Raw genomic sequence first — 99,851 nt, 5'->3', positions numbered from 1 at the left:
GGTGATACCACTGCGGAGTGGTAGTTCAGTTGGTTAGAATACCGGCCTGTCACGCCGGGGGTCGCGGGTTCGAGTCCCGTCCACTCCGCCACTTATATTAAGCCCCAGTCGAAAGACTGGGGTTTTTTTCGTTTTAGTTACCCGACTTACCTTAACCCCATTTCCATATTGAAACCTTGTATCGAGAGGCAAGCTTCCCTCTTCACTATGCTTTCTAAGCCCTGTCATGAACTAGTTGATGCCAGTCTCGAGCTCTCTTTTTGAGTACCAGCACGTGCTTACCAAAGATTCCTCTATAACATATTAGAAATATCTAACTATGAACCTAGTTGTTCGAGGTGTCGCTTTGTTTCTATCTCGAAAACAGAACAACTTTGAATATAAGTTCAGTGTCGCTGAGATCAAGTATGAGGACTCTAAACTTCTGCTAAGGGCTTGAACAACCTGAGTTCTAGCTCAGACCTTAGTTTGGTGGGATTTCAAGCCCGTTTGGGGGAGTGATCTCGCAATCATCCTCAATGCTTCTTTCTCTATACAAATACAAAGTCGCTCATTGTTAAGTGTTGTGGAAGTTTAGCTGTGGTGTTTACAGGGAGCCTATATTGCTAAGGGAAGAGAAGTGATGATGAAAATGCTTAAACTAAAAGACTCCCTCTATGGATGCTATCTATCGGCAATAGTTAGTATCTATGAAACCGTAGCGTGACGATTATTCGGATATTTAACTGTATATCAAAGAGTAACAAGCGTTTTGTTCTTGAAGGGGAGTCCGAAGATTAGATATGAAAAAAGCAGCTAGATAGCTGCTTTTTCATCTATTAAGTTACGTGCCTTTAAGAGTCCACTGGCTCCGTATGCTCTGGAGTGGTTATTGCTTGGTTGTTCTCTTCCATTTTCTTCTCTTCATCTTTTGCTTTTTCAATCATTGGGGTGATTGTTGAGCCTTGAATGAGGATAGAGAAAACAACGACGGAGTAGGTCATTACAAGAATAATCTCTTTTACATCGATTAACTTATCTTGAATCACCCAAATACCAGATGGAATGGAAAGTGCCATTGCTAATGCAAGGCCCCCGCGTAAGCCGCCCCATGTCAAAATACGTACTGACCACGGGTTATATTTTCTGTAACGCTTAAAGCCAATGTACGAGAGAAATACGCTTAAATAGCGCGCTGCCAGCACAAGAGGGACTGAGATAGCCATCATGATCCAGTCTTCTTTGTGGAATTCAAATAGCAGCATCGACATACCGATCAGTAGGAATAACACGCCATTCAAGAACTCATCGACGAGCTCCCAAAAGTGGTCAAGGTGGTCTTCACTCTCTTTTGAAAAGCCAATAAAGCGTGTCCAGTTGCCAATCATAATACCGGATACAACCATCGCGAGTGGGCCTGATACATGGATGTATTCAGCAAATGCGTAACCTGCCGTTGGGACACCAATAGTAAGTAATAACTCCATTGAGTGATCATCGGTGGCACTGATTAAGTAGTGGAATAGCAAACCGAGGACGAAACCATAAGTGATACCACCGATAGCTTCTTGGATGAAGAGCAAGGTGACACTACCTACAGTTGGTGCCTCAGTACCAAATGCAATCGTAAATAGAGTGACAAAGATAACCAAACCGAAGCCGTCATTGAAGAGCGACTCTCCTTCAATCTGGGTGGAGATACGTTTGGGAGCATCAAGCTTTTTAACTATAGCCAATACAGCGATTGGGTCAGTTGGCGATATAAGTGCACCGAAAAGTAAGCAGTAGACTAAATCAAATTGGATGCCAATTAACTGACAGAATCCGTAGAGCGCAAACCCGATAAAGAAAGTGGAAAACAGGGTGGCTCCGAGAGCCAAAACGGTAATTTCCCATTTTTGATCTTTAAGGTTCGGGAGTTTGATGCCTAATCCACCCGCAAATAGTAAGAAGCCAAGAATGCCCTTGAGCAAGAAATCTTCAAAGTTGATCCTTGTGACCGTTTCTGTCGCAATTTCGGTGAGGTGGAACCAGTTGTTTTGACCTGCAATTAAGATTAGAAGTGAAAGCACCATTGAACCTGCGGTAATCGCAATGGTGGTTTGCATCTTTCCTATCTTGCTGTTTACAAAAGCAATTAGCATTGCAGCTGCGGATAGAAAACATAAAGTATGATAGACCGACATAGAGCTCTCTATTTGTAACATTTTATGAATGGGATTCTCGACTGATGCTGCTTAAATAGCAAACATTTTTTCGCGATTATTTTGTAAGTTAAGAAGGAGATAAAATAATCATTAATTCCACGTTTAGACGTCTAGACTCCTGAAGTTTGTGTGATAGGATGGAATGATAACTAAAGGAATGAGGTTGTACTGTGGGAAGTAATGTAAGACAACAGATTGAAGCTCAATTGAAGCAACGTATTCTTTTGATTGATGGTGGTATGGGAACCATGATTCAGGGATACAAACTTGAAGAGCAAGACTATCGAGGAACGCGCTTTGCGGATTGGCATTGTGATCTAAAAGGTAACAACGACCTGTTGGTTCTAAGTCAGCCTCAACTTATCAAGGAAATTCACGCTGCATATTTAGAAGCGGGTGCAGATATTCTCGAAACCAACACGTTTAACGCAACAACCATTGCGATGGCTGACTACGAGATGGAAAGCCTAAGTGAAGAAATTAACTTTGCAGCTGCCAAGCTTGCACGTGAAGTTGCAGACGAATGGACCGCAAAAACACCCGATAAACCGCGTTATGTCGCAGGGGTTTTAGGGCCGACGAACCGGACTTGTTCTATTTCTCCTGATGTAAATGACCCCGGATATCGAAATGTTTCTTTCGACGAGTTAGTTGAGGCTTACTCTGAATCGACTCGAGCGCTGATTAAAGGTGGTTCTGACCTTATTCTTATCGAGACCATCTTCGATACTCTTAACGCTAAGGCTTGTTCATTTGCTGTTGAAAGTGTGTTTGAAGAGATGGGTATTGAGTTACCTGTGATGATCTCGGGGACTATTACTGATGCTTCCGGTAGAACATTATCAGGTCAAACTACAGAAGCGTTTTACAACTCATTACGTCATGTTAAACCGATTTCGTTTGGTTTGAACTGTGCGCTGGGCCCAGATGAGCTTCGTCCTTATGTTGAAGAGCTTTCGCGTATATCAGAATCTTTTGTTTCCGCTCACCCAAATGCCGGGCTTCCGAATGCATTCGGCGAATACGATTTATCGCCAGAAGATATGGCTAAGCATGTTAAAGAGTGGGCTCAAAGTGGCTTTTTAAACTTGATTGGTGGGTGCTGTGGTACAACTCCTGAGCACATTCGCCAAATGGCACTTGCGGTTGAAAATATCGCCCCTCGTCAATTACCTGACCTTCCCGTCGCTTGTCGCTTGTCTGGCCTAGAGCCACTCGCTATTGATAAAGACTCTTTATTTATCAATGTCGGTGAGCGTACTAATGTAACCGGTTCTGCGCGTTTTAAGCGCTTGATTAAAGAAGAGCTGTACGATGAAGCGCTCGATGTGGCTCGTCAACAAGTTGAAAATGGCGCTCAAATTATCGATATCAACATGGATGAAGGCATGTTGGATGCACAAGCTTGTATGGTTCGCTTTTTAAACCTTTGTGCGTCAGAACCTGAAATCTCAAAAGTACCAATCATGGTTGACTCTTCCAAGTGGGAGGTTATTGAAGCCGGTCTTAAGTGCATCCAAGGCAAAGGCATTGTTAACTCGATCTCTCTCAAAGAAGGCAAAGAGAAATTCGTTGAACAAGCTAAGTTGATCCGCCGTTACGGTGCGGCTGTGATTGTGATGGCGTTTGATGAGATTGGGCAAGCAGATACACGTGAGCGCAAAGTAGAAATTTGTACCAACGCTTACCGAATTCTCGTTGATGAAGTGGGCTTTCCACCAGAAGACATCATCTTTGACCCAAACATTTTTGCCATTGCTACGGGTATCGAGGAGCATAATAACTACGCGGTGGATTTCATTGAAGCCGTTGGCGATATCAAACGTGATTTACCACACGCGATGATCTCGGGTGGTGTTTCTAACGTTTCCTTCTCATTCCGTGGCAATAACTATGTACGTGAAGCGATTCACGCGGTGTTCCTCTATCACTGTTTTAAAAATGGTATGGATATGGGGATTGTGAATGCGGGTCAGTTAGAAATCTACGATAACGTGCCTGAAACGCTGCGTGAGGCTGTGGAAGATGTCGTTCTTAACCGTCGCGATGATGCCACTGAGAGGTTGTTAGATATCGCGGCGGAATACGCAGGCAAAGGGGTAGGTAAAGAGGAGGATGCCTCTGCACTTGAGTGGAGAACTTGGCCTGTTGAAAAGCGTTTAGAACACGCGTTAGTGAAAGGAATAACCGAGTTTATCGTTGATGATACCGAAGAGGCACGTGTCAATGCTTCAAAGCCATTAGAGGTGATTGAAGGCCCACTCATGGATGGGATGAACGTCGTCGGAGACTTGTTTGGTGAAGGTAAAATGTTCCTTCCTCAGGTCGTAAAATCTGCCCGAGTGATGAAGCAAGCGGTAGCGCATCTCGAGCCCTACATCAATGCAGAAAAGCAGGTGGGACAAACAAACGGTAAGATTTTGCTAGCGACGGTCAAAGGTGATGTACATGATATCGGGAAAAATATCGTTGGCGTTGTATTGCAGTGCAATAACTACGAAATTATCGATCTTGGTGTCATGGTTCCTTGCGAAAAGATCTTAAAAGTAGCGCAAGAAGAGAACGTCGATATTATTGGTTTGTCAGGGTTGATCACGCCTTCATTAGACGAAATGGTGCATGTTGCAAAAGAGATGGAGCGTCTCGACTTTAACTTACCTCTTCTCATCGGTGGTGCAACAACGTCAAAAGCCCATACAGCAGTTAAGATTGAGCAAAATTACAAGCATCCAGTGGTTTACGTGAACAACGCCTCACGTGCAGTGGGCGTATGTACTTCTCTATTGTCAGATGAACGTCGCCCTGAATTTGTTGAAAAACTTGAAGCTGATTACGAACGAGTACGTGCTCAACATAATCGAAAGAAACCGAGAACCAAACCAGTGACATTAGAAGCGGCTCGAGCGAATAAAGTTGCGATCGATTGGGAAGCTTACACCCCTCCAGTGCCTGTTAAGCCTGGTATTCATATCTTCGATGATTTTGATGTGGCTATATTACGTCAATACATCGATTGGACACCATTCTTTATGACTTGGTCACTTGTGGGTAAGTATCCAACAATTTTCCAACATGAAGAAGTCGGTGAAGAAGCAAAACGTTTATTCGAAGATGCCAACGAGTTACTTGACCGAGTTGAGCGAGAAGGCCTGTTAAAAGCGCGTGGAATGTGTGGCTTATTCCCTGCTGCGAGCATGGGGGACGACATTGAAGTTTATGCTGATGAAACTCGTACCGACGTTGTGAAAGTACTGCGTAACTTGCGTCAACAGACTGAGAAACCAAAAGGGTTCAACTATTGTTTGTCTGACTACATCGCACCTAAAGAGTCGGGTAAACATGATTGGATAGGGGCATTTGCTGTCACTGGTGGTATTGGTGAGCGAGAGCTTGCTGATGAATACAAAGCACAGGGAGATGATTACAACGCAATTATGATTCAAGCGGTGGCGGATCGCCTAGCCGAAGCGTTTGCTGAGTATTTGCATGAGCGTGTCCGTAAAGAAATTTGGGGTTATGCTGCGGATGAAGATTTATCTAACAATGATCTCATTCGTGAAAAATACCAAGGTATTCGCCCTGCGCCGGGTTATCCAGCATGCCCTGAGCATACTGAAAAAGGACCGCTTTGGGAGCTACTTAATGTGGAAGAGAATATTGGCATGACTCTAACCTCCAGCTATGCAATGTATCCGGGCGCGTCAGTCTCTGGTTGGTATTTCTCTCATCCTGACTCACGTTACTTTGCGATCGCACAGATCCAAGAAGATCAGCTAGAGAGCTACGCTGATCGTAAGGGGTGGGATAGGATCGAGGCTGAAAAATGGTTAGGGCCAAACATTAACGGTTAAATTGATGTTTACCTCGTTCAAACGTAACAACTATTGACACAACAAAGGGCTGCAGATACGCAGCCCTTTGTTTTATTGAGTTGAACTTACTTCTCAAACAACTCGGTGTGAAGTTTTTGTATGGCTTGTTTCGATACCGACTCATGGAGCAAGAAGCATAAGTTGTGAGGGCTAGCACCATAACAAATCATGCGTAGGTTAAAGTCTTCTAGCGTGCCAAAAACCTGTTTCGCGTAGCCTTTACTCTCACTCATGTTGTTACCAATGAGAGCAACGAGGCATAGGTCATGTTCAACTTCTACCTTACATAACCCTTCTAACTCTTCTCGTACAGCTTGCGGCAGCTGCGGCGCGCCGCCGGATGTATCGGTTTTATCAAGTGTTAACGATACACTGATTTCAGATGTCGTGATTAAATCGACCGAGATCTTATGCTTTGCAAGGATCTCAAAAACCTTCGCTAAGAAGCCGTATGCGTGGAACATGTTGGCGCTGCGTAGCGTTACCATGGTTTGGTTACAACGCAAAGCTAGCGCACGGAACAACGGTGAGCTTTCGACTTGGTGGCGAATCCAAGTTCCCCCTTTTTCTGGCTCTTTCGATGACCCTACAAATACCGGAATGTCGTGGCGCAATGCGGGTACTAGCGTAGAAGGGTGAAGGATTTTAGCGCCAAAGTTAGCCATTTCTGAAGCTTCACTAAAGCTGATCTCGGGAATTGGTGAGGCTTTTGGCGCAATTCGCGGGTCTGTTGTGTAGATGCCCGGAACATCAGTCCAGATTTCTAACCCTGCCGCTTTGACGCTCTCAGCAATTAAGGCGGCGCTGTAATCGCTGCCTCCTCGACCTAGTGTTGTTGTATTACCGGCTTCGTCAGATCCTATGAAGCCTTGAGTAACAACAACGGATTGTTGGCAAAGTGGTATGAGTTTATCTTGCGCAAGCGTCGAAATTGCTTCAATGTTTGGCTCCGCGCGACCAAAGTTGTCATCAGTACGCAGCACATCGCGGATATCAAAGCGCACAGCTTGAATGCCTCGCTCACACATTAACTGAGTTAGAATATGCGTCGACATGAGTTCGCCACATGCGACCAAATGATCGGTTAACTTCGCACTAGCTTGGATAGATGCAGCCTCGGCCAGGCTGGTTACGGTATCTAATATGCCATACACCTCGGCAGCAGTTTTCGTGCTGTCTTCGAGCTGAGTTAAAATGGCGTCATGAATGTTGGCCAGATTTTGCAGCAGCTCAGTACGGTGCGTTTGATCCTGAACCCCGTTGGCGAGTTCTACCAATAGGTTGGTGACGCCAGAGCAAGCGCTGCTCACGACCAAGCGAGTATTTGGATTGTTTTCGATAATGGTGGCACAACGACTCATTGCCTCAAAGTTGGCAACACTGGTTCCACCGAATTTAGCTACGTTAAATGCGCTCACTGCGTTCTCCCACGACTTCCTAAAAAATTGTACATCCAATGTTTAGTGAGAAAAGGAACAGAGCAAAAAGAGAGGTATTTAGAATGCTATTTGAAAAATTTACCCTCAGAAGCCCTTCATCAGACTGCGCTGATGACAGTTGATGGGATTCAGCCCAATTCAACCGACAAGTCAAACCCTGCAACTTTGACTTACCTCGGCACTACTCCCCCTCAATGATTGGTGTTGGAATTGCGGTTCCACAAATCATCTACCTGGGTAGCGCTCCTCTTCTACATAAAGCTCAAACATTGAACGGTTTTGAGGCCTTAATGTCAATCAATATTTCAACCTTTATGGTGTTTTTTATTAACGATTTTGTGACACTGGTTTGACCTCCATACTTACGGCTAATTGCTGATAGAGGAAAAATCTATTAGGGTGAAGAACCCTACACCTGAGCCATGTTATTGAATAGAACTTTTAGAATGCTCAGGATAAAAGATAATCAAGGAGCTGACATGTCGATCCAAAGCTTTATTCCACCTCACCGTATTTTAATGGGACCTGGTCCTTCTGATATTTATCCTCAAGTGTTACAAGCGCTAAGCCGTCCTACCGTAGGTCACCTTGATCCTCTGTTTATCGGTATGATGGATGAGCTCAAGCAGCTATTGAAGTATGCCTTTCAAACTGACAATGAGTTCACTATTGCGGTTTCAGCGCCAGGTAGTGCAGGGATGGAAACCTGCTTTGTAAACTTGATCGAGAAAGGCGACAAAGTGATCGTCTGCCGTAACGGTGTATTTGGTGAACGCATGCGCGAAAATGTCGTCCGTGCTGGTGGTGAAGTTGTTATCGTCGATGATGAATGGGGGACGCCTGTTTCCATTGATAAAGTCGAGCAAGCACTCGAACAGCACCCAGATACAAAAATTCTTGCTTTTGTGCATGCGGAAACCTCAACTGGTGCAGTCAGTGATGCTCAAGCATTGGGTAAGCTGGCGAAACAGCATAATGCATTATCTATTGTTGATGCGGTGACATCGCTTGGTGGTGTGCCGTTAAAAGTGGATGAATGGCAACTGGATGCGGTTTACTCTGGTAGTCAAAAATGTTTGTCATGTGTACCTGGGCTCTCACCCGTGACGTTTTCTCCTGCCGCGATTGAAAAGATTCAAGCAAGAACAACACCAGTACAGAGTTGGTTCCTCGATCAGAGTTTAGTTTTGGGGTATTGGAGTGGAGAAGGCAAGCGTAGTTACCATCATACGGCGCCAGTTAATAGCTTGTATGCGCTTCATGAAGCTTTATTGATACTGAAAAATGAAGGATTAGAAAACGCTTGGGCTCGTCATCAACTGATGCATGAAAAACTCAAAAATGGCCTACAAAAGCTAGGTTTTGAATTTGTTGTGGACGAAGCCCATCGTTTGCCGCAATTAAATGCGATTTACGTGCCTGAAGGAATTGATGAAGCAAAAGTTCGTGCTCACTTACTAGAAACCTATAACCTAGAAATTGGTGCAGGCCTCGGGGCATTAGCTGGTAAAGCGTGGCGTATTGGCTTAATGGGTTACGGCGCTCGATCTGAAAACGTTGCGCTGTGTTTAAAAGCGTTAGAAGAGTCACTCACTGAATAAAATCATACAGCAATGAGATAAAGAAAAGCGAAGGTCATCCCTTCGCTTTTTTGTATTTATTACTCAGCTCCTGAAGTGGGGGCTGGTGAGGCAGAGATTGCTTGAGAAGGTGGTTGGTAATTGACGTCACTGAAATCAATCTTCGGGAACAAAAACTGCGCTTCAGCTCTAATTTGCTCCGCTTTACTTGAGTCATCTAAGCCTTGGTAGGCCAAAATCAAATTATTATAAAATGCAGGGCGAGGCTTATCTTTGATGATTTTTAGCGACCAATCGATATAAGGCTGAATCAAGGTTGCGTCTTGTTGGTACAGCCCTATGTTTAAAAACGTGCTATAGACATCCCAATCAAACCTGTCTTTCCAAACTACAGGGTTACTGACTTGATTCAGAATATCAGGGTTAGTTGGCCTAGTGGTCTCAAACTTCGTCAATACATAGTTTGTATGCAATGCGCTTACCATGTAAAACGTAAATGCAACGGGAAGTACCAAACTAAAGACTCGCAGCAAGCTTTTGGTCACATTACTAAAGCCGACTTGTCGATAACGAGAGACGCGCTGATCTACCCAGTACAGCAGGATAACGAAGATCAACCAATGCACGAGAGAGTGGTAGAAAGGGTATTCCAGTTGCGAGTGCAATACGATAGGTATAAACAAGGCCAGCAACGCAAGACGAGTTCCGCGTTTGGCTTGATAGATTCGATACAGTACCAGTGCCATCGCTAAGAAGATGCCGAGTATTGGCAGCAAACCACCTTCTACTCCCCAGTAAAGTAGCTCGTTATGCGGATGATCCATGGCTGGCAAACCAGCTGGGTAATTCTCATTTAGGGCATGTTGACGAGCCGTATACAGCATGTACTCAGATTCAAACTTGCCATATCCATAGCCAGTAAAAGGCTTTTCAATCACCATGTCTAATGTTTGCGGAAAAGTATACGCTCGAGGAGACTCCATGTTTACTTTTTCTGCGGCTAACCCACTTCCATCAGGAAAGGCAAGATACATGACAACAATTGAGAGTGCGAGCCCTGTGACAAGCGACGTAACCCAGCGGATAAAGCGCCCTTTGGTTGCAAAGCGATACATGTATGGGATGACCAACAACACGGCGATGATCGATGCTAACCAACCAGTGCGTGAAGCCAACGCCACAATCAATGGTAAGGTTAAAACTGGCACGGCATAGAGAAGGTAAACATCGCTTAACTTACGGTCGTATTTGTAGGGCTGACGTGCAAGTAAATAGCTAGCAATCACCAACCCTGTCGCAAGAAAGCTGGCCATTACATTGGGCTGTTGGAAAATACCATAAGGACGATTGGCCACCGTGTCGTAACCAAACGGATTGCCTGGTTTGAGATACAGATATTGTGTCAGACCAAAAATGGCTTCGATAACAACCGCAAGGACAATGAACCATAATAGGCGTTGGCGATGTTTATTACTGAAATGAAATTGTTGTAAGACAATAAAGAACAGGACACCACACCACAGGCCAATGAGCTTATTGGCTGCCAAACTGCTATTCGCATTTGGGTACAGAATGGGCACTGTCATGATAAGAGCACTAATGAACAAGCCGATGGTTAATTTTGAGTAACGTAGCGCTCGATTATTCGCGAGTTGGTAGCACCCAATGCCTAATGCAAAGCTAAAAGCAATCCAAGTTGTCGCATTGAAGGAAAGTGAAAGCCCTGAACCGCCGGGGTTGGGCATGAAAAAGTGCATTGCCAACACAAATAGTGTTGCCAAGGCAATGAGAAACTTGCGATTGAGGGGAACCTGTACTTTTTCGGGAGAAAGCTTTGTTCCACTTACATGTATAGTAGCCATAGTTATTGCGTTGTTTTGAATGAAAAAAGACCAGCACTTGCTGGTCTCGGTACTTTACCTGTTTTTTCTACTTCAACATAGGCTTAAGGAAGTGAGCTGTGTGCGAACCCTCGATTTGCGACACATCTTCCGGTGTGCCTTGAGCGATTATCTCGCCTCCACCCTGTCCCCCTTCAGGTCCTAGATCGATAATCCAGTCCGCAGTCTTAATGACATCTAGGTTATGCTCGATCACCACGACAGTATTTCCGTGGTCGCGAAGTCTGTGCAATACAGTGAGCAACTGCTGGATATCATGGAAGTGCAGGCCGGTTGTTGGTTCATCCAAAATGTACAAGGTTTTTCCTGTATCACGCTTGGATAGCTCTCTCGCTAGTTTCACACGCTGAGCTTCACCACCGGAGAGTGTCGTTGCCGCTTGACCTAGGCGAATGTAAGACAAGCCAACATCCATTAGAGTCTGTAGCTTACGTGCTATAGCAGGTACGGGTTCAAAGAACGTTCGGGCGTCTTCGACCGTCATTTCTAGCACTTCATCAATGGTTTTGCCTTTGTAACGTACTTCAAGTGTTTCACGGTTGTAGCGCTTACCTTTACATACATCACATGGCACATAAACGTCTGGTAGGAAATGCATTTCAACTTTAATGACACCATCACCCTGACAGGCCTCACAACGACCACCGCGTACGTTAAAGCTAAAACGTCCAGGCTTGTAACCGCGAGAACGCGACTCCTGTGTGCCTGCAAACAGTTCACGGATTGGGGTAAAGATCCCCGTATAGGTTGCAGGGTTAGAGCGAGGTGTACGGCCAATTGGGCTTTGATCGATATCGATGACTTTATCGAAGTGCTCTAGACCTTTAATCGATTTATAAGGTGAAGGCTGAGCTGTTGTCGCTCCGTTAAGTTGGGTATGCGCAATTTTAAAGAAAGTATCATTAATCAGCGTTGATTTACCTGAGCCAGATACCCCTGTAATACAGCTGAATAACCCAACAGGAATTGAAAGATTAACGTTTTTAAGGTTATTACCTGTTGCGCCTAAGAGCTCAACCGTTTTTTTCGGATCTCGCGGCGTGCGATCTTTCGGTACTGCGATTTCTTTAACGCCACTTAAGTACTGACCTGTCAGAGAATTCGGGTTCGCGATTATCTCTTCCATGGTGCCTTCCGCGACAACATGACCACCATGTACGCCAGCACCAGGACCGATATCTATGACATGATCCGCACAGCGAATCGCATCTTCATCGTGCTCTACCACAAGTACGGTGTTACCTAAATCACGCAAATGAGTGAGCGTTTTTAATAAGCGTTCATTATCACGCTGGTGGAGACCAATCGATGGCTCATCCAGAACGTACATCACCCCTACTAAACCAGCACCAATTTGGCTCGCTAAACGAATACGTTGAGCTTCACCGCCTGATAAAGTTTCAGCACTGCGTGATAAGTTTAGGTAGTTCAAACCGACGTTAACTAAGAATTGCAGGCGGTCGTTGATTTCCTTCATCACTTTTTCAGCGATTTGGGCTCGTTGACCTTCAAGTTTCAAGGAATGGAAGAATTCCAATGCATCAGCAATGCTAAGTTCAACAATCTCAGGCAGTGTCGTATCAGCAATAAACACGTTACGTGCTTCTAGGCGTAGACGAGTACCGCCACAGCTTGAACAAGATTTAGTGGAGATGTATTTCGCAAGCTCTTCACGGATAGAGTTGGATTCTGTATCACGATAGCGACGTTCTAGGGTATTCAGAATACCTTCGAATGGATGGCGCTTAACGCGAATATCACCACGATCGTTGATGTATTTAAACTCAATCTCAGTACGACCTGAGCCCTTTAGAATGACATCTTGCGTTTTCTTTGGCAGAGAATTAAAAGGTGCATGGAGATCAAAACCATAATGATCAGCCAATGAGGTGAGCATTTGGAAGTAGTAATAGTTCTTTTGATCCCAACCGCGAATCGCACCTTGTGCCAAGCTTAATGAATCATCTTGAATTACTCGGCTTGGATCAAAATATTGCTGCACACCCAAACCATCACAAGTCCCACACGCACCAGCAGGGTTGTTGAATGAGAAAAGTCGCGGCTCCAACTCTTGCATGCTGTAACCACATTGTGGACAAGCGAAGTTGGCGGAGAAAATAATCTCTTCACCGTCGCCATCCATTGGCGCGACAACCGCAATTCCGCCTGATAATTCGAGCGTTGTCTCGAAAGATTCGGCTAAGCGCTGTTGCAGATCGGGACGAACTTTAAAACGGTCTACCACGACTTCAATGGTGTGCTTTTTATGTAGCTCTAGCGTTGGAGGATCAGATAGATCGCATGTCTCTCCATCAATACGCGCACGAATAAAGCCCTGAGCTGCCAGGTTCTCAAGCGTTTTAACATGCTCACCTTTACGCTCTTTGACAATAGGGGCCAACAGCATCATTTTGCTGCCTTCTGGCATCTCCAAAACTTTGTCCACCATTTGACTGATGGTTTGTGCGGCAAGAGGGGCATGGTGCGTTGGACAGCGTGGTTCGCCTACACGAGCATACAACAGACGCAAGTAGTCGTAGACTTCGGTAATTGTACCGACGGTTGAACGCGGGTTATGAGAAGTAGACTTCTGTTCAATAGAAATCGCGGGTGATAACCCTTCAATATGGTCGACATCGGGTTTTTCCATCAGAGACAAAAACTGACGAGCGTAGGCAGAGAGAGATTCTACGTAGCGTCGTTGGCCTTCTGCATACAATGTATCGAAAGCGAGAGAGGATTTACCGGAGCCACTTAGTCCAGTAATGACAATCAGTTTATCGCGAGGGATTGTAAGATTAATGTCTTTGAGGTTATGGGTTCGGGCACCGCGAACTTCTATTTTATCCATCGTTTTTGCTCTATGTATAACCAAGTGGGGCAAGTATTACATAGTGTGAGAAATGTGCAAAGAAAATTACTGGATAAAAAAACAGTAAAAATAAAAGCCCAACATAATGCCGGGCTTTAGAAACAGTAATTTCGTACTACGACGATGCTTTATACCGCTTTTTGTGTTGCGTGTTTACCTAACTCAGAGGCTTTTTCATCTTTTAGATAAAGGTTTTCAAAACAGTAGTTGGTTGCTTCGATGTAACCTTCAACACTACCACAGTCAAAGCGTTTGCCTTTGAATTTATAAGCCAAGACACAGCCCGCTTTTGCTTGTTTAAGTAGCGCGTCAGTGATTTGAATTTCACCACCTTTACCTGGCTCTGTGTTTTCAATCAGTTCAAAAATATCGGGAGTCAGGATGTAACGACCAATGATCGCAAGGTTACTTGGTGCCGTGCCTTTCTCAGGTTTTTCTACCATGTCGTCTACGCGGTAGATGTCATCTTTGATCATTTCACCAGAGATAACGCCGTATTTGTGAGTCTCATCTTCTGGGACTTCTTGTACGGCAACGATAGAACAACGGAACTGTTTAAATAGCGCCACCATTTGAGCTAGCACGCCTTCTTCTTCGTTGACACAAAGGTCATCAGCAAGAACGACGGCAAATGGTTCGTCACCCACCAGTTCACGCCCGGTCAGAATCGCGTGGCCTAAGCCTTTCATCTCGCGTTGACGGATGTAAGTGAAGTTTGCAGATTCAATGATTTCACGGATATCTACCAATAGCTCTTCTTTATTGGTACCGCTAATCTGGTGTTCTAGTTCGTAGTTCTTATCAAAGTGGTCCATGATAGAGTGTTTGCCACGACCTGTCACAATACACATGCCGTTCATACCAGCTTGAATTGCTTCTTCAACGCCGTATTCAATAAGCGGTTTATTCACGACTGGCATCATCTCTTTTGGCATAGATTTCGTTGCCGGTAAGAAGCGAGTGCCATAGCCTGCAGCAGGGAACAGACATTTTTTAATCATTGGGGGAATATCCTATCTCGTTATTATCAAGAATCTGCGCATAACTTTAACACGAGAGCCGTCAATGAATCATGAATAAAGTAGGAAAAAGTGTGAGACTTAGTGCGGAAAAAAGATGAGCGACTCGTCATTTTAGTCATAATAGTCGCGGCATCGCATCATGACATTAAGTTTTGATCTGCCCAAGCAATTGCCTGAACGCGATTCTTCACTGATAGCTTTTTGAATATCTGATACAAGTGCGATTTGATGGTGAATTCACTGACAAATAATTCCTCGGCCATTTGGCTGTTTGAGGCGCCAGCTTGCAAGCAACGCAGTACTTGCAGCTCGCGAATGGTTAGGTCTACCGTGGCTGGGGCAGTATGAGTGTTAATGACGTTACGGTAATAGTGTAAAAGTTGACTGGTTACATTACGCGGCAGCCAGTTTTGACCGTTAACAATGCCTTTTAATCCTTCTCCAATTTGCTCTAGCGTATCTTCGGAATAGAACAGCCCCTTTAATTGACCAAATGAAAGCAGCTCATCCGTGGTCAGCCTTTTAGGGACATTGAACACAACGGTTTCAAAGTTCTTCCATACCAGCGGTAAGTTTTTGATCGATTGAACGAGTGATTTATGTTCACTGAAGTCGATCAGTAGGATTTTATTACGATGCTGTGGCTTAGCTTCCATGAGTGCTTCGGTTGAAATCACCGGGATGCTCATATCAATGTACTTTTCGAGTGCTGCCACCTTTTTTTGCGCATTATCTTCCATACTGATCAGAAATAGCTTTCTTGCGTAAGCCGACTTTCTCACGTGTTCAAATCTCCCAGTGTTCAATAAAGGCCATAAGTTGGCATTAAAGAGAGGTTATAACCATAGCTTTACTGAATAAATGCGTTCGAATTCAAAGCTTCACGAAACGATGTCTGCAAAGCGAATCAAAAATGCTACATGCGTAAGTTGAAATGCGATTTGGGTTCTAGTAGGTGACTCATTAGATCACAATGGTATTAGACTTTAATCAAAACATTAAAGCGTGCTATTCTAATGCGCTAAAATTTTATATATCCAGAGTGAAACGGAGCACATCATGGCCAGCCGTGGAATTAACAAAGTTATTTTGGTGGGGAATCTAGGTAACGACCCTGAAATTCGTTACATGCCGAACGGCGGTGCAGTAGCAAACATTACTATTGCGACTTCTGATTCATGGCGTGATAAAGCGACTGGCGAACAGCGCGAAAAAACGGAATGGCACCGTGTTGTGTTGTTCGGCAAACTTGCGGAAGTAGCAGGTGAGTACTTGCGTAAAGGTTCTCAAGTATACATTGAAGGCCAACTGCAAACTCGTAAATGGCAAGACCAAAGCGGTCAAGATCGCTACTCAACTGAAGTCGTTGTTCAAGGCTTCAACGGCGTGATGCAAATGCTTGGCGGTCGTGGTCAAGGTGGCGGCGCACCAATGGGCGGTCAACAGCAGCAACAAGGTGGATGGGGTCAGCCTCAACAACCAGCTCAGCAGCAGTACAATGCGCCTCAGCAACAGCAACAACAGCAGGCTCCGCAGCAACCACAGCAGCAGTACAATGAGCCACCAATGGATTTTGACGACGATATCCCGTTCTAAATTCTGCTTATGCTTGAATCGAAAAGGCCGCGAATATCGCGGTCTTTTTTATTGTCGCTATCTAATGATCTCAAAGGCTTATCTCAGCAAGGTTAGGCGTAACAATAAAACTTATCAATGAGTGTGATGTTCTTTATGCTCCAGCCTCTCACTATCAGACGAATCCGATTGTTTGATGAACTCTTATCAAGTATAAATATTTCAATAAGGTATATGATGAATAAAAAAGGAATTTGGTATTCATGAGGTATACCCCAACTCTTAAGTTAAGCACACGGCTGGTGGCTTTTGTCACCATGATCGTCATCTGCGCCATGTTTATCTTGTTTGTCGGTGGCACCCTCTCTTTTAAACGTCTTGGGCAGGAATATCTCACCCATTATTTAGAAGGGATCGTAGAGGTGGTCGACAAGGAGATGGAAGATCCTGACGCTGCTTATTCTATGCAGCGCTGGATGCCGAAAATGCTGCAGGCTTCCAATATTGTCGAAATGACATTGTCGACCAACAATGCGGTTGTTTATCGCTTCAAAGATACTTCTCATCAAATGGAAGCGTCAGTCTTGTTTGAGACAGAATACCAACTGACTCACAATCAAGATTACACGATTCATTTTAAAGCGATCCCGCCTTACTTAGGTTACAGCTACTCAATGCAGGCGCTTTGGTCGATCACGCTTGCCGTTATCCTGATCATCTTCTGTTTAATGCGCGGTGTTGCGTGGCTTAAGGAGCAATTAGAAGGCTCTGAAATGCTCGAAGAGCGAGGCAGGATGATCCTTGCTGGTCGGGTAGAGCAGTATGCAAAAGGTGACAAAAAAGAATGGCCTTATACTGCCAGTGAAGCGCTCGATGTATTAATTGAAGAGTTACAAGATGCGCGTCAAGAGCGAAGCCGATTTGATACCTTTATTCGAACTCAAACCTTCCTTGATAAGTTAACAGGTACCGCCAATCGAGTGCTGTTTGATAGCAAACTGGAATCGGCGTTGCTAGAAAGTGGGGCTCGCGGTGCCGTGTTGCTGGTGCGCATTCAAGATTGGAAGTTGGTTGAAGAAGAGCAAGATAAGCAAATAACGGATGAGTTTATTGTTGAAGTTGGGAGTTTATTATCCAACTTAGTTCAGCGATACCCTGATGTTGTGTTTTCTCGTTATTACGATGCTGATTTTGCGTTATTTCTGCCGCATCAAAGTGCCAAAGATGTGGCTAATTTGGCATCACAATGCATTCGCCAGTTAGAAAAATTAATTCCGCCAGAGCCACTCGACCCAGACAACTGGTGCCATATAGGCATCACTACTTATAAAGAGGGTGAGCGACACAGCCAAATCATCGATGAAGCAGAGACAGCTTTGCGTAGTGCGCAACTACAAAATAACAATAATTGGAGTCGCTTCAAAAAATGGAACCACGATGAAGAAGCTCGCGGAAGTGTGAGGTGGAGAACGTTATTTGACACAGCACTTACACCAGAAAATGTGATACTCTACGCACAATCTGTGCACCCAATAAGTGATGCGACGCATAAAAAATCATTATATGAAGAGTTAACATGTCGGATTCGCGATCCTGAGAATGGCATTGTTAAAGCGTCTCGGTTTATTTCTGCGATCAGACAGGTTGGTTATGAAGCGCAAATGGATAAGTCAGTTATTAATAAATTCTTAAGAGAATTTAAGGATAATTTTGATAACTCGAGAGAGTATGCGCTCAATTTGAATGTAACGCCTTTTTCTAACCGAGAGTACTTTAAATGGTTTCGTGATGAACTCTTACAGTTGTCACGTGAACAGAGAAAGTGTCTCAGTTTTGAGTTTGTTGAAGCACAATTTGTAAGACACTTAGACTTTATGCGACCAGTCGCTAAAATGCTGGCCGGTTTAGGGTGCCACTTAATGGTTGGGCAGGCTGGACGAACCATCGTCAGCACTCACTATTTAAAAGAAGTGGATATTCGTTACCTTAAACTTCATCGCAGTTTAGTAGCAAAAATCGACCAGCGACATGAGAACCAGCTATTTGTCCGCAGCATGCTAGGTGCCGCGGCAAACAGTAAAACTAAAATCATAGCAGTGGGAATTGAGAATCAAAACGAGCTCAACACGTTAATTGAGCTCGGGGTTTATGGTGGGCAAGGGCGCTACTTTTCTGCAGAGCAGCAGTTTCTTCCTCGTCCACAAGCATTGCCAAGTTCTCAATCAGAATCCCAAGTGAAATTGGGAAGACGAAATCGCTGGCGTAAAAAATAAAAATAATAATCATGGATTTCAAAGCACTACTCGACAAGCTCAAACGATCATCTGGTGGTGGTCGTTCCTGCTTTTTGGTTATTCAGCCAGACGCCGTTTATTTATCATCTTCAATAAAAAGTGGCCGCCCATACCAATTTGATATTTCTGAATCCAATTGGGAGAAAGCCGTAGAGCAAGCATTGAGCGTTGCTGCGAGTGCGTATGATTCTCTGACGGTTGTCCTTTCTCATAACTATTATCAGATGTATCAAATTGACAAACCTGTCATGCCGCGCCAAGAATGGCCTGCAGCATTACCGTTTTTGTTGAAAGAACTGATCTCTGAGCGTGCCGTTGACATCATTGCAGATGCGGTAGAGTTACCCAATTCAACCAAAGTGCAAGCTTACGTCTTATCACGAAAAATGTTGGATAAGATCGTGTTACTGGCCAGTCGCGCCCAGTTGCCATTAGAAGCTATTCTTCCTGAAGACGACATTTGGGGAGAGACCGCAGGTGAACTAGGTAACTTCCTATTATTACAACGCAGTGTGCGTGGTCACTTCCGTATTAGCGCTTTTGTCGAAAATACTATCGCGTTCCATCGTTCGATTCGCAGTGTGACGCCACCGTTAACGGGTGTTCCGTCTAGCGAGTTACAGATGGATAGCCTCTCGTTAGAACTGCAACGTTCGATTGATTATCTTTCTTCTCAGTTGCGCCATGTGCAGCTGCATCAATTGAAAGTGTGTTGTGATGAGGAGGATGAGAGTGAGCTTGTTCAGTCTCTGAACTACCGTTTAAGCACTAAAGTTTCTCCGTTATTACCACCAGAACATGAGTTATCAGGACACGTTTTAACAGATGCTGCTGCGGCTTCTAATACTCGACGCGTTAACTTATACCCTGATTACTTAAAGCCGAAAAAAGAGCTCCTGACACTAAGAAATATCGCGTTATCTTGGGGTGTCGCGGCTGCGGCCATTCTACTCTCTTACGGCTATGTGACTTGGCAGAGCAGTGGTTTAGAAGATGAAATTGCTATTGTAAAAAGCAAAGGCGATATCATGAAGTCAGAGCTTGAACGCTATCAAGTCAAGCTACGTAAGCATCAACCCGACAATAATAAGCTGGCAGCTAAAGCCCGCTTAGAGCGTGAAGTCAAGGCGAAGCGAGACTCGCTTAAAGCCGTCGGGAAATACGATGACTCGCAGCGCACGGGTTACTCTGGCGTGATGCAATCATTAGCTAAGCTAGGAAACCAAGAAATTTCTTTGTCCGAAATTCGAATCAATAACCATACCTTAGATCTGAAGGGACTGGCGAAAAAGCCGAGCTCAGTACCAAGTTGGGTTAACCAATTTAAAACTGAGATTAGCTTGGTTGGCCGGACATTTGACGACGTCAAAATTGGCCGAAATGATAAGGATATTGTGACGTTTGAGCTAAAAACGCGCGAGGATAAAGAGAAATGAACGAATTCTGGCTCTCATTAGAAGAGCGCTTTGGCGAAATGAGCGCGCGTGAAAAATTGCTTATCGCGCTGTGTGGTTTAGTTGTCGTGATCATGTTGCTTTTTACGCTGGTACTGGAACCAAAGCTTAACGAGATCATCAGTAATGAGAGGCAACTAAGCAATTTAAAGCAAGCCAATCAAAAGATTGAAATCGACACGCTACGTATTCAAGCGCAGCTGAAGAAAGATCCAAACGCTGAGATTGATCGCTCGATATCTAACCTGCTAACAGAAAGTCAGCACCTTTCGATGCAGCTAGCGGAGATCATCGAACACCTTATTACACCTTCGCAAATGGCTGAGCTGCTGGAAAATGTATTAGAGCAGCAAAGTGGCATTCACCTTTTGTCTTTGCAAACTTTGCCATCTGAGCCAATTACGGAAGATAAAGAAGCATCGCAATACTCTGGTTACTACGTACACCCTGTACGTATGGAGCTGACTGGCGACTACTTTTCTATTGCCAATTACCTAAATAAGTTGGAGAGCCTTCCTGCCAGTTATTATTGGCGCAGCTTTAGTTACAAAGTCGAAGAGTACCCGAAAGCGAAGCTTGTGCTGGAAGTCTACACACTAGGATCTCGAGAGGAGTTTATTGGTGGTTAAAAAACTCATCATCTCATTGCTTGTCATGGCAGCGGCAGGAACCGCTTGGGCGAACCAAGATCCAACGGCACCACTTGGCTGGGAAAAGCCTGCGGTTGAAACGTCAGCGAAACCAAAAGCAAAACAGTACCGACTGCCTACGCTCAACAGTATTGTGTGTAAGCCAAGTACTGCTTGTGTCGCGATTATGGATAACAAGCTTGTTGAAAAAGGCGAGCTATTTAAGGGTTATCGCGTCGCGAGCATTAATAGTGAATTTGTAACTTTAAAGCGTGGTAACCGTCAGTGGGACCTAGAGCTTTTTGGTTTAAACGTAAAAAAATAATAACCAGAGCCTGATCAGATATGCGCAAATTAGTTGTAGGAATAACGATTGCTTCTTTAATGGGATGTTCAATGGGTCATCGTGACCCAGTGGAAGTCAAAGAAGCGCTCAATGAATCTATCAATCAAGCGAACAGCCGCACGTTAGAAGAAATTCCTTCTTCTGTCGAAGCGGACCTGATGCCTAACTTAGACTCGAATGTTGCTTCAGAGCAAGGCACCTCGAAGCGTTTCCGTATTCAAGCGAATGCGGTCGATGCACGAAGCTTTTTTGCCTCGCTAGTCAAAGGCACTGAGTACAGCGTGGCGATTCATCCAGCGGTACAAGGTAATATCACCGTCAACTTGTCAGATGTTACGTTGGATGAAGTCCTGAGCGTTGTACAGAACATGTATGGCTATGATGTGGTGAAGTCTGGCAAAGTTATTCAAATCTACCCTGCTGGTATGCGTACGGTAACCATTCCTGTTGATTACCTCCAGTTCAAACGCTCTGGCCGATCATTGACGAGCATTGTCACGGGCTCAGTGACCTCGGCTGGTACGTCTAATTCTGGCGGTAGCTCAGACAGTTCTGACTCATCAGACTCTGACAATGGAAGTAACAACGGCGATAGCTCGACGACTTCTACGGGCGGTACGCGCATCGAAACCATCACTGAAAGTGACTTCTGGCCGATGCTGCAGCAAGCCGTTGCGAATCTAATTGGTTCAGGCAAAGGACAAAGCGTTGTCGTAACACCACAAGCAGGAGTGATTACGGTTCGAGCGTTTCCAGATGATATTCGAGAAGTCCGTGAGTTCTTAGGTGTATCGCAGGAGCGCATGCAGCGTCAGGTCATTCTTGAAGCTAAAATTCTAGAAGTGACGTTGAATGATGGCTACCAACAAGGCATCAACTGGTCGAACTTATCGGCGTCAATTGGTAACTCGGGTAGTGTCGTCGTGAACCGCCCTGCATCGGCATTACCACCGTTGGATGCGATTGGCACGCTATTGGGCGGCCAAACCAACGTGACTATCTCTGATGGCAACTTCAATGCTGTGTTGAGTTTTATGTCTACGCAAGGTGACTTGAACGTTCTTTCGAGCCCTCGTATTACCGCAGCCAACAACCAAAAGTCGGTCATCAAAGTGGGTACCGATGAGTATTTTGTTACCGAGTTATCGAGCAATGCAGGCAACGGTGAAAACTCAAATGCCGTTCCAGAAGTGGAATTGACACCATTCTTCTCAGGTATCTCTCTCGATGTGACTCCGCAAATTGATAACAAAGGCAATGTGTTCCTGCATGTTCACCCTGCGGTTATTGAAGTCTCGGAAGAAGTGAAGAAATTGAACTTGGGCGGTGAGTTCCAAAACATCCAATTGCCATTGGCAAAAAGCTCTATTCGTGAATCTGACTCGGTTATTCGTGCTAAAGATGGCGATGTTGTGGTTATCGGCGGTTTGATGAAACAGCAAAATCGTGAGCTTGTTTCTAAAGTCCCATTCTTAGGCGATGTGCCCGCATTGGGGCATTTGTTCCGCAACGTAAATAACGTGACTGAGAAAACAGAATTGGTCATCTTGCTAAAACCGACCGTAGTTGGTGTGAACTCTTGGCAGAAAGAGCTAGAGCGCTCTCGTGATCTGCTGCAAGAGTGGTTCCCAGATGCGCAATAAGCGCGGGGAAAGGTTCCGTTTTTCAATGAGTTTGTGATTCGAGTATGTACTTGTCACATTTTGGATTTCGAGTTCAGCCTTTTTCGTTAACCCCAAACACAGAAATGTTCTTGGGGTTAGTCCCTCACTATGAGGCGATCCAAACCATTTTAGCCGCTGTGCAAATGGGAGAAGGGGTGATTAAGGTGACAGGAGAAGTCGGCACCGGAAAAACCATGGTGTGTCGTAAGTTAATTGAGCAGATTGAATCTGAAGTCGAGCTGATTTACTTACCCAATCCAGTTTTGAATGGAGAGCAGTTGCAGTTTGCTGTCGCCAGAGAGTTAGGCATCGAGAACGATGACCCGCTACGTATTGTTTCTCTCATTCAAGAACACCTGATTCAAGTGCATTCTGCGGGAAAGAAAACCGTCTTGATCGTCGATGAAGCGCAAGCTCTTTCTCCACAAGCTTTAGAAACATTGCGTCTGTTCGGTAACCTAGAAACGGAACAAGATAAACTCATTCAACTGGTGTTATTCGGACAACCTGAGTTGGATGAGCGGTTAGCCAGCCACGAGCTAAGGCAGTTTCGTCAACGTATTACGTTTAGTTGTCAGCTGCGTCCTCTTTCTATCGATGAAGGCGTGGCTTACATCAATAATCGTTTAGACAAGGCAGGCAATGGAGCGCACATTTTTTCTATTGAGCAGAAAAAAGCTATTTGGCGTTCATCCATGGGGATTCCACGTTTGATCAACCAAATTAGCCACAAGTCGTTGCTTGCGGCATTTAATGATCGTTGCACACTATTAAAAAATCATCACATTTACGCAGCTATGCACGATACGTTTGATGCCCGTAAACCTAAGTTTAAAACACCCGTATTTTGGGGATGGAGTCAACCTTGAGTGCCATCAATAAAGCATTATCAGAACTCGCTGAAAAAACATCACCGTCAGAGCTTACTCGTGCGGACATTCCCAACGTTTCACGCAGTAAACCTTGGCTTTGGCTCGTTGCCGGTTTCTCGTTAAGCCTTGCGGTGGGCGGCTGGGCGGTCTCTCGCGGTCCTATCCCTTCAGGCGAGCTTTCATCTGCTCAAACAGAAACCATGCTATTGTCGCCAGTGAATGCTTTGTCAATCACATCATCAGAGCGTACTCATTCGCCAACGAGTAAAATGACGCCCGAGACAGCCCATGTGGTTTACACGAAGCCAGTGACACAACCGGCTGCGCAACAGCTTCATATGCCAGAGGCTGATAGGTTCACGCCAAGAGCGGAGGTAAATGCGGTCTCTGAAGATGCAGTGCTACTCGCGCAAGTGGCAACGATGCCAAGCGATAAGCAATCTAATCACGTAACCCGCACGACAGCAGAAAACAGTTCAATGCGTATTGAGCAGGTTGAGTTGACGCACCGCCAGCTATCTCTTAAAGCGGTTAGCCGAGCGGAAAAAGCACTGGATGCTAACGATATGCAAACGGCGTTGTCGGCTTATGCTGAGGCGTTACGTTATGAGCCAATGAATGCAGACACGCGTCAAAAATTATCGGCGTTGTACTTTGGCAAAGGCGACACGCGTAAAGCGTATGAGATTATCCAAGAAGGGATCAACCTTGACACGAACAACCAAGTACTTCGTTTAGCCTTGTCTAAGTTGTTAGTGAAAGCTAATCAACCTGAAGCGGCGCTGAGTCCGCTTGTGCATTTGCCTCCAATACCAAGTCGAGATTACTTGGCGATGCGTGCGGCATTGGCACAAAAACACAAGCAGAATGATATTGCGCTTGAGAGTTATCAACTCCTTACTCAGCGTGAGCCGGAAAATGCGCGCTGGTGGCTAGGTTTAGCGATTCAACAAGAGCGCGCGCTGACGTTTACCGCCGCGATCAACTCTTACAACCAAGCTCTGGGTAAAGTTGGCATTTCGAATCAATCGCAAGCGTTTATTCGTGACCGTTTGAGCATCTTGAAACAGCTGGAGAATGCACAATGAAAATTCAGTTGAGAAAACGCTTAGGCGATCTTCTGGTTGAAGAAGGCATCGTCTCTGAAGAACAAATTCAGCAAGCACTAAACGCACAACGTAGTACCGGGCAGAAGCTAGGCGATGCGTTAATTGATCTCGGCTTTATTACTGAGAAGCAAATGTTGGACTTCTTGTCCCAACAACTTGGTTTGCCATTGATCGATCTTGGTCGTGCCCCTGTGGATGCGGAAGCGGTACAGATTCTACCTGAGGTACACGCACGTCGCTTACGTGCGATGGTCGTTGCTCGAAATGGGGACACGTTGCGCGTTGCTATGAGTGACCCTGCAGATTTGTTCATCCAAGAGTCACTGATGAATTTGCTAGGTGAATACAACCTTGAGTTCATTGTGGCTTCAGAGCGCCAACTCATTTCAAGCTTTGACCGCTATTATCGCCGCACTAAAGAGATCGCTTCTTTCGCGGAACAATTGCATGAAGAGCATAAAGACGAGCAAAGCTTCGATTACGGTATTGATGGAACCGACAGTGAGGAAGTTACCGTTGTAAAGCTGGTTAATTCCATGTTTGAAGATGCGGTACAAGTCGGGGCATCGGATATTCATATTGAGCCAGACGATCAGATATTGCGCTTACGTCAGCGTATTGATGGTGTACTGCATGAAACCATCCTGAATGAAGTGAATATCGCATCGGCTTTGGTTCTTCGATTGAAGTTGATGGCGCACCTAGACATCTCTGAGAAGCGCTTGCCACAAGATGGCCGATTCAATATCAAAGTGCGTGGTCAATCAATCGATATTCGTATGTCGACGCTACCAACGCAATACGGGGAGTCCGTGGTAATGCGTCTGCTTAACCAGTCTGCTGGTTTGCGTCCATTAGAAGAGTCAGGTTTGCCGCCAGATTTGCTTGCTCGTTTACGTCGACAGTTGGCTCGTCCGCACGGCATGATCTTGGTGACGGGGCCGACAGGTTCAGGTAAAACCACCACGCTTTACGGCGCATTAAGTGAGCTCAACGAGCCAGGGAAAAAGATCATTACAGCAGAAGATCCGGTCGAATACCGTTTGCCTCGCATCACTCAGGTACAGGTAAACAGTAAGATCGATCTGACTTTCTCGCGTGTGCTTCGAACCTTCTTGCGTCAAGACCCAGACATCATTCTCGTCGGTGAGATGCGTGACCAAGAGACGGTAGAAATTGGTCTACGAGCTGCATTAACGGGCCACTTAGTATTGAGCACTCTTCACACCAATGATGCTGTCGACAGTGCGTTACGCATGATCGATATGGGCGCACCGGGTTACTTGGTTGCTAGTGCGGTCAGAGCTGTGGTGGCGCAGCGTCTTGTTCGCCGTGTTTGTCCAGATTGCAAAACAGAAGACCATCTAGACGAGTCACGCCAACAGTGGTTAGCTGGGCGTTTTCCAAACCAAGTGGGCACCACTTTTTATAAAGGTGCAGGCTGTCAAAACTGTAACTTGACTGGCTATCGAGGCCGAATCGGTGTGTTTGAAATGCTCGAACTGGAGCAAGAAATGATGGATAAACTGCGCGCCAATGATGCGGTTGGCTTTGCCCAAGCCGCGCGTCGCTCAGAAAACTATAAGCCGCTGCTTGCCTCGGCGATGGAACTGGCGCTGCAAGGCACCGTCAGCTTGGATGAAGTGATGACCCTAGGTGAAGGTGACGCTTCTGGTAAGACTGATCCCATTTTCATATAGGTAAGTGAATGCCAACTTTTCGTTATCAAGGTCGTACTCTAGACGGCTCATCCACTAACGGCAAAATCGAGGCAGTGAACTCAGAAGCTGCAGCGGAAGCGTTGATGAACAAAGGGGTCATCCCGCTCAATGTGCGGTTAGAGAAAGAGTCGGCAAAAAGCCAAGTGAGCTTGTCTAAGCTATTTGTGCCAGCCATTCCATTGGAAGTGATCATTCTTTTCTCTCGCCAGTTGTTTAGCTTAACTAAAGCGGGCGTACCGTTGCTGCGTTCTATGCGTGGCCTGCTGCAAAATTGTGAAAACAAACAGCTCAAAGAGGCACTGGAAGATGTCGTTTCTGAACTGAGTAATGGCCGAGGTTTGTCTTCTGCGATGCAGCAACACAGCAAAGTATTCAGCCCACTGTTCGTTTCTATGATCAATGTAGGCGAGAATACGGGTCGACTCGATCAAGCGCTATTGCAACTGGCAAATTACTACGAGCAGGAACTCGAGACTCGCAAACGCATCAAAGCGGCGATGCGTTATCCGACGTTTGTGATTATCTTTATTACCATCGCCATGTTTATATTGAATATCTTGGTGATCCCTGAGTTTGCATCGATGTTTACGCGCTTTGGTGTTGAGTTACCACTGCCGACGCGTATTTTGATCGCTACTTCTAATTTCTTTGTTAATTATTGGGTGTTGTTGATTGTGGCAATGATTGGCGCGTTTGCGGTTTTCAGAGCCTGGGTGGCGACGGCTGATGGTCGGGAAAAGTTCGATAAGTTTCGGCTTCGGCTGCCAATTGTGGGCGATATCGTTAATCGCGCGCAGCTTTCCCGTTTTGCCAGAACCTTCTCGTTGATGCTTAAGTCAGGCGTTCCACTTAACCAGTCTTTAGCTTTAGCCGGGGAAGCTCTGGGGAACCGCTTTTTAGAAAATCGAATTCTTGAGATGAAATCCGCGATTGAAGCGGGTAGCACCATCTCAGTGACTGCCATCAACAGTAAAATCTTTACCCCTTTGGTGATTCAGATGATTGCAGTAGGGGAAGAAACCGGTCGTATTGATGAGCTGCTGCTAGAAGTGTCGGATTTTTACGATAGAGAAGTTGATTACGATCTAAAAACACTAACCGCAAGAATAGAACCGCTACTTTTGGTGATTGTCGCCGGCATGGTCATGGTGCTAGCACTGGGTATCTTCCTGCCAATGTGGGGAATGCTAGACATCATCAAAGGCGGCTAATAGGTGGTTGAAAATCAAAGTCGAGCGACGCTAATCGTTTTTGGGGTAATTGCTACCATCATTACTGTTGGCTTGGCGGTCAAATTACGTCCTGTTACCGAGCAGGCGCAAGTGACCGGAGCGAAGTTGGCGAGAGTTTGGATGCAAGATAGTGTTCAGCGTTATCGTCAAGCTTGGTTAGTACAAGGCGAGCCAAAACATATGCTGATGGATGGTTTTAATCTCACCATGACTGAGGGCGGGCTAGTGTCTCCCTTTACTCAACAAGGTGTTTTAGATTGTGGTTATTGGCTAGCAGTGCATTATCCACAACGTAAAATAATGACCAATAAGTTAATAGATATCAGTGGAGCTATCAAAACTGATCGTTATGTCTGTCACTATACTTATGAAAATGGTCAGTCGATTGTAGTTATTTCAACAGCTAATCAACTGAAAATAGACGTCGAAATGTCGGCGGAGTGAATTTTTTGACACCTAATCACTATAATTGGTAATGAAAGTCGGTATAATGCAATCATTACCATAAGTAAGACGCTGTAATAGAGGGTAAACAATAATGTGTTTTTCTCATTGCAGCATGAACTGAATAATGGCGAATCGTCATTCTGCTCAAGCGGTAGATACAGTATCCACTTCACGGTCAGTTTTAGTGAACGTTGCTGCCCCAAACCGTTTTGACAATATCCAAAATGGTCGCGTGACCTAAACGAAACTTTGCAGTTGTACTGCATGCTTACATAGAGAGAGTAAACAATGAAAAGACAAGGTGGTTTCACCCTTATCGAATTGGTAGTGGTAATTGTAATCCTAGGTATTCTAGCGGTAACTGCAGCACCACGTTTCCTTAACCTGCAAGATGATGCACGTAAAGCTGCAAACCAAGGCCTTAAAGGCGCCATTGATGGTGCAGCTGGCATTACTTATGGTAAAGCTGCTGTAGAAGGTAAAGAATCTTTGACTGCAGAAGGTACGAAAGTAGAGGATATTACGATCTACCTAGGTTACCCAACGGCTGACGAAAATGGTTTGGGTAAGGCAGTACAAGGATTAGATGAAGATTGGGTTCTTATTTCAGAAACAGAGCGTACAGACGCAAAAGATAAGAAAAATGGTACTGCAGGTACAATTACTTATGCATCTGAGGATAAAGCTGCTGAGTGTGTTAAGTACTCTGAATCATACTATGATGCAGATGGTGCGCTAATTCCTGCTAAAACAGAGATATCCACTTCTTGTACTAAATAATAGTGGTTTGTTTGATTTTAAAGGGGTCATAATGGCCCCTTTCTAAGGCGTGCTTAAGTGAGAATAGTAAAGGGCTTATCCCGCATTGAACTTGTAGTCATACTAGTTTTAATAGCTATAACTGGGTATATCGTATTACCCAGTTATGTAAGTTTCGAACCAGAAACTTACGAAGCAAAATGGGAGCAAACCAAGCAAACCGCGGAGCACGTTTCTGAGACGCTAAGCAACAAAGAAACTTACGATCGAATTGAAGAAGAAATTGGTCGTTCAAAGGGGCAAAATAACTAGACATTGGTTATTTGTTTGTCTGTTCACACTTCGGATCGAAAAATTATAAACCTATCATTAATCTCATAATTTCATCGTATACTTATCTCGCTTGTTCTAAGCCTAAGGTTGGGTTATGAAAATTCGCAGCTCTGCATTAGGGTTCACGTTAATGGAGTTAATCCTAGTGATCGTCCTCCTTTCTATCCTTTCACTTTTTGCAGCCAGCCGTTTTATGGGCTCTGGCAGTTTTTCTGCATATGCATTACAAGAACGTGTGATTTCTGTGATTCGCCAAGTGCAGGTGAATCGTATGCAGTCGAATGTTGAGAAACCTGATGATAACTTTCGTTTGCAAGTTTCTAGCTCATGTGTTGGTTCAGTTGCTGCCTGCGCACTAATAGGTAGTGCACAAGATGCCCGTAGTGACGTGGTTATCGATAAGTCCGCAAAGTTTTCCGTTATCAGCGGTGCCGCAAATACAATTAATTTTAACCTTCTCGGCAATCCTGTAAGTGGTGCTGTAAACATCTTAATTGAAGATAAACATGGTCGAAGCCGCTGCCAAGTTGAAATTAATACTCAAGGCTATGTTTCTAAAGGTACATGCTCATGAAGAAATCTAGTGGCATGACGTTAATAGAAATGATCATCGCGATTGTTTTGATGGGTATTGCGATGGTGGCGTTTACTTCTTTTCTTGTCCCTCAAATTCGAGATTCCGCCATTCCTCATTATCAAACTCGTGCCGCTGCATTAGGCCAAGGTTTTATGTCTCAGATATTGGCGCGAGGCTTTGATGAAAACAGCGATTTTGATGGTGGTACTGTTCGATGTGGCGAGCCCAAAGACAGCCCTCATCCCGATAATCCTTTGAATTTATGCTCTTCGACTTTAGGTGTGGATACTGACTACGGAGAGGATGCATCAAATCCGAGTTCTTTCAACGATGTCGATGACTATATCGGGTGTTGGAGCACATCTACAACGGCTTCTCAGTGTGATGGTATCCCTAGAGGGAATATTAGTGATGTACTTGGTGCGGATAGTACTGAGCAGTACAAAAACTTTAGATTAGAAGTTAGCGTTGCCTATGATGATCTGACGGATAAAACTCCCGATGAAATAACCGAATTCAAAAAAGTAACATTACGGATTTTTGCGGGGAACACGCAGCCCCTTACTTTAACAGCTATTAAGGGGAACTACTGATGAAAGATCGTGGTTTCACCTTAATGGAAATGATAGTTACGATTGTGGTCGGCAGCTTCATCATGTTAGGGATAGCTGGCTATGTCCAGTTAGGAATGAAAGGATACGCTGATACTATCGATCGCCAACGAATACAAACGCAGGCTCAGTTTGTTTTAGAAAAGATGACGCGTGAAATCCGCCATGCTGTACCTAATAGTTTTCATGTTCCAAAGGATGCTTCCCATTGCTTAGAGTTTGTTCCGATTGAGTATTCTGGTTTTTACACGTTTAAGAATAATGACTTAGAGTTTTTGCTAGGTAATGACTCAACGCTTAATCCTATTCCTGCGAATCGCAGGATGGTGATAAATCCGAGCCGATATGAAGATTTACAATCAACTTCTTCGCGAAATATAGCCATTGGTGGTTTAGCTAAAACAGGTAAGGTTTTTGTTGTTAGTGGGGGGGCAAGTACGATTACGGGGTCCTCTGTTTCTAGCCGTCTTTATATTTATCAAGAGAAGTCAGAGGTTCGCTACTGTTTTGATAATAAAGAAGTTAGGCGGAATGATATTACGGTTGCAGATAGTGTCGACACGTCCGTAAGTGGTATGCGTTATCTAGAGCCTACTCTGCAACGAGGTGGTTTAGTTCATATCAATCTAGAGTTTGAGCAGGATGGTGAACGTAGTGTGTATCAACAAGATGTGCAGGTGCTCAATGTCCCATAGAAGAAACTCCAGCGGAAATGTACTAATCATCGTGTTGTTCGTCATTATTGTAATGGGATATTTGGCTTCCTCTTTAATGAAAGTGACATGGTCGAATCAAAGCGGATTAACAAGAGAGTTTTTGGGAACAAAAGCTTGGTTTATCGCCCAATCTGCCAATGAGTGGGCGCTTACTCAGCTTTATCCATTACACGGAACCAGCGCTGCGCTTACAACGCTTTGTTCAGATGACGTCGATGGTGAGACGCCTGACGTAGCCCAGGGAACAGGGTGTGAGTTAAAAGCGATGACATGTTCAGAAATAGGTACCTTTAATAAAGGTGCCTCAGATGCAGAATCTCTGTTTAAGGTGCAAGCCACGGCAACTTGTGGCTCCGGGGTGACAAAAGTTCAGCGCCAGCAAGAGATTTGGGTTCGGGAGTATCAACAATAATGAAAAAGATAATTATCTTGTTAGCGTTTTCGCTAATGTTGCCAAATATTACGTTTGCTTCGCAGTGCAGTGTGAAAGGGCAAAATGATTTTACAATCACATTTAATGTGAATGGTAGTGATAACTTTCAAGCTCTCAAATTAAAGCAAGGGAATCACGGCTATTTTGCATGGTATACAAAAGAGTTTCAGGAAGACACTCGAAAATGGGAGTACTTGTTTAATGATCAAGTCAAAAATGGTGAAAATTACGAGCTAAAGATCACCCACTCAGCCGATTCGGATAAATTGGATTACTTTCTTAGGGTGCAAGGTGCGAAGCATTATCAGTTAATTGAGACTATCCAAAAAGATCTCAAACCAGGAGATTATAGAACTCTGGTAAAGGGGCGAGGTATCTCTAATATCGAGTGTTCTGATAAAGTTGATCCAGTTCAACCCGAGTTACCTGATGAGGTGTGTCAATATTTCCCGGAGCCAATACAAGGATGGAAAGGTTCTGAAAGTACGCTAAATGTCACAAATGACAGTGCTCAAGCGATAGGCTGGTCCGATAATTACTTAAATACACCGAGCAATATCTACCGTTATCAAGAAAACTGGAATAATGGGAAAAGTTGGGACAATGTCCGTGTTGGCTTTGACAAGGGAGTGAATCCTTGGCCTTTATATTGGAACCCTGAGACACAGGTTTGTGATGGTTTTGGTTGTTTTCCAAAGGATGGTCTTTCAGGTTCAGGTGAAAATGAGGGTAATGATGGCCTAACGGATACACGTAAAGCTCAAGCACCGATAAGTTTCCCAGAAAGTTATGGGAGCTTTGATTTATATGTTAGCTCTCAACGCTATGGTAGCGGGGTGAGTGCTCAGCCAAAAATTAAAAAGATATGTGATGATAATCCAAATATTTGTAGCTTTGAGTTTTACGCACATAACAAAGCTAAAATTAAGGTGCTAAGTAGTTTAAAGTCGTTAACTATAAATCAAGATGGTGGAACCAAGTTTAGTGAATTAACGGTTCAGGTTGCTGACAAGATTCAAATAGAAAAACTTGATATAACAAAAGGGTTACACGTTGTTTTCGAAACGTTGGATAACTCAATTTTAACGGTAGATTCCTGGAGTGAGCATACTGGAGATACTAAGTTTTTATTTGGTCAAAACTCAAGAATTAATATTGCATCTTCATTTGTGATGAGTAATCAAATGGACATCAGCAATAAAAATAGAGTTCTTTTATATGGTCCCGATGCGAATGTAAGTTTTCATACGAAAACGAATGAGTTTTATGGTTTTATATTAGCGAAAACGGTTAGCTTTAATAACCCTATTACTGTTTATGGAGCTGTCACCTCTCAAAACCTCACTATGAAAAATAGAGTTGTTGTTGATAAACCTGACTATTCATGTGCGCCACCTCCACCCGTTGTTCAGTGTAAAGATCTGCCGTTAGAAGAGTTTAAAACATCAGAGATTAAAAATTGGTCTGTAATGGGTTATGGCGCAAGTACAAAACCAAGCGTGGATCGTTATAAAGGACGATTTGTATTGAATGCCAACAAGACCAAACAGGCGACTGCATCGGCGTATAACTACACATTCCCATCGGATGAAAACTATCTGGAAATCGAGTTTGATCACTATGCTTATGGTGGTGGATATAATGGTGGTGATGGTATGGCATTAGTTATTTCTGATGCGAACGTACCTCCGAAGACTGGTGCTTTTGGTGGACCACTCGGTTACGGCATGAAATTATACAAAAACCATTATAATGAAGTAGATCACGATGTTGAGGGGTTTGCTGGTGGTTGGCTTGCCATTGGCATCGATGAATACGGCAACTTTAATCGTGAAGGTGGGGAAAGTCTTTGGAATCGATCTCTACCAAATAGTGTAGCAGTTAGAGGTGCTGGAGCTCAAGATGAGAGCGGCCGATGGTTAAAAGGTTATTCGTGGATTGATGCTAAGCAATTTAATTCTGCGATAGACGGACGACAATTTACCCCCCATCGATATAAAATCGTTCTTGACGCGCGAAAATCAGGCAGAATTAACTTGTCTGTCTCAAGAAGAGTAGGAACAAGTAAAAGCTGGGAGACAGTTATTCCGAAGTTTGATGTATTAAAGAAAGGTAACTTTAATTACACGCCAGAGAATTTTAGGATTTCGGTGACGGCATCTACAGGGGCATCGAAAAACACCCATGAAATGGATAACTTCCAAGTTTGTGCGGATAAGTATCAAAAAATAACACAAGGTATTCATCACTTCGAGTTTGATTACACGGGGACGGGAAGTATCTGTCAGGCCTCAAAGATTGAACTAAAAGCTTGTATGGATGAAGCATGTAAAGATACTTACCCAAGTTCAATTATTGCTAATAACCCTGATGCGGATGTTAAACCGGTTACTGTGACATTATCTCCACCATCATCATCCACACATACCTGGAGAGATGGAGATGTTGTGACATTTTCTGATACGAAAGAGCTCTACTTGCAAGCGCATAAATCTGGTCACGTGAAGTTAGGTATAGCAAAAAGTAACATCATTCAATTTGGATTCCAAAATGCGAAGTGCCGTGTGGGTGGTGTGCTATCTGAGGAGAATTGTAATCTTCTTTTCAATGGCGATGCGTTAGGTGTTGAGATTCCAAATAAGGTAGCGGGCAAAGCATTCTTTGATGAGAACGGAAGTACTAACTATCAACCAGAAAGGCAACCTTATTTAGAATATTGTGGATCTGCACAGCAATCTAATAGTGATGGTGAAGATCGCAATATCATATTGTCATTGGAGCAAGTTGAGCCTAGTGAGCGCAGAGTGTCGGTTCCTGCGAAGGTTGCATTTAAGGACCGAAATGGTGTTTTTAGCGGTGAAGTGAGCGTTGCACCAGGAAAGGCAGTAACAGTAGAAAATGTTTACTTTAATGATAAAGGGCAAGCTGAATTTAACTTGAAATATCCTGAGGTAGGGAAAGCGGTTCTTCGTGCTCAAATCCAAGGCGAAACCCAATCACAAGGCGAAAATAGCTTTGTGAGTTTTCCTGCATACTTGAGCTTATCCTCAACGGAAGGGGATTGTGCTAGTAATTCATGTAGCAATGGCTTTGTTGCTGCTGGAGACACGTTTGATATGGTTGTCAGTGCTCATCAGTTTGATGGTTCACTAGCTAAAAATTATCAACAAGATGGACTCACAATTAGTCATTCAGTGACATACCCTGCAGTTGGAGGTGTATCGTTAGGCGTACTAGGGGTCGATAAGTACAACCATACGATACCAAAAGATGGAGATATCACGAGTAAAGTAACGATTGAACAAACCGTATCTGAAGTTGGGGCGTTTAAGTTTGTTGTTACTCCTCCAGAGCTTTATTTGGGGGCCGATGATTTCACCATTGCTCCCGCTCAAAAGATCTTGGGGCGTTTTTATCCTAAGTACTTTAAGGTTTATCAAAGCAAAGACGCTGATTGGGCATATCCGAATGGTCAAACATTCACATACATGGCACAGCCTTTTGGGGTCAGTAAGCTATTTGTTGAGGCGTTAAATGCCGATAAAGGTAAGGTTGTTAACTATTCTTTCTTTGATCGTGAGCTGTGGGCTTTATTCAATATTGTTGATTTAAGTAGTCATAAAGACCGTTTTGAAGCGTTAAAAACGTATTCAGGAACGTGGAAAAATGCGAACGGAAGTGCGTTAGTTGAATCTCGCAGTGTAGGTGAATATACAGGCAGCGCTGCTGATGGGTTAATTATGACGAAAGGCAGTAATACCAACTATCCCGATGGACCGTTTAACTTAAACGAACTAGGACAAAACACGCAGCTGTCAATTGCTGGGGCAAGTAGTGCAGACCCAGTATTGGTGTTAGACAGAGAATCAACATTGAAGCCTCAACCCGACATCCGCTTTGGTCGTGTTGATCTAGATGATGTTGGTGGTAACCAAGGCACGACATTACATGTACCACTCCGAGTGGAGTACTGGAATGGTAGCCGCTTTATCGCCAACCCTGATGACAATCAAACCGATGTGAAAGGTGTCACTGCCGCTGAAACGCATATCTGGCCAACAGGTACTGATGCTGATCCTAAAGCGGTTACACTAGGAGCTGGTCGTACCGTTTCCTCAGGTTCTTCTCGTTCTGTTACTGCAACTCAAGCTGAACCATACCGTCAGCAAACGCGCGTTTGGTTAGATCTTGATGATTCAAAAAATGGTTTACCTTGGCTCAAGTACAACTGGGATAATGACAAAGCGGGAGAAGAAAACCCATCCACCGTCGTCACCTTCGGTATTCACCGTGGTAATGACCGTGTGATTTACCGTGGTGAGCCTGGGTTAACCGGACAGTAACAACTTAGGTTTTTGCCCTTAAGTTAGGAAACTGCAAGAAATTGAGGCTTTCTGCTCATGTTTGTGTACCAATACCTTGCTGTGACAGCGAGGCATTGGTACATTTAGAGCAATTTTTGTCTTCTATATTTTTGCAGGATGAGCGAAGAGTATGTTTAAGAAACTTCGTGGCATGTTTTCTAACGATCTATCTATCGATTTAGGTACAGCCAACACTCTAATTTACGTAAAAGGGCAAGGTATTGTCCTTGATGAACCTTCTGTAGTTGCTATTCGTCAAGATCGTGTAGGTTCTGCAAAAAGCGTTGCTGCAGTCGGTCACGCAGCAAAACAGATGCTTGGTCGTACACCTGGCAACATTTCCGCTATCCGCCCAATGAAAGACGGCGTAATCGCTGATTTCTACGTAACCGAAAAAATGCTTCAGCACTTTATCAAACAAGTGCATGACAACAGCATCCTAAAGCCAAGCCCACGTGTTCTTGTTTGTGTTCCTTGTGGTTCTACCCAAGTTGAGCGTCGCGCAATTCGTGAATCAGCTCTCGGTGCTGGCGCGCGTGAAGTTTACCTAATCGACGAGCCAATGGCGGCAGCAATTGGTGCAGGCCTGCGCGTGTCTGAGCCGACTGGTTCAATGGTGGTAGATATCGGTGGTGGTACAACTGAAGTTGCCGTTATCTCTCTAAACGGTGTGGTTTACTCATCGTCTGTACGTATCGGTGGTGACCGCTTTGATGAAGCGGTAATTAACTACGTACGTCGTAACTACGGCAGCTTGATTGGTGAAGCCACGGCTGAAAAGATCAAACACGAAATCGGTTCTGCTTACCCTGGCGATGAAGTTCAAGAGATTGAAGTTCGCGGTCGCAACCTTGCAGAGGGTGTGCCACGCAGCTTTAGCCTGAACTCAAACGAGATCCTAGAAGCGCTTCAAGAGCCGCTATCTGGCATCGTCTCAGCAGTCATGGTTGCACTAGAGCAGTGTCCACCAGAGCTTGCTTCAGACATTTCTGAAAACGGCATGGTTCTGACTGGTGGTGGCGCGCTACTGAAAGATCTCGATCGTCTATTAATGGAAGAAACCGGTATCCCTGTGGTTATCGCGGAAGATCCACTAACGTGTGTTGCGCGTGGTGGCGGTAAAGCACTAGAAATGATCGACATGCACGGTGGCGATCTGTTCTCTGAAGAATAAAGGTTTAGGTGAAGCTCATGTCGGGCTTCACCTTCATTTCTGCTCTCTCTGTAATTCAAACATGCTCCATACCTAAAAGTATTTATTTAAGTATTTTTAGGTTGCCAAGTAAGGCTCAATAATCATGGAAGCAATCAGGTCAAAAACAAGATGAAACCGATTTTTGGCAGAGGTCCGTCTCTGCAATTACGTCTGTTTTTTGCTGTCATCGTGTCGGCGAGCTTAATGCTGGCTGATAGTCGTCTAGATACGTTTTCCAACGTCCGATACTTATTGAACAGTATGGTTGCGCCCATTCAATACGCAGCCAATTTGCCTCGCAGCATGTTCGATGGCGTATTTGAACGTTTTAATACTCGTCAGGCATTAGTTGAAGGCAATCGCAACTTAAAGCGAGAAGTGCTACGCCTGAAAAGCGAGCTGATCTTGCTCGATCAATATAAAGAAGAAAACCAACGTCTACGCAAATTGTTAGGCTCTTCATTTGTCCGGGATGAAAAGAAAGTCGTAACTGAAGTGATGGCGGTTGATACCTCACCTTATCGTCATCAAGTGGTGATTGATAAAGGACAAATAGACGGTGTGTACGTCGGACAGCCAGTGATCAACGAAAAAGGCATTGTTGGTCAGGTCACGTTTGTCGCAGCGCACAACGCACGTGTTCTGTTGCTAACGGATGCGAAAAATGCGATTCCTGTCCAGGTGATCCGTAACGATATTCGAGTGATCGCGTCGGGCAATGGTGAAATGGATGAAATCCAACTGGAGCACATTCCAACCAGTACTGATATTCAGGTTGGCGATCTATTGGTGACATCCGGCCTAGGTGGGATTTACCCAGAGGGGTACCCAGTCGCGACGGTTACCAATGTGGATCACGATACGCGCCAAGAGTTTGCGTCAATCAAGGCTGAGCCAGTTGTAGAGTTTGATCGTTTACGTTACCTACTGCTGATTTGGCCGAATGAAGATCGTCAACACAAAGTGCTGCGATCCAATGTGGAAGAAGGGTTAGAGCAAGAAGAGCAAGAGGTAACTGATGGCCAATAATGTAGTGAGTAGCCGAATGGTGATTGGTGTCAGTTTCTTCGTTGCGCTGGTATTACAAACCATTCCGTGGCCAGGAGTGTTAGATGTTTTACGTCCATCATGGTTGTTCCTTGTTACGTGTTATTGGGTGTTGGCACTGCCGCACCGAGTGAACGTTGGAACCGCGCTAGTGCTGGGCTTATTATGGGATATCTTGATCGGCTCAACGCTTGGAATTCGCGGCATGATGATGTCGATTGTCATCTATCTGGTGGCGTTGAATTTCCTATTGATTCGTAACATGGCATTGTGGCAACAGTCGATTTTAATTGCCTTTTTTACTGCGTTATTGGAAGTTTTGATATTCTGTGGGGAATATTTGAACCAGGACGTAGTATTTAATCCATTATCTCTGTGGACGGCAGCAATAAACTGTATACTTTGGCCATGGATGTTTTTATTAATGCGACGAGTTCGTCGTGCATGGCACGTAAGGTAAAGCGGTGAAGAAAAGCTTATCTCTCGTTCTCGCTTCGGGTTCTCCGAGAAGAAAAGAGCTGCTTGCTCAACTAGGTTATGACTTTGAGATCGTATTGCCTGATATTGAGGAAGCTAAACAGGCTCATGAGCAAGCACGAGATTACGTGTTGCGTCTTTCTTTGGAAAAAGCTCAGGCAGGCTTAGCGTTGGCTAAGCCTGATTCCGTTGTATTGGGCTCTGATACGGTCGTAGTATGCGATGACCGTGTGCTAGAAAAACCAAAAAGTTTTGAAGATTCAAAGCGTATGCTTACTGACTTATCGGGTCGTCGTCATCAAGTGATGACTGCGGTGAGTGTCGTATCATCGGAACAACAACATTCAGTGGTCGTCACCACTGACGTGTGGTTCAAACAACTGACTCACGAAGAAATCGAACAATATTGGCAGTCAGGAGAGCCATGCGATAAAGCTGGAAGTTATGGTATTCAGGGACTCGGAGGGCGATTTGTCACCCGAATCGAAGGCAGTTATCACGCTGTAGTAGGCTTACCTTTGTTCGAAACCGATCAGCTAATTCAAGAATTTTTATAATTGTTTTGAGGTGTGCACATGAGTGCAGAATTGCTGCTTAACGTGACCCCGAGTGAAACTCGTGTGGCCATGATTGAAGGTGGAGTACTACAAGAAATACATATCGAGCGCGAATCGCGTCGCGGCATTGTGGGCAATATATACAAAGGCAAAGTCAGCCGAGTACTGCCAGGTATGCAAGCGGCTTTCGTCGATATCGGTTTAGATAAAGCGGCGTTTTTACATGCGTCAGATATTGTCCCGCATACCGAATGTGTGGCAGAGAACGAAAAACAGCAGTTTCAAGTCCGTGATATCTCTGAGCTGGTACGTCAGGGGCAAGACATTGTTGTACAAGTGGTCAAAGATCCGCTCGGTACGAAAGGCGCGCGTTTAACGACGGATATCACCTTACCTTCGCGTTATCTTGTTTTTATGCCGGGGGCCAGTCATGTCGGTGTTTCGCAGCGTATTGAGAGTGAGAAAGAGCGCGAGCGTCTGAAAAAAGTGGTGAATCATTACTGTGATGAGCACGGTGGTTTTATCATTCGTACCGCAGCGGAAGGCGCAGATGAAAAAGAGCTTTCTCAAGACGCGGCATTTCTTAAGCGCTTGTGGCTAAAAGTCATGGAGCGTCGTTCAAAATACAAAACGCGTTCAACGCTTTACGGTGAACTTGGTTTAGCCCAGCGCATTCTGCGTGATTTTGTCGGCACAGAGCTCGATAAAATCATGGTCGACTCCCGCCTCGAATATGAAAACCTGAAAGAATTCACTTCTGAGTATGTACCTGAGTTAACAGACAAGCTTGAGCTTTACGAAGGTGACAAGCCAATCTTTGACATGTACGACACCGAGAATGAAATTCAGCGTTCTTTAGAGCGCAAGGTTGAGCTAAAGTCGGGTGGCTACTTGATCATCGATCAAACTGAAGCCATGACAACTATCGACATCAACACTGGTGCATTTGTTGGTCGTCGTAATCTTGAAGAGACCATCTTTAATACCAACATTGAGGCAACGCAAGCTATTGCTCGTCAGCTGCGTTTGCGTAATCTTGGCGGCATCATCATCATCGACTTTATCGATATGGCATCCGAAGAGCACCGTCAGCGAGTGCTTACCTCATTGGAAACCGCACTGGCTAAAGACCGAGTAAAAACCAACATCAACGGCTTTACTCAGCTCGGCTTAGTCGAGATGACGCGTAAGCGCACACGAGAAAGTATTGAACATATCTTGTGTTCTGGCTGTCCTACTTGTGAGGGCCGTGGTAGCGTGAAAACGGTTGAAACCGTGTGCTTTGAGATATTACGCGAGATTACTCGTGTAAACCGTGCTTACGACGCCGATAATTTTGTTGTGTACGCATCGCCGTTTGTCGCTGAAGCGCTGTTGGGTGATGAGTCTCATGCATTGGCTGAGCTCGAAGTATTTATTGGCAAGCAAGTGCGAGTTCAGGCTGAGCCCCTGTACATTCAGGAACAGTTTGACGTCGTAATGATGTAATTTGGAACATTTGTGAATTCTGGTGTTAACCGTTTTGGGCGTTTTTGTGCGTGGAGTTTAGTTGCTGTATTGGTGTTATTGGCCATATTAGTAACCACACTGCGCGTCACATTGCCACAACTTAACCACTTCCAAGATGAGATCAAAACCTGGGTCAAGCAGGACACAGGTTTTGACTTTTCTATCGCCAACGTCGCAGGGACGTGGCGCAATAATCACCCCTCCATCGCGCTACTCGGTTTAGAAGCGAACCTGCCGAATATTCAGGATGCACGCTTTGCCGTTGAAGAAATCCAAATTGAATTCGATCTCATTCAATCTCTTTTGCAACTCAAACCGGTGGTCGCAGACCTCACCATCCATAACCTCGCTCTGGATATTCACACCGTAGACATTCTGCCGACCTCTAGTCGTCAAGAGCAGGAACCGAGTGTGGACAAGAGCGAAGTGAAGCTCATCGACCAACTCGACTCACTTCTTTTACGTCAGTTTGAAGACTTCACCATTACCGACTCACGGATTTGGTATAAATCGGTATCTGGTGAGACTCGCCGTTTAGATATCGAGCAGCTCCGTTGGAGCAACCAAGGCAAGCATCACTTAGCTGAAGGCACCGTGAACATTGCCGATGTTCGTCTGAATTCACTGTTAGTGAGCGCTAACTTTAAAGACCATGGTTCGCTGCGTGATGTGTCTGGTGAGTTTTACGTAAGTGCCCAAGATGTCTCAGTGACGCCTTGGTTAACCACTTACATGCAAGAAGAGTCGGGTGCTGAGTCGGGTAAGGTCAGCTTAAACACTTGGCTGACGCTGAAACACAGCCAACCGAATGATGCGTATGTTGAACTGTTGCCTTCTGAGCTGGTGTGGAATGAAAACGGTCGTCATGAGCTGTTTATCGAGTCAGGTATTTTCAATCTTCGACCAGATAAACAAGGTTGGAAAGTAAATGGTCACTCACTTCGGATCCGAACCGACAACACCCCTTGGCCGGAATTAGACGCAGCGTTTGATTGGCAACCGAATGGTTGGACGCTCAACCTTTCTCAACTCGATATCGAAGCACTTATTCCGCTCATCAAATTGGCTCCAGAGTCGGAATCGACCAGTGATCTTATCAACAAACTGGCACCGAAAGGCCGAGTTGAAGATGTTCGCTTGTCCATGAACGGTGGCTTAGATACGTTACGCTACTCCGCGGAACTGGATGAGCTTGCGATGACGCAATGGGAACTGCTACCAGGATTCCATCATGTACAGGGCAGTGTATCTGGTGATTTAGAACAAGCCAAAGCGAAAGTAACCGTCATTGATGATGTATTTCCGTACGGTGATGTATTTCAAGCTCCGCTGAATATCAAACAAGGTGAAGTCGATATTATTTGGCAACAAGATGAGAGCGGCTGGCGCTTGTGGTCTGATAAAGTGACGGCAGCGACACCAGATCTTCAAGTACTAGGAGCATTCCGTCTTGATTTTCCAAAAGAACAAAGCCCATTTTTATCGTTTTATGCTGAGGCGGATCTTTATAACGCAGGTGAAACATGGCGTTACCTGCCGACTCTGGCACTCGGACAAGACTTAACGGATTACCTATCGACTGCGATTCAAGGCGGTAAAGTGAATACGGCTAAGCTGCTGTGGTATGGCGAGTTAGGGGATTTTCCTTACAAAGATCATAATGGCATGTTTCAGGCGTGGGTCGGTTTAAAAGACGCGAAATTTAGCTTTGATACGGCGTGGCCAACCATCACGGATCTGCAGCTGGACTTGCTGTTTGAAAATGATGCCATGTATTTGGATTCAAAGTCCGCCACGCTAAATGGTGTTCATGCCAAGCGTATTACTGGGCGAATCCCTGAGTTGGCGGAAGGTGGACACATTGAGATTGAAGCCAAAGCGAGCGCGCCGGGCAATGAAGTTCGTGACTACATGATGGCGACGCCATTGGTGGACTCGGTCGGGGCAGCGTTGACGGCGCTGCAAGTGAGTGGTCCGGTTTACTCTGAGTTCCAGCTCAACATTCCGTTTGATTTTGAAAAAGAGTCCCGTGCTTGGGGTTATGCCGATTTAACTGAAAACCGTGTCGATATTGAAGCGCCGCCAATGACGCTGGAGAAAGCCACAGGGCGTATCCACTTCGATAATGATGTGGTCACCACATCGGGTTTGTCTGCAGAGTTGCTTACCCAGCCTATCTCCCTCGATTTTCGTGGTGAGAGTGCGGAACAGGGCTACAATGTGACGATTAATACATTAGGGGATTGGGACGTTGAGCCTCTCAAACCTTATGTTGGTGAGCGTTGGTTAAAGCTTGTTTCTGGGCATGCGCCGTGGCAAATGGACATTGACTTACAACTTAATGATGTAGGCTTCACCTATCAACTTGATGTGTTGGCGCAGCTAAATCGTTTAGCGAGTCAATATCCCTATCCGCTAGCGAAACAAGTTGGTGAATCCGGGCAAGCAAAACTGCAGGCATCCGGCAACCAAGAAAGTATTTCAGCAAGACTACAGATCCCAAATGCTAAGTATCAAACCGAGATAGATATAACTGGCGAGGTACCTGTTCTGACGGCGACTCATTTAATGGTCGGCAAAGGTGGTTTCAGGATCAGCCCTATTGTCGGACACGATGCATCAGTGCGTGTCGCTGAGCTTAATTTAGACCAGTGGGCAGAGCTGGTTCAGGGCTCGGAAGGTAAGCAATCCTCATCTGTTCTGGCAAGCATGAAGACGCCGAGTATTCCATTGCCGACACGGATTGATGTTGAAACGCCAAACTTGCAGCTTGGTGGGATTGAGTTTCATGATGTGGACTTCTCCGCAAGCAAAAAGAATTTGAGCTGGCAACTCGATGTGGACAGTCAAGAGGTTAAAGGTAAGGCTAACTATCTGAAACCTTATGACTTATCGGTCTCTTTGGAGCACTTGCACCTGTATATTCCAGGGTTTGAAGAGATGACCAAAGAGCGTAGCTCGCTCTTTGCCAGTGAAGACCAAAATGCGCCTTTGATTACCAATTTTGACCGCCAGTTTCACGCTGAGATGCCAAACTTAACTTTGAACATCGATGATTTTTGGTTGCAAGGTTACAAAGTGGGGAAGGTGAATGTTGATTTGCAGCGTTGCGAGAATCGTTTGGAGTGGAAAAATATCACCTTTAGCAGCGGCAAAAACCGCATTGATATGAGCGGTTGGTGGGACCTGACAAAAGAGAGCAGCCATTCCAACTTAACCATGAAAATGAAAGGTGATAACAACACTGACCTTATGGAGCGCTTTGGTATCACATCAGGTATTCAGCAGGCACCATTTGAGATCAACGCCAATATGGAATGGGACGGCGCGCCTTGGTCGATGAAGACACAAACCTTGCAAGGGAATGTCTCAACGGAATTTGGTAAAGGCGTGATCAGTGAAGTCAGTGGTGCGGCACGTTTGTTAGGTCTGTTCAGTTTGGATTCTATCATCCGTAAGATGCAGCTCGACTTTACCGACGTATTCGACAAAGGCATGGCGTTTAACTCGATCACAGGCACGGGCAAAATCCAAGATGGCGTATTTATCACCAACGATATCGTGATGGATGCGTTAGCAGGGGAAATGCAGATCCGCGGCATCGCCAATATGAACAGCAGAATGGTCGATGCGGAAGTGAAGTTCACCCCAGACATCACATCAGGCCTACCAATGCTGACCGCGTTTGCAGTAGCGCCACAAACCGCGTTGTATGTTTTAGCCATCTCAACAGTTATTTCTCCGGTGGTTGAGGTCTTCACTCAAGTCAATTATGAAGTGAAAGGCCCACTAGATTCACCAACGGTGAAAGAAATTTCGCGAAGTAAAGGTGAATACAAACTGCCAGAAAAGCTGCGTGAACAGGCCAAATAACTCACCGACTAAAATGGAATAAGGAGGAAACACATGGAACGTGTTGGCATTATTCAAATGACATCGGGTCCTGATATCACTGCGAATCTGGACTTTATTGAAAAACAGTGTGCTTTGGCGAGTAAGCAAGGTGCCAAGCTTGTCCTTACCCCTGAAAATACGGTGCTGTTTGCCCACCGCGAAGCGTACCATCAACATGCAGAGCCACTTGGGAGTGGCGTGATTCAACAGCGGCTCTCTGAAATCGCAAGAAAGAACCAGTTAACACTGATTGCCGGAAGCATGCCCATTCAAACCGCAAAAGGTGTCACGACCACAACGCTTGTATTGCCGCCGCACGGTAAATGCATTGCTCACTATGACAAACTGCATATGTTTGATGTCGACGTAGCCGATGGTTATGGTAGTTATCGTGAGTCGGACACGTTTATGGCGGGTAATCAAATAGTCGTGGCGGAAACCGATATCGGCAGCGTTGGATTGAGCATCTGTTACGATCTTCGTTTCCCTGAGCTTTATAAAGTATTACGCCAAGAAGGCGCGGATATCATTGTGGTGCCTGCTGCGTTTACCGCTGTGACGGGGCAAGCTCACTGGGAAGTATTATTGCGAGCTAGAGCGATTGAGACACAATGTTGGATTTTGGCAAGCGGACAAACTGGAACGCATCCATGTGGACGAAAAACATGGGGACACTCGATGGTCGTTGACCCTTGGGGACGTATCCATAAGCAGCTTCAGGATGAAGTAGGCTTGTTAGTGACAGAGATAGATTTGTCACAAAGCCAACAAGTAAGGCAGAATATGCCGCTGACTCAACACAGTCGCTTTCAAAATGAATTGAGACGGAAATAAAAGAGCTAACTATGAGCACAAACCAAATAGAACAGGCACTCCTTGCCCCAAATGGTCTGACAGAACAAGACATTGCTGACACGCTTGCCAGCATTGCGACACGCCAGATCGATTATGCGGACATTTACTTTCAGTCCAGCTGGCATGAGTCTCTGGTTCTAGAAGACAGCATCATCAAAGATGGCTCTTTTAACATTGATTGTGGTGTTGGTGTCCGCGCCGTAACTGGCGAAAAAACAGGCTTTGCCTACTCTGATCAAATCCAGCCTGAAGGCCTGAAGCAGAGTGCAATGGCGGCGCGCGGTATTGCTCAGCAAGGGCAAAATGGCAAAGTTCATGCGTTTAAACGTACGGAGAACCAAGCGTACTACGCGGCTGTGAATCCACTAGCTGAATGGGAAAAGCAGCAAAAAACAGAATTACTTAAGTCTCTAGATGCTTACATCCGCACTAAAGAACCATTGATTAAAGAAGTCTCGATCAGCATCAGCGGTGTGCATGAGCAGATGCTTGTTGCGGCAACAGACGGTACTTATGCAGGCGATATTCGTCCTTTGGTACGTTTGTCTATTAGCGTGCTCGCTCAAAAAGGTGAACGACGTGAACGAGGTAGCGCTGGTGGCGGTGGCCGTTTTGGTTACGATTTCTTTTTAACGGAAAGCAATGGTGTGAAACAAGCTTTCCATTATGCAGACGAAGCGATTCGCATGGCGTTGGTTAACCTTGAAGCAGAAGCCGCGCCAGCAGGCATGATGCCAGTGGTATTGGGCTCAGGTTGGCCAGGCGTATTGCTACATGAGGCGGTAGGTCATGGCTTAGAAGGTGACTTTAACCGTAAGGAATCTTCGGTTTTCTCTGGCAAAATGGGTCAACAAGTGACGTCTTCACTGTGTACCATTGTTGATGACGGTACATTAAAAGACCTTCGTGGTTCACTCAATGTGGATGATGAAGGGGTGAATGGCCAGTACAACACGCTTATCGAAAATGGTGTGCTGAAAGGTTACATGCAAGACAAGCTAAACGCGCGGTTAATGGGTGTGAACCCAACAGGTAACGGTCGTCGTGAGTCGTATGCACATTTGCCGATGCCGCGTATGACCAACACCTACATGCTTCCAGGTGAGCATACGCCAGAAGAAATCATCTCGACGGTAGAAAAAGGGTTGTATGCGCCAAACTTTGGTGGCGGTCAGGTGGACATTACTTCGGGTAAGTTTGTGTTCTCCGCATCGGAAGCGTACTTAATTGAAAACGGCAAAATTACGCGCCCTGTTAAAGGTGCGACGTTGATTGGCTCTGGTATTGAAGCCATGCAACAAGTGTCGATGGTTGGTAACGACTTAAGTATCGACAAGGGCGTTGGCGTATGTGGTAAAGCTGGACAAAGTGTGCCAGTTGGCGTTGGTCAGCCGACCTTGAAATTGGACTCACTGACGGTGGGTGGTACTGAGTAACTCATTCGAATCGTTGTAAAAAGAGCGCTTATTAGAGCGCTCTTTTGTTTTTGTGAGTCGATGTCGACTTACAGGTTCTCTTCGGCAAACTCTGCCAAGCGGCTACGAACCACGCCGTTAAGGTGAATATTCGCGCTGCCTTCAAAGTTCTTGAAGCGTTCAACCATGTAGGTCAAACCAGAGGTCACAGGGGTGAGGTAATGGGAGTCAATCTGCGCCAAGTTACCGGAGCAGACGATTTTGGTTCCTTCGCCGCAGCGGGTGATGATGGTTTTGATTTGTGAAGCGGTGAGGTTTTGACACTCATCAAGCAGCACAAACGCATTTTGAATAGAACGGCCACGCATAAAGTTGATCGATTTAAACTGAATATTGGCTTTATCGCAGATGTACTTCAGTGAGCCTTCAGTGCAGTGATCGTGTTTATGTAGCGCTTCCAAGGTATCGGTCACCGCCGCTAACCACGGCATCATCTTCTCCTCTTCTGAGCCGGGTAGGAAGCCGATGGATTCACCGATATCTGGCGTGTTACGCGTCACGATAATTTTATCGAACATGCCTTTTTCAATGGTTTGCTCCAGTGCTGCTGCCATGGCTAATAGCGTTTTACCACTACCAGCGGCACCGGTTAAAATCACCAGGTCAATATCCGGGTCAAGTAAGGCATCCAACGCCATTCCTTGGTAGATGTTTTTTGGTGTGATGTCCCAAGCCTTACGGTGCATCATGCGTTCGCGGCTCAGGTCGAGTAGCGTTAATTTGTCTTCATTGATGGTTTCTACGCGGCCAGCAAAGTCGCTGTCTTCATCAATCACATATTGGTTAATAAAGGTTGGTTCAAAAGGTTCACGACTGAGCTTGTGATAGGTTTTTCCGCCCAGCGCATAACTTTCCACTTCCTCAATATCACTCCAGAAGTCCCCCTCACGCAGTTGAAAGCCTTTGGTGAGGTATTGAATGTCGTCAATCAGTTGATCGGTTCGGTAGTCTTCAACAAAACGTACGCCAGCACCTTTAGCGCGCAGACGCATGTTAATGTCTTTCGTGATCAGTACCACTTCACGTGGTGCTCGTTTGTTTTGCAGATAAAGCACCGCATTGAGTATGCGGTTGTCACCGGCTTTGTCGGCGAAGGCTTTGACGGTTTCCTGCAGTTCAAAATCCGCCAAAATGGAAATGGTGCCTTGGTCGGGGCTGTCTTTAGAAACAGGAATACCTTCAGAAATTTCATCGGGCGTTGCTTCTTTAAACAAATCTTCCAAAGCGCGAATAGCCACGCGAGCGTCTCTTGCGACATCGCGTTTGCTGTCTTTGATTCGGTCGAGTTCTTCCAACACGGTCATGGGGATAACGACATCGTGTTCTTGGAAAGAGAAGATGGCAAAGGGTTCATGAAGAAGAATGTTGGTATCAAGTACAAACAGTTTCCGATCGGTATCGCCCATAGCGTCTCCTTGCCGTAATACGGCTCTGCATGCGAGTGGTTAGGTCGTTCTCAAATAGGTGTGAAGCGGCCTAACTCTGATTGCTTGCAATAGAGGTTGTCGGGCTGATGTCGGTTAGTGTGCAACCGAGTAGCAAGACAACTTACTGCAAACCCGTGTTGATCCTAATCGTGTACTAACGCGCTTAAATCATATGCAATGGTTTTAAACGCCCCTCACTAGAAGTATACGTAATATTTACGTTCTACAACTTAATAATTGGCATGAGTATTTTACAATTTGATTGCATTTATAGTTTGGGAAAAAAAGTTTCCGCTTGATGCGGTTTCGGCGTGACCTAAATCACAGCTTCAAGTAAGATTAGCGACCTTTTTCTGCGTATAGGCTACGTCCGATTTATCATGTTGAGCTGGCTTAAAAATACTCAGTTCATACTGGAATGACGAATGCTATCGGCATAGCAGAAGCCAGAATCAGATCTAAACTATTATCCATGCCTACGGGCATGAGTAGACCCACAAGAAACACGAATCAAGAACTAATAACGAGGTAGTCAATTCATGACATTTGCTTTGGGGCAGCGCTGGATTAGCGATACGGAAAGCGATTTAGGTTTAGGTACCGTTGTAGCAATGGATGCTCGTACTGTGACATTGATGTTTGCAGCGTCAGAGGAAAACCGAGTTTACGCACGTAACGATGCACCTGTTACCCGAGTCACCTTTAACGTTGGTGATGTCATCGACTGTCAAGAAGGTTGGTCTCTAAAAGTTGAAGAAGTACTGGAAGATGAAGGTCTATACACCTATTTCGGTACTCGTGAAGACACGCAAGAAACCGCCGTTGTTCTGCGTGAGATTTTTCTGAGCAACCAAATTCGTTTTAATAAACCTCAAGATAAGTTGTACGCCGGTCAAATCGATCGCATGGACAACTTTGTTCTGCGTTACCGTGCGCTAACCAACCAGTTTGAGCAGCATAAGAGTCCAATGCGTGGCTTGTGTGGTATGCGTGCAGGTTTGATCCCTCATCAGCTTTACATCGCGCACGAAGTTGGCCGTCGCCACGCGCCACGCGTATTACTGGCGGATGAAGTGGGTTTGGGTAAAACCATCGAAGCGGGCATGATCATTCACCAGCAAGTGCTGTCTGGCCGTGCAGAACGTATTTTGATTGTGGTGCCTGAAACACTGCAGCATCAATGGCTGGTTGAGATGATGCGTCGTTTCAATCTGCATTTCTCTATCTTTGACGAAGAGCGCTGTATCGAAGCTTTTGCGGATGCAGAAAACCCATTTGATACTCAGCAATACGTGCTGTGTTCTTTGGATTTCCTACGCAAGAGCCGCAAGCGTTTTGAACAAGCACTGGAAGGTGAATGGGACCTACTGGTTGTCGATGAAGCGCATCACCTTGAGTGGAGCCAAGATAAACCAAGCCGTGAATACCAAGTAGTGGAAGGCTTGGCTGAACGCACTCCGGGCGTACTGCTATTGACGGCAACGCCAGAACAGCTTGGTCGTGAAAGCCACTTTGCTCGTCTGCGTTTGCTGGATCCTGACCGTTTCTACGATTACGAAGCGTTCGTCGAGGAAGAAGAGCAATACGCGCCTGTAGCAGATGCGATTACGTCACTCTTCTCTGGTGAAAAACTGCCTGATGAAGCGAAAAACCAGATTACTGAATTGTTGTCTGAACAAGACGTAGAACCACTTTTCCGCATAATCGAGAGTGAGACTGACGAAGAAGCGAAAGCGTCAGCGCGCCAAGAGTTGATCGACAACTTGATGGATCGTCACGGTACGGGACGTGTTCTGTTCCGTAACACACGTGCGGCTATCAAAGGCTTCCCTGCGCGTAACGTACACCTGATGCCAATGGATATTCCACCGCAATACACCACGTCAATGCGTGTTGCTGGGATGATCGGCGGTAAGATGAGCTCTGAAGCACGTGCAATGAAGAACCTTTACCCAGAAGAGATCTTCCAAGAATTTGAAGGCGATGATGCAAGCTGGTGGCAATTTGACTCGCGCGTGAATTGGTTACTTGAAAAGGTAAAAGAGAAGCGCAGCGAGAAAATTCTGGTGATTGCCTCTCGTGCAAGTACGGCTCTGCAATTGGAGCAAGCACTGCGTGAGCGTGAAGGCATCCGTGCGACGGTCTTCCACGAAGGCATGTCGATTCTTGAGCGCGACAAAGCTGCGGCTTACTTTGCGCAAGAAGAAGGCGGTGCACAGGTTCTGATCTGTAGTGAAATCGGCTCTGAAGGCCGTAACTTCCAGTTTGCCAACCAATTAGTCATGTTTGACTTGCCGTTCAACCCTGACTTGCTTGAGCAACGTATCGGTCGTTTGGACCGTATCGGCCAGAACCGCGACATCGACATTCATGTTCCTTACCTGAAAGGTACCTCGCAAGCCATTCTTGCTCGCTGGTTTGATGAAGGTTTAAACGCTTTTGCAGAAACTTGCCCAACAGGCCGTGCCGTTTACGATAAGTACTCTGATGATCTGATTGAAATCCTTGCTTCTGGTGACACCAGCACGCTAGATGAGATCATTGAAGCGTCAGCAAAAATGAATAAAGAGCTGAAATCCCAATTGGATCAAGGCCGTGATCGCCTATTAGAAATGCATTCAAATGGCGGGGAAAAAGCACAACAAATCGTTGAGAAAATTGAATCAACCGACGGTGATACCAATCTGGTCACCTTCGCACTTTCTCTATTTGACACGATTGGTTTGAACCAAGATGACAAAGGCGAAAACGCACTGATTGTGACCCCATCTGAGCACATGATGGTACCAAGCTACCCAGGCCTGCCATACGAAGGGGCGACGATCACGTTTGATCGTGATACGGCTTTATCTCGTGAAGATATGCACTTTATCAGTTGGGAGCACCCAATGATCCAAGGTGGTATCGATCTTCTGATGAGTGAAGGGGTGGGGACGTCTGCGGTATCTCTACTGAAAAACAAAGCGCTACCAGTCGGGACCATTCTTCTTGAGTTGATTTACGCGGTAGATGCGCAAGCGCCAAAACGCAGTGGTATCGCGCGCTTCTTACCGAAAACGCCAATCCGTTTAATGATGGACTCGCGTGGTAATGATTTGTCTGCTCAAGTGGAATTTGAAAGCTTTAACCGCCAGCTCAGCCCTGTAAACCGTCACTTAGGCAGCAAGTTGGTCACGTCGGTACAGAAAGACGTACACCGCTTGATCGAAGCGGGGGACAATCTTATCGAAGCGAAGGTTGAGGAAGTACGCAAGCAAGCTCATCAAGATATGCAGCATAGCTTGAATGCAGAACTTGAGCGTTTGCAAGCACTGAAAGCGGTAAACCCAAATATTCGTGACGAAGAAATTGAAGCCATTGATGCACAAATTAAGGAGCTCACTGGTTACATCAACCAAGCTCAAGTGCAGCTCGACTCGCTACGTTTGATTGTGGTGAGCCACAACTAAGTAAGTATTTATTGCTCATTAAAAAAGGTCTTCAGTTGAAGACCTTTTTCTTTAATTGCGGTTTAGTTTCTTTATGCGGAATGCATTAATCACTGATAGCTACCTCATTTACATCAACCACTTCCACCAGATAAACACAGCCAAGAAGCCAAACAAGTAAATCAGGCCTGCAATCGACAACCACTTCAGTTTAGGTCCAACAGCCAAAGGCTCAGGTAACTCGGTTTTGCTCACTAATGTGTAATTTAGCAGAGCAAAGAATGGCGTGGTCATAAAGGCGAGGATCATCGCAAAGTTCAGCATAGGCAATAACGCAGAAGCCCAGAAAACCACAATACCTAATGCAAGTAAGGCGACCACCAGCATGATCGCTGATGTGGTTTTAGGGTTAGTGTCTGGTTGTGAGCGCAGTAGACGTTGAGAGTCAGAAATAACGCGTGAGTAGCCATCAATAACGGTAATCGTGCTGCCAAAGATACAGAAAAACGCAATTACCGCGATCAAATAACGAGACCATTCGCCAATTGTTGCCGCATATAAGCCAACCAATTGGTGGGAGAAGCCAACGCCTGAGCTTTCAAGTGCAACGCCAGAGCCATAGAGCATCAAAGAACCTAACGATACAAAGATAATGGCAAGAAAAGCCGTGCCAATGTAACCGACATTAAAGTCAAATAGAGCAGAGCGATACGTTACTTCTTGCTGGCTTGATTGGCGTTTTAACCACGCAGAGGTCAAGCAGGAGATCTCTATCGGTGCTGGCATCCAGCCCATTGTTACGACGATAAAGCCAATTGCCGCAATCGACCAAGGTGACGGTGGCTCGAAGTTGGCCACTTGCTCTACAGGGTTACCAAAGGCGATAGAAACGGCAAGTAAAGTCGCGATGGTTAACACTGACATGATCACCTTAGATAGCGTATCGAGCGCTTTGTAATGGCCAGCAAATAATATGATCAGGCAGGTGACAATCACAATGATACTGAGTGATGCCATTGATAGTGAAAACGGAATGAAGTAGCCCAGCAAGCTAGCGCTAAACATCAACAAAGCGGCGGTATTGATTACGGCTGAGACCACGCTCAGAAATAGAAATAGCCATAGATAAGGTCGACCTAATTTCGCGTAGCCCTCAACCAAGGTGAGCCCTGTCCCCATGGTGTACTGTACGCCCGCTCGGAAAAAAGGGTATTTAAACAGGTTTACGAGCAGAATCAGCGCCGCCAGTTGCCAGCCATAAATCGCACCAGCTTTGGTTGATGCGACGAGGTGAGAGCCACCCACCGCAGCAGATGCCATTAATATGCCGGGGCCTAGCGAACGAAAAAATAAGGAAAGTTTGGATTGGGATTTATCTATAACGGCGGAGTCCATTGCTTATTGTCCTTTTTATCTTATGTATCTTTCTAAAGAGATACATACCGCAGTACATGACAAGCTGAGCGCTCGCCCTATACTGCGCAACGGTAATATCTTTTAAATGCTGTGTTTTGATGTATTTATTTTAAGTATTCTTTGCGAATATCATGCTGTGTGCATCTAGCACTCTATTCAGTTATGCGTCTTGTTGTCAAACTAAATTTACAACGTGCTATTTTTAGTTTTTATGCTAAAGGATTGACTTTGTTTTATTGGTTTGAACTTTTCTTCAGCACCCTGCATTTGGGTGCTATTTGGGTATATAATCGCGGCGTTTTTATTTTGTAGAGATCTCCCATGGCAATGCTTGAATATACCCCTCCCACCGATCCTTGGGTCGATATCGTTTTTGAGGATGACGACATTCTGGCAGTGAATAAGCCATCTGGGTTACTGTCTGTTCCTGGTCGACTTGCAGAGCATTACGACAGCATGTGGAGCCGCCTCAAGGAAGTGCATCCAGAAATCCAAGTAGTGCATCGCTTGGATATGTCGACATCAGGGTTGATGCTGCTGGCGAAAAACAAACCTTCGGAGCGAGCATTAAAAAAGCAGTTCCAATATCGTCTCACCCACAAGGTGTATTACGCACGTGTTTGGGGGCATGTCGAGCCGCAAGAAGGGAATATTGACCTTCCATTAATTTGTGATTGGCCAAATCGTCCGCGACAAAAAGTATGCTTCGACGACGGCAAGCCATCTCAAACTTTATTCCAAGTGGTGAAGCGTGAAGTGCATCCAGATGGCACCCATACGACCGTTGTGCGGTTACTGCCCATTACTGGTCGATCGCATCAGTTGCGCGTGCATTTGATGGCGATTGGTCATGCAATTGTGGGTGATGAATTTTATGCAACTGAAGAGGCGTATCAGTTTTCAGAACGTTTAGAGTTGCACGCTGCGGAGCTAAGTTTTTATCACCCAGCCACGGATCAGCTGAGCAGTATTTTTGTACCTTGTGACTTTTATCCTGAAGCCGAGGCGATGATCTTTAACTATTTTTCGCCAGAACGTACATTGCCTGATTATAAAACGTTGCCACACCCTTAATGTCAACCGCAGTCAACAACGGTGCTTTCTAGTTCGCTATTTCGTTACTGTGTTTGATGTATCCTGTCTTTCAGCCGTGAACAAGGAGTTGTTATGTCTTTGCCGACCATCGTATTTTTGGACCGAGCGACCATCCCAGAACATATTGAGGTCCCACGACCTAGCTTTCAGCACCACTGGCGCGAGTACGACTTAACTGCGCCAGAGCAGGTAATAGAAAGGTTAGCAGATGCAGATATCGTGATTAGCAATAAAGTCCTGCTTGACCAAAATGTATTAGAGCAACTACCACAATTGCGGATGATCGCGGTTGCCGCGACTGGTTTTAACAACGTCGATGTGGACTACTGTGCTAAGCATGATATTGCGGTTGCCAATGTACGTGGTTACGCGACGCGTTCGGTGCCTGAGCACGTGATTGCGATGCTGTTTGCTTTACGCCGAAATTTATTTGGCTACCATCAAGATATTGCCGCTGGCGAATGGCAGCGTAATAAGCAGTTCTGCTTTTTTACGCACCCAATCGGGGATATAGGTGGTAGCACGTTAGGTGTTGTTGGTAGTGGGGTGCTGGGGCAAGCGACGGCGAATCTAGCTCAAGCGTTAGGAATGACCGTGTTGTTTTCTGAGCGTAAAGGGGCGGCAGAATGTAGACCTGGTTATGTGCCGTTTGAGGAAGTGTTGAAACGTTCTGATGCGTTGACTTTGCACTGTCCGCTCAACAAGCATACTCAGAATTTGATTGGTCAAGCAGAGTTGCAACAAATGAAGCCCAACGCCATTCTAATTAATACGGGGCGTGGAGGCTTGGTGAGTGAGGACGCGCTGGTGGATGCCCTAAAACAGGGAGAAATCGCTGCGGCTGGTTTTGATGTTTTTACACAAGAACCAGCTGATGAGAGCAATCCGCTGATTGCCAATATGAATTTACCCAATTTGCTACTTACACCGCATGTTGCATGGGGTAGTGACTCTTCGATTCAACGTTTAGTGGAAATCTTGATTGAGAACATTGACGCTTTCGAGCGCGGAGAGCGTATTAATCGCTTGGTGTAACGCTGACATTTAAGTAAAAGATAAAAAAAGCAGACATCATGTCTGCTTTTTTCGTTAATTGAATGCTCTTTGGAATCGAGCCGTCGAATTAAAACTCTTCTTCGTTGAGACCTTTTAGGATCTGGAAGATTTCGCGGTACGCTTTTGCTGGTTTCCCTGCTTTTTTCTCTTTGGATGCTTGGCGAGCCAATTGGCGTAGACGCTGACGATCAGCCTCTGGGTACATTTCCATTACGTCATCAATGGCTTTGTCACCTTCTTCCACCACGCGATCACGCAGAGCTTCAAGCTTGTGGAATACCGCCGTTAATTGAGAGTGCTTGTTACGAATCTTATCCAACGCAGCTTGGATTGGCTCTGGATCTTCATAACGCATCAACTTACCAATACGTTGTAATTGGCGACGACGTGCTTCGTTTTTAAAGCGTTGTGCGTCTGCAATTGCTTCTCGCAGGTCTTCGCTCAATGGAAACTTTTCTAGAACTGCAGGTTTGAGGCCGACAAGCTCCTCACCTAGCTTTTGCAGTTCTTCCATGTCTCGCTTCATCTCGGATTTGCTTACCCAGATGATCTCTTCTTCTGGTTCCCATGGCGCTTTTTGATTCTTACGTGCCATTTCAGTTGCCTGTGTTTTGATTAATATTATGACTATTTTAACAAGAATCGTGGGGAGAAAGCGAAATTCTTGTTATCCTATTGTTCATCAAAGACAAGATGTGAAAGACAATGGATATTAAACAGCAGGTTGCTGAGCAACGTACCGAGCTAGAGCAAGCCGTCGCAAGAGCCTTAAAGCTTGCATCGGCAAAATCTGACGCCGCCGAAGTCGCAATTACCAAAAGCACTGGTTTAAGTGTATCTACTCGCATGGGCGAGGTAGAAAATGTCGAGTTCAACAGCGATGGTGCGCTGGGCATTACCGTTTACCGAGGTCAACGTAAAGGCAGTGCTTCCACGTCTGATTTAAGTGAAGCTGCTATCGAGCAAACCGTTATTGCGGCGCTGGATATTGCGCATTACACATCTGAAGATCCATTTGCAGGGCCCGCAGCCAAAGAATACATGGTGCAAGAGATCCCTGAGCTTGATCTTTTCCACCCAGACGCCCCTGATCCCGATTATGCTGCCGATGTGGCGATCGCCGCTGAGAAAGAAGCGTTAAGTTATGACAGTGCAATCAAACAAAGTGATGGCGCGAGTTATGATAGCCACTACGGTGTAAAAGTGTATGGTAACAGCCATGGCTTATTAGCAAGCTATGCGTCTAGCCGCCACAGTACCAGCTGTTGTGTGATTGGCGTTGGTCAAAATGGCGAAATGGAGCGTGATTACAGCTACACAGTGGCACGTCATCGCGATGACTTATGGACGCCAGAAACAGTGGGTCGTAAGGCGGCAGAGAATACGATTAACCGTTTAGATGCGCAGCGCCTAAAGACAGGTAAATACCCAATCATGTTTGCTGCTGATGTTGCAACTGGCTTGATTGGTCACCTTGTTATGGCGATCAGCGGTGGTAACCTGTACCGTAAATCTTCTTTTCTACTTGATCATCTTGGTAAGCAAGTGCTTCCTGAGTGGTTCAATATCTCGGAGCGTCCACATGTATTACGTGGTTTGGCGTCAAGCCCCTTCGATAGCGAAGGCGTGTACACTCAAGATCGTGAGATCATCACTGACGGTGTGCTAGCGACTTACCTGTTAACCAGTTATGCCGCACGTAAAATGAAGATGGCGCCGACAGGTCACGCTGGTGGCATCCACAACTGGTACGTGAAATCGACTGGTCAAAACTTCGAACAAATGCTTAAAGAGCTCGGCACTGGTTTGCTAGTGACAGAAGTGATGGGGCAAGGCGTGAACGTGGTAACGGGGGATTACTCTCGCGGTGCTGCAGGCTTTTGGGTTGAGAACGGTGAAATCCAATACCCAGTATCGGAAATTACCATTGCTGGTAATCTAAAAGACATGTTCAATAAGATTGTTGCCGTAGGTAGCGACGTTGAAACGCGCTCGCAAATTCAAACGGGTTCAATCTTACTGGATGCGATGAAAGTGGCGGGTGAGTAAGCTTTCCTAATTCAGAATTAAAAAAGCCTGATGTGTTCATCAGGCTTTTTAGTTTTTGCAGTTAGGTAATCAGTATTGTGGCAAGCCCTAAGAATACTGATAAACCAATTACATCCGTTACGGTCGTTAACGCCATACCACCAGCTAAAGCTGGGTCGATGTTCATTTTCTTTAAGAGGATTGGAATCGTTACTCCGGCAACCCCAGCGACCAATAAGTTAGTCAGCATCGCGGCGGAAATGATTCCCCCTAGCATCCAGTTTCCTTTCCAAGCGACAACAATGCCGCCAATAATCAGCGCCCACATGATGCCGTTGAGTAAACCGATCGAGGCTTCTTTCATCAACAGTTCTCGTTTGTTCGAGTCACCGATATGACCAAGAGCAAGACCACGAATCACTAGTGCGACGGTTTGGTTACCAGCGACACCACCCATGGAAGGAACAATCGTCATCAATACGGCAATGGCAGCCATCTGGTCTAGCGTGGCTTCAAACATGTTAGAAACAGAAGCGGCGGCGAGTGCGGCCAACACGTTAGCCCCAAGCCAGATACTGCGTTTGCGAGCTGATTTTACAACGGGTGCGAAGGTATCTTCATCATCATCCATACCTGCCATACTCATCATCGAGTGTTCGGCATCTTCACGGATAACGTCAACTACGTCATCGATAGTGATACGGCCAACGAGATGCTGGTTCTCGTCTACGACAGGAGCAGAGACCCAGTTACGACGTTCGAACAGACTAGCAACATCTGAATCACTGGTATCGACAGTGATCGCTTCGTCAGCATCTTCCATGATGTCGATAATTTTGACATCAGGCTGGGTCGTGATCAGCAGAGTAATGGGTAGTTCACCAATCAGTTTGCTTTCTTCATCAATGACATAAAGTGCATCCGTTGCTTCTGGTAGTTCACCTTTCATACGCAGATAACGTAAAACCACATCCACATCTACGTCACCACGAATCGTGATAACGTCGGTGTTCATCAGTCCACCTGCAGTGTCTTCTGGGTAGGACAGGGCGGTTTCGACACGCAGACGGTCAGAGGAGTCCATTTGCGACAGGACTTCGCGTGACAGGTTGTCTGGCAAGCTACGCAGTACATAAGCCACGTCATCGGTATCCATGCCTTCTGTCGCCTCTGCAAGCGCTTCAGGTGCCATTTTGGATACGAGACTATCTTTGACGTCTTCGTTTAGTTCGTCGAGGATTTCACCGTAGTCTTCAGGGTCGGTGAGTTGCCAGAGAACTTCACGGCTTTTGCGTGGAGAGGCTTCTAAAAGGTGAGCGATATCCTCAGGTTCCATGTCCTGTAACTGACGACGAACATGGACGAAGCGGCCATTTTCTAGTGCTTCTGTGACTTCTTGGAGGGCTTGGTGAGCTTGGTCGAATTCAATTTGCTCTGCCATTCATTCCTCCCAATTCCTGATATTTACAATGCGTTGAATAATAACTTAATTCTAGGCGCCTTTTAATAACAACTTATGATACTAAGCAAATTTATTTATTGGCGCAGTGAGGGGAAGGGGAGTGAGAGGTAAAAAAAAAGCGAGTAAATTACTCGCCTTCATCAAATTTATCTTCGATTAAGTGGCAAACGGCATCCAGTGCTTCTTCTGCTTGCTCACCCGCAGCGTGGATTGTGACGTACTGTCCTTGAGCAGACTCAAGCATTAATAAACCCATTACGCTGTCTGCTGTGGCGGTTTTGTCTTCTTCATTGTCGATAGTGATGACCGCTTCAAAGCTCTGGGCCAGTTCGACCAGTTTGACGGCTGCGCGAGCATGTAAGCCAAGGCGATTTTGAATCAATACTTTACGACTTAACTCCACAGCTACTCCTTAGTGTTTTTCTCTAGTGAGGTATGGCGAATTTGCACTTGGTGTCCTTTATTGGCGAAGTACTCACCGATTTGCTGAGTTAAGTACACCGAACGGTGTTTACCACCGGTACAACCTATTGCAACGGTCAAATAGCTGCGATTGTTTTTCTCGAGCAGAGGTAACCAATTCTCTATAAAGTTTTCAATTTGGTATTTCAAACTTAACACCGATTGGTGCTGCTCCAAAAATGCGGCGATAGGGGCATCCAAACCCGTAAGTGGGCGCAACGCTGGTTCCCAATGTGGGTTGGGCAAGAAGCGAACGTCGAATACGTAATCGGCATCGGAAGGCAGGCCATATTTGAAGCCAAAAGACTCAAATACCATAACAAGCCCTTTGCGATCTCTGCCTTCAACACGCATACGCACGGTTTCACTCAACTCATGCAAAGATTGTCCGCTGCTGTTCAGTACAAGATCGGCATGCGCTTTAAGTGGTGTTAAAATTTCTTTCTCACGCTCGATGGCTTGGTCAAGGGAGAGAGAGGTGCCACCTAAAGATAAAGGGTGGATTCGGCGTGTTTCGCTGTAGCGTTTGAGTAGCGTTTCCTTATTGGCGTCCAAGAAAAGCATGGTCACATCAAGCTCTGTTTTCAACTGCTCCAGTGTACCAGTCAGTTCTTTTAGCTTTTTAGGGATATTGCGAATATCAATGCTTACCGCAACATTCTGCTTGCTGTCAGCAACAGAGTGAACAAATGCGTCCAGCAAATTCACTGGGAGGTTATCAACACAGTAATAACCTAAGTCTTCCAGTACGCGCAGCGCAATACTCTTACCGGCACCTGAGTGCCCGCTAACCACGATTAGTCGCATGATGTCCGTCCTGCTTATTGGTGAATCATGATGTCGTAAAGTTCTTCATCACTCTGAGCATTGCGCAGTAGTTTCAATACTTGCTTATCGCTCAGACGTTCTGCCATAGAGGATAGAGTCTTGAGGTGCTCTTTGCACTGTTCTTCTGGTACAAGGAGCGCAAAAAGAAGGTCGACAGGTCGATTATCAATCGCATCGAATTCAATTGCTTCATCACATTGCAGCAAGACAGCAATAGCCTTGTCGCTCGATTGCATTCTAGCGTGTGGGATCGCAATACCGTTTCCGATACCAGTACTGCCCATTTTCTCTCTGTTGAGCATGCACTCGAACAGTTCGGTAGAATCTTGGCCCGTTTGATCAGCCACGATGCGGCTGATCATTTCAAGGGCGCGTTTTTTACTCGTGCAGTGGACCGCACTCTTGGTGCAGTCCAATGACAGTATTTCGCTCAGTTGCATGATTAATGACTGTTTAGTTTTTCTTTGTGCTTATTGAGTTGGCGAACCAATTTATCTACCAGCGAATCGATCGCGGCATACATATTTTCGTCATCAGCTGATGCGTGGATTTCGCCTTGATTTATATGAAGCGTAGCTTCCGCGATTTGAGTGATTTTTTCAACTTTTAGTACAACATGTACTTGATTGATATGGTCGAAGAACCTTTCGAGCTTCTGAAACTTAGAATTTACATAGTCTTGCATTGAATCGGTAAGATCAACGTGATGGCCTTGAATATTGATTTGCATAGACTTTCCTTTTCAGTTAGTGCCTTATAATAGGCGTTTACGCTGACTTGAAGGGGCAATTCCCAAGGATTCTCGATATTTGGCTATCGTACGTCTCGCGACCTGAATCCCTTGGTCAGCCAGAAGAGCAGCAATCTTGCTATCACTCAATGGCTTAGCAGTATTCTCTGCTGCGACCAGTTTTTTAATGAGTGCGCGAATTGCTGTTGACGAACATTCTCCGCCGTTGTCAGTACTAACATGGCTAGAGAAGAAGTACTTCAATTCAAAAATGCCACGTGGTGTATGCATAAATTTTTGTGTTGTTACACGAGAAATCGTGGATTCATGCATGTCCACTGCCAAGGCTACATCATTTAGTACCATTGGCTTCATGGCTTCCTCACCATACTCGAAGAAATCTTGTTGATGTTCAACAATACATCTTGCAACTTTGAGTAGCGTCTCGTTTCTACTCTCTAAGCTCTTAATTAACCATTTTGCCTCTTGCAAATTGCTGCGGATGTACTGGCTATCCGCGCTATTGCCTTTGCCTAATTGAGCATATTGTTGATTTACTTTTAATTTTGGAACGCTATCTGGGTTGATAGAAACGGTCCATTTGCCGTTGTCTTTAAAAACGGACACATCTGGAATTACGTACTCGGTATCATCCGGTGTGATACGGCTACCGGGACGAGGATCTAACTGCTGGATAAGTTTGAGGACTTCACGGAGATCGGCTTCTTTCAGCTTAGTCTCTTTGATGACGAGCTTGTAATCACGGTTCCCCAGGTGATCAATATGATCCGCAAGAATCATTTTGGCTTCAGCAAGCCACGGTGTGTCTTCTGGGAAAGTAGCTAGCTGTAGCAGTAGGCACTCTTGTAAGTTGCGTGATGCCACACCGAGCGGATCGAACTGCTGAATACGTTTACGAACGGCTTCTACTTCGTCTAACTCAATCTCTTCGTTATCGAAGCTCTCATGAATTTCTTCAGGAGATAGGGTTAGGTAACCGTAGTCGTCAACAGCGTCAATAATCGCTAATGCAATCGTACGATCGGTTTCACTGAATGGTGTCAGGTCAAGCTGCCACATTAGGTAGTCATGCAATGATTCCGTGGTTTCGCCTTGGTAGACGGGCATATCATCATCAAGAGCTAAGCCAGTGCTACCGGTATTCGCGCTGTAGACGTCATCCCAAGTGGTATCGATTTCAAGTTCAGAGCTGATCTCTGACTTCTCAATTACGTCTGAACTGTCTGGAACGTCAATGTCTGCTGGTTCGTTAGCACTGTTGCTATCAGCAGCCTCGACCACTGATTTATCTTCACCGTTTGCTAGAGGCTCATCTTGGCCTTCTTCAACTTCCAATAATGGGTTTGAATCCAAGGCTTCTTGGATTTCCTGTTGAAGATCGAGTGTCGACAGTTGCAGTAAGCGAATCGCTTGTTGCAACTGTGGCGTCATGGCTAACTGTTGACCTAGCTTGAGTTGTAATGAAGGTTTCATTCAGTGTTACTTACCTTGTAATGCTCAGAATCTTACCGTTCCTAATATAATCATAGACGGAATTGTTCGCCGAGATAAACTTGTTTCACCTGTTCATTATTGAGAACTTCTGCCGGAGTTCCCGATGCAATTAGGTGCCCTTGGCTTACGATATAGGCTTTTTCGCATACGTCCAGTGTTTCACGCACGTTATGGTCAGTGATTAACACTCCGAGGCCGCGATCGCGTAGATGCTCGATGATTTTCTTGATGTCATTAACCGAGATTGGGTCAACACCAGCGAAAGGTTCATCCAACAAAATGAATTGAGGGTTGGCTGCTAAAGCGCGAGCGATTTCCACTCTGCGTCGCTCACCCCCCGATAGTGCCATACCCGCACTGGTTCTGATGTGCTGAATGTGGAATTCTTCCAACAAATCTTCCAGCTTATCTTGGCGCTCTTCACGTGTCATTTCTTGACGAGTTTCGAGTACGGCCATGATGTTATCTTCCACCGACAGCTTACGGAAAATCGACGCTTCTTGCGGAAGGTAGCCAATCCCGAGACGCGAACGACTGTGCATCGGCAGAATACTGATGTCTTTATCATCAATGGTAATGGTGCCCTCATCTCGTGGCACCAAGCCGACAATCATATAAAACGAGGTGGTTTTACCTGCGCCGTTTGGGCCTAGCAGCCCAACAATCTGACCAGATTCAACTTCCAAGCTAACATCGGTTACGACTTTGCGCTTTTTGTAGCTTTTCGCCAAGTTTTTCGCACTCAGTACTGCCATATTAGTTCTCTATCTGATTGGGTTGCAAAATGGTCGTAACGCGCTCTTCCTTAGAGCTATCAGCGACTAGCTTTTGTTTACCAATTTGGTAACGAATCGAAGAACCTTTGATGGTGTTGTTGTCTTGTGCCAGTTGCGCTTGACCTTTCATGGTCAGTTCGTCTGTAGAAATACGGTAATCCAGCTCCACAGCTTGACCACTCAGTGTCTTACCATCGTCCATCAGCTGAGAAAACTTCGCAGGTTTACCAAATGCTTGAATCTGTTTGATGGCTTCGGTTTTAGGATCGCGCGTTACCACGATTCTATCAGCATCGATATTGATGCTACCTTGCTTAAGAGATACATCGCCTTTAAAAATAACCTGGTTACTCTTCATATCCACTTGTTGGGTGTCAGAGTTAATGTAAACCGGTTGTTGAGTATCCGACTTAAGTGCCAGCGCTTGAGGCGCCGCCAATACCAGTGCCAGTAGGCTAAGGTGTAACGGTTTCATATCGACCTTGAACTTCGTCTGTCAGAGTTGCGGTATGCTGCTTTAAGTTGCCTTGCATTGCGCCTCCAGTAGTTTCAAATTGTGGCCCAACCAACATGACCTGTTGATCAGCTTTAAAATCACGATTGGTTAGATTAATGACTAACTTGTCTGTTGCCATGGTATCAAAACTCGCACCAGGCAGAAGATTTTGCATTAAGACCTTGTCATATAAAGTCAAAACTTGGTCTTCATCTAACACGGCTCTTGTGGCCGTCACCTTCCATTCAATGACGCTACCTTCACGGTAAACCATCAACGTCGGGTTATTAAAAATGGTATCTCCACTCTTAGCATAATGGTCTAAGTTCGTGGAGCGGATGATGTAACTGCGGACACCATCTTCACCATAGGTGATGTTTTCCAGTCCAGTACCACTGAACATGGGCAGTTCAGAATCTGGTGCTACTTGAATTGCGTCGTTGCCTTTTGGGGTCAGTAGGTAATAACCGCACCATGCGACAACGAAGATCAAGAGCAAATAAATAAGGCGAGTAAAACTCATATAATGAAGGCCTATCGTTTAGCTCAGTACTTCCCTGACCATTGCCTTTATTTGTGTAATAAATGATTTAAATGTTTGTGCTGATATTACATCACGCCAGCTTTTAGTAAATCGTGCATGTTCAGTGCACCCACAATTTTTTCGTCTTTACATAAAATCAGAGCGTTAATATTTTTATTCTGCATCAAGTTCAAGCCTTCAACCGCTAGCATATCAGGGTGCGCTGTGGTTGGATTTGTCGTCATGACTTCGCCAATCGCGGTCGTATGAATATCAATGCGTTTGTCTAAGGTGCGACGTAAATCACCATCGGTGAATATACCAAGCATAGCATCGTGCTCATCGACGATAGCGGTCATTCCTAGCCCTTTTTCTGAAATTTCAAGCAGGGCATCGCGAATCAATGCGTTTGGAGAAACTTTAGGTAGCGCTTCTCCAAAGTGCATAATATCAGACAACTTAAGCAGCAGTTTTCTCCCTAACGCGCCACCTGGATGAGATAGAGCAAAATCTTCGGCAGAAAAACCACGCGCTTGGAGTAGGGCTACGGCTAATGCGTCTCCCATTACTAATGTGGCCGTGGTACTGCTGGTCGGTGCCAACCCTAGTGGGCAAGCTTCTTGAGGTACCGTAATTTGTAGGTGCAAGTCAGACAGTTTTGCCATATTGGATTCTGGCTTGCCTGTCATACTAATTATCTTGATGTTCAGGCGTTTTAATACCGGAAATAGAGACAGAATTTCGTTTGACTCACCAGAGTTAGAAATTGCGAGCACAATATCTCCAGGGCTGATCATGCCCAAGTCGCCATGTGCTGCTTCGCCAGGGTGAACGAAAAACGCAGAAGTCCCCGTGCTTGCCAGAGTCGCAGCAATCTTGTTACCAATGTGGCCTGACTTGCCAATACCCATAACGACTACTTTGCCGCTGTTGGAAAGGATCAGTTCGCACGCTTTCTCAAATTGATCATCAAAGTAGGTATCCAGCTCTTGCAGAGCAGCAACTTCGATATCAAGAACTTGTTTAGCAGCAGCGCGAAAATCAAATTGATTGGACATATCAGTTCTCTACTTATTTATCGTGGTAATTAAGCGGCCATGTTTGCGAATAAGTACACTTGATAACCTAGGAAGCATGCAAACAAGATTGCACCTTCAATACGGTTAATACTGCGTGATTTACCCAAACACATCGCGATAAGTAACAGTGAAACGCCTAACATGACCCAGAAGTCACGTCCCATCGCGTACTCACTCAGTACCGATGGATTAATGATGCCGGGAATGCCCATTACGGCCAGAATATTAAACACATTCGAGCCAATAATGTTACCGACGGCCATGTCGTCTTCACCTTTTAAAACACCAGCAAGCGATGCTGCGAGCTCAGGTAGACTAGTGCCGATGGCAATGATAGTCAGACCTATGACAAGATCGCTCATGCCAAAATACTTCGCAATAATCACCGCGTTATCCACTAGCATGCTTGCTGCCAAAGGAAGCAGTATCAGGCCAATAACCACCCACATGATCGCTTTAGGGTTGCTGACGCCTTCTGGGATCTCTGACTCTTGGTCATCAAGAAAAACATCACCTGATTTTTGTTCTTTGCGGCTGATCTGCAACATAGCAAATAAAAATGCCCCAAAGAGTACAAACAATAAGACACCTTCATAAAAAACCGAGATGGCTATTCCAAAGCAGAATACCGGCGAGTACTGTTACTGCAATCATTAATGGCAGTTCCCGGCGGATGACCGCGGAGCTAATCGACAGAGGCTTGATGAGTGCTGTAATACCTAGGATTAACGCGATGTTCGCGATGTTTGAGCCTAAAACGTTACCCACTGCAGTATCGGTTTTTCCGTCCCAGGCTGCGGTTGCAGAAACCATCATCTCTGGCGCAGAAGAGCCCATCGCAAGGATTGTCATGCCGATGACAAGAGGTGAAATACCGACGTTGCGGGCTATCGCTGCAGAACCAAAAACAAGTTTATCTGCACTCCATACGAGCAAAACAAGACCGACTATAAGCAACGCTACGGCTTCGAGCATGAGAATTCCTAAGTATTAAATAAGTAAAATGAATAACCGCTAATTTTGACCTTTTGCGGCCTAAAATGGAAGATAAACGACGAATAAATTAAAGGTTAGTAACGAAAATGTATGCAAATGTCGTTCATTTAAATCAGCAATTCTTGTCTAGGATTTAAACACTTTGCGCTGATTTGATCGTAATCCACAAAAAATTGCAGGTATATACTCGACTTTATTTAATTGAACAGTGCTTTAAATTCAAAGCCAATGTGCTTATGATTGCAGCCTAATAAATGTACCGACGTTACTTTATTAAACGTGAAATTCAACTCCGTTGTGTGTCTGGTTGATGATGCCGTGAGTTGCAACGCTCCGACAGTAGAAGAGATGATATGTCGAACAACGATTTAGTCACCGTGAACAACCTCACTTTTTCACGGGGAGAGCGCAAGATCTTTGATGGTATTGATCTGCATGTTCCTGAGGGCAAAGTGACGGCCATTATGGGACCATCGGGAATAGGTAAAACAACACTGCTGCGTTTAATTGGTGGTCAGTTGTATCCCGAGCAAGGAGAGATCTGGTTTGATGGCGACAATATTCCCTCTCTCTCGCGTAAAAACTCTACCATGCTCGAAAGAAAATGAGCATGTTGTTTCAATCAGGAGCTTTATTCACTGATTTGAATGTCTTTGATAACGTCGCCTTCCCATTGCGAGAGCATACGAATTTATCGGAAGAGCTGATTCGTACCATGGTATTGCTTAAGCTTGAAGCCGTCGGTCTACGCGGCGCGGCACAACTGATGCCGAGCGAGCTATCGGGTGGCATGGCAAGACGCGCTGCGTTGGCGCGTGCGATCGCCCTGGATCCTGATTTAATCATGTACGATGAACCATTTGTCGGACAAGACCCAATCACCATGGGTGTCTTGGTTGAGCTTATTAGTAATCTAAATCAAGCGTTAGGTTTAACTTCTATAGTCGTTTCTCACGACGTGCCTGAAGTGATGAGTATTGCCGATTGGGTTTATCTGATGGCCGATGGCAAAATTATCGCTTTTGGCACACCAGAAGAGCTTAATCAGAATCCTGACCCTCGCGTTCAGCAGTTCTTACAAGGTGATGCAGATGGTCCTGTACCGTTTCGCTTCCCTTCTCAAAGTATCGAAAAGGACTTATTTGATGGTCGATAACTTTATGCATTTTGTCGCCTCACTAGGTAGACGAACGCTCTCCATCTGCGGAGCATTTGGTCGTGCGACTTTCATGCTGATTGGGGCACTGTTTACTAAGCCACAACCGCTTAAAAGCTTTCCTCTGCTCGTTAAACAACTTTATTCCGTAGGCGTCCAGTCTCTGGCGATTATCGTCGTATCTGGGTTGTTCATTGGTATGGTCTTGAGCCTACAAGGCTATGTTGTGCTGGTGGATTACGGCGCAGAGGGCAGTTTGGGGCAAATGGTGGCGCTCTCATTGCTACGTGAATTAGGGCCCGTTGTCACTGCACTTCTGTTTGCTGGTCGTGCAGGCTCTGCGTTAACTGCAGAGATAGGTTTGATGAAAGCGACGGAGCAACTCTCTAGCCTTGAAATGATGGCGGTAGATCCTTTGAAAAGAGTGATTGCGCCACGTTTTTGGGCTGGTGCTATTTCAATGCCATTGCTGGCTATGATTTTCATGGCAGTGGGTATTTGGGGCGCCCAGCTTGTTGGTGTTGACTGGAAAGGTGTTGACCATGGCAGTTTTTGGTCAGCGATGCAGTCCTCAGTTGAACTAGGACAGGATATTGGTAACAGTATGATCAAGTGCTTTGCGTTTGCAATTACGGTTACTTGGGTCGCTCTATTTAATGGTTATGATGCTATTCCTACTTCGGAAGGGATCAGCCGAGCAACTACGCGCACTGTTGTGCATTCTTCTTTAGCAGTACTAGGACTAGACTTTGTACTGACCGCATTGATGTTTGGGAATTAATCATGCAACAAACACGTAAAACTGAATTATGGGTTGGCAGCTTTGTATTAGCGGGAATTTGCGCGATTCTTGTGATGATTTTTCAAGTTGCTGACGTAAAAAGCATTGGCTCTGGTGATACTTACACCCTCAAAGCTGAGTTCGATAATATTGGTAGTTTAAAAGTTCGCTCGCCAGTAAAAGTGGGTGGGGTTGTGATTGGCCGGGTAAGCAATATTTCGCTTAACCCAGATAACTTATTACCTGTTGTGAGTCTATCGATCAATAGCAAATACAATCAATTCCCAGAAACGTCGAGCGTACAAATTTTGACGTCTGGCTTGATTGGTGAGCAATACATTGGTTTAGTACCAGGCTTTGTTTTTGACGATGAAGTCATGCTGGTCGATGGCGATACCATCGAAGACACCAAATCAGCGCTCGTGCTTGAAGACTTAATTGGTCAAGTGCTTTACAGCGTAGGTGGTTCAGACGATTCAAGTAAGGAATAACTATGTTAGCGAGATTATTACTTTCAGTTTGTGCTGTGTTTAGCGCGTTTGGTACAAGTGCAGCAGAAGTGGATAAAACTGAACCTTATAAGATGATGAAGCAAGTGGCTGAAGTCACGTTCGAAAGATTAAAAGCCGAGCAGCCGAAAATCAAACAAGACCCAGATTTACTCAAGGTGATTGTTGAAGAAGAGCTAATGCCTTACGTCAACTACCGCTATGCTGGGTTAAAGCTCCTAGGTCCAAACCTAAAAGGAGCGAAACGTGAAGACGTACTTGAGTTTATCGATGCATTTCGTGCGTATTTAATTGCTTCATATGCCCAAGTGCTAACGCAATACAGTGACCAGAAAATTGAATTTGGTCCTGAGCCTAGTATTGATGACTCTAAGCGTATCACCAGCATTAAAGTTGATATCATCGATACGCCGCGTCCAAACATCAAGCTAGAGTTCAAATTGCGTAAAGACAACAAATCTGGTGAGTGGGAAGCATTCGATATGATTGCGGAAGGCATTAGTTTACTCTCTAGCAAACAGTCAGAATGGAATAGCAAAATTCGTCAAGAAGGCATTTTATCTGTCGCGAAAGATCTAGAAAAATTAGCTGCGGAACCGGTTCGCTTTGAGGCGAAGAAATAATGGCCCAGACTCCCGCTCAGTGGCAATTAGATCAAAACATTCTTAAGCTAACAGGGGCACTTGATAGAGATACAGTGCCCTCATTGTGGGCGTATGCTCAGCAATGGCAACCAGCTCAAGCTGAGCTGGAATGCTCGTTAAAAGAGATAGAGCGCGTCGACTCTGCAGGAATGGTGATGTTAATCCACTTATTAGAGCATGCAAAAAAGCAAAACTGTCATATAATGCTCAGTTTCGTGCCGGCGCAACTGCGCACTTTGTTTCAACTGAGCAATGTTGAATCTTTAGTGGCCAAACACATACAGAATTATCAGGGGTAAATTGTGGATAGCGCAAAAGTACAACAGTTATTAGAAGAAGCACTAAACCTTCAAGAAGTGCATGTAAAAGGTGAAGGTAGCCACTATGAGGTGGTTGCTGTTGATGCTTGTTTCGATGGAATGAGCCGCGTTAAGAAGCAACAGTTAATTTATGGTCCTCTGATGGAATACATCCAGCGTAACGACATTCACGCATTATCAATTAAAGCGTTCACACCAGAAGAGTGGGCTCGTGATAAGAAACTGATGTCGCTTTAAGGTTTATTGATGGAAAAGTTTCGAGTTATTGGGTCAGATAAACCACTCGTTGGTGAAGTGACCATTTCCGGTGCAAAAAACGCAGCACTGCCGATTTTATTTGCGTCTATCTTGGCGGAAGAGCCTGTAGAAGTGGCAAACGTGCCACACCTTCGTGATATCGATACAACCATGGAACTGCTTAAGCGTTTAGGCGCGAAAGTAAGCCGTAATGGTTCTGTTCACGTCGATCCAAGTAGCATTACTGAATACTGCGCACCGTATGATTTGGTGAAAACCATGCGTGCTTCTATTTGGGCTTTGGGCCCGCTCGTAGCGCGATTTGGTCAAGGTCAGGTTTCTCTACCTGGCGGTTGTGCTATCGGTGCTCGTCCTGTTGATCTGCATATTTCTGGCCTAGAGCAGCTTGGCGCAACGATTACGCTTGAAGATGGTTACGTTAAAGCTGAGGTTGATGGTCGTCTAAAAGGTGCGCACATCGTGATGGATAAAGTCAGCGTAGGCGCGACGATCACCATCATGTGTGCTGCAGCACTTGCTGAAGGCACTACAACGCTAGACAACGCGGCGCGTGAACCTGAAATTGTAGACACCGCGGATTTCCTAAATAAGCTTGGAGCAAAAATTTCTGGTGCAGGCACAGATACGATCACGATTGAAGGTGTTGAGCGCCTAGGTGGTTGTAAACACAACGTGGTTGCCGACCGTATTGAGACGGGAACATTCCTTGTCGCTGCTGCGGTATCTGGCGGTAAAGTAGTATGTCGTAACACTAACGCTCATTTGCTTGAAGCGGTTTTAGCCAAGCTAGAAGAAGCTGGCGCGCTTGTCGAAACGGGTGACGATTGGATTTCAGTTGATATGACTGATCGCGAGCTGAAAGCAGTGAGTGTACGTACAGCGCCGCATCCAGGCTTCCCGACCGATATGCAAGCGCAATTTACGCTACTAAACATGATGGCTAAAGGCGGCGGCGTGATCACTGAGACTATCTTTGAAAACCGCTTTATGCACGTACCAGAATTGATGCGTATGGGCGCGAAAGCCGAGATTGAAGGCAACACCGTTATCTGTGGTGATGTTGAGTCATTAAGTGGTGCGCAAGTGATGGCAACCGACCTACGAGCTTCGGCTAGTTTGGTAATTGCGGGCTGTATTGCTAAAGGCGAAACCATCGTTGATCGTATTTACCATATCGACCGCGGTTACGACAAAATCGAAAATAAACTGGCTGCACTTGGCGCAAATATTGAGCGAGTGAGCGAGGCAAGTTAAACTGCACCGCAGGTAACTTGGATATCAAGAGAGCCGAAACCTGAGTTTCGGCTTTTTTATATCACTCTCATGACCATAGTTATCCTTTATGGAAAGAGAGAAATTAATAGCTGTATCTGGCAAAAGCCGGTTCCTGGAGAACAAGAATGATTGCACTGTTACGTGTATTTGCTGTCGCTATCTTTGCGATTGTTATGTTTATTGGTGGTTGTGGTTACTGCCTGTTAAGCCCCCGAAACCCTAAGCACGTTTTCACTTTTGGCCGCTTGTTTGCCAAGATGTCTCGTGTATTTGGGATTAAGTTAGAGCTGCGTATCCCTGAAGATGCGTATTCACGCGGACAACATGTTTACATTGCTAACCACCAGAACAACTGGGACATGTTTACTGTTTCTGCTGCTGTGACCCCGAAAGTTGTGACAGTAGGTAAAAAGAGCTTGGCTTGGATGCCACTGTTTGGTCAGCTTTACTGGCTTACGGGTAACATCCTGATTGACAGAGCGAATCGCTCGAAAGCAAAAGGTACTATCGATCAGGTAGTGAGCAGCATGAAAGAAAGTGATGTTTCGGTGTGGATGTTCCCTGAAGGCACGCGTTCTCGTGGGCGTGGTCTGCTGCCATTCAAAACAGGTGCTTTTCATGCAGCAATTGGAGCAGGCGTGCCAATCATTCCTATCGTATGTAGCTCGACGAATAAAATTAAGCTGAACCGTTGGAACAATGGTCATGTGATTGTTGAAATGCTACCTCCAATCAGTACAGAAGGCTATGGTAAAGAGGGCATTCGCGAGCTAGCGAATATCTGTCGTGAACAGATGAAAGAGAAGCTTGAATCGTTAGATGAAGAAGTCAAACAGCGTAATGCTGCTTAAGTTTTACTGCGATATCATCACGAAAAGACAATAAAAAACGGGTAGCCTGAGCTACCCGTTTTTTTATGTTTGTCAGCAAGTGCCATTATTTGCGAACTGCAATTGCTTCAATCTCGATACCAACATCTTTCGGTAGGCGAGCGACTTCTACACAAGAACGTGCAGGGTAGTTTGCTACGCCGTGCTCATCAAAGAACTTGCCGTAAACTTCGTTCACCGTGCCAAAGTCGTTTAGGTCTTTAACAAAAACCGTTAGCTTCACGATATCTGACACTTTAAGGCCTGAAGATTCAACCACAGCCTTTACGTTTTCTAGAGACTGACGAGCTTGCTCTGCGATATCAGCAGACACTTCACCTGTCGCTGGGTTTACTGGGATTTGGCCTGAAGTAAGAACCATGTTACCTAGATCTACGCCTTGAACGTAAGGACCGATTGCTGCTGGTGCAGATTCAGTGTGAAGTACTTTCGTCATTTGATTTTTCCATCAGTTGTAGGGAATAAAGATTCTCAGTTTGCCTCTAAACCCGTGGTAGGTAAAGAGTAAAATACCCCGACATTGCGGGGTATTTTAAACGTATCACGCCTAGTCGTACGGTGTGTTTATCGTTCGGTTACGATCTCACGTGAGAAGACTTTCTCGCAGTACTTACACTTTAAGCGGATTTCTTGTTTCTTTTCGAATACGCTAAAGCTGCTTTCTACTGGCTCATTGTGAGAAATACAGTTTGAATTTGGGCATTCGAAGACATCATTGATGCGCTCTGGAAGCTCTAACGCGAGCTTTTTCACCACTTCATAGTTTTCGATTTGGTTCACGGTCGCGTGAGGAGCATACAGCGCCAACTTGCTCGCTTGCTCTTCATTAATAAACACATTTTCTATTTTCAGTAGATCTTTATGACCGAGTGCCGATGATGGCAAGTTCAGACCAATCGTAACGCGCTGTGATGAATTGTGCATATCGAACAGTCTTAATACTTTGATGCCGATTTGCGCAGGGATGTGGTCGATGACTGTGCCATTTTTGATTGCTTCTACCTGCAATTGAGTTTCTTTAGCCATGGGTTTTCTCCTCGATTACAGTGTTTCGTTTAGAACAAGCGCCAACAGTGCTTGGCGAGCGTATACGCCATTTTGAGCTTGCTGGAAGAAGTAAGCATGAGGCGTTTTATCAACATCGGTTGTGATTTCATCCACACGTGGTAGTGGGTGGAGTACTTTTAGATTCTCGCGCGCCCCTTCGAGTAATGCAGCTGTCAAAATATACGCCGATTTAATGTGCGCGTACTCCGATTCGTCAAAACGTTCTTTCTGTACTCGTGTCATGTACAGAATATCTAGTTCAGGAATCACGCTCTCCATGTCCGTGTGCAGACTATATTGAATGCCAGCTTCGTCTAGCTCTTCGCAGATGTAATCTGGCATTGCCAATGCTTCTGGTGCAACAAAGAAGAAGCGGATGTTATTAAACTTCGCTAAGGCTTGAGTCAGAGAGTGCACCGTGCGGCCATATTTTAGGTCACCGACGAACGCGACGTTCAAGTTGTCTAGACGACCTTGTGTTTCCGCGATGGTGTATAGGTCGAGTAGCGTTTGAGTTGGGTGTTGGTTTGCACCGTCACCAGCGTTGATCACTGGCACGCCATTTGAGAATTCAGAGGCCAAGCGAGCGGCGCCTTCTTGTGGATGGCGCATCACAAAGGCATCGACGTAAGAAGAGATGACCTGTACTGAATCTGCGAGTGTTTCGCCTTTTTTCGCCAGAGATGTATTACCATCATTATCAAAGCCAATCACGTCACCACCAATGCGTTGAATCGCTGTTTCAAACGATAAACGTGTACGTGTTGATGGTTCAAAGAAACAACTGGCAACGACTTTGTTTTTAATCAGTTCTGGTCGAGGTGCTTTTTTAAGGCTGCCTGCTGTTTCTACGATAAGTTCCAGCTCTTCACGTGAAAGCTCTGGAATAGAGATGATGTGCTTCTGGTAAAGCGAGTTCGCCATGATCTTCTTCCCTATAACATTGATGACTACATCCAAATAACCGAAAGGAATTTTGGACATAAAAAAACCTCCCCAAATGGGGAGGTTTTAAAATTCAATAGAATTAACGAAAATAACACCACGTAAGCGTAGTCGCTTAGCTAGAGCAAATCGCGTTTTCATGTCGGCAATTAGCTTGGTCATTTCTTAATCCTCAGACAAATTGCCGAGCATTATACGCTTAACTTTCGTGAGCGCAAGCGATTACATCATGGTTTTTGGCAGCTGTTTTGGCTTGTTAGTTTAGCTTCCTAATGTTGCTACCATCACGGCTTTGATGGTGTGCATACGGTTTTCAGCTTCGTCGAATACGATGGAGTATTCTGACTCAAATACCTCTTCTGTTACTTCAAGGCCTTTCATGCCGTATTTTTCAGCGACTTCTTTGCCGACGGTGGTATCATCATTGTGGAAAGCTGGAAGACAGTGCATAAATTTCACATGTGGATTACCCGTTTGTTTAATCACGTCCATATTGATTTGATATGGTGTCATTAAAGCCACACGTTCATCCCATGCCTCAGCGGATTCACCCATAGATACCCAAACATCGGTGTAAAGGAAGTCACAACCCTTCACGCCTTCCTCCACGCTTTCAGTTAATGTGATTTTTGCACCAGTTTGCTGCGCGATAGTTTGGCAAGTTGCCACCAAATCTTCTTCAGGCCAGAACGCTTTTGGCGCGACAAGGCGAATATCTATGCCCATTTTAGCGGCGCCCACCATGAGCGAGTTGCCCATATTGTTGCGTGCATCGCCTAGGTAAGCGAAGGTCATTTCATGCAGCTGCTTACCGCGTCCGTACTCTTGCATGGTCAGGAAGTCAGCAAGGATTTGGGTTGGGTGGAACTCATCAGTCAAACCATTCCACACTGGAACACCAGCATAAGTGCCAAGCTCTTCAACAATGGATTGGCCAAAACCGCGGTATTCGATGCCATCATACATGCGGCCAAGTACGCGCGCGGTGTCTTTCATTGATTCTTTATGGCCAATCTGAGAACCAGAAGGGCCGATGTAAGAGACTTGAGCGCCTTGATCAAAAGCAGCGACTTCAAACGCACATCGGGTACGAGTCGAAGATTTCTCAAAGATGAGTGCAATGTTTTTACCTTGAAGTGTCTTCTGCTCTGTTCCTGCATATTTTGCTTTTTTTAGCTCTGCAGACAGTTCGAGCAAGAACTGGATTTCTTTGGTTGAGAAATCCAATAGCTTCAAAAAGTTGCGGTTACGTAAATTGAAAGCCATAGCTCGTCCCTTAGTACGTGTGATTGAATTAATAGAATGCATTAAAACATATAAATGCTTTATTTGTGAATAATTATTTTTATGTAAAACTAAAAAAGGTTGATGCATTCACATCAACCTTAGTTTTTATTCATTTAATGTAAAAGGACGAATTGGTTATATATCGTCTCGTTCTATCGGACAACTCATGCAGCGGGCGCCGCCACGGCCACGGCCAAGCTCGTTACCTGGGACTGTCAGTACTTTGATACCAGCTTTGTCGTATTTTTCGTTGGTGTATACATTGCGTTCGTAACCAATCACAACGCCCGGTTTTACGGTAAGAACGTTATTGGCGTCATTCCATTGTTCGCGCTCAGCTTCATAACTGTCACCACCAGTGGTGATGATTTTCAGCTGATCTAAGCCAAGAGCAGATTCAATCGCATGCAGGTAGTTATGAGATGCTTCAACATGCATTTCACCATTGCCTTTTGGTGTTAAGCGCCATGTGTCGAGATCTTTGCGCATGATCTCTGGGTAAACAGAGAACGTGTCCACATCCATATGGGTCATAACGGTGTCTAAATGCATGCATGAACGGTGTTTAGGCAGATCAATCGCAATCACTTCGGTTGCTTGTCCTGCCTTAAACAGGCTCGCTGCAAGGTTTTCTACACCTTGCGCGGTCGTGCGCTCAGACATACCGATCAGAACTGCACCTTTACCAATAACCAACACATCACCGCCTTCGACATTCGCATTATCGTAATGCAGATCATCGTCACCGAAGTATTTAATAAAGTCTTGGCCAGCAAAAATTGGGTGCCAACGATAAATCGCACGTAAGTGGTTTGTTTCACGTTGGCGTGCAGGCATCATCATTGGGTTGAGCGATACACCACCATAAACCCAGCATGAGGTATCACGCGTAAATAGGTGGTTAGGTAGCGGCTCAATAACAAAATCCAGCGGACGCTTCATTTTTGGCAGCATAGAAGATGAGGTGATCGGCAGCTCTGAGTAAGCTAAGCCACCTAAAAAGATGCTGGCAAGGTGTTCATCATCCATTTCTGAAAAATATTGGCGCAGGTCTCGCGCAAAGGTTGGCCCGTAACGAAAGTCAGAAATCTGAGTATTTAGCAGCCACTGTTTTGCTTCTGGAACGGCGAGGGTTTCGACCAGTAAATCGTGGAGGAGAAGCACTTCTACATCTTGATCGCGTAGCGTGCGTGCGAACGCATCGTGCTCTTCACCGGCCGCTTCTACAGCAAGAACATCATCAAACAGTAACTCATGACAGTTTGATGGAGTTAAGTGGGTTAGGGCGCGCTCTGGGCGATTTAATAGAACTCGTCGAAGTTGACCAACTTCTGATCCAACGTACAGCTTGCTCATTTTGTATCCTTACAAATTTTCCAGCCGTTAGTTATGACAAGCTTCCTAGAAAGATGCAAATCACTACGCTTTGCCTATATTCTGAGTTTTTATTGTTTTTTAGATTTTAGTTTCGTCTGTTTTGCTAATGAAGTTTTGGTTTGGGTTTAAATTCTATTTTGTAAAATGTGGAGAGCGTGCGTTTTTATTCTAATTTTCCCATTGAGAAAGAATACATGCATAGTGCATAAAACGTGCATTTTTATTCCTGATTATGCATTATTGAAGTGAATTTATTCGTTATGCTTCTTCGTTTTACACGTGAGTGTATTCAAGAAAGCGCCATAAACACGCACAGAAAGAGAAAATAACCGCATTAAGTGTCAGTTAGGATGTTCTGAATATTAAAAAATGCCATTTTTTGTTAATTTTTTGTTTCTTTGCGTGGTCGGTTTAATATTTATATTCAAATAACCGATAAGAATCGCGGTGGTATGATGTTTGTTTGTGGCTTTTCATCGCAATCCATGCCATATTTCACCGGATCAGCATACTCAGTATTGGGTATAGTGTTTCTATCAAGTAACTAATCTGGAGCCAAAACATGTCTCACGAAGATGAATATCTATCAGTAGAAGAATTAATTGAGATTCAAAAGGAAGAGACTCGCGATATCATTGCAGCATTGCTAGAAGATGGCAGCGATCCAGATTCGCTATACGAAATCGAGCACCACCTGTTTGCAGAAGATTTTGACACGCTAGAAAAAGCGGTAGTTGAAGCATTCAAGATGGGCTTTGAAGTGCTTGAAGCGGAAGAAACTGAAGATGAAGATGGCAACAAGTTGCTTTGCTGTGACGCAACCATGGAATCAGCATTAGACGCAGAAGCCATTGATGCGCAAGTTGAAAAACTGATTCACTTGGCAGAAAAATACGACATCATCTATGACGGTTGGGGTACGTACTACGAAGGCGAAGATGCGCTTTACCCTGAAGAAGATGAAGACGACGAGTAATCAAAGCTCACCTCTTTTAGAAAAACCAGCGTTTAACGCTGGTTTTTTTATACCTTGAAAATGGCATCCAACAACAGATGTATGTGGAGGTGATAAATAATTCACATTGAGTTTATAGGGGATTTCTCCCTATAATGCGTGAAAATTGATCTAGCGCAAGGTGTATATGCAACTCTCACTCGCCGGTTTATGGCAAGTCTCTCCACTGACGGACCTCTCGATTCCACAGGATGACATCACTTTTCCCGCCCCTTTAAGTCTGGTCCTGCCTGATGAATTGACGGAAGAAGCAATTCGTCAGCAAGAGTGGCACCTGATGCATGACATTGAAGTGGATGAGGCGATGATGGCATTTCCTGCAGTGGAAATGGTAATGGGTGGTGTTGATTACCATGCGGAGGTACGTTTGAACGGCGTGGCTGTGTTTGATTGTGATGGCTCGCAAAGTGTGTATAAGAAAGACATTCGCCCATACATGCAAATGGGGCGTAATCGTTTTGAGATATTGTTCCTAGAGGAAGAAGAAGATCTTTTATTCGATGAGGATAAGCCAGAGCTTTGCCCGCTTTCTGAACATCAATATAAGAAAAGTGATGAGCGACTGGGCGTGTGGCAAGAACCGTACTTGCAGTTTATTCGCAACGTGCGTTTAGAGCGCGTGGCAACCGAGCAGATTTGGCACCATGGTGGCGGGTGTGAATTTAAGGTCGATTTGTATTACCAGACATTTGCACCAGGGCTAGTGTCAGCAGCGGTAAAGTTTAATGGCATGACTTACCATATCCCAATTGACGTTCGTGCAGATCACGCCAGCGCACTCTTTCAGATTGAAGCGCCAAAGTATGCTGATCTTAATGACCCTGATCCAAATGATCTCTATCAGTTGTCTGTTGAATTGGATGGACAACGCCAAAACTTCACTGTTGCATTGAGCCAGGAGCTTTGCGTTACCCATGTTGTGCTTTAACGTCTGATAATATTTTTTATTACAGTACCTTAAGCATTACGACTTCACATGCATCATGCCCTGTTTGCCCAAGCGGGGCATCGAGATGCTCAAAGCCTAGCTTTTCATACAAGCCTACCGCCTCTCTTAGACATTCGGTCGTTTCTAAATAGCACTGCTGATACCCAAGCTGTTTCGCCAGTTGTAAGCTCAATGCGACGATGCGTTTGGCTAAACCGTGTCCTCGTGTTTGAGGTAAGAAGTACATCTTTTGCAGCTCACACACATTTGGCTCACCAGCTAAAGGGGCAAAGCCACCGCCACCAACGATCTCTCCGCGATGTTCAATGACCCAATAGGCGGCGCCGCATTGATTGTAAACCGAATACATATCATCAAGCGTTGGATCGGCCACACCATAACCTTTGTCTGCGGTTAAGCCGTATTCAGCAGAGACTTTACGAATTACGTCTGCCACTTGCGGGTTGTCTGCTTTTGTAAGAGGTCGAAGAACGTATTCCTCTGCCTGACATACTTTTATCAGCCCTTTTAGGTAAGTCTCTAGACCAAGTTTGAGTTGTTCTTGCTCACAGTCATCAAGTTGTGTAAGCAACTGCTCAAAAAAGCTGTTTTGCTGTTGGTCTAGTTGCGATAACGCCTGCTGTCCTTGAATTGTGAGCACTACGAGTTGGCTTCGTTTATCTTTCGGGTTTTCGATGCTCTCAACCAAACCTAATTTAATCAAACCAGTAATGGTGCGGCTTGCATTGGACTTGTCGACACTAAGCTGCTGCGCCAGTTGGTTGATGGTCAATGGCTGCAATTGGATTTCACCTAATGCGTGCGCTTGTACCGGGGTAAGAGCGACATCGCCGCATTGTTTATCGAGCATACCAAGCAATCGGACGGCTTGACGGGAGTAGTGTCGGAGTTGACGAGCGTTCATTATCACTTACCTCTAAAAATAAAGTTGCGCACCGCAATTAAATTAATTGCGGTGCGCAACTTTGTCAATGATAAATGTCATTTGGCTCGTTAGGAGACGTAGTGAGCCTCCATGTTTAAGCGTGGTGATGTAAACAAAACTGCGGTGCTGGAGTTTTTGCTGATGATTTACGCATCCATACTTTCTCGTGGAAGTAGTAAGCCACCGTATTCAAACTCGGCTCTAGCATCGCCATTACGCCGCCGACAAATGCATCACCTGTTAGTAAGTAAACCACGGTAAAAGCGACGCTGAAGTGCACGGTCGCAAAGCTTGCGGTTTTTAATTTGGTCATCCACTGACGAGCTTTAAGTGCTGGGACTTTTGCCCATGCCTTTTCATGAAAGTAGAAGGCTACGGTGTTCACTGAAGGCTCAATCATGGCAATTAAACTACCAATTAAAATGTCGCCTGTGAGTACGTAAGCGACACTAAATGCGATAGTAAAATGCAGTGCTGCGAAAGTTAGTGTCTTTTTCATGATAATTACTCAATCGTGTTTGTTTCGATGAGTTTATTATCGATAATAATTCTCATTAATGCTAATGGATGATGAGTATTGTTGCGATAGGGGAAAGCTATTGATGATGGTTTTTGGTGAAAGATATACAAAAAAGGTTGACCATGATGGCCAACCTTTGGATTCAAAGTGAGAAGTGTTAGTTCTTCTCTTTCACTGAGGCTTAAAGTGCAGCGATCGTTGTCTTCTGCTCTTCTAGCTTAGCTAGTGTCTCTTTGTAGCCTTCAAGCTTCTCACGCTCTTTAGCAACAACCGCTTCCGGTGCTTTCGCCACGAAGCCTTCGTTGCCCAGTTTGCCTTCGATACGCTTGATTTCGCCGTGCGTCTTCTTGATTTCGCCATCTAGACGAGCAAGCTCTGCATCTTTGTCGATCAAACCCGCCATTGGGATCATCAGCTCAGACTTGCCAACCAGTGCCGTTGCACACGCTGGGGTTTCTTCGCCAGCTTCAAGCACGCGTACTGCTTCTAGCTTCGCTAGAGACATCAATACTTGTTTGCTTGCTTCTAGACGAGAGGCGTCTTTCTCATTCGCTGCTTTCAGCATAACGTCTAGAGGCTTGCCAGGGTTGATGTCGTACTCAGCACGTAGGTTGCGGATGCTAGTGATGAACGCTTTCACCCATTCGATGTCGTCTAGCGCTTCTTGGTGGAAGTTCGCTTCGTCAAACTGAGGCAGAGTTTGTAGCATGATTGTCTCGCCCTCAACACCGTCAACTAGTGGCTTGATGCTTTGCCAGATAGTTTCTGTGATGTAAGGAATCACAGGGTGAGCTAGACGTAGCGTCTTCTCAAGTACCGTGATTAGTGTACGGCGAGTACCACGCTGTTGCGCTTCAGTACCTTTCCATAGAACGGGTTTAGTTAGCTCTAGGTACCAGTCACAGAATTGGTTCCAGATGAATTCGTAAAGTGTGTTTGCAGCCATATCTAGACGGAAGTTGTCGATGTGGTTGTTGAACGCTTTCGCTGCGAGTTCAAACTGAGACTCGATCCACTTGTCTGCTAGTGAGTACTCGATCTCACCTTCACCAAAACCACAATCTTGCTCTTCTGTGTTCATCATTACGTAACGGCTTGCGTTCCATAGTTTGTTACAGAAGTTACGGTAGCCTTCAAGACGCTTCATATCCCAGTTGATATCGCGACCTGTTGATGCCATTGCTGCAAGGGTGAAACGCAGTGCGTCTGTACCGTATGCTTCGATACCGTTTTCAAACGTCTTACGCGTGTTCTTCTCGATCTTCTTCGCTAGCTGAGGCTGCATCATGTTGCCACAACGCTTCTCTACTAGAGACTCTAGGTCGATACCATCGATCATGTCGATTGGGTCAAGTACGTTACCTTTCGACTTCGACATCTTGTCGCCGTTTTCGTCACGAATTAGGCCGGTAACGTAAACTGTCTTAAATGGTACTTGTGGTTTGCCATTTTCGTCTTTCACGAAGTGCATGGTCATCATGATCATGCGGGCAACCCAGAAGAAGATGATGTCGAAACCAGTTACTAGAACGTCTGAAGGGTGGAATACTTTCAGATCGTCAGTTTGCTCTGGCCAACCTTGAGTACCGAACGTCCATAGCGCAGAAGAGAACCATGTATCCAGTACGTCTTCGTCTTGGTGCAGCTCAATGACTGACTCTAGGTTGTTGTTCTTGCGAACTTCTTCTTCAGTGCGACCTACGTAAACATTACCTTGGTTGTCGTACCAAGCTGGGATGCGGTGACCCCACCATAGCTGACGAGAGATACACCAGTCTTGAACGTCACGCATCCAAGAGAAGTACATGTTTTCGTATTGCTTAGGAACGAATTGGATGTCGCCGTTTTCTACTGCTTCAACTGCTGTTTTCGCTAGAGGCGCAGTACGTACGTACCATTGGTCAGTTAGCATTGGTTCGATAACCACGCCACCACGGTCGCCGTAAGGCACTTGTAGATCGTGATCTTTCACTTCTTCAAGTAGACCTAGCTCGTCGAATTCAGCAACGATAGCTTTACGAGCGGCAAAACGCTCCATACCGTGGTATTTAGCTGGTAGCTCAGTGCTGTAAGCGTCGCTTGCTTCGCCGTTAGTGTTGAATACTTCTGCTGCGTCGCGGATGTTCGCGTCGAAAGTCAGAATGTTGATCATTGGTAGCTGGTGGCGCTTACCAACTTCGTAGTCGTTGAAGTCGTGCGCAGGTGTGATTTTCACACAGCCAGTACCTTTTTCCATATCTGCGTGCTCATCGCCCACGATTGGGATGCGACGATCAACGATAGGAAGGATGATTTCTTTACCGATAAGATCTTTGTAACGTGGATCTTCTGGGTTAACTGCAACACCCGTATCGCCTAGCATGGTCTCTGGACGAGTCGTTGCAACAACGATGTAGTCTTTGCCATCCGCTGTTTTAGCGCCATCTGCTAGTGGGTAGCGGAAGTGCCACATGTGGCCTTTAGTGTCTTTGTTCTCTACTTCTAGATCTGAAATCGCGGTGTGTAGCTTTGGATCCCAGTTAACTAGACGCTTACCGCGGTAGATTAGATCGTCTTCGTATAGACGTACGAACACTTCTTGAACGGCGTTAGATAGACCATCGTCCATCGTAAAGCGCTCACGGTCCCAGTCTACTGATGCGCCAAGACGACGAAGCTGCTTAGTGATAGTGCCGCCAGATTCGCCTTTCCATTCCCAGATTTTGTCGATGAAAGCTTCACGACCGTAATCGTGTTTTGTTTTGCCTTCTTCTGCAGCGATCTTACGCTCAACAACCATCTGAGTTGCGATACCAGCGTGGTCAGTACCTACTTGCCAAAGGGTGTTTTTACCCTTCATACGTTCACAACGGATAAGCGTATCCATGATCGTATCTTGGAACGCGTGGCCCATGTGTAGGCTACCAGTGACGTTCGGTGGCGGGATCATGATGCTGTATGATTCTTTAGTAGTGTCACCGTGTGGCTTAAAGTAGCCTTTCTCTTCCCAAGTCTGATACAGAGCTTGTTCGATTGAAGTTGGGTTGTATGTCTTTTCCATAGCGCTCTTTTAATGGATACGTTGATGGTTGAATCTTAGTCAATCTTTATAAGTGAGGGATCTTAACAAGATCGCCTTAACTATAAGGATTGACCGTTAAGGATATTGAATTTCGATCGTTTGCAGCTGGTAACCTGCTTGACGGTAAATTTTATATCTTTCTCTTGCGAGTTGTTTAGCTTTTTCTTCGCAGGGCACGAAGTCTACCACTTGAGCAAACTTGTTCGCAAAGGTTGTCTCATTTTCCGCCAAATTAATTACCAATTGACGATTCCAAGACGGCTTTACACCGTTATGGCCGATCTCAATATTGGTGGCGTATTTCGGTCCCTCGCCTACGAGGTTATGTGCCATGAACTTGTCTGCATCAACTTGCCAAAAGGCTTCAGCGAGCTGCTCGGCGTGTGGTTTGTCTTGGCAGTTTAAATACACTTTAGCGCCTTGGCGGGCAAAGTGCTGCGCCAAAAACACAATGTACTCTTCAAAGCCAGCCACCGTTGCTTGCGGGCTCTCTTCGTTAATGATGTAGAAGGTTGCAGTTTGCATCATTCTCTCACTTGCCTTGGGTCTCTTCCTAAGACCATCTTAAATCCCATTTTCATTTTAGAAAATTAGGATAATAAAAAAGGGCCTTGCGGCCCTTTTAGATTTTGTTCAGAAATTACTCTTCTGTCTCTTGGCCGCTGCGGTTCAAAAGGAATTGGACAAGCATTGAGACAGGACGGCCCGTTGAGCCTTTCGCTGCGCCTGATTTCCACGCAGTACCTGCGATATCGACGTGTGCCCAATTGTACTTCTTCGCGAACTTAGATAAGAAGCAACCCGCAGTGATAGTACCAGCAGGACGGCCACCAATGTTTGCCATATCCGCAAACGGGCTCTTTAACTGCTCGTGGTACTCATCTGCCATTGGTAGACGCCATGCACGGTCACTCGCTTGCTCTGAAGCGTTAACTAGCTCATGAGAAAGAGGGTTGTGGTTAGAGATAACGCCACTGATGTGGTGACCTAGTGCGATAACACAAGCACCAGTTAGGGTTGCAACGTCAACCACGCAGTCTGGTTCGAAACGCTCTACGTAAGTCAGTGCGTCACAAAGAACAAGACGACCTTCCGCATCCGTGTTCAGAACTTCTACAGTTTGACCAGACATTGTCGTTAGGATATCACCTGGACGGTAAGCGTTGCTGCCTGGCATGTTTTCACAGCCTGCTAGAACACCAATAACGTTAATTGGTAGGTTTAGCTTCGCTAGCGCTTTCATTGTACCGAATACCGATGCCGCACCACACATGTCGTACTTCATCTCATCCATACCTTCGCCCGGTTTTAGAGAGATACCGCCTGAATCGAAGGTTAGACCTTTACCTACTAGCACAATCGGTTTTGCATCTGAGTCAGGGTTACCTTTGTACTCGATGATAGACATCATAGATTCGTTTTTAGAACCACGACCGACTGCTAGGTAAGAGGTCATACCCAGTTTTTCCATCTCTTGCTCACCAATGATTTTGGTGGTTACGGTTTCGTAATCGTCCGCCAGACGACGAGCTTGAGAAGCGAGGTAAGCTGGGTTAGCTACGTTTGGTGGCATGTTGCCAAGATCTTTTGAGGCTTTGACACCAGATGCGATAGCGAGACCATGAGTGATTGCTTTTTCACCCAAGTTTAATTCACGACGCGTTGGTACATTGAAAACAAGCTTGCGCAGTGGGCGGCGAGTCTCAGGTTTAACGCTCTTGAATTGATTAAATGTGTATAGACCATCTTTAGTCGCTTCTACAGCCTGGCGCACTTTCCAGTATGTATCACGACCCTTAACATGCAGTTCAGTTAGGAAACATACCGCTTCCATTGAGCCTGTCTCGTTAAGTGTGCTGATCGTCTTTTGAATGATTTCCTTGTACTGGCGCTCGCCAAGTTCACGCTCTTTGCCGCAACCGACAAGTAAAACGCGCTCTGACAAAACACCTGGTACTTGATGCAGTAGCAGCATCTGACCAGGTTTACCCTCTAGATCACCACGGCGAAGTAGTGAACTGATGTAACCGTCACTGATTTTATCAAGTTGTTCGGCTACTGGAGAAAGGCGACGTGGTTCAAACACACCAACAACGATACATGCGCTACGTTGTTTCTCTGGACTGCCACTTTTTACACTGAACTCCATGCGTACTCCTACATCCTGAAGACAAATTGCTCTAAATGTTAGATAATGATCGCTTACTTGTTGAATTTTAGCTCCAGGCTTACATGCAGAGCTGATTAAGCGACTAACATCTAGTTTATAATTTTTAAAAAAATAAATGGTTCAACGGGAAACTATAGTGATTCGACCAAAAAAACAAGTTTTGTATAGGTAATTTCAGCGTGATTATTGTTAGATATTTGATCCGCGAAACACTCAAGAGCCAATTTGCGATTTTTTTCGTACTTTTTTTGGTGTTTGTAAGCCAGAAATTCATAAGTGTTCTTGCTGATGCTTCTGATGGGGATATTCCTGCTGGATTGATTTTCTCGATTGTTGGTTTGAATATGCCAGCAATGGGTCTATTAATGCTGCCTTTAAGTCTGTATATCGGCATATTGATCACATTTGGTCGTCTGTATGCAGAGAGCGAAATTGTCGTGATGAACGCGACAGGTATTGGTAACAAATTCTTGGTACAAGCGGCCTTGTACTTAGCGCTGATTACTTCTGCTGTGGCGGCTTTTAATGCATTGTGGTTATCGCCGTGGTCTCAAGACCGTGTAGAGCAACTTTATGAACAAGTGGCGGCAGAAAACAGCGTTGACTTGCTAAAGAAAGGGCAATTCCAAGGCACGCCAGATGGTTCATCGGTTGTGTTCATTGATGACATTAAAGACAATACATTGAGCAACGTTTTTGTCGCGCAGATGCGCCCGAGAGATTCAGTATTGCCGAGTGTGATGTTCTCGTCCTCTGGTGAAGTAAAAGAACTGTCGGACGGCCGTCAGGTCATCACCATGAAAGAAGGCACGCGTTATGAAGGTGTGCCGACTCGCGTTGAATATATGATCACAAAATTCGATGAATACGAAGGCGTTATCGGCCAGCGAGAGGTCAAAAAGAAAGGGCGAGATTGGGAAGCGTACCCAACGGTTGATTTGATTGGACACCCAGACCCAGAAGCGCAAGCAGAGCTGCAATGGCGAATTTCGTTATTTGTGTGTATTCCACTCTTAACGATGCTGGTTATTCCTTTGTCGGCGGTGAATCCGCGTCAGGGACGATTTGCCAAAATGGGGCCCGCGATTCTTATTTATCTAGCGTATTTCCTGGCGATTAGTGCAACAAAATCTGCATTAGAAGATGGTGACATTCCGGCGGCAATCGGCATGTGGCCAATTAATGCGATGTTACTGATTGTCGCAATCATGGCCAATATGATGGACAGCGTTGCTGCTCGACGAATAAAAGACAAATTCCGTAAGAAGAGGCTCGCGTAAGCTGTGTTCAAAATCTTAGACCTTTACATCGGTAGAACCATCATCTCTACCACTGCCTTGGTTTTAGCGACGTTTGTTGGCTTATCGGGCATCATCAAATACGTAGAACAGTTACGTAAAGTAGGGCGAGGCGTGTATGACCTCACTCATGCGTTGTACTTTGTGTTGCTCAGTGTGCCGCGTGATATCGAAATGTTCTTCCCAATGGCGGCATTACTCGGTGCCCTGATTGGTTTGGGTATGTTGGCGTCAAGCTCTGAGCTGGTGGTGATGCAAGCTGCTGGTTTCTCAAAGTTGGATATCGGGTTATCCGTGCTCAAAACGGCAGTGCCACTTATGCTTATCGTTATGACGTTAGGGCAATGGGGCGCTCCAGAAGCACAAAAAATGGCGCGTGACTTACGTGCGTTTGCGATATCGGGAGGTAGTATTGTCTCAGTTCGTTCTGGAGTTTGGGCTCGTGACGCAAACGACTTTATCTTTATAGGTAAAGTCGAAGACGACAAGCTTTATGCTTTAAATATGTGGCGTTTTGATGATGATAAGAATCTACAAAAAGTTATTTTCGCCGAAGAAGTCGACTATCAACAAGATAACAACTGGTTGATGCGCGACGTACAAATCACGGATATGAAAAATGAAAACGTGATTTCGAAGCAAGACATTGAACAGATGGAATGGCATACGTCATTGGCTCCAGATAAGCTAGCTGTGGTGACGGTAAAGCCTGAAGAACTGTCACTGAGCGGTTTGTATGATTACGTGACCTATCTGAAAGCATCTGAGCAAGATGCGTCTCGCTATGAATTGGCGTTTTGGCGTAAGTTGACACAGCCGCTTTCAATTGCCGTGATGATGTTGATGGCGCTATCGTTTGTTTTCGGTCCACTCAGAAGTGTGACCATGGGGGCAAGGGTATTGTCGGGCGTGGTTGCCGGGTTTACTTTTTATATATCCAGTGAGTTCTTTGGCCCATTAAGCTTGGTGTATGGCATATCCCCTGTGTTTGGTGCATTGGCCCCGAGCCTGGTGTTCTTAGCCATTGCGATTGCGCTGCTGAGAAGAAAGCTGTAGCTGAAGTATCACCGAATAAACCATGTTTCATCGGACTAAATATAAAAGGAAGGCATTATGCCTTCCTTTTTTGTATTCCCGGATAAGTTAGTTTGCCTTAAGCAACACAACAACCTCTGTTTTTGCCCAAATGTCGTGGAACCCACGTTTCTTGGGATCAATCGGTACAGTCAGGTTTGCCAAACCAAAGCCAGATGTTGCAATGCGAATCAGGGCTTGAGTGACTGTAATCGGCGCGCCGTCTTTGGCATTGCGAACTCGAAGTTTCCAAGCGCGCATCCCAAGTGTTTGTCCTGCTCGCGTCCAGAAGAAGACAAAGAAGTATATCCACACAACCGCAAGATACAGTGTAAACAGAGGGCTTAATACAGGGTGCTTCCCGAGCATATCAGCGGCATCTGCGTACTCGCCATAGCTCAACAGCCCTGCAGCATTTAGTGCAAACACAATGGCCATAACAATACCTGCGGCCATCATTTCAATTGCGATAATAATCAATGTGTCGTAAATCAACGCTGCAAGTCGACGAAAGAGACCAGCAGGTGGAAGAGTTGTAGACGTTGTCATTATTCCATCACTTACCTTAAAAATTGTGCGTCAGAATATAGATTCCCTCACCAAGAGAAAAGAGACCTAACGCACAGAGTCTTTAATTATGCATAAACGAAGTGACTTTTCTGCTGTGTGTTATGAACACATATCATGATGTACAAGGCCTTTCGGTAACCTATTTCAACTGAATTTTACTTGCCTAACCATTAGCTTTTTGGTCTGTAACTAGATTAGACAGATGAGAGAGTTGGTGTTTCTCATCTTCGGTATAATGCTGGCTCAAGGCGAGCTCTAAAGCTTTTTCTGATAGCTTGGTTGCAGGTGATAAAAACAACTTGGGGTGCATACTAGAAAGAGCCAGCAAGGCTTTTTGTAGGCGAATCTGTATTTGGAGTTGCGCTGCACCATCGTGCGCGATTGGCAAAAAGACATCATCAAATAAATCTTGGCAGCTTAATGCGGGCACAAATAACCTAGGGTATCGAGTCTTGGTAGGCGGCTCGCTGAGTAACTCTCCCCATAATGAAAGGGCTCGTACAGAACGCCCAAGAACATCAATCGCGGTACCGTTATCATTCACGGCGGGGGAGAGAGCTCGTGAGGCAATCTCCGCCATGACGACTAATCCAAAACGAGGATCTTGATCATAGGAACGCTCCGTTCGAATCGTGAAGGCCGCAGTTATTTCGTTTTCGTCTGGCAACGCTCCACAAACCCAAGCCAATGGTTGACTCACATACACAAAACTTCCTGGTTGTCGTTCAAGATAGATGGTGCATTGGTTTGCTTCAGCAATACTATCTAGATGATGCATATCAACATGCTGTAAGTAGCCAATTTCTTGGCTGAAAATAGGCTTGCTTCCTCTGGGTTTATGTTCTGGATGGCTCCATGGGTGAGCACCTAGCCAACGCTCTTTGCCCCGTTTTCTTATCGCATCTAACAAGGCTTGCTCTACGTATGAAGTGGTTTCACTGACCCTTCCTAGTACGGAAAGGTGCTGAATCCAACGTAGCAGAGTGAGTATGATCATCACGATTACGGCGATAGTCACGATGAATAGGTAAATTTGTGCTTGTTGATGATAGGCGCCAATGCCTAGCGCGATAATGCCTACCAAACTAAATAGAAAAGAGCCAAGAAAGGTCGCCAAAGCATTTTGTGTTGTGCTGTCTTCCATCAACAGTTTTGTCGCTCGCGGCGTTACCCCTGCACTAGCGGCACTGTACGCTGAGACCATTATATTGAGCGAGAATGTGGTCACCGCAAGCATGGAAGTCGCGAGGATATTTAATATGTTGTTAAGCAAATCCTTACTGACGTTGATTGCAGGAGGCAGAGTAATGAACTGGTTTAAAACAATGGATATTAGGGCGGTGGCGACAGCAAGTAAGGCATAAAGTGATGTGCGAACCCACAATTTGCGCGTCATTTGCTTCAGTAACCATTGCCATTTTGACCCAGTCATTCGTATGCTCCTATTCAGTTCTTACTTGAAAGTAGATAGAAAATTCAGAAAGTTATTCTTGCTTAAGCATAGGTTAAATCTTCCTCGTTCTACTTGGTATTTCATGCATCATGAGAGTAAGAAAGCCGCTTGCTTCAAAGAATGGTGTTCTTGAGGTGTGAATTACCAAGATTCTGTTACCTTAATTGATAGATGCATTAAAAGTATGTGATAGAAAAGAGGTAGCCATGATTGTAATTACAGGTGCAAGTAGCGGTTTAGGGGCAGAGCTGGCAAAGCGTTATGATGCGGAAGACAAAGAGACGTATATCATAGGAAGAAACACAGAAAAACTATCCGCACTAGCTAAACAACTCTCTCATAACGTCGGCTATCAAGCTTGCAACCTCTCATTACATCAAGATGTGAAACACCTATTTGATGGGATGAAACAGCCGCCTGAAATGGTCATTCATAGTGCAGGAAGTGGTTATTTTGGCGAACTGGAAGAGCAGGAGCCGGAAGAGATTCAAAAACTGATTGATAATAACCTGAATTCTGCGATTCATGTGTTAAGAGAGTTAGTAAAGCGTTACAAAGATCAACCGATAAAAGTGGTCATGATCATGTCCACAGCCGCTCAACAACCAAAAGCGCAAGAGTCTACGTATTGTGCTGTGAAGTGGGCTGTCAAAGGATTAATCGAGTCGGTTCGTTTGGAGTTAAAAGGAAAGCCGATGAAAATTATCGCGGTTTATCCTGGTGGTATGGATACGGAATTCTGGAAGACAAGCGGCAACACGATGGACACGAGTCACTTCATGCAAGCGGAAGATGCTGCCGAGATGCTCCATACGGCTTTGTCGAGCATTGGGAATGGTTATGTTTCTGATATTACAGTGAATAGAATTTAAAAAGAGTTGCGTATACTCATTTTCACCTGGATCAGTAGTAGGAAATGGAGCGTACGTTTCTTATCAGTACAGCTTTGTCACACTTTGTGGCGAAATTATCAGCAAACGATAGTTATTTAAGGTATTTCTGCTTGCGCAGGTCAAAAGCTTCCGTATAATGCCAACCATCAAAGGGCAATAGCCCAAAGATGCCGGTGTGGTGAAATTGGTATACACGACGGATTCAAAATCCGTTGCCTTCGGGCGTGGCGGTTCAAGTCCGCCCACCGGTACCATATATAGAAAGGTCGCTCTTATAGCGGCCTTTCGTCGTTTTAGGTGCTTGTAAATATCAAAAGAAAGTTAGCGTTGCCTTTGCGGTGGCGGTAGGAGTGCTTGTCCAATCAACTCTGCCCACGGGTACCATAATTCATATGATAAAGCCTCGACGAAAGTCGGGGCTTTGTTGTGTCTAGGGTTTGTGAATTCAAATCCAGCGTGGCGTCAGGAATGCCAGGCCCAGTCACTCCACTCTTTACTGCTTTCCATTTTTACTTTTCTAAAAATAAAAAAGCGCGAGGGATTACCTCGCGCAAGCTACTACATGATAATAGTAGGGAACAGCTTATAGAGCTGTGAACAAGGTGTTCTGTGAGTCAGGTGTCCAATCGGCTTGAGATACGTGTGGCACGTTGACGAGATAACGTTTGCCAGAGTACGTCACAACATCTCCCTCTTTATATGAAACATTCACTTCCCAATTTGTTGCCGGATCAGCATTGGTCCAAAGGCTAGAGGTTGGGGAAGGTGCCCAGTCCTGCTGTGCGTTATGGCTGGTCACTGCTTGGTAAACGGTGCCTAAATGTAGGACGTAGTCGCCAGCGTTGTAGCTATGACCAACTTGCCAGTTTGGTGTGTAGTTATCCATCGTATCGAATACATAGCCAGCTTGTTTTGCTAGTCGGATAAATTCCGCTAATTTAGGTAAATTCTTGGTTGCGCCCATTCCTCGCTTACCGTCTTCAAACAAAAACTCATGCGTTAGAATAATGACCTTGTCTGCGTGGAGTGGTGTACCACATGGAAACTCTTGTGCTTTTGAATTGATAGGGTTGATGGTGGTAGGGGCACAGTTGTTCAATGCTGCATCTACGTAACCTAGGAAAGGTTCTGCCTCTGTTAGACTGTTGGCTGGCATTGCTATCCCCCAGTTTTCAGGTGCCCAATCCACATCCCAACCATGTGTTTGATAGCCTTTATTAGCCAGAATGTTTTGTACCGCAATTGAGGCTTTCACACTGTTTGATGGGTCGTTGATATTACAAACGTAGCCTGGTTCCCAAGGTTTAAAGTCATCAGACGTTGCACACAACCCATCGGCTTTGAAGTCTTTAGTCACGCGCCAGCCGTTGGTGTAGGGCAGTCTAGCAAACTCTGTCGCCTTATAATTTGGGTAGCTTGTAATGTTAGGCAGATACTTTTCTAAAACAGATAAGTTTTCTGTAAACATTGAGGCATCGTAAACAGGATCTTGGTACGAGTTAAGCTGGTGGTCGCCGGTAGCATTACATTCTGCTGCGCTATTAGGTCCAAACTCATCAACGCAGTTATGAACCATATGATCGTAACTATGGTTCGCGACAATATGACCAGTGTCTAATGCGAGCTTTAAGGCTTCTAGCGAACGGTCTTCATTCTCATCACCAATTCCGTCTAAGTGCCAAGCATTAAAGTAAAACGTCGCTTTGATATCTTCTTGGTTAAGTACTTGAATAACGTCAATAGATGCATTGATTGGTCCATCATCAAACGTTAGATAAATGGTGCCTTTAGAGTCGGTTTGAGCAAATGAGTATTGTGATAGTGCGGCACTTACAAGCGTTGCAATAGCCAATTTATTAAATTTCATTCTCTATTCCTTTTTAGAAATTAATAACGACGTTGTCAGTAGTAATATATTGATAATTTGAAACCTAATGTGGTGTCTTAATTTATTTCCTGACTTTTATCCTAGACCTAAATAATTACTAAAAAACAGGTCGTATTTTCTAAATTGGGATTGTGTTCACGAATAATGCAACCGGTTGCGCTTTTTTGTCTTGGTTATTTTTGCTACAGTTTTTGCAGGTTGAAATTTACACAACGGGAGTAAGGCTATGAAAAAGATCCTTTTATGCTGTAGCGCAGGGATGTCAACCAGTATGCTTGTTAAAAAAATGGAGCAAGCTGCTGAAAATAAAGGAATTGAGTGCAAAATTGACGCGATGTCAGTGAATGCATTTGAAGATGCAATTAAAGAGTACGATGTTTGTCTTCTCGGGCCTCAAGTACGTTTTCAGCTAGAAGAGCTAAGAAAAACGGCGCAAGAGCATGGTAAAAACATTGATGCGATTTCTCCTCAGCATTATGGAATGATGAAGGGAGAAGAAGTACTAGAGCAAGCATTAGAATTAATTAACTAAACCATAGTTTTAAATTAAAAAAGATAACTGTACATCAAATATAAATATTTGATGCGGGATTCTTTTGCCTAAAATAAGGATGGATTCTATGAAGCTTTATGACGCAATTATAGGCGCAGTCGAAAAGCATATAGCCCCTATAGCAGCAAAAGTGGGGAATCAGCCCCATGTTCGAGCAATGAGAGACGGTTTTATAGTTGCAATGCCGTTTATTATTGTCGGTAGTTTCATTTTGATTTTTGCATTCCCACCATTTGCCGAAGACACGACCTTTACTTTTGGTCGAATTTGGCTCGATTTCGCCACCACACATTTTGATACCATAATGATGCCCTACAACATGTCGATGGGGATCATGACCATTTTTGTTTCGCTCGGCGTTGCTTATAGCTTAGCTAAGGCTTACAAGATGGATGGGATCACGAGTGCTGTATTGTCGCTGATGTCTTTTTTACTCATCGCGGCCCCAGCTAAAGATGGCGCGCTGTCTATGTCACACATGGGAGGAACCGGGATCTTCACCGCAGTGATGTGTGCATTCTTCTCGGTAGAGCTCTACCGTTTTATGAAAAAGCACAACATTACGATTCGCATGCCAGAGCAAGTTCCACCGGCGATTGCACGATCATTTGAAGTGCTGTTACCAGTCTTAGCGATATTCATTACCTTATACCCACTTAGCCTTTTCGTGCAAACCCAGTACGACATGCTGATTCCAGATGCGGTCATGGCAGTCTTTAAGCCTTTAATTAGTGCGTCTAACTCATTGCCTGCCATTATTGGCGCTCTATTGCTTTGCCAACTACTTTGGTTTGCGGGTATCCATGGTGCTGCAATTGTTGTGGGGCTGCTTTCTCCAATTTTCTTGACCAACATTGGTGCCAACATCGAAGCCTTTGTTGCAGGTGAACCGATTCCAAACGTATTTACTCAGCCTTTCTGGGATTTTTACATCTTTATCGGTGGCTCTGGTGCAACACTTGCTCTTGTTATGCTGATGTCATTTAGCCGTTCTGTTCACCTTAAGAGTATTGGTCGAATGAGTGCGGTGCCTGGCTTCTTCCAAATCAATGAACCTGTGATCTTCGGTAGCCCAGTTGTGATGAACCCGACCTTGTTTATCCCGTTCGTCTTCGCTCCAGTCATCAACGCTACGATAGCGTACTTTGCTGTGCATGTCGGCTTTGTGGGTATGGGTGTCGCTACAACGCCTTGGACAACACCAGCACTGATAGGTGCTTCGTGGGGTAGCGGTTGGACCTTTGCTCCAGTATTGCTCGTCATTGGTTTATTGATTCTTGATCTAATTATCTACTTCCCATTCTTCAAAATGTTTGAGAAGCAAATGTTGGAGCAAGAACTACCGACGACGAAAGATACTAAAGATGAGGCGCAACCTTCAGGCGAAGGTGTTACTGCTTAACGGTGCTTAATGGGCCGCAATTACCGCGGCCCGATTTTCGGAGAGAAAATGATGGAACAAGAATTGGTTGTAATGGAGATCATCTGCAATGCTGGCGAAGCCAGAAGTTTGAGCTACGAGGCGTTGCGTTTATCTAGAGAACAAGATTTTGATGCGGCTGAGGAGAAGCTCTCTCAAGCAAGAGAGTGCATTAACAAAGCCCACTTAATTCAGACTCAGTTGATTGAGGAAGATCAGGGGGAAGGGAAAGTCCCGATGACGTTAGTGATGGTACATGCTCAAGATCACTTAATGACCACGATTTTGGCTCAAGAAATGGCTGTAGAAATCGTTGCACTGAACAAAAAAATCTCGAACAAATAAGGGGAGAAAAATGTCTAGAGAGGCGATCAAACTTGCCATTATTGGCGGTGGTAGTAGCTATACCCCTGAACTGGTTGAAGGGGTTATTAAGCGCTTAGAATATTTACCCGTTAAGAAGATTCATTTTGTGGACATTGAGTCAGGAGCTGAGAAGCTTGAGATTATCAAAGGTCTAGCGCAGCGAATGGTTGATAAAGCAGGTGCAAAGATTGAGATAAAAGCAGACTTTGATCGTCGTACTGCGATAGAAGATGCGGACTTTGTGATGACGCAGTTCCGTGTGGGTGGCCTTGCTGCTCGTGCTAATGACGAGCGAATTCCAATTAAATACGACGTCATTGGCCAAGAAACAACAGGCCCTGGTGGGTTTGCTAAAGCACTGCGAACCATCCCGGTTATTCTTGATATATGTAAAGATATTGAAGAGTTGGCACCCAATGCATGGATGCTCAATTTCACCAACCCTGCGGGTTTGGTCTCTGAAGCCGTCAGTAAGTACACCAAAGTAAAGAGCATTGGTTTATGTAATGTGCCGGTTTCGATGGAAATGATGATCGCAGAAATGATGGAGTGCGAGCCAAAAGAGCTACAACTTGAGTTTGCCGGATTAAACCATCTCGTTTGGGTGCACAAAGCATGGCTCAATGGAGAAGATATTACTCAAACAGTATTAGAGAAAGTCGGTGATGGTGCTAACTTCAGCATGAAGAACATCTGGGAAGAACCGTGGGATCCCGCATTTCTAAAAGCGCTGGGGGCGATACCATGTCCTTACCATCGTTATTTCTATCAAACCGATGCTATGCTCGCTGAAGAGAAACAAAGCGCGGGTGAAAAGGGCACTCGTGCTGAGCAGGTAATGGAAACAGAAAATGCGCTATTCAAGCTCTATCAAGATCCTAATCTCGATCATAAGCCGAAAGAGTTAGAAGAGCGGGGTGGGGCTTATTATTCAGATGCATCACTAAACTTGGTTGATTCAATTTATAACAATCGTAATAGTATTCATGTTGTTAACGTCTTAAATAACGGAGCGATTAACGGCCTCCCTGATGATGCTGTGATTGAGTGTAGCGCGGTGATTGGTAGTTGGGGCGCGAAACCTCTTGCGGTTGGTGAGCTGTCAAACAATATCAAAGGATTACTCTATCAAGTCAAAGCATATGAACAGTTGACAATAGACGCCGCTGTGGAAGGTAATTATGACAAAGCGCTCATGGCACTAACCAACAACCCATTGGTGCCAGACATTGGTCGTGCCAAGTCAATTCTGGATGATATTCTGGCGGTGAACGCTCCGTATTTACCTCAATTTAAACTAACGACGTTGTAGTACTAAGGAAGGACGCCAATGAAAGTCATTTTTAATGCTGATGATTTTGGTTTAACGAGAGGTGTAAATAACGGCATCGTAAAAGCTCATCAGCAAGGTGTTGTTCATTCAACCACCATGATGGTCGGTATGGATGCTGAGAAACATGCTTTAGAGTTGGCTCGCCATAATCCAGACTTGAGAATTGGTGTTCATCTTAGGTTTACAGCGGGAGTGCCTCTAACTGGGCACCCTAATTTGACCAACGGTCGAGCGCATTTTATCAAATACGACGAACTGTGGGGTAAGCAGGACTTCGAAACTCAGGTCATTTATGACGAAGCAAAAGCTCAGGTGGAACATTTTTTATCGCTTGGGTTAGAGCTAAGCCACTTAGATAGCCATCATCACGCGCATACTCACCCTCAAATTTTGCCCGTTATTAAAGAGGTAGCGAGTGAATACCGAGTGCCACTGCGGGGCACTGGCTTGTGTCAAGAATCGATGACAACAAGGTATGTCTTTACTGATGAGTTTTACGATCAAAAAGTAAGTTTGGATGGTTTGATGGCGCATTTATTGAGTCTAAAGACAGACTATGATTTGGTTGAGGTGATGTGCCACCCGGCAGAGGCCGATCAAGCGCTGATTTTAAAGAGTGGTTATGCACTTCAGCGAGAGCTAGAGTTACAAGTTCTAACCTCTCCCATTTTAAAAGAACAGTTAGCTCAACATGGTATAGCTGTCACGGATTACTCTGAGCTCGTTTCTACCAATCAAATGGTCGGTGTATGATTAAAGGCTGCCAGCTTCGCCCCCTATAAGCACCTTACGAATTGCTGGCAGCCGTTCTACACAAACGGATATTTAATAACAATTGCAGTTGGACCCAATAGCATTATGGCAAGGATTAAAGATGTCGCCGAACTCGCCGGTGTAAATCGCTCTACCGTTTCTCGAATCATTAATGGGGAGGGGAAGTTTCGCGAAGAAACTCGAAAAAAAGTAGAGCAAGCTATGGCGCAACTGAATTATCGCCCGAGTGCGATTGCTCGTTCACTCGCAACCTCATCCAGTAATATGGTTGGCTTATTGGTGACTTACTATACGGGGGGCTTCTTTGGCGAGATGATGGAGCAGGTTCAGACTGAGCTGGATATTCATAAAAAGTTTCTGATTACCGCTCAAGGACATCATTCTGCAGAAGGTGAAAAGGAAGCCATTCAGCGTTTTAATGATCTGCGTTGTGATGGCTATGTCCTCCATAGTCGTTATTTGTCAGATGATGATTTACGTGAATTAGCAAAACAGCCAACGCCTTTCGTTCTTCTGGATCGCTATGTTGAAGGAATAGAAGAGCGTTGCGTTACTTTTAATCATCATCATGCAAGCCGTATTGCCGTCGAGCATCTTTTAGCTGGTGGTCATAGAAAAATCGCCTGTATTACCGGTCCATCCCAACGTCATAATAGTTTATTAAGAAAGCTTGGGTACGTTGATGCGATGAAGGACGCAGGTATCGATATTGACGAAAGCTGGTGTGAAGAAGGGAATTATGGTCGGCAAAGTGGTTATGATGCAATGGCTGCAATTTTACAACGACACCCTGAAGTTACTGCAGTCTTTTCTTGCAGTGAGGAAATGACGGTCGGTGCAATGCAGTACTTACACGAGCACAATATTTCAGTACCGGAGCAAATCTCTTTAACTAGCTTTGACAGTGTCGACCTTTGTGAAAGCCTTTATCCTACAGTGTCGGCAGTGCACTTTCCTATCAGTGATATGGCCCGTGTAGCGGTACAAACATTAATGGGATTAGTCAAAGATCAAGAAATAATAGATAAGCCAACGTTCGAGGCTCAGCTTAAAATACGCAAAGCAGATCGAACCTTAAAGTAGCTTGCTTTTGCTCATTAAATGAGTCATTAGAAATGACCATCTGATGTTTTGATACTTACTGATGAATTTATTCACAAAATTTACTAGTATTCTAACTCTCTTAGGCAACGTAAATCAGTAGTGAATAAGTGGCAGCCATTAAACTTACGGTCGATCGTATTCAACCCGGATTACATATCCGTCTTCCGCTAAAGTGGAACGATCACCCTTTTCTACTCAATAGTTTTAAGATTAAAGATCAAGAACAAGTCGAGATGATCCGTCACCTCGGTGTAAAGTTCGTTTACTTTAATCCAGAGCAAAGTGATGCCGCACCACTTCCAGTCGACCAGATACAAGCTGATAGAGTAACGAATGAAGCGTCGCTAGATCATGAAACTCAAAAACTTTGGCAAGAAAAACAAAACCGCATAGAAAAGTTAAGTGCGTATCGTCGACGCGTTATCCAGTGCGAAAAAGAGTTTGAGCGCTCTCTTGCGCGTATGCGCTCGGTCATGACGAAAATTCGTAATCGGCCAACAGCTGCCGTTGATGAAGCGAAGCTTCTTATTGAAGATATCGTCGAGAAGTTAATGTGTGATGATAATGTCACTCTACACCTGATGAACGGTAAAAATGAGTTTGAAGATATTTATTTCCATTCGTTGAACGTTGCTGTTATCGCCATGATGATTGGCCGTGCTAAGGGGTACTCAGCTGCGCAGTTGAAAGAGCTTTCATTCTCAGCGCTATTCCACGATATCGGGAAAATAAAAATTCCTACCGCAATATTAAGAAAGCAAGCACCGCTGACGGAACCAGAAACTAACTACTTAAAGTTGCACACCAAATATGGAGTAGACCTTGCGAGCCAAATAGAAGGTTTTCCCGAAGTTGCAAGAGTTGTGATTGCACAGCACCATGAACTAAGAGATGGGTCTGGCTATCCCAAAGGTCTGAAAGGAGATGAGATCAACGAGTTTGCTCAAATTATTGCTGTAGCTAACGCATTTGATAACTTGTGTCATACACCTATAGCCTCAGATCAAAAAATTCCTTATACCGCACTCTCTCATTTATATAAGAACTGTAAACACCTATATAAAGAAGAAAACCTGAATATCCTGATTAAGTTTATGGGCGTGTTTCCTCCAGGCACTGTGGTTCAGCTTTCCAATAATATGGTGGGCTTGGTTATCTCAGTGAATGCATCGCATCTATTATTCCCAAATGTATTGGTTTACGACCCATCAGTGCCAAGGACGCAGGCGCCAATCATTGATCTTGCATCAAAGGATATAAAGATAGTTAACGCGATTCATCCGTCTAAATTGCCGGAGAAAATCAAAGAGTATCTTAATCCGCGTTCACGCATTTCTTACTTCTTCGATAGTGATGAGTAGTTATCCACAGGTTTTTGTGGGTAAGCTGTAGAAATCTTGAGTGTTATTTCGGGGTAATTTTTGGGTTGGATGGAAAGTATCCACTTGGCATGTTTTTTTAGAAAAAATGTACTTTTAGTATTGCCAAAGAAAATCTTCTCCCTATAATGCGCATCCATCGACACGGCAGACGCCACAAGGCTTCAGCAATGTCGAAGAGGTAAAAAGGTTCTACGAAAAATTAGTTGAAAAAAGTGTTTGACACTAACTACCAAATCGCTAGAATGCACCTCCGCTTTGAGAGAAAAAGTTCTCGCAAAGC

At 45.2% G+C, this 99,851-nt stretch carries 84 protein-coding genes, 2 tRNA genes, 2 pseudogenes and 1 riboswitch; of the genes and pseudogenes, 54 read left to right on the top strand and 34 right to left on the bottom strand.

Annotated features, from left to right (window positions below; all coding sequences use genetic code 11):
* Positions 1–14: 14 nt before the first annotated feature.
* Positions 15–91, top strand: a tRNA-Asp gene (locus EX191_RS16335).
* A gap of 742 nt (positions 92–833) precedes the next feature.
* Here EX191_RS16335 and EX191_RS16330 read toward each other — a convergent pair.
* Entirely contained in the window at positions 834–2,165 is a 1,332-nt protein-coding gene (locus EX191_RS16330) for a cation:proton antiporter (protein WP_041852885.1), read from the bottom strand.
* A 191-nt stretch (positions 2,166–2,356) separates the two neighbouring features.
* Here EX191_RS16330 and metH point away from each other — a divergent pair, with 191 nt between their 5' ends.
* Complete coding sequence (gene metH / locus EX191_RS16325; RefSeq protein WP_193448067.1) at positions 2,357–6,037, top strand: methionine synthase; 3,681 nt, start codon at positions 2,357–2,359, stop codon at positions 6,035–6,037.
* An 86-nt stretch (positions 6,038–6,123) separates the two neighbouring features.
* On the opposite strand, the gene lysC is transcribed toward metH, so the two are convergent.
* Entirely contained in the window at positions 6,124–7,476 is a 1,353-nt protein-coding gene (gene lysC / locus EX191_RS16320; RefSeq protein ID WP_193448066.1) for a lysine-sensitive aspartokinase 3, read from the bottom strand.
* 101 nt (positions 7,477–7,577) lie between these two features.
* Positions 7,578–7,756, bottom strand: a riboswitch (Lysine riboswitch).
* Positions 7,757–7,976: 220 nt separating this feature from the next.
* Between lysC and EX191_RS16315 the strand changes: the two genes are divergently transcribed.
* Positions 7,977–9,098 carry a pyridoxal-phosphate-dependent aminotransferase family protein gene (locus EX191_RS16315; RefSeq protein ID WP_017821323.1) on the top strand — a complete coding sequence of 374 codons (1,122 nt, stop codon included), beginning with the start codon at positions 7,977–7,979 and terminating at the stop codon, positions 9,096–9,098.
* A 59-nt stretch (positions 9,099–9,157) separates the two neighbouring features.
* Here the strand turns inward: EX191_RS16315 and EX191_RS16310 are convergent, their stop codons facing one another.
* The 4 genes from EX191_RS16310 to EX191_RS16295 all read right to left on the bottom strand — a co-directional run bounded on the left by EX191_RS16310 (position 9,158) and on the right by EX191_RS16295 (position 15,654).
* On the bottom strand, positions 9,158–10,939 hold the full coding sequence (locus tag EX191_RS16310; protein ID WP_193448065.1) for a PglL family O-oligosaccharyltransferase: 1,782 nt from the start codon (positions 10,937–10,939) through the stop codon (positions 9,158–9,160).
* Positions 10,940–11,006: 67 nt separating this feature from the next.
* Positions 11,007–13,829, bottom strand: a complete 2,823-nt coding sequence (gene uvrA, locus EX191_RS16305; RefSeq protein ID WP_193448064.1) for an excinuclease ABC subunit UvrA — start codon at positions 13,827–13,829, stop codon at positions 11,007–11,009.
* 149 nt (positions 13,830–13,978) lie between these two features.
* On the bottom strand, positions 13,979–14,851 hold the full coding sequence (galU, locus tag EX191_RS16300; RefSeq protein WP_005397418.1) for a UTP--glucose-1-phosphate uridylyltransferase GalU: 873 nt from the start codon (positions 14,849–14,851) through the stop codon (positions 13,979–13,981).
* A 158-nt stretch (positions 14,852–15,009) separates the two neighbouring features.
* Positions 15,010–15,654 carry a LuxR C-terminal-related transcriptional regulator gene (locus tag EX191_RS16295; RefSeq protein ID WP_005397417.1) on the bottom strand — a complete coding sequence of 215 codons (645 nt, stop codon included), beginning with the start codon at positions 15,652–15,654 and terminating at the stop codon, positions 15,010–15,012.
* A 277-nt stretch (positions 15,655–15,931) separates the two neighbouring features.
* Here EX191_RS16295 and EX191_RS16290 point away from each other — a divergent pair, with 277 nt between their 5' ends.
* The 26 genes from EX191_RS16290 (at position 15,932) to tldD (ending at position 46,978) form a co-directional block, all read left to right on the top strand.
* A complete protein-coding gene (locus EX191_RS16290) occupies positions 15,932–16,468 on the top strand; it encodes a single-stranded DNA-binding protein (protein ID WP_012841367.1) in 537 nt (178 codons plus the stop codon).
* Positions 16,469–16,710: 242 nt separating this feature from the next.
* A complete protein-coding gene (gene csrD, locus EX191_RS16285) occupies positions 16,711–18,720 on the top strand; it encodes an RNase E specificity factor CsrD (RefSeq protein ID WP_085344274.1) in 2,010 nt (669 codons plus the stop codon).
* 11 nt (positions 18,721–18,731) lie between these two features.
* A complete protein-coding gene (locus tag EX191_RS16280) occupies positions 18,732–20,177 on the top strand; it encodes an MSHA biogenesis protein MshI (protein ID WP_193448063.1) in 1,446 nt (481 codons plus the stop codon).
* The gene (gene gspM / locus EX191_RS16275) at positions 20,174–20,824 is read left to right on the top strand and encodes a type II secretion system protein GspM (RefSeq protein WP_047009166.1); all 651 of its coding nucleotides are present in this window, start codon (positions 20,174–20,176) and stop codon (positions 20,822–20,824) included. The genes EX191_RS16280 and gspM overlap by 4 nt, the downstream gene beginning before the upstream one ends.
* Positions 20,817–21,149 (top strand): hypothetical protein, encoded by a 333-nt coding sequence (locus EX191_RS16270; RefSeq protein WP_046873588.1) that lies wholly within the window; start codon positions 20,817–20,819, stop codon positions 21,147–21,149. Before gspM ends, EX191_RS16270 begins: the two co-directional genes overlap by 8 nt.
* 20 nt (positions 21,150–21,169) lie before the next feature.
* Positions 21,170–22,813, top strand: a complete 1,644-nt coding sequence (gene mshL / locus EX191_RS16265) for a pilus (MSHA type) biogenesis protein MshL (RefSeq protein WP_074191839.1) — start codon at positions 21,170–21,172, stop codon at positions 22,811–22,813.
* Positions 22,814–22,857: 44 nt separating this feature from the next.
* A complete protein-coding gene (locus tag EX191_RS16260; protein ID WP_193448062.1) occupies positions 22,858–23,703 on the top strand; it encodes an ExeA family protein in 846 nt (281 codons plus the stop codon).
* Positions 23,700–24,794, top strand: a complete 1,095-nt coding sequence (locus tag EX191_RS16255; protein ID WP_414718294.1) for a tetratricopeptide repeat protein — start codon at positions 23,700–23,702, stop codon at positions 24,792–24,794. Before EX191_RS16260 ends, EX191_RS16255 begins: the two co-directional genes overlap by 4 nt.
* Entirely contained in the window at positions 24,791–26,515 is a 1,725-nt protein-coding gene (locus EX191_RS16250; protein WP_005397401.1) for an MSHA fimbrial ATPase MshE, read from the top strand. Before EX191_RS16255 ends, EX191_RS16250 begins: the two co-directional genes overlap by 4 nt.
* 8 nt (positions 26,516–26,523) lie before the next feature.
* A complete protein-coding gene (locus tag EX191_RS16245) occupies positions 26,524–27,747 on the top strand; it encodes a type II secretion system F family protein (RefSeq protein WP_005397400.1) in 1,224 nt (407 codons plus the stop codon).
* A gap of 3 nt (positions 27,748–27,750) precedes the next feature.
* The gene (locus EX191_RS16240) at positions 27,751–28,212 is read left to right on the top strand and encodes an MSHA biogenesis protein MshF (protein ID WP_193448060.1); all 462 of its coding nucleotides are present in this window, start codon (positions 27,751–27,753) and stop codon (positions 28,210–28,212) included.
* 291 nt (positions 28,213–28,503) lie between these two features.
* Complete coding sequence (locus tag EX191_RS16235) at positions 28,504–28,995, top strand: type II secretion system protein (protein ID WP_193448059.1); 492 nt, start codon at positions 28,504–28,506, stop codon at positions 28,993–28,995.
* Positions 28,996–29,052: 57 nt separating this feature from the next.
* Positions 29,053–29,286, top strand: a complete 234-nt coding sequence (locus tag EX191_RS16230; protein ID WP_193448058.1) for an MSHA biogenesis protein MshA — start codon at positions 29,053–29,055, stop codon at positions 29,284–29,286.
* Positions 29,287–29,401: 115 nt separating this feature from the next.
* A complete protein-coding gene (locus EX191_RS16225; protein ID WP_048626843.1) occupies positions 29,402–29,881 on the top strand; it encodes a type II secretion system protein in 480 nt (159 codons plus the stop codon).
* A complete protein-coding gene (locus tag EX191_RS16220; RefSeq protein ID WP_193448057.1) occupies positions 29,878–30,477 on the top strand; it encodes a type II secretion system protein in 600 nt (199 codons plus the stop codon). The genes EX191_RS16225 and EX191_RS16220 overlap by 4 nt, the downstream gene beginning before the upstream one ends.
* The gene (locus EX191_RS16215; protein WP_193448056.1) at positions 30,477–31,190 is read left to right on the top strand and encodes a PilW family protein; all 714 of its coding nucleotides are present in this window, start codon (positions 30,477–30,479) and stop codon (positions 31,188–31,190) included. Before EX191_RS16220 ends, EX191_RS16215 begins: the two co-directional genes overlap by 1 nt.
* Positions 31,180–31,623 carry an MSHA biogenesis protein MshP gene (locus tag EX191_RS16210; protein ID WP_193448055.1) on the top strand — a complete coding sequence of 148 codons (444 nt, stop codon included), beginning with the start codon at positions 31,180–31,182 and terminating at the stop codon, positions 31,621–31,623. The genes EX191_RS16215 and EX191_RS16210 overlap by 11 nt, the downstream gene beginning before the upstream one ends.
* Positions 31,623–35,987 carry a DUF6701 domain-containing protein gene (locus EX191_RS16205; RefSeq protein WP_193448054.1) on the top strand — a complete coding sequence of 1,455 codons (4,365 nt, stop codon included), beginning with the start codon at positions 31,623–31,625 and terminating at the stop codon, positions 35,985–35,987. Before EX191_RS16210 ends, EX191_RS16205 begins: the two co-directional genes overlap by 1 nt.
* Positions 35,988–36,138: 151 nt before the next feature.
* Positions 36,139–37,182: a rod shape-determining protein gene (locus EX191_RS16200; RefSeq protein WP_005381144.1), complete on the top strand. Its 1,044-nt coding sequence runs from the start codon at positions 36,139–36,141 to the stop codon at positions 37,180–37,182.
* 150 nt (positions 37,183–37,332) lie between these two features.
* Positions 37,333–38,232, top strand: coding sequence for a rod shape-determining protein MreC (gene mreC / locus EX191_RS16195; RefSeq protein ID WP_046873599.1), 900 nt, complete (start codon positions 37,333–37,335; stop codon positions 38,230–38,232).
* Positions 38,222–38,710, top strand: a complete 489-nt coding sequence (gene mreD / locus EX191_RS16190) for a rod shape-determining protein MreD (protein WP_012841380.1) — start codon at positions 38,222–38,224, stop codon at positions 38,708–38,710. The genes mreC and mreD overlap by 11 nt, the downstream gene beginning before the upstream one ends.
* Positions 38,711–38,714: 4 nt before the next feature.
* Positions 38,715–39,284 (top strand): Maf family protein, encoded by a 570-nt coding sequence (locus tag EX191_RS16185; protein WP_104970986.1) that lies wholly within the window; start codon positions 38,715–38,717, stop codon positions 39,282–39,284.
* Between the two features lie 18 nt (positions 39,285–39,302).
* Positions 39,303–40,772 carry a ribonuclease G gene (gene rng, locus EX191_RS16180; protein WP_005381138.1) on the top strand — a complete coding sequence of 490 codons (1,470 nt, stop codon included), beginning with the start codon at positions 39,303–39,305 and terminating at the stop codon, positions 40,770–40,772.
* Positions 40,773–40,784: 12 nt separating this feature from the next.
* Entirely contained in the window at positions 40,785–44,666 is a 3,882-nt protein-coding gene (locus tag EX191_RS16175) for a YhdP family protein (protein WP_193448053.1), read from the top strand.
* 33 nt (positions 44,667–44,699) lie between these two features.
* Positions 44,700–45,521 carry a carbon-nitrogen hydrolase family protein gene (locus tag EX191_RS16170; RefSeq protein WP_193448052.1) on the top strand — a complete coding sequence of 274 codons (822 nt, stop codon included), beginning with the start codon at positions 44,700–44,702 and terminating at the stop codon, positions 45,519–45,521.
* A gap of 11 nt (positions 45,522–45,532) precedes the next feature.
* Complete coding sequence (gene tldD, locus EX191_RS16165) at positions 45,533–46,978, top strand: metalloprotease TldD (protein WP_047009150.1); 1,446 nt, start codon at positions 45,533–45,535, stop codon at positions 46,976–46,978.
* A 68-nt stretch (positions 46,979–47,046) separates the two neighbouring features.
* On the opposite strand, the gene EX191_RS16160 is transcribed toward tldD, so the two are convergent.
* On the bottom strand, positions 47,047–48,423 hold the full coding sequence (locus EX191_RS16160; RefSeq protein WP_006742346.1) for a PhoH family protein: 1,377 nt from the start codon (positions 48,421–48,423) through the stop codon (positions 47,047–47,049).
* A gap of 560 nt (positions 48,424–48,983) precedes the next feature.
* Here EX191_RS16160 and rapA point away from each other — a divergent pair.
* The gene (gene rapA, locus EX191_RS16155; RefSeq protein WP_193448051.1) at positions 48,984–51,893 is read left to right on the top strand and encodes an RNA polymerase-associated protein RapA; all 2,910 of its coding nucleotides are present in this window, start codon (positions 48,984–48,986) and stop codon (positions 51,891–51,893) included.
* Between the two features lie 108 nt (positions 51,894–52,001).
* Here rapA and EX191_RS16150 read toward each other — a convergent pair whose 3' ends face one another.
* The gene (locus EX191_RS16150; protein WP_176320782.1) at positions 52,002–53,267 is read right to left on the bottom strand and encodes an NRAMP family divalent metal transporter; all 1,266 of its coding nucleotides are present in this window, start codon (positions 53,265–53,267) and stop codon (positions 52,002–52,004) included.
* 342 nt (positions 53,268–53,609) lie between these two features.
* On the opposite strand from EX191_RS16150, the gene EX191_RS16145 reads away from it, so the two are divergent.
* Both EX191_RS16145 and EX191_RS16140 read left to right on the top strand, forming a co-directional pair.
* Positions 53,610–54,362, top strand: a complete 753-nt coding sequence (locus EX191_RS16145) for a pseudouridine synthase (protein ID WP_193448050.1) — start codon at positions 53,610–53,612, stop codon at positions 54,360–54,362.
* 93 nt (positions 54,363–54,455) lie between these two features.
* Positions 54,456–55,418 (top strand): D-2-hydroxyacid dehydrogenase, encoded by a 963-nt coding sequence (locus EX191_RS16140; RefSeq protein ID WP_193448049.1) that lies wholly within the window; start codon positions 54,456–54,458, stop codon positions 55,416–55,418.
* A gap of 88 nt (positions 55,419–55,506) precedes the next feature.
* Here EX191_RS16140 and yjgA read toward each other — a convergent pair whose 3' ends face one another.
* Positions 55,507–56,034, bottom strand: coding sequence for a ribosome biogenesis factor YjgA (gene yjgA, locus EX191_RS16135; RefSeq protein ID WP_193448048.1), 528 nt, complete (start codon positions 56,032–56,034; stop codon positions 55,507–55,509).
* Between the two features lie 110 nt (positions 56,035–56,144).
* Between yjgA and pmbA the strand changes: the two genes are divergently transcribed.
* Entirely contained in the window at positions 56,145–57,488 is a 1,344-nt protein-coding gene (gene pmbA, locus EX191_RS16130) for a metalloprotease PmbA (RefSeq protein ID WP_005396252.1), read from the top strand.
* A gap of 61 nt (positions 57,489–57,549) precedes the next feature.
* Here pmbA and mgtE read toward each other — a convergent pair whose 3' ends face one another.
* The 11 genes and pseudogenes from mgtE to EX191_RS16075 all read right to left on the bottom strand — a co-directional run bounded on the left by mgtE (position 57,550) and on the right by EX191_RS16075 (position 66,313).
* A complete protein-coding gene (mgtE, locus tag EX191_RS16125) occupies positions 57,550–58,908 on the bottom strand; it encodes a magnesium transporter (protein WP_005396251.1) in 1,359 nt (452 codons plus the stop codon).
* A 148-nt stretch (positions 58,909–59,056) separates the two neighbouring features.
* Positions 59,057–59,332, bottom strand: a complete 276-nt coding sequence (locus EX191_RS16120; RefSeq protein ID WP_005396244.1) for an HPr family phosphocarrier protein — start codon at positions 59,330–59,332, stop codon at positions 59,057–59,059.
* A 2-nt stretch (positions 59,333–59,334) separates the two neighbouring features.
* Positions 59,335–60,198 (bottom strand): RNase adapter RapZ, encoded by an 864-nt coding sequence (rapZ, locus tag EX191_RS16115; protein WP_193448047.1) that lies wholly within the window; start codon positions 60,196–60,198, stop codon positions 59,335–59,337.
* Between the two features lie 14 nt (positions 60,199–60,212).
* A complete protein-coding gene (ptsN, locus tag EX191_RS16110) occupies positions 60,213–60,659 on the bottom strand; it encodes a PTS IIA-like nitrogen regulatory protein PtsN (RefSeq protein WP_005381116.1) in 447 nt (148 codons plus the stop codon).
* Between the two features lie 2 nt (positions 60,660–60,661).
* Positions 60,662–60,949: a ribosome hibernation promoting factor gene (gene hpf, locus EX191_RS16105; RefSeq protein WP_005381114.1), complete on the bottom strand. Its 288-nt coding sequence runs from the start codon at positions 60,947–60,949 to the stop codon at positions 60,662–60,664.
* Between the two features lie 24 nt (positions 60,950–60,973).
* A complete protein-coding gene (locus tag EX191_RS16100; RefSeq protein ID WP_193448046.1) occupies positions 60,974–62,443 on the bottom strand; it encodes an RNA polymerase factor sigma-54 in 1,470 nt (489 codons plus the stop codon).
* 50 nt (positions 62,444–62,493) lie between these two features.
* On the bottom strand, positions 62,494–63,219 hold the full coding sequence (gene lptB, locus EX191_RS16095) for an LPS export ABC transporter ATP-binding protein (RefSeq protein ID WP_005396240.1): 726 nt from the start codon (positions 63,217–63,219) through the stop codon (positions 62,494–62,496).
* Between the two features lies 1 nt (position 63,220).
* Positions 63,221–63,715, bottom strand: a complete 495-nt coding sequence (gene lptA / locus EX191_RS16090) for a lipopolysaccharide transport periplasmic protein LptA (protein ID WP_005396239.1) — start codon at positions 63,713–63,715, stop codon at positions 63,221–63,223.
* Positions 63,696–64,259: an LPS export ABC transporter periplasmic protein LptC gene (gene lptC, locus EX191_RS16085; RefSeq protein ID WP_005396238.1), complete on the bottom strand. Its 564-nt coding sequence runs from the start codon at positions 64,257–64,259 to the stop codon at positions 63,696–63,698. The genes lptA and lptC overlap by 20 nt, the downstream gene beginning before the upstream one ends.
* Positions 64,260–64,345: 86 nt before the next feature.
* The gene (gene kdsD, locus EX191_RS16080) at positions 64,346–65,317 is read right to left on the bottom strand and encodes an arabinose-5-phosphate isomerase KdsD (protein WP_005396237.1); all 972 of its coding nucleotides are present in this window, start codon (positions 65,315–65,317) and stop codon (positions 64,346–64,348) included.
* A 29-nt stretch (positions 65,318–65,346) separates the two neighbouring features.
* A pseudogene (locus EX191_RS16075) lies at positions 65,347–66,313 on the bottom strand (calcium/sodium antiporter).
* 374 nt (positions 66,314–66,687) lie between these two features.
* On the opposite strand from EX191_RS16075, the pseudogene mlaF reads away from it, so the two are divergent.
* The 8 genes and pseudogenes from mlaF to EX191_RS16035 all read left to right on the top strand — a co-directional run bounded on the left by mlaF (position 66,688) and on the right by EX191_RS16035 (position 72,128).
* Positions 66,688–67,490: pseudogene (gene mlaF, locus EX191_RS16070) on the top strand (phospholipid ABC transporter ATP-binding protein MlaF).
* The gene (gene mlaE, locus EX191_RS16065) at positions 67,480–68,271 is read left to right on the top strand and encodes a lipid asymmetry maintenance ABC transporter permease subunit MlaE (RefSeq protein WP_005396234.1); all 792 of its coding nucleotides are present in this window, start codon (positions 67,480–67,482) and stop codon (positions 68,269–68,271) included. The pseudogene mlaF and the gene mlaE overlap by 11 nt, the downstream one beginning before the upstream one ends.
* Positions 68,272–68,273: 2 nt before the next feature.
* Complete coding sequence (gene mlaD / locus EX191_RS16060; protein ID WP_005396233.1) at positions 68,274–68,762, top strand: outer membrane lipid asymmetry maintenance protein MlaD; 489 nt, start codon at positions 68,274–68,276, stop codon at positions 68,760–68,762.
* 2 nt (positions 68,763–68,764) lie between these two features.
* Positions 68,765–69,403 (top strand): phospholipid-binding protein MlaC, encoded by a 639-nt coding sequence (gene mlaC, locus EX191_RS16055; protein ID WP_006742355.1) that lies wholly within the window; start codon positions 68,765–68,767, stop codon positions 69,401–69,403.
* Positions 69,403–69,723, top strand: a complete 321-nt coding sequence (locus EX191_RS16050) for an STAS domain-containing protein (RefSeq protein WP_005396231.1) — start codon at positions 69,403–69,405, stop codon at positions 69,721–69,723. Before mlaC ends, EX191_RS16050 begins: the two co-directional genes overlap by 1 nt.
* Before the next feature lie 3 nt (positions 69,724–69,726).
* Entirely contained in the window at positions 69,727–69,981 is a 255-nt protein-coding gene (ibaG, locus tag EX191_RS16045; protein ID WP_005396230.1) for a BolA family iron metabolism protein IbaG, read from the top strand.
* Positions 69,982–69,990: 9 nt separating this feature from the next.
* Positions 69,991–71,256, top strand: coding sequence for a UDP-N-acetylglucosamine 1-carboxyvinyltransferase (gene murA / locus EX191_RS16040; protein ID WP_005396229.1), 1,266 nt, complete (start codon positions 69,991–69,993; stop codon positions 71,254–71,256).
* A 146-nt stretch (positions 71,257–71,402) separates the two neighbouring features.
* Complete coding sequence (locus EX191_RS16035) at positions 71,403–72,128, top strand: 1-acylglycerol-3-phosphate O-acyltransferase (RefSeq protein WP_005381088.1); 726 nt, start codon at positions 71,403–71,405, stop codon at positions 72,126–72,128.
* 85 nt (positions 72,129–72,213) lie between these two features.
* On the opposite strand, the gene EX191_RS16030 is transcribed toward EX191_RS16035, so the two are convergent.
* The 6 genes from EX191_RS16030 to arcA all read right to left on the bottom strand — a co-directional run bounded on the left by EX191_RS16030 (position 72,214) and on the right by arcA (position 76,802).
* Positions 72,214–72,603 carry a RidA family protein gene (locus EX191_RS16030; protein ID WP_005381087.1) on the bottom strand — a complete coding sequence of 130 codons (390 nt, stop codon included), beginning with the start codon at positions 72,601–72,603 and terminating at the stop codon, positions 72,214–72,216.
* A 128-nt stretch (positions 72,604–72,731) separates the two neighbouring features.
* Positions 72,732–73,193 (bottom strand): aspartate carbamoyltransferase regulatory subunit, encoded by a 462-nt coding sequence (pyrI, locus tag EX191_RS16025; protein ID WP_005381086.1) that lies wholly within the window; start codon positions 73,191–73,193, stop codon positions 72,732–72,734.
* Between the two features lie 15 nt (positions 73,194–73,208).
* On the bottom strand, positions 73,209–74,138 hold the full coding sequence (gene pyrB / locus EX191_RS16020; protein WP_005397473.1) for an aspartate carbamoyltransferase: 930 nt from the start codon (positions 74,136–74,138) through the stop codon (positions 73,209–73,211).
* Positions 74,139–74,225: 87 nt separating this feature from the next.
* On the bottom strand, positions 74,226–74,321 hold the full coding sequence (locus EX191_RS16015) for a hypothetical protein (RefSeq protein ID WP_031780631.1): 96 nt from the start codon (positions 74,319–74,321) through the stop codon (positions 74,226–74,228).
* A 99-nt stretch (positions 74,322–74,420) separates the two neighbouring features.
* A complete protein-coding gene (gene argF, locus EX191_RS16010; RefSeq protein WP_193448045.1) occupies positions 74,421–75,425 on the bottom strand; it encodes an ornithine carbamoyltransferase in 1,005 nt (334 codons plus the stop codon).
* A 156-nt stretch (positions 75,426–75,581) separates the two neighbouring features.
* The gene (gene arcA, locus EX191_RS16005; protein WP_005397470.1) at positions 75,582–76,802 is read right to left on the bottom strand and encodes an arginine deiminase; all 1,221 of its coding nucleotides are present in this window, start codon (positions 76,800–76,802) and stop codon (positions 75,582–75,584) included.
* Positions 76,803–77,385: 583 nt separating this feature from the next.
* On the opposite strand from arcA, the gene rraB reads away from it, so the two are divergent.
* Complete coding sequence (gene rraB, locus EX191_RS16000) at positions 77,386–77,799, top strand: ribonuclease E inhibitor RraB (RefSeq protein WP_005381081.1); 414 nt, start codon at positions 77,386–77,388, stop codon at positions 77,797–77,799.
* A 166-nt stretch (positions 77,800–77,965) separates the two neighbouring features.
* Complete coding sequence (locus tag EX191_RS15995) at positions 77,966–78,766, top strand: glycosyl hydrolase 2 galactose-binding domain-containing protein (protein WP_104974782.1); 801 nt, start codon at positions 77,966–77,968, stop codon at positions 78,764–78,766.
* A gap of 19 nt (positions 78,767–78,785) precedes the next feature.
* Here EX191_RS15995 and EX191_RS15990 read toward each other — a convergent pair whose 3' ends face one another.
* The 5 genes from EX191_RS15990 to pepA all read right to left on the bottom strand — a co-directional run bounded on the left by EX191_RS15990 (position 78,786) and on the right by pepA (position 85,442).
* The gene (locus tag EX191_RS15990) at positions 78,786–79,691 is read right to left on the bottom strand and encodes a bifunctional helix-turn-helix transcriptional regulator/GNAT family N-acetyltransferase (RefSeq protein WP_104974783.1); all 906 of its coding nucleotides are present in this window, start codon (positions 79,689–79,691) and stop codon (positions 78,786–78,788) included.
* Positions 79,692–79,806: 115 nt separating this feature from the next.
* Positions 79,807–80,211, bottom strand: a complete 405-nt coding sequence (locus tag EX191_RS15985) for a DUF2061 domain-containing protein (RefSeq protein WP_005397464.1) — start codon at positions 80,209–80,211, stop codon at positions 79,807–79,809.
* Between the two features lie 202 nt (positions 80,212–80,413).
* A complete protein-coding gene (locus EX191_RS15980) occupies positions 80,414–83,272 on the bottom strand; it encodes a valine--tRNA ligase (protein WP_046873613.1) in 2,859 nt (952 codons plus the stop codon).
* A 96-nt stretch (positions 83,273–83,368) separates the two neighbouring features.
* Positions 83,369–83,818, bottom strand: a complete 450-nt coding sequence (locus EX191_RS15975) for a DNA polymerase III subunit chi (protein WP_046873623.1) — start codon at positions 83,816–83,818, stop codon at positions 83,369–83,371.
* Positions 83,819–83,933: 115 nt separating this feature from the next.
* Positions 83,934–85,442: a leucyl aminopeptidase gene (gene pepA, locus EX191_RS15970; RefSeq protein ID WP_005397459.1), complete on the bottom strand. Its 1,509-nt coding sequence runs from the start codon at positions 85,440–85,442 to the stop codon at positions 83,934–83,936.
* Between the two features lie 200 nt (positions 85,443–85,642).
* Between pepA and lptF the strand changes: the two genes are divergently transcribed.
* Complete coding sequence (gene lptF / locus EX191_RS15965) at positions 85,643–86,743, top strand: LPS export ABC transporter permease LptF (RefSeq protein WP_006742363.1); 1,101 nt, start codon at positions 85,643–85,645, stop codon at positions 86,741–86,743.
* Positions 86,744–86,746: 3 nt separating this feature from the next.
* A complete protein-coding gene (gene lptG / locus EX191_RS15960; RefSeq protein ID WP_046873614.1) occupies positions 86,747–87,817 on the top strand; it encodes an LPS export ABC transporter permease LptG in 1,071 nt (356 codons plus the stop codon).
* A gap of 87 nt (positions 87,818–87,904) precedes the next feature.
* Here the strand turns inward: lptG and EX191_RS15955 are convergent, their stop codons facing one another.
* Both EX191_RS15955 and EX191_RS15950 read right to left on the bottom strand, forming a co-directional pair.
* Entirely contained in the window at positions 87,905–88,384 is a 480-nt protein-coding gene (locus EX191_RS15955; RefSeq protein WP_193448044.1) for an RDD family protein, read from the bottom strand.
* 184 nt (positions 88,385–88,568) lie between these two features.
* Positions 88,569–89,837, bottom strand: a complete 1,269-nt coding sequence (locus EX191_RS15950; RefSeq protein ID WP_048626860.1) for a DUF2254 domain-containing protein — start codon at positions 89,835–89,837, stop codon at positions 88,569–88,571.
* Between the two features lie 227 nt (positions 89,838–90,064).
* Between EX191_RS15950 and EX191_RS15945 the strand changes: the two genes are divergently transcribed.
* Both EX191_RS15945 and EX191_RS15940 read left to right on the top strand, forming a co-directional pair.
* Entirely contained in the window at positions 90,065–90,730 is a 666-nt protein-coding gene (locus tag EX191_RS15945) for an SDR family NAD(P)-dependent oxidoreductase (RefSeq protein ID WP_104969819.1), read from the top strand.
* 190 nt (positions 90,731–90,920) lie between these two features.
* Positions 90,921–91,005, top strand: a tRNA-Leu gene (locus EX191_RS15940).
* A gap of 329 nt (positions 91,006–91,334) precedes the next feature.
* On the opposite strand, the gene EX191_RS15935 is transcribed toward EX191_RS15940, so the two are convergent.
* Positions 91,335–92,618: a polysaccharide deacetylase family protein gene (locus EX191_RS15935; protein ID WP_046873617.1), complete on the bottom strand. Its 1,284-nt coding sequence runs from the start codon at positions 92,616–92,618 to the stop codon at positions 91,335–91,337.
* Between the two features lie 247 nt (positions 92,619–92,865).
* Here EX191_RS15935 and EX191_RS15930 point away from each other — a divergent pair, with 247 nt between their 5' ends.
* The 7 genes from EX191_RS15930 (at position 92,866) to EX191_RS15900 (ending at position 99,550) form a co-directional block, all read left to right on the top strand.
* Positions 92,866–93,171, top strand: coding sequence for a PTS sugar transporter subunit IIB (locus tag EX191_RS15930; RefSeq protein ID WP_025767645.1), 306 nt, complete (start codon positions 92,866–92,868; stop codon positions 93,169–93,171).
* Positions 93,172–93,259: 88 nt separating this feature from the next.
* The gene (locus EX191_RS15925) at positions 93,260–94,594 is read left to right on the top strand and encodes a PTS sugar transporter subunit IIC (RefSeq protein WP_048626863.1); all 1,335 of its coding nucleotides are present in this window, start codon (positions 93,260–93,262) and stop codon (positions 94,592–94,594) included.
* 51 nt (positions 94,595–94,645) lie between these two features.
* Positions 94,646–94,957, top strand: coding sequence for a PTS lactose/cellobiose transporter subunit IIA (locus EX191_RS15920; RefSeq protein WP_031780628.1), 312 nt, complete (start codon positions 94,646–94,648; stop codon positions 94,955–94,957).
* 10 nt (positions 94,958–94,967) lie between these two features.
* Positions 94,968–96,290 carry a 6-phospho-beta-glucosidase gene (locus EX191_RS15915; protein WP_193448043.1) on the top strand — a complete coding sequence of 441 codons (1,323 nt, stop codon included), beginning with the start codon at positions 94,968–94,970 and terminating at the stop codon, positions 96,288–96,290.
* Positions 96,291–96,308: 18 nt separating this feature from the next.
* The gene (gene chbG / locus EX191_RS15910; protein ID WP_134648085.1) at positions 96,309–97,064 is read left to right on the top strand and encodes a chitin disaccharide deacetylase; all 756 of its coding nucleotides are present in this window, start codon (positions 96,309–96,311) and stop codon (positions 97,062–97,064) included.
* 105 nt (positions 97,065–97,169) lie between these two features.
* Positions 97,170–98,168, top strand: coding sequence for a LacI family DNA-binding transcriptional regulator (locus EX191_RS15905; protein WP_046873620.1), 999 nt, complete (start codon positions 97,170–97,172; stop codon positions 98,166–98,168).
* Between the two features lie 128 nt (positions 98,169–98,296).
* The gene (locus EX191_RS15900; protein WP_193448042.1) at positions 98,297–99,550 is read left to right on the top strand and encodes a DUF3391 domain-containing protein; all 1,254 of its coding nucleotides are present in this window, start codon (positions 98,297–98,299) and stop codon (positions 99,548–99,550) included.
* Positions 99,551–99,851 lie beyond the last annotated feature (301 nt).

It is taken from the genome of Vibrio chemaguriensis, from assembly GCF_012275705.1.
Classification (GTDB): Bacteria; Pseudomonadota; Gammaproteobacteria; order Enterobacterales; family Vibrionaceae; genus Vibrio; species Vibrio diabolicus.
The sequence above is the reverse complement of the archived record's forward strand: the minus strand, read 5'-3'. Positions and strand labels throughout refer to the sequence as shown.

Coding starts and splice junctions, on each gene's coding strand:
- EX191_RS16330 (WP_041852885.1), bottom strand. CDS start 2,165: ATGTCGGTCTATCATACTTTATGTTTTCTATCCGCAGCTGCAATGCTA.
- EX191_RS16315 (WP_017821323.1), top strand. CDS start 7,977: ATGTCGATCCAAAGCTTTATTCCACCTCACCGTATTTTAATGGGACCT.
- EX191_RS16310 (WP_193448065.1), bottom strand. CDS start 10,939: ATGGCTACTATACATGTAAGTGGAACAAAGCTTTCTCCCGAAAAAGTA.
- uvrA (WP_193448064.1), bottom strand. CDS start 13,829: ATGGATAAAATAGAAGTTCGCGGTGCCCGAACCCATAACCTCAAAGAC.
- galU (WP_005397418.1), bottom strand. CDS start 14,851: ATGATTAAAAAATGTCTGTTCCCTGCTGCAGGCTATGGCACTCGCTTC.
- EX191_RS16290 (WP_012841367.1), top strand. CDS start 15,932: ATGGCCAGCCGTGGAATTAACAAAGTTATTTTGGTGGGGAATCTAGGT.
- csrD (WP_085344274.1), top strand. CDS start 16,711: ATGAGGTATACCCCAACTCTTAAGTTAAGCACACGGCTGGTGGCTTTT.
- EX191_RS16280 (WP_193448063.1), top strand. CDS start 18,732: ATGGATTTCAAAGCACTACTCGACAAGCTCAAACGATCATCTGGTGGT.
- gspM (WP_047009166.1), top strand. CDS start 20,174: ATGAACGAATTCTGGCTCTCATTAGAAGAGCGCTTTGGCGAAATGAGC.
- mshL (WP_074191839.1), top strand. CDS start 21,170: ATGCGCAAATTAGTTGTAGGAATAACGATTGCTTCTTTAATGGGATGT.
- EX191_RS16260 (WP_193448062.1), top strand. CDS start 22,858: ATGTACTTGTCACATTTTGGATTTCGAGTTCAGCCTTTTTCGTTAACC.
- EX191_RS16250 (WP_005397401.1), top strand. CDS start 24,791: ATGAAAATTCAGTTGAGAAAACGCTTAGGCGATCTTCTGGTTGAAGAA.
- EX191_RS16245 (WP_005397400.1), top strand. CDS start 26,524: ATGCCAACTTTTCGTTATCAAGGTCGTACTCTAGACGGCTCATCCACT.
- EX191_RS16235 (WP_193448059.1), top strand. CDS start 28,504: ATGAAAAGACAAGGTGGTTTCACCCTTATCGAATTGGTAGTGGTAATT.
- EX191_RS16225 (WP_048626843.1), top strand. CDS start 29,402: ATGAAAATTCGCAGCTCTGCATTAGGGTTCACGTTAATGGAGTTAATC.
- EX191_RS16220 (WP_193448057.1), top strand. CDS start 29,878: ATGAAGAAATCTAGTGGCATGACGTTAATAGAAATGATCATCGCGATT.
- EX191_RS16215 (WP_193448056.1), top strand. CDS start 30,477: ATGAAAGATCGTGGTTTCACCTTAATGGAAATGATAGTTACGATTGTG.
- EX191_RS16210 (WP_193448055.1), top strand. CDS start 31,180: ATGTCCCATAGAAGAAACTCCAGCGGAAATGTACTAATCATCGTGTTG.
- EX191_RS16205 (WP_193448054.1), top strand. CDS start 31,623: ATGAAAAAGATAATTATCTTGTTAGCGTTTTCGCTAATGTTGCCAAAT.
- EX191_RS16200 (WP_005381144.1), top strand. CDS start 36,139: ATGTTTAAGAAACTTCGTGGCATGTTTTCTAACGATCTATCTATCGAT.
- mreC (WP_046873599.1), top strand. CDS start 37,333: ATGAAACCGATTTTTGGCAGAGGTCCGTCTCTGCAATTACGTCTGTTT.
- mreD (WP_012841380.1), top strand. CDS start 38,222: ATGGCCAATAATGTAGTGAGTAGCCGAATGGTGATTGGTGTCAGTTTC.
- rng (WP_005381138.1), top strand. CDS start 39,303: ATGAGTGCAGAATTGCTGCTTAACGTGACCCCGAGTGAAACTCGTGTG.
- EX191_RS16170 (WP_193448052.1), top strand. CDS start 44,700: ATGGAACGTGTTGGCATTATTCAAATGACATCGGGTCCTGATATCACT.
- tldD (WP_047009150.1), top strand. CDS start 45,533: ATGAGCACAAACCAAATAGAACAGGCACTCCTTGCCCCAAATGGTCTG.
- EX191_RS16160 (WP_006742346.1), bottom strand. CDS start 48,423: ATGGGCGATACCGATCGGAAACTGTTTGTACTTGATACCAACATTCTT.
- rapA (WP_193448051.1), top strand. CDS start 48,984: ATGACATTTGCTTTGGGGCAGCGCTGGATTAGCGATACGGAAAGCGAT.
- EX191_RS16150 (WP_176320782.1), bottom strand. CDS start 53,267: ATGGACTCCGCCGTTATAGATAAATCCCAATCCAAACTTTCCTTATTT.
- EX191_RS16145 (WP_193448050.1), top strand. CDS start 53,610: ATGGCAATGCTTGAATATACCCCTCCCACCGATCCTTGGGTCGATATC.
- EX191_RS16140 (WP_193448049.1), top strand. CDS start 54,456: ATGTCTTTGCCGACCATCGTATTTTTGGACCGAGCGACCATCCCAGAA.
- yjgA (WP_193448048.1), bottom strand. CDS start 56,034: ATGGCACGTAAGAATCAAAAAGCGCCATGGGAACCAGAAGAAGAGATC.
- pmbA (WP_005396252.1), top strand. CDS start 56,145: ATGGATATTAAACAGCAGGTTGCTGAGCAACGTACCGAGCTAGAGCAA.
- mgtE (WP_005396251.1), bottom strand. CDS start 58,908: ATGGCAGAGCAAATTGAATTCGACCAAGCTCACCAAGCCCTCCAAGAA.
- rapZ (WP_193448047.1), bottom strand. CDS start 60,198: ATGCGACTAATCGTGGTTAGCGGGCACTCAGGTGCCGGTAAGAGTATT.
- ptsN (WP_005381116.1), bottom strand. CDS start 60,659: ATGCAACTGAGCGAAATACTGTCATTGGACTGCACCAAGAGTGCGGTC.
- hpf (WP_005381114.1), bottom strand. CDS start 60,949: ATGCAAATCAATATTCAAGGCCATCACGTTGATCTTACCGATTCAATG.
- EX191_RS16100 (WP_193448046.1), bottom strand. CDS start 62,443: ATGAAACCTTCATTACAACTCAAGCTAGGTCAACAGTTAGCCATGACG.
- lptB (WP_005396240.1), bottom strand. CDS start 63,219: ATGGCAGTACTGAGTGCGAAAAACTTGGCGAAAAGCTACAAAAAGCGC.
- lptA (WP_005396239.1), bottom strand. CDS start 63,715: ATGAAACCGTTACACCTTAGCCTACTGGCACTGGTATTGGCGGCGCCT.
- lptC (WP_005396238.1), bottom strand. CDS start 64,259: ATGAGTTTTACTCGCCTTATTTATTTGCTCTTGATCTTCGTTGTCGCA.
- kdsD (WP_005396237.1), bottom strand. CDS start 65,317: ATGTCCAATCAATTTGATTTTCGCGCTGCTGCTAAACAAGTTCTTGAT.
- mlaE (WP_005396234.1), top strand. CDS start 67,480: ATGGTCGATAACTTTATGCATTTTGTCGCCTCACTAGGTAGACGAACG.
- mlaD (WP_005396233.1), top strand. CDS start 68,274: ATGCAACAAACACGTAAAACTGAATTATGGGTTGGCAGCTTTGTATTA.
- mlaC (WP_006742355.1), top strand. CDS start 68,765: ATGTTAGCGAGATTATTACTTTCAGTTTGTGCTGTGTTTAGCGCGTTT.
- EX191_RS16050 (WP_005396231.1), top strand. CDS start 69,403: ATGGCCCAGACTCCCGCTCAGTGGCAATTAGATCAAAACATTCTTAAG.
- murA (WP_005396229.1), top strand. CDS start 69,991: ATGGAAAAGTTTCGAGTTATTGGGTCAGATAAACCACTCGTTGGTGAA.
- EX191_RS16035 (WP_005381088.1), top strand. CDS start 71,403: ATGATTGCACTGTTACGTGTATTTGCTGTCGCTATCTTTGCGATTGTT.
- EX191_RS16030 (WP_005381087.1), bottom strand. CDS start 72,603: ATGACGAAAGTACTTCACACTGAATCTGCACCAGCAGCAATCGGTCCT.
- pyrI (WP_005381086.1), bottom strand. CDS start 73,193: ATGGCTAAAGAAACTCAATTGCAGGTAGAAGCAATCAAAAATGGCACA.
- pyrB (WP_005397473.1), bottom strand. CDS start 74,138: ATGGCGAACTCGCTTTACCAGAAGCACATCATCTCTATTCCAGAGCTT.
- EX191_RS16015 (WP_031780631.1), bottom strand. CDS start 74,321: ATGACCAAGCTAATTGCCGACATGAAAACGCGATTTGCTCTAGCTAAG.
- argF (WP_193448045.1), bottom strand. CDS start 75,425: ATGGCTTTCAATTTACGTAACCGCAACTTTTTGAAGCTATTGGATTTC.
- arcA (WP_005397470.1), bottom strand. CDS start 76,802: ATGAGCAAGCTGTACGTTGGATCAGAAGTTGGTCAACTTCGACGAGTT.
- rraB (WP_005381081.1), top strand. CDS start 77,386: ATGTCTCACGAAGATGAATATCTATCAGTAGAAGAATTAATTGAGATT.
- EX191_RS15995 (WP_104974782.1), top strand. CDS start 77,966: ATGCAACTCTCACTCGCCGGTTTATGGCAAGTCTCTCCACTGACGGAC.
- EX191_RS15990 (WP_104974783.1), bottom strand. CDS start 79,691: ATGAACGCTCGTCAACTCCGACACTACTCCCGTCAAGCCGTCCGATTG.
- EX191_RS15985 (WP_005397464.1), bottom strand. CDS start 80,211: ATGAAAAAGACACTAACTTTCGCAGCACTGCATTTTACTATCGCATTT.
- EX191_RS15980 (WP_046873613.1), bottom strand. CDS start 83,272: ATGGAAAAGACATACAACCCAACTTCAATCGAACAAGCTCTGTATCAG.
- EX191_RS15975 (WP_046873623.1), bottom strand. CDS start 83,818: ATGCAAACTGCAACCTTCTACATCATTAACGAAGAGAGCCCGCAAGCA.
- pepA (WP_005397459.1), bottom strand. CDS start 85,442: ATGGAGTTCAGTGTAAAAAGTGGCAGTCCAGAGAAACAACGTAGCGCA.
- EX191_RS15955 (WP_193448044.1), bottom strand. CDS start 88,384: ATGACAACGTCTACAACTCTTCCACCTGCTGGTCTCTTTCGTCGACTT.
- EX191_RS15950 (WP_048626860.1), bottom strand. CDS start 89,837: ATGACTGGGTCAAAATGGCAATGGTTACTGAAGCAAATGACGCGCAAA.
- EX191_RS15945 (WP_104969819.1), top strand. CDS start 90,065: ATGATTGTAATTACAGGTGCAAGTAGCGGTTTAGGGGCAGAGCTGGCA.
- EX191_RS15935 (WP_046873617.1), bottom strand. CDS start 92,618: ATGAAATTTAATAAATTGGCTATTGCAACGCTTGTAAGTGCCGCACTA.
- EX191_RS15930 (WP_025767645.1), top strand. CDS start 92,866: ATGAAAAAGATCCTTTTATGCTGTAGCGCAGGGATGTCAACCAGTATG.
- EX191_RS15925 (WP_048626863.1), top strand. CDS start 93,260: ATGAAGCTTTATGACGCAATTATAGGCGCAGTCGAAAAGCATATAGCC.
- EX191_RS15920 (WP_031780628.1), top strand. CDS start 94,646: ATGGAACAAGAATTGGTTGTAATGGAGATCATCTGCAATGCTGGCGAA.
- EX191_RS15915 (WP_193448043.1), top strand. CDS start 94,968: ATGTCTAGAGAGGCGATCAAACTTGCCATTATTGGCGGTGGTAGTAGC.
- chbG (WP_134648085.1), top strand. CDS start 96,309: ATGAAAGTCATTTTTAATGCTGATGATTTTGGTTTAACGAGAGGTGTA.
- EX191_RS15905 (WP_046873620.1), top strand. CDS start 97,170: ATGGCAAGGATTAAAGATGTCGCCGAACTCGCCGGTGTAAATCGCTCT.